A 115343-nucleotide genomic window follows, 5' to 3' on the forward strand; every position below is an offset into this window, starting at 1 on the left:
AAATAAAAGCTATTACTAAATGCGCTTAAGTTTATGATATCTCAATTTGCGGGATCGTACAGAGTATATAAAAAAAAAAAAAAAAGTAATATAGAATTACCGTTATTTGAGAAAATAATAAACCTTAAAAAAAGCTGAACTTAGTTAAAGCTAATTAGCTATTAGCATGGGTTTAGCAATTACTAAATAAGCAAAAAAGAATTAATAAAATAAAGCAAATAAGTCAAAAAAAAGTAAACATTAATTCTTAGATAACGGTAGTTATTAATAACAGATTAAGATTTTGTTATGCTTAAAAGCAACAAAAAAAGGCATTAACTGCCTTTTTTTAATTTCATATTTAAAACTTCATTCTAAAATTAGTAATCAAAAAGAAGATGACAATTTTATCTTTTTGAAATGATAACTTTACTATACTTTTAATTCTTCAAATTAAAAACGTCGCTAATTAGCGACGTTTTTTTACCAAATATGAAGCAACCTATCTGGTTGTAATTTACTTAAATTAAATTGATGTACATGTTGCGCTTGACTTGGAGGAAATGGTTCCACAAAATCAGCCAAATTAACCAATCCTGTAGAATAAGTCCACATACCCTTAACTTTTTTAATCGGATCAAGCATTTCATTTCTAATCGGGTATGCCGAAATTAAAAAGTGTTTATGATGGAACTTAAAAACAAAGTATGGCAACCGAAATTCATTAATAATTTCCTCTTTTGTTTTGCCAATCGTGACAACATTACGATAAGTACCATACTTTGCCGTAAAACGATCATTAAAGGAAAAATAAAAATTAGAAATATGGACATGGGGAAAATCTTCTTCCCTCATTTTATCGGGGACCGCCATTACGTGAGTATAATAATCTAAATTACTTTCCCTTTGTGATAATGCTTTACCCATCTGATTAGGACTAATAACATGAGCCCATTCTGGAAGTTGAGTATTACTCTGATAAGATAAATACATTTCCCTAACCACATTAGGCTTGACCCAGTCATACTGTCGCCGAATTTCATTGCGTTCAAGCAGACTTCGCAAATTCCTATGATACATCAAGTCAACCACAAATAATTCATAACGGTATCTTTCAACCCACGGTTGATAATGCTCGACATTTTCGGCAAGAATATGGGTACTGTCGACAATCACCGTTTCGCCACGTTTCATCTTTTCTTCTACGAGGTAATCCACCACTTTCTCCGTTTGCTCATTTGCATAGCGCGGAATAACTTGATGTAAACAATCGGTATCTTCTTCATAGTAATAGGTTAAATTTGCCAACAATAATCTAATTTGATCACGGCTAATCGCGTACGGTTGTAAGTGATGACGCGAAATGAAAGAAGATTTACCGGAGCCGGGGGCGCCTCGCAACAAAAATATTTTACGCATGCCTTCTACTCCAAACTAAGAATGTAAATATATTTAGTATCGTCTTAAATTTTAACATATATCTGGCCAATTCCACTCTTATAACTAAAAAAGCCAGACAAAAAATCAAGATAATACCTGTTTGTCCCTTATATGTAAGTATTTATCAAAAGTGTATACGATGGGCTCGGCATTATAAACTTCCAGTTTAGTAATAGCGCTATCATCAATTTGTTCAAGTTTCTTGATTAAAGCACGTAAAGTTGAACCATGTGCCACAATTAGTTGATCCTCGCCTTTAAGTAGACGTCGTGCTACTTCGTTATGATAGTAGGGTAATACTCTTTGTTGCGTTTGGTAGAGACTTTCAGCTCGCGGTAATCTTTGGCGATCACAATTAACATAACGCCGATCGGTAATTCGATCACCAGCGGGTGGAACAGAGTAAAAGCCCCTGCGCCATTCTAATATTTGCTTTTGACCAAAAATTTCTCGTGATAAATCTTTATTTAATCCCCGAAGTTTGCCATAGTGACGTTCATTTAGTCGCCAAGTTTTAGTAATTGGCAAATATAAAAAGTTGGCAACTTCTGCAACAATGTTTGCCGTTTCAATCGCTCGCACAAGAATAGAAGTATGCACATGGGTGGGAGCAAAATTAGGGATCTTGCTAATTAATTGACCAGCCAATACAGCTTGTGTCCTGCCACGAGACGTTAATTTAACATCATTCCAACCCGTATAAATATTAGCATAATTAGCGGTACTTTCACCATGCCGCAAGAGCACTAACTTGACCATTTTTAATTCATCCAATGCATAAACAAAAGTGCAACACCTGCAACCGTAAAGATTAAACCAAGAATCATAAAGGCTTTATTACCACGACGGTGATTTTGGCGTCGATTAAAAGCATAGGCTAGATCATATAAGCCAACGATTAATACAATAATTGCCGTATATACATTAACTTTAAAATTCACTTTCTTTACTCCTCATGTTCACGATCTGATACAATCATTTGATAGTTTTTACCACGTTCACATTCTACCTGAAAATTAATGTGATTAATCCCTAAAGTTGCCAATTTTTGACTAATTTCTTGTGTTAACTGTTCGAATTCGCCTGCCGTTAATTTTGCATCAACGTTAACATGAGCATCCAGCATAATATATTGATCACTATAGCGCCAAACATGGACGTGGTGAACATTTTTAATTTCTGTAAAAGATAATACGATCTGGTTTACTTTGTCTAAATCAATATCAGGATTTGACTCCATTAAAATATTAGCTGCTTCATTAGTTAATACAATTGCTTCACGTAAAACGAACAATGATACTAAGATTGTCATTACTGGATCAAGCCAAGCAACATGCCAAAAATAAATACAAATAGCTCCAATGACAACAGCAACACTCGAAAGAGCATCACTTAGCATATGGATAAAAGTAGACCTTACGTTAAGGTTATCTTTATTATTTTGATGCATAACAACCATCGAAACCACATTCGCAACTAGTCCAATAATGGCAACAACCAGCATAATACCACCACTAATTTTGGTCGGTTGCCAAAATCGTTCAATTGCCTCAATAAAAAGCACTATACTGATTAAAATTAAAATGATGCCATTAGTAAAGGCTGCCAAAGTCTCTGCACGTTGGTAACCAAAAGTCTTTTCCTGATTGCTACGTCGATTGCTGATTAAATGGGCAACAAACGAAATAACAATTGCACCAACATCACTTAGATTGTGAACCGCATCAGATAATAATGACAATGAGCCAGAAATAAATCCTCCGACAAATTCACTAATCGTGATTATCACATTCAGCGCTGTAACATAAGCATACCGCTTTGTAGTAGGATCTTTCATTTGCTTTTCTCCTTTGCAGTTAGTGTAACAAAAAGTCCTACTAAAAGTAGGACTTTAAATATTTTCAGCATCAACATTATAATCAACAATTTCAAACTGACCATTATTATGCAAGATACCTCGGCTAACACTACCATTATTAGGAAAAATAATGTCATGTTTACCATCACTTTGATTCCAATACTTAATTGCTAAGGTTTTAATAAAATCACCATGAGAAACAATCAATATTCTCTGTTCTTTTGTAGTTAAATCACGTAAGACAGAAATTGCCCGTACCATTCGCTGGTCAAGTTCCTGTTTATTTTCGGCTAAATGCCTTGGGTCAGCTTTTTTCGTTGCCTGCCGAAATTCATCGATGCCCACTTGATTAATTATATTAGTAATGTTTTTTTCGGGTAACATCCCTGCAGCTAGTGATACTTGCTCCCAAGTGTCAGCAATGTCATCACCTTCAAAGGACCCGAAAAACACTTCGCGAAATTCAGGTAATTTTTTTATCTTTCCTATCTCGGAAACCTGATTAACATCTTTCATTAAATGAACAGTATCAATTGCACGTTTAAGGTCGGAAGAATACATATTATCAAAATGAACCTGTCTTAACGCTTGTGCCGTGCGCTTTAAGTCATTAATCCCATTGATTGTCAAAGGAGAATCGCACCATCCCTGAACCTTGTTCAACTGATTGAACATTGTTTCGCCATGTCGCACTAAATAAACTTCTGTTGCCACCTCTCATTCTCCTTTCCTTACTTTAAATAATGTGGAATAAACTATAACATATATGCTCGATAAAAGAAATACCCAGCTTGGATAAAGGCAAGAATTGCAATAAACAGCCGAACAGCATTAGCTGGAACCTTACGTAATATTCCCATTCCAAGATATCCACCAATAAACATCCCAATTGCTAATGGAATAGCTTGTAGCCAATAAACATGTGTGGTAACCGCAAACACAATTAAGGCTACAAGATTACCTAAACCACAAACAACATTTTTTATTGCATTTATTACGATGAATTTTTCATTAGTAATATATGTCAGTAAAACCAAAATAATGACCCCACCAGCAGCGCCAAAATAGCCAGTATATACTCCCATTACTAAAAGTGCAAAAATATATAGTAGTTCCTGCCATAAAGGACGTTTATGAGGCTCTAAATTATGATGCTTTCCAGAAGCAATCACCATCACCCCAGACCCAGCAATAAAAAATGGAACTAGTTTTTCGAAAATTTTCGCTGGAAACGCCAATAATAAATATGTTCCTAAAAGTGAACCAGAAACAGTGAAAATAGCATAAAAAGCCACCTGACGCCAATGCCCTTTTAGTTCCTTAGTAGAAGAAATTGTTGAACCAATACTAGTCCAAATCAACGCGGCATCATTAGTAATATTAGCATAAACGGGAGGAATCCCAACCGCTAATAAAACTGGGTAAGATGCTAGTGAAGCCATTGAAGCCACTGATGATAAAAGCCCACTTATAATTCCTCCTAGAAGAATAAATATTATTGTCAAAAATGTTGGCATCATTTCCCCCTTTTATCATCATATCGATTATAATGCAGTTAGTAAACCATTTAAGAAGGTAAATTTAAAGTGACAAAATTTGAAACATTAATCTTTATCCCAGAGGGTAGCATACTCAATGAATCTGCCGCTGAAAGAAGCGCACTCAAGTCCACCTTAAATGCCATCGGACAAGAATTTGGTTCAAGCCAACGATTAAAATATAATAATCTGCAAGCTCAAATCAAACTGCTTGGCTTTAACGAACGAATCAAACTGCTATTGCAAACGTTTGGCATCAGCCAAATAGATTTATTTATTCACGAATTACAAAAGCAACAACAGCTTGTAAAGGATGTAACCAACTTTTTAAACGAAGTTAAAAGTCAAGTCAAACTAATTATGCTTGCTAAAGAATCAAGAAAAACTATTATTTCTAGACTTGGCCCAAGTGAATTGTTATCGTTTTTTTCAGCCACTTATTTTATAAATGATTTTTCTCAAAAATTGCCTGACAGAAAAATTTTTGATCAGATTATCCGTGAACAAGCGCTTAACCCAGATTCATGTCTTGTTATTGGGACTGATCTAACTGATGAAATTCAGGGTGCCGAAAATGCTGGATTACAATCATTATGGTTAGCCCCCAAAAAAAGCAAAATTCCAATTAACCCTCGTCCAACCCTGCATTTAAATAAAATTAGTGACTTATTATTTTACCTTAACATGAGCTAGTCTATAATAATCAATAGAAAGAAGAGATGTTTTAACAATGAAAAAAGTTGCAGTAGTATTTGCTAATGGCTGTGAAGAAGTAGAAGGATTAAGTGTAGTTGATGTCTTGCGACGCTTAAGCATTCCAACTGACATGGTTGGTCTAACTAGTCCAAAGATCACTGGCGATCACCAGATTCAACTTATTTGTGATAAAGTGGTGGATGATAGTTTACTAAATTATGATTTAGTTGCTTTCCCAGGCGGAAAAATTGGTGCCGAAAATTTACGCGATAATAAAAAACTTCGCGATTTAATGGTTAAGCGTCACGAAGAAGGCAAATGGAATGCAGCGATGTGTGCTGCTCCAATTGCCTTAGCCCGTTATGGCATATTAGACAACGCTGATTATACTTGTTATCCAGGTTTTGACAAACAGACTAAGCAAGATGCTCCAACTGGTAAATTTAAAGAAACAATTACGGTTACAGACACCAAACATAAGCTTATTACTAGTCGCGGTCCGGCTACTGCGTGGGCATATGCATATGCAATTGCCGAAGCCCTAGGAGTTGAAACTAAAGAATTAAAGCAAGGAATGCTTTACAACTATCTAGCTGATAATATTCAAGCAAGTTTATAACTATTAAAAAATGTCTCATTTTATAAAAACGAGACATTTTTATTTATAAAATTTCTACTAAAGATCTTATCTTATTATGTTTTGCTATGAGCATACTCGACAATAACAGTTAAAGCTAATATAATCACCGTACTACTAAGCAAAACAATGATTCCTGAACTAAAATTCAATTGCGAATTTTGGTATAACATTCCTAATTTCCCCGAAACAGTATCAACCGCATTCAGATACGTCATCGGTAACCAAGCACTAACTTTTCTTAACATTGGGACAGCTATTACCGCCACGTTCACTCCTAATACTAACAATAGTGCAAGCAGCAATGTGGGCAGTTGAGCGCGAAAAATTTTGGCTAAAAATCTTACTAAAACTACTAAGAATAACAGACCCAAAAGTTGCAAAACAATAATTGGTAAAATCAAATTGCCACTAGCCACAAAATTAGTTATCATTCGACCGTTAACAAATTTATAGGTCAAATACGGAAAAGCTAAATTGCCAGAACCAGCAAAAATCGTAGCGGCAATTATCATTAACAAATTTATTACCAAAAAACTTCCCCCTAGTAAAATTAAACCTGCACTAATTTCTGTTAAGGCCTGACGCCATTTACTAATGGGATTGAGCCGAGTTAGATCAAGTTTTTGGTGATAAGGTTCTGTTAATAATAATGTTAAGATAAACAAAGCCACCAAAGTAAATAGATACGGTAGATACTGCTCGTTAAGGTGCAACCAAAATTGGATTCCCGTTACTGGCATATCTTGACTTTCATAAGCAAGTGGTTTGCGTTTAAGATAGGCAAAAAATTTTAGTTTGTTATTAGTCTCTGTCACTTGTGCTGGATCAATCTGATCAGCGATATTTTCTAAATGTTTTTTTTCATGCTGCTTTTTTTGCCACATAAGCGTATAAGCTAACTGCCACTTAGCAGCTTGAGCAGCTTTTTGTATTTGATAATCTTGGTTGGCAATTTTTTGGTTACTGTTAATATCTTGTTCAGTTTCTTGATAAAGGTCACTATTTTTCTTTTGTTGCTTCAGATTTTGTTTTAACTTAGCATTTTCTGTTTGGTAATAAGTGCCTTCTTTTTGGGCTCCTGCCTGCAAGGTAAATTGAGGCGTAGTACGTAGATTCAGGAATAAAACAACGCCCAAAATTAGAATCAGGATAGAAAGACAAATTGGCATCAACTTATTTTTAACTACTTTTTTTAGTTGAAATAAGAGATAAGCCATTATAGTGCCCTCACTTCTTTGAAATGAGGAGTTCTAGTCCGTTCTAATAAGCAAATCAAACTGAACAATACAAGTGAACCAATTAGTAGGGTATCTACTCCACTAGCAAAATTAATTTGGTAATTATCGATGTTATAAGCAGCTACCCCCGAAACCACATTGATTGCATTAAAATAAGTGTTAGGCAGCCATTGGGCCATCTGAGACAGTGGTTCAATTACCGTGGTTGCTAATCCAATGCCTACTACTAAAAGTACCGCTAATAACAGTGTTGGCAACTGATTATGCAATAGTTTTGCCAGTAGCTGGATAAACAGTACTAAAAATATAAATTCCAAAAATTGTAAGATCAAAATTTGCGGGATTAAAGTCGCTAACGGGGCCACAGCAACTGTTTGCCGCCCATTGACCAAGTGATGAATAATAGTTGGGTATTGTAAATTACCTGTACCAAAGATTAAAGACGCTCCTGTAAAGACTAATAAACTAACTAATAAATATAATAAACAACTAATGGCTAACCCCACTAAACTATTAGTTAATAGCTTACTCATTACATTTATTGGTAAAACACTGGTGATATCTAATCCATTTTTATAAGTGTCAGTGTATAAATACGTTAGAATAAAAATTATCACTAAGGTAAATAAAATTGGCCAATAGGTTCCATTTAAATCTGACCAAAACTGAAGACCAGTAACGGCTGCATCACTTTCATAAGGCATCGGATGCTTAACTAAATATTGATAGCGTTTTTTTACGCCACTAACAAAGTCAAGGTTTCGCCCACTTAATCCAGTAGTTTTCATTTTATTACTCTCTTTGATTTTTTCCTTATAAACTGGTCCCCACTGCCTCTTATTGATATGTTCAATCAACGCTTGATTTGCTTGTAATTGCTTTTTTGTTTGCTTCAGTGCAATTTTAGTTTGTCGGTAACCTTCACCAGTCGGTGAATACTTTTTTAGTGCTCGCTTATCTTGGGCAATATTATTTTTTTGGATTACAATATTGCCTTGTATCTGCCCCTTGATTGACTCTCCGCTGTCAATCTGATTGGTATTAAGAAATAACACCCCAAAGGAAATAATTATTAAAATGCATAAGGCAATTATGGTTAAATTATGCTTAGTTATTTTTTTAAATTGAAAACCAAAGTACGACATCATTCTTGCACCTCACGCATCATTTGTTGTTCTAAAACTAAACGATGAGCGTTGACCATCCTTAGTTCACTGCTATAATGTGAAGTCATGATAATACATTTGTTTTTATGCATAACTTCTTGCGCTAAGCGATCATAAAGTTGTCTGCGACTTGCTTCATCCAAACCATTAGTTATTTCATCCATTAGATAATATTCGGCATCACTCACAAAATACATGGCTACCAGCAATTTCTGTTTCATTCCTAGGGAATACTTTTTAATGGGTACTTTTGCGTAATCTTGCACCCCTAAAAAGGCTAACTCGTCTGCTAAATTCACCTGTGAATGCCACATGTTTTTAATAAATTTTAAATAGTCTAAACTATTTAGATTGGGATTGAGCCAGTCATTACTTTCGAAGAAAAAAACTTTGTCCTTATTTTGTGCGTATGGCTTACCTTCTAAGCGAATTTTTCCGGTGGCAATCGGGATTAAATTAGTAATTGCCCGTAAAAAGCTGGTTTTGCCTAAACCATTTTCGGCAGCAATCTGATAAAACTGACCAGGTATAAACTGATAACTAAAATCATGCAAGATTGGTTGACGGGTTTTAATTGTAAGGTGATTGATTTCAAGCATAGCGGTCTCCTTAATAACAATGTGATTAAAAATGCTTTTATTTGATAATAGCATATTTAATTTTGTAAATATATCTATATTTATAAACCAAAATGGTTCCAAATATCACTGCGATATTTGGAACCATTTAAATTACTAAATATTATTCTTTAATATATTTACCAATTAATAAACTAGGAATATTGATATTACTATCATATTCTAACCAGTGCATTAATTCACGTAAGGAAACTTCGCCAATTTGTTTGTTGCGCGGCGACAAATTCTGAATTTCTTTTTGAACCTGGGGCAATTGTTTCAAAGCGATTTGTTTACCCGCATTATCTTTTAGCCGCATCAAATTTAGTTCAACTTCAACTAAAGGCTTTAAGCCCTGCTTTAATGCTTTAATATTATAAAGATCTGAAACTAAGTTAACCCAGCCATGATGTTCACCGCTTTGATCAATAATATGAGCCATGACCGTATTATTGATTGTCTTAATAGCTATTATTTTAAATAGTGTTTTTTGTTCAATTAGCTGTTCAACATCCTTTTTTTCAAAGGTTGATTGTTTTTCAGCTTGTTGATACATTACTGCATGTGGAGAAAGTTTAAAAGTATAACCCGCTCGCGCTAATTGTTTACTAGCATGCTTATCTTGGCTTTGATCTTTTTTGGAAAAAGAATTAATTAATAAAGTAGCAATTGCTCCCGTGGCAACTGAGAACAAAGACACTGCTGCCGAAATGACTGTCATCCTCATACTTTTCTTCATCGTTAAGTCCCTCCAAATCTACACTTTATTTTTAATTTAACTGCGTCAGTAAGCAATGTCAATTATCTTTAACCAATCTTGAATTTTATTAAACAAAAAAGAAGCTCCCCATTGCTATGAGAGCTTCTTTTCTTATTTCAAAATAATTAAATTATCCTCCTTAAAAACTTCTCTTTTTAATATATTGATTATGACCAATTATGTAATACGCTTTACCATGAATTTTGACTGCATTACCATAAGTTCTAATCGTCTTATGCTTCTTTAACTGCTTGCCAGCTAAACGCTTACCATCTTTGTTATAAATATGACTAGCTACTTTTAACTGCCGTTTTGTACCAATAACATTCCCACTTGCCACATACTGGTTAGGAGCAATTTCTAGCAATTCACGACCGTTGACTACTTTTCTTTGTCCAATGGTAAATCTAGAACCTATCTTAAGAATAACTTGATTAATCCGCTTGCCTTCATCATTGTAAACATAAGAATTATGCTTAATCACTGCATTGGCCGTTACACCATCAGCTACTTGTCTATTTGGTCTAGTAATAGATGGGGCAAAGTTAGCGACTTTGACATAGTGATTATTAACTGTCAGGTAATAGGCTTTACCATGAATCTTGACAGGATCACCATAAGTAATAACTGCTGTATTCTTCCTAAGCAATTTAGAACTAATTCGCTTACCGTAGTGGTTATAAACAAAAGCATTATGAACCAAATTCCGCTTTTGTCCAACAACGTTGTAAATATCAACATATAAGCCATTATCAGTCAAGTAGAAATCATGACCATTAATCTTTTCTGTGCCATAAGTGGCAATGATTGACCCCTTCTTAGCAATTAACAGATTAGCTCGTTTGCCTTCTTTACTATAGAAGTAAGCATTGTGTTTTAAAGTCTTTTCGATGGCATTTGGAATAGGTTTAGGACTAGGTTCCGGCACTTTACTGTCACCTGGATTTGAGTTTGAACTTGAGTTGCCATTTCCAGCATTAGGGAGAGGAATATTATTCGAATTTGAATTATTACCATTGCCACCAGGATTAGTGTTGCCACTATTTATCTTAGTGTACTTAAAGGTAATTGTTGTTCCTTTTTCTCCTACAGTAACTGTTTGCGATTCACTACCGTCAATCTCATAACCTGCAATCTGTAGAGCATGAGCCGTATAATCCTTACCAACTTCTGCTTGTACTGTTGTCTCTGGACTAATTTCCTTACCAGTCGCATCGACATACTTAATTGTCACTGGTGCTTGTTTTGCTTCTTCCTTCTTAGCAACATAATTAAAGGTAATTGTTGCTCCTTTTTCTCCTACAGTAACTGTTTGCGATTCACTACCGTCAATCTCATAACCTGCAATCTGTAGAGCATGAGCCGTATAATCCTTACCAACTTCTGCTTGTACTGTTGTCTCTGGACTAATTTCCTTACCAGTCGCATCGACATACTTAATTGTCACTGGTGCTTGTTTTGCTTCCGCCTTCTTAGCAACATAATTAAAGGTAATTGTTATACCAGTTTTTGTGATGTTGACTGTTTTAGAATCATTTCCGTCTATCTCATAGCCATCAATTATAAGTGCGTGAGCCGTATAATCCTTACCAACTTCTGCTTGTACTGTTGTCTCTGGATGAATTTCTTTACCAGCTGCATCAACATACTTAATAGTGACCGCAATATTCTTATTTGGCTGATGATCGCCATCAATCTTCTTGATACCTTGGTCTTTGGCATCCTTTACGCCTTGAGCATTCTCTGCCTGATCAATGGCATCTTTGGCTGCGCTGGCATCGGTGTCAACTTGACCTTGTTGCGCTGTCTTAGCGGCATCATCAAGCGTCGGATCTTTTGCTATCTCGTCCTTGATCTTAGTAGCTTCGTTGTCTATATCTTTTTTAGCTTGGCTCTTTTGATCAGTTAGTGAAGTACTATTTGGCTGATGATCGCCATCAATCTTCTTGATACCTTGGTCTTTGGCATCCTTTACGCCTTGAGCATTCTCTGCCTGATCAATGGCATCTTTGGCTGCGCTGGCATCGGTGTCAACTTGACCTTGTTGCGCTGTCTTAGCGGCATCATCAAGCGTCGGATCTTTTGCTATCTCGTCCTTGATCTTAGTAGCTTCGTTGTCTATATCTTTTTTAGCTTGGCTCTTTTGATCAGTTAGTGAAGTACTATTTGGCTGATGATCGCCATCAATCTTCTTGATACCTTGGTCTTTGGCATCCTTTACGCCTTGAGCATTCTCTGCCTGATCAATGGCATCTTTGGCTGCGCTGGCATCGGTGTCAACTTGACCTTGTTGCGCTGTCTTAGCGGCATCATCAAGCGTCGGATCTTTTGCTATCTCGTCCTTGATCTTAGTAGCTTCGTTGTCTATATCTTTTTTAGCTTGGCTCTTATCTTCACTTAAGGCATGATAAACATATTTAATTTTGGTTGTACTATTAATAGTAATCTCGGTATCGTTAGCTACTTGTTGTCCATCTATTTCCACATGGTCAAAAGTATAATCTTTAATTTGAGGAGCCTTAGGAATAGCTACTTGTTTACCAAAAGCGCCTGTAATCTTTACGGTCTCAGTTGGATTAAGTACCTTACCATTTTTATCCTCATATGTTGGCGTGATTGTTTGTGTATCACCTTCTACATATATGTTAACTACTGGATTATTTTCTCCTACTAGCGTTGTTGTAGCTTGGTTTGGTGCATCTTTTACATCTTTTACATAATGATAATTCTCAGGCACATTATCTTTAGTATAGTAATCACTGGTCCAATCAATTGTATTACCATAGTTGGCTGGGACTTTATTGCCAACTGCTTCATTGCCTTCTTTTCCCGAAAGTTTTGAAGTCAGAATTTTATCTGGATTATTAATATCAATATATTGATAAGTTACTTTTTCCTTTACACCATAAACGTAAACTTTATAAGTATAATCCTGACCTTGCATTGGCACAATTCCAATTTTGGCCTGTCCAAATTCGTCCCCATTATCAGTCGTTGAAGTGCTATCACCACCACTTTGTTTATCAGTTTTTGCTCCAGCATAAACTTGGTTTCCGATTGCCCACATGTAATTTTTAGGCAATTTTGTAACTGCAATTTCTTGATTGTTAAGTGGAATAGACTGGCCAATATAAGCATCTTTGTCAAGCGTAGCTTCTATAGGAGAACCAATATTTTTGCCATTTTGATCAACATACTGAATAAAAATTTTACCAACTGGAAGTGCATTAGTTCTTAATTCCCTTGTTGTTGATGTAACAATATTAGATGAGGCTATTTTCCCGTTTAAATCAGTAAGGGTTGCTCTTCCATTTTGAACAACCATTTTAGTAAATTGAGCGGTGTTATCTCCATTAGGAAACTTTATTGAAGAGGTGACGCCTGACCAAGTCGAAACATTTGAATTATTTAGGGTCACACTACCTGTACCTGCAATTATTCCCGTACTACTTGATGCAGGATTACCTGAATTATCTTGAACAGCCAAATGAAGTTGCTTCGGTGATGTAAAACTTACAGAAGAGCTACCATTTACTTGGATTACTGCGCCATTAGCTCTTTGATTAATATCAAAAACAGTACCTGCACCAAATTCAGCTATTTGATTATCTTCAAGGTTAATTGCACCCGGTTGAGTGGTAAATGGCGCCTTCAAATTAAAGTTTTGCCCAAATTTGAATTTTGCATCTGTGCTACTTCCTTGGGTACCATTAATAAAGTACTGAAAGCCACTTTGTTCCCACTTGACATTATCTCCAGCGGTTATCCCATTAATATTTAAATATACAGCAGGAAAATTAGCAGGACTACCATTATTAGTATAGGCAGTATTGGATGAGTCATCTCCCATCATGATTACATTGCCATAACCTGCAGTTCCTGCAATTGAGGGGACAGTAAAATAGAATTCTGAAAAGTGTATATCATTAGCAGTTCGCTGCATTGTCACATGAGCTTTATTAGAAAACATAATCTTAGTCACTGCACGAGTAACTTCATTTGAAATATTAAAATTATTATCGCCTGAAAAGTTAACTAGTGCATTGGGTGCATAAACCACATGGATCGGATTATTTTTATTTGCAGAACTTGCTGATAAATTAATCTTGTCGACGTTTACGGTAAGACCGTAACCAGAAGTTGCATAAACAAGACCATAAAGACCATCATTAACAGCGTATCCTTGTTGGTACTTTGTATTGGTCAGGGTAATCGTTGTCGGATTAGTACTTGGAATTACACCTAGTCCAAAATCTTGATTGCCCAAATCTACTGTGTGACCATTACCATTAATTACCACACTTGCTCCCGCAGCTCTATTTCTAATAGTGCCTCCAGTATAGCTTATATCTTTTGTAATATTAATATATGTAACAGTCCTATCAGCCCATGCTTTTGCCAAAGCACTAAAGCTATCTACATCTACGCTTTTTTGTTGATATTTATCAGGATTTAATATCTGATCTGGTACAGCAATATCTAAGGAAGTAGGGGATACATTAGTGGACTTACCAATGTTTTCTTCAAAATCTTTACGCCCATTGTCAACATCAGGTGATACAGTTATCTCCTTTGAATCAGTATCATCTGCTGCCAATTCTGGGTTCAATGGAAGTCCATCTTTTAAGACGGCACTCTTCGTACTTCTCTGATCCACCACATGATTATCTGAATCAGGTGTTATACCAGCAGACAAATTAATGGCTTTAGGTACATTACTAGAAGTAACTTCCTTAGGTGTTGTGACGGGTAGCCCAATATTCTTAGTTTGATTATCATTCTGTTGTGAAGCAGTTGAAGATTCATGCTTATCAATTTGTTCTAATTTAGTAGCAGACCTCACGGAACTGCTCTTTAAAAACGAATTCAGCCCAGAATACGATGTTACTTTGGCTTTCTTATTAGTTGTTTTATTAGTAACATTTAATTGGCGTTTCTTGGGTTTGTTAGATACTATTTTCTTATTTTTGACAACAATATTTTTATTGTGTGTAACAGTTGCTTGAGCAGTTGTAATTTTGTAGCAGGAATTTATATTCAAAGTTTCGTTAGCTACTAATACTTTAATGTCTACTAAAGTAGTCGCTTGATCAATTTTATCTTTAGCTTTATTAAAGATAATATCAACTGTCTTAAGCTGCTCCTGCTTTTTGCTATTACTCAAATTATTGTCAGAGCTGATTTCATGTTTTACTTTATCTGCTTCATCTTTTAAACTGAGCTGAGCATCTTCTCTTGCAGCAGAAATATCTTGGGAACTATTTTTAACGGTGATACTCTGTTGTTGGTTATTTTGTGATTCAATTTCCGAGGCTTTTACATTTTGTGTAAAAGAAGTGCTGTCAAAAAATAATCCTCCCAGCATTAAAGTTAGTAAAGAATAACTAACTACCCATCCTTTTTTGCTTTTATGCATTTTATAATTTGTGTTTTTAACGTCTTCGATTAGTTTATGCTTGTTCATAATATAATCTCACTTTCTGCTATAACATGTTTCGTATCTATTCTTGATTTTCTCACAATTTACAGTTAATTTCTATAGATATTTTTAGATTAATTATTAATAAAATACAAATAAAAGTGGTAGCGAATTAATATAAACATATTACGTGTTATTAGTTATTTATTGTACTTGAAGCTTTTTTAAATAACGTATATATTAAAAAAGCCAAAATTCACTTATTCTGCTTTTTATAGATTATTATAGCAATGAATATTTAATAACCTTTATATAAAATTTTGGATTTATTAAATCTGCATTTACTATTAATAATTTGATAATTAATTTATCTGTTGTATTATATTATCAAAATATTGCAATAAAAATTCAAGCTAAAATTGAAAGCGTTATTTTAATTATTTATCATAGAAAATAAAAAAATCTAGAATTTAAATCATTAATTTAGCTAAAATATAAAAAGGGTATGCTGAACGCATACCCTTTCTTCATACTAAAAATCCAATTCTTGTAAAGATTCAATCATATTATTAAAAATGATACATATTTTATGATTTAGCTCTTTAATATAATTAAATGCCAGTTTTTTAATTCAACTCTTTTAATATTCTCTTAGCCAAAGCAAAGTTCCCAACTGTGGCCGAGCCGTTATCAACAATTGCTGGCATGGATATATACTTGCTCAAGTCCGGCACAGCAATATAACCATTAAGCATTTGATTAAAGTCTTTTCGAACTTTTTCTAAAAACTTTTCACTCGTTACACCGCCACCAAAAATAATTTTATCTGGTCTTAAGATCAGTGTAGTTTGTAATGCAGCTTGAGCTGCATAATAACTCATAATGTCCCAAACATGATCGGATAAAGGAACATCTATGCCCTTTTTACCCGTCCGTGCTTCAAAGGTAGGTCCTGAAATTAATCCTTCCAAACAGTCACTATGAAACGGACAGATTCCGTCAAACTCTAAGTCATCAGGATGGCGCTTAACTAAAACATGACCCATTTCAGGATGACCTAAACTACCGATTAGTTTACCGTTAACTATGGCACCCCCACCAACTCCTGTGCCAATCGTGTAATAAACAAGTGAATTAATATCCTCGTTTGATAGAAGCGACATTATGTATTCCCCGTATGCTGAACCATTAACATCAGTAGTAAAAAAGATAGGGACATTGATTTCTTGTTTAAGCATCCCAACTATGTCAGTGTTTTGCCACCCCTTTTTAGGCGTTTTAGTGATATAGCCATAATTTGGTGCTGTTTTCCTGATCTCTATCGGACCAAACGATGCAATACTAATAGCATCAATTTGAAATTGTTTAAAATAAGAAACAACTTGCTTCATAGTTTTAGTTGGTGTAGTTGTTGGTATAGTAGTTTTATCTTGTATTTGATAATTTTCATTGCCAACCGCACAAACAAACTTTGTGCCACCTGCTTCTACTGATCCAAATAACATTTTAATCCTCCTCAATCACTAGTTTTAATCAACATGCTAATTGCATTTTAACTTCTTAAGCAGAAGAACTCTTATTAATTATTTTCCTAAAGGTTACAATAAAATCAAATAATTTTTGAATACTGAGATAATCATTTTTTGAAATAGCTAGCAAGAAATCATATTTCATTTTGTCTATCCCACTTAATAGCCTCAAATGAAACCTTTAAATTCTTTGTAGCATAGCCTCATGAAAGCGTAAGCGCAATTTTGGGAAAAATTTAATAATAAAATCTCACTATACAAAATGTTGGTTTATCGCGTCGGACTAACCCATGTACCTGAACCATGACCCAAAATAGTTTTTATGGCTGGAATAAATGTGGTAATGATTGTTATGGTATTAATTACCCATAAACACAGTAAATAAATGGGAGCAAATAAAATATATCTCAACTTATTTCCTCGCGTATCAATTAATAAAGCTGTTGTTAGTTGTAAAGTACCAGCAATCATTTCAAAGCAAATTAACATTAAAGTTGAGAATAGCAAATAAAACAACTGTGGCCAATTTTGCAATGTAATATAATTAATCACTAAAAAAACAAAAATTATTGATGAAATGGCAAAGAAAAATGACCAAAAAATACTAAATGTTTGATCAAAAAGTAACAGAGACTCACCCAAATTTTTAATCGGATGTTGCAAAACTTTTAATAAGTTAGTAAGCCAAACTTCCGTGCCGCCCTTAGCCCAACGCTTACGTTGATGATATAAATCCTTTAGCGTTTCTGGAACCAAGGTGTAAGAAATAATATCAGGTGCAAACACTGATAACCAATTATTTAATTGATGATCCCATGCAATACTAATATCTTCAGTAGCGCGGTCTTGACGAAATAAGCCCACATCCATTAAGGCGCTTTTACGATACATCGTATTCGCACCACTGTAAGCAAAAATACTACCAAAAACGCCCATCTCAGCTCTCTTTATAATACCAACAATACTAGAAAATTCGACAGTGATTGACTTCGTAATCAGCTTAGTCCGATTACGAACCTCGACATTAGAAGTCACCGCTGCTATATTTTGTCCTTCTGGACTATTGAAATAATTAACATAGCGTTTTAGCGCATCAGGTTCAGGAATTGTATCCGCATCATTACTAAGGACAAATTCTCCTTTAGTAAAAGCCAAGCCAACATTAAAGGCATGCGCTTTACCCTTATTTTTTTCAATATGAATGATCCGTAAGTTTGAATACTGTTTTTGTAAATCTTGCAGGATCTGCAGGGTACGATCTGTTGAACAATCATCAATTACCAAAACCTCATAATTAGTATAATTTAGCTTTGTAAGTAAATAAATGATAGTTTCTTCTAAAGTGGCTTCTTCATTATGTGCAGGAATCATAATCGTAATAAATGGTTCGTCACTTTCAGAAATATCAACAAAGTATTTTTTCTTATTTCTAAATACGAACCTGTAACATAAGCCACCGATGAACCAACCAAGACCACCGAGGATGGGATATGAAATTAAAATCAAAAACAATATATTTAATAAAGGCTTAATAGTTGACCAAGTTAAACTCATTATTAACCTCGCTTCTTAAATAAACGCTGCGCAAAATCTGTTTCAAGATTTTGTTCGGGTTTAACACTATAAAAATTTTGCTGTTGGCGCTTATCTAAGTCACCAAACTTTTGTCTCCAGCCTTCTTCGATTAATTTTTCGTGTTGCTCTCTGCGTTCTTGATTGACTACCCTTTTTTTAGTCCAAACGGAGATAAAATGACGATTATTGCGAAACGTCAAAAACAAATAAATTATTGCAATAAGTATGAATATAACTGCAAAAAATTTAATTAAAAATCCAATTGGTGTCACTATATCCGAATAATATTTAATATGAGCTAGTTTTGCAATTTTAGGTGATTTTAACGTTATATATACACAAACAAATGGTAAACAGACACCTATCCACCCAATTATTGCTATCGTTGTTTGTCTAGCCTTTAAATGCCAATTTTTTGAAGTAAAATAATCGTCATCGGCTAAAGCAGAAAAATGTTTCAAACTCAAATTAATTTTCCCCCTTAACTTATTACATTCATGAATACCTAATACTTTTATATTTACTTTATTATTATCACTATTTTAGGTCAAGAAAACAGAAATTATTAAATTGCTTTTAATTTTTCACATACTTAACCTATGATATACTGATATTTAATCATTTTATAATAAAAGGGAAGGCTAAATTGTGTTAGTAAAACCACATCAATTACAAAAAGGGGATCACGTAGCACTAATTAGTTTGTCTAGTGGTGTCTTAGGCGAAAAGCAGGTTCTTCATGAACGAAAATTAGGGGAAAAGCGCTTAAAGGAACTAGGTCTTAAATTTATTTATATGCCTAATTCCTTAAAAGGAACTACTTATCTAAAAAAACATCCCAATGAAAGGGCTGATGACTTAAAAGAAGCTTTTATGAATCCTGAAATTAAAGCAATTATTGCTGCCATTGGTGGTGATGATACTTATCGCTTGTTACCATATTTAATGGAAGATACAGATTTTATTAAAACAGTACAGACAAGCCCCAAACTATTTACAGGATTTTCGGACACGACAAATAATCACCTAATGTTTTATCGATTAGGGATGCAGAGCTTTTATGGACCTAATTTTTTAAATGATCTCGCAGAATTAGATGTTAATATGCTGGAATACACCCTAAATACTTGGAATCATTTCTTTATTAACCCACCTACAACTAATATTCCTGCAAGTCAAACTTGGTATGAAGAACGAACAGATTTTTCGCCTAAAGCAATCAATCATCCTCGAATTAGCCATCTCGATACTGGTTATCAAGTGCTTCGAGGAAATGGAGTTATCCAAGGTCGACTTTGGGGTGGCTGCTTAGACAGTCTCTATGATGACTTGACCCCAAATCGTTATTCTGATCAAGCCGAAATTATTCGACATTACCGATTAATTTTATCTCCCCAAGAAGCTCAAAACATCATTTTATTCATTGAAACTAGTGAAGAATGTCCCTCTCCTGCTTTATATGCCCAAATGCTTGACCAACTCGATCAAGCAGGTCTTTTAAAATTTGTTCGAGGAATCTTAATGGGAAAGCCACAGAACAATTGCTATGTTAACGAATATCAGACCAGGCTTTTAGCAGCCACTGCAAAGTATCAAACACCCATTTTGGCAAACGTTAACATTGGTCATGCCTACCCACACACCGCGCTTCCTTATGGCGCTCTTGCACAAATTAACTTTGATCAGTTTTCTTTAAAAATTTTAGAACCATATTTTTCTTAACTTAAAAGCGTTATTCAAAACATTGAATAGCGCTTTTTAAAATTACTACCTTTTTAATAATTAACCTTTCTTCTATATACCTGATCTACCTTAGTTTTAAACTCATTCCATTCATCTTTAATAACTTGTAGTTCCACTTTACCTGCCTCTGTTATTTTATAATAACGTCGATTCCGTCCCTGAAATGGTTCATCGTATGTTACCAAGTATTTTTCTTTTTTCAATCGCCGCAAAACAGGATAAATAGTTGATTCAGAAATATTAAATACAGCTTGAACTTGTTGTGTCAATACATAGCCATAAAGATCTTCTTGATTAATAAAAGCTAAAACAGTACCTTCCAGTAACCGAGTTTGAATTTGAATTGCCATTTTCATACCCCTTATATTACATTTCTTATAATATGGTATAGTTAGTCAAATTTCAAGCTAAAAAGCAAAAGTGAATGGTTTGATTTTACCATTAACTTGACAGTTCAATTAATAAAAAGTAGTTAATTAGAATTTTTTCAAACTAGCAAATAACATGGATAAAGTAAAACGTTCTATCATTTGGCATAGATTTTTTATATTTATTTAATAAAAAGCTTGAATTTAACTAATTTTGGTGTATTATGTATATATCACACTAAAGGAGATTAAAAATGAGCTTATTAGAAACTCGTAATGTAATCAGAACTTATGGTAAAGGTACAACCAAGTTTGATGCATTACGCGGAGTTAGTTTACAAATAAATAAAGGTGAATCTGTTGCTATTATTGGTAAAAGTGGATCTGGAAAATCAACTTTAATGCATATTATGGCGCTTCTTGATCAACCAACTTTAGGTAATATTTTATTAGACGGCAAACCAACAAGCAAAATTAAAGGACGTGCACTAAATAAATTGCGCAATCAAACTTTTGGTTTTGTTTTTCAACAATTTTTCTTAAATGCCCAAGATACCGTTCTTGAAAATGTAATGTTACCATTAAAAATTGCCGGTGTAACTGGAAAAAGGCGCCGTGAATTGGCTTTAGCTGCAATCAAAGCAGTTGATCTTGAAAGTAAAGCTCAAAATAAAGCAAATAACCTTTCTGGTGGTCAAAAGCAGCGTGTCTGTATCGCTCGTGCACTAGTTAATGATCCGCAAATTATTTTTGCCGATGAACCAACTGGTAATTTAGATTCAACTACTGGAGAAATGGTAGAAAACATTTTGTTTAAATTACATCGTGAAAAGGGAATTACCTTAATTATTGTTACTCACGACCCTGATCTTGCACAAAAATGTCAAAGACAAATCCAAATTAAAGATGGTTTAGTAGTTGAAGGAGGAGAATAATGAAGTTTCGCGATATTTTAAACTCAGCTGCAAGTAATTTATGGCACAATAAAGGTCGAACGTTTTTAACAATTATAGCCGTGCTAATCGGTTCCTTAACCCTGAGCATTACAATGGGAATTAATTCTGGTGTTAATAATTATTTAACTAAGCAAATCGGAAATGTTGGTAATACCGAGCAAATGATAATTTCTCCCGATTTTTCTAGTGGAAATAGTAACTCCGCACCAGAAAAATACAATGCTAATAAAAGCAGCAATAATGCGGACGGGATGTTAACTAAAAACGACCTCAAAAAAATCAAAACAGTCAAAGGAATAAAAGACATTAAGGCACTAAAGGATAGTAACGTTACGTATGTGCAAGGACTTAATAAAGTCAAATATGTCATCGATGCTCAACCAACCTTGGGAATCGCTTATGATTTAAAAGCAGGTCGCCAAGTTGCAACTTCAGGTAATTCCTCAGAAATTCTTTTAACTAAGCAAATGGTAAAAGCTTTTGGTTATCACAATGCTCATCAAGCCTTAGGGAAATCAATCACACTTGTGACTAACTCCCCTGTTACCAAAAAGAAGCAGAAGATCTCAGCGACAATTGTAGGAGTTCGTAACGATAGTATGGTCAGTAGCGGACAAAACGTCTACAGTCATGGCTTAAATCAAAAAATAATTAAGGCCAATCAAGATGGTATGCCAAAGGCGCTTCAGGATCGTTATGTTGAAATTGTAGCAACACCAACCAGTAAAAATCCTGACAAAATTTTAACGATTGAAAAGAAATTAGCCAAAAAAGGTTATACAGCTCAAACTTTAAAAGATGCGGTTAAACAACTCTTTCAAACTTTCAATATTGCAACTGGTGTATTAATTATTTTTGGAGCAATCGCTCTTGTAGCCGCCAGCTTTGGGGTTGTTAATACTCTTTACATGTCAGTTCGCGACCGAACACGTGAAATTGGTCTAATGAAGGCTTTAGGATTAGGTCAAGGTAAAGTCTTTTCAATTTTTAGTTGTGAAGCGATTCTAATCGGTTTATTCGGTTCACTTCTTGGATTGCTTGGTGCCATAGGACTAGGACAGGTATTAAACTCAGTTGCCAGAAAAACTTTCTTAAAAGGCATTGATGGCTTTATCTTAATTCAATTTAATTGGACTAGCAGTTTGCTAATCATTGGAATTATTTGTTTAATTACATTTTTAGCCGGAACACTGCCAGCTAGACGAGCAGCCAAGCTTGATCCAATTACTGCTTTAAGATACGAATAATTATTAAAAAAGACTCACTTACATGAGTCTTTTTTTGTGCTCATTAACCTTTATTTCTCTTAATAACTTGCTCAATTATAGGCGACAATAAGTTTTGCTCTATTTCTAAATTATCCGGATGATAGTTTCTATCTATACATTCATCCCAGTATTCTAAATGTTTTTTATCAATGTAGTTTTCAGAATCTTCAACAGCTTTACCACCCTCACCTTGAATCGAGTACCAGTAAAAATAAGTATAACCATCTAAACTTTCTTCCTTAAAAACTGTCTCAACATACATCTTTTCATCTGCCATAGTTGCCACCGTTGCTTCATGATGCTGATTAAGAAAATCCATCCAAGCTTGTGCCAATTTTTCTTTTCCTTTTTTGATTCTGAATCGTGTTAATTCCACTTTAACCATTTAAACCCTCCTTTTATACAATTAAACAAAAGATTCCTATTTAATTATAGTTTTATGTTCCACTAATTAGTTCTTTTTCAAATTTATTAAGCTTTTAGTTACTAATAAAATCAGCAGATTATAATTATTTAGTTAATAAGGACTTCTATTTTTTGTGTCCTCAATTAACATACACACTTACAAGTTAAAATTTGCTACAGATCATTTCTATTAGATTAAAAGTAACCCAGTATAATAATTATACAAAAACACTAAGCTCTAGGATAGTTTAGTGCAGTCTAGTTTTTTTATTATCAGTATTTACAAAAGAAGTTAAAAAAGCATCAGCTTTATTACTGATGCTTTTGACGCTACTAGTCGATTTTAAAAACTGACAAATTTAACGCTTACTAAATTGTGAAGCTTTACGAGCCTTCTTCAAGCCTGGCTTCTTTCTTTCAACCATTCTTGGATCACGTGTTAAGAACCCAGCCTTCTTCAGTGGACCACGAAAGTCTGGATCTACTTCTAGTAAAGCACGAGCAATTCCAAGACGAATCGCACCGGCTTGACCTGAAAATCCTCCACCATTAACATTAACATTAACGTCGTATTGACCATCAGTTTCAGTCAAAGTCAGTGGTTGTTTTAAATCCTTAACTAAGTTAGGAAATGGGATATATTGATTAATATCTTTATTATTTGCAGTAATTTTTCCATTGCCTGGTACTAAACGTACACGCGCAACTGAATTCTTACGGCGACCAGTACCTGCATATGCAACTTGTTGTGCCATTTATGTAACCTCCTAGATTAATTTGTTAATATCTAACGTTTCCGGTTTTTGAGCTTCATGCTTGTGATTAGCATCAGCATAAACATGCATCTTCATAAATTCTTGGTGTCCAAGAGTATTCTTCGGAAGCATTCCTTTAACCGACAATTCAACTAATCTAACTGGATTCTTTGCAAGCATTTCTCCAGCAGGAATGGCTTTGATACCACCACGAAAACCAGAGTGATGGTAATAAATCTTGTCAGTAGCTTTCTTCCCTGTCAACTTAACCTTAGATGCGTTAATAATAATAACGTTATCTCCAGTGTCAACATTTGGTGTATATTGAGGCTTGTTTTTACCTCTTAAAATAGTTGCTACTGCAGTAGACAGACGTCCTAAAGACACATCTGTTGCGTCAACAACATACCACTTATGTTCAATTTCATTAGGTTTAGCTAATTGTGTAGTACGCAATTTAAATTCCTCCGTTTATACGTTGTTTGAAAACAATAAGATTCCGGGGCCTATCGTGGACAAACATACTTTAATAGAATACGTCCTTTTGCTTTAATTGTCAATATAAATTCTCATCTTGACGATATTTTAAGGGAATATCCTCATAAAACACATGAAATAAGAAAAGTCCGTTTGCCTGTGCTGTTTCTCTTACCTGTTCGCGATCCTTAGCTAATATTACCCGGGGAATATCATTAATAGGACGTTTGCCGTTTCCAATTTCAAGAAGTGTCGCAACTAATATTCGAACCATATTATATAGAAAACCTGAACAAATAAAATCAAAAATTATTTCATTTTCAATGTCATCTTTTCGTATATTAATATAATACATTGTTCTAACTTTATTTTTGATTTGTCCCCCACTTGCAGCAAAACTTGTAAAATCATGTGTACCAATCAAATCTCTGGCTGCCTGTTGCATTTTTTTAACATTTATTTGATAGGGATAATGTCCAGTATAAAATCTTTTAAAAGGATTAACAAAGCGATCCAAGCTAAGTCTGTATCGATACCATTTTCCTTTAGCACTATATCTGACATGAAAGTCTTCATTAACAATTTCACAATCATTAAAAACTATATCCAAAGGCATCATTGAATTGAGTGCACAAAGCATTCTTTGAGGTGGAATTTTGTTTCCAGGATAATCAAAGTGAATTACTTGACCTAAAGCATGAACACCAGCATCAGTTCTGCCAGAACCTTCAATTCTTACTTGCTGACCTTTTGTCATTTTTTCAAGTGCAGATTCAATTGTCCCCTGTACTGTCCTTTGCTTGGGCTGTGCTTGAAAGCCATGAAATAGATGACCATCATAGGAAAGCGTCATTTTATATCTTGTTTTCATTAATGTGTCCTAAAAATAACTAACAATGCTGTCAATATCAGAAAGTAGCCGAGATTACATAAGTCGAACTTAGACCAATGTAAAACACGAAATCGTGTTCTTCCTTCATCGCCACGATAACCACGAGATTCCATTGCTGTTGAAAGATCAATCGCTGTTGAAAGAGAATTTATAAACAAAGGTATAAGTAATGGAGTAATAGCTTTTGCACGTGCAACCAATCCACCATTATTAAAGTCGGCTCCCCGAGATCTCTGCGCATTCATAATTTTAAAAGTTTCATCAAATAGGGTCGGCACGAAACGTAATGCAATCGACATTACTAAAGCAATTTTATCGACCGGAACCTTTACTAATTTAAGCGGAATTAACAGCCATTCAATTGCATCAGCAATTTCTAATGGTGTCGTCGTTACTGTCATAACCGTCGAAATTAAAACAATGACTGTAAAGCGAATAAAAATAAAAATAGCATTACTAATTCCATAACTGGTCAAAGCAAAAATACCCCAATGCCAGTAAACTGTTCCCCCTACTGTGAAGAAAAGTTGTAACAGAGAAGTAAACAAAATTAACCAAATTACAGGTTTAATGCCCTCCCAAAAGATTTTCCATTTTAGCTTGGTTGCCGCTACTGCCACCAAACTAAAAAAAGTTATAATTACATAAGTAAATGGGTTATTAGCTAGAAAAATTATAAAAATAAAAAGTACAGTGGCTAGTAGCTTTCCACGTGGATCCATCTTATAAATTAGTGAATCGCCCGGAAGATACCGTCCAATCAAAATTTTACTCATGAGTTACCCCTTTAAATTTTGCTTAATTCCTGAGATCAAATCCGGTAACCTTAAAGGCGGAGCAGGAAAATTATAATTTTTCAATTGGGCAGCAAAAACGGAAGACTTTGGCTCATCAAGATGATGCTCTTTCAACCAGGAACGATTTTTAAATACTTCGGTTGGCTGAGAATGTTTAATCAGTTTTCCGTGCTCCATTATTAAAACATCATCAGCATAATTGGCAACGTCATCCATATTATGGGTAACTAAAATAACCGTATGACCAGCGTTACGATAATCTGAAAAAAGCTCCATCATTTGCTTACGAGATCTAGGATCTAGCCCCGCTGCTGGTTCGTCTAAACAAAGAATATCAGGTTCATAAGCCAAAACTCCGGCAATTGCTACTCTTCTCATTTGACCACCAGAAAGTTCAAATGGTGATCTTGAACCAATTTCTACAGGTAAGCCTACTTTCTTCAACCATTTTTGTGCGCTTTGCTTTGCCTTGTCATCGTCATAGCCAAAATTTTTAGGTCCAAACGCAATATCATCTAAAACAGTACTTTCAAACAATTGTGATTCTGGAAACTGAAACACCAAACTTACATGACGACGTAAATTTTTTAAATGCTTATTATTAGTATCAGATTTTATTTTTATACCAGCAATTTCAACTTGCCCACTAGTCGGTTTCAATAGAGCATTAAAATGTTGCATTAAGGTTGATTTACCACTTCCTGTATGCCCAATAATAGCAGTAAATGAACCATCATTTAATTCAAAACTGATATTCTCTAAGCCTTTTTTTTCAAGTGGTGAACCAGGCGAATAAACATAACTTACATTTTCGAATTTAATTGACATAAATATTGGACCAACTCTTTTTCTGAACTAATCTCATCAGGAATATTGATTTTATTATTGCATAATTCATTTTTAATTTGTTGAAAAAATGGAACGTCTAATCCCAGTTTTTTAAGAAGATTAACTTGAGCAAAAACTTCTTTGGGACTGCCTTGCGTTATTAATTTCCCATCATCCATAACTAATACTTGATCCGAACTATTCGCTTCATCGATATCATGTGTAATTGCAATCACGGTGAGATTATATTTTTCTTTAATTTCACGAACTATTTTTAAAATCTGATTTCTACCTTCTGGGTCTAACATTGAGGTTGCTTCATCTAGAATAATGATTTCTGGTTTAATCGCAATAATTCCTGCAATTGCAACTCGCTGTTTTTGGCCGCCGGACAAAGTCGAGGGTTCAGAATTTGCATAATCACTCATGCCTACTGCTTCAATTGCATTAGACACAATTTTAATCATATCTTCACGCGAAACGCCACGATTTTCAAGACCAAATGCAACATCATCAGTTACTGTAGCACCAACAAACTGGTTATCCGGATTTTGAAATACAATCCCCACTTTATCTCTTATTTGCCAAACAGTATCTTCTGTTAAAATTGTATCACCAATCTTAATACGTGAAATATCAGGATCGTCAGGAACTAGCAACCCATTCATTAGTCTGATAATCGTAGATTTACCGCTTCCATTATGACCAATAATAGAAGTCCAAGACCCCTTTTCAATATTCAAACTAATATTGTCAATTGCTGGAGTGCTTGATTCAGGATACGTGAAACTTAAGTTTTTTATATTAACAATGCTTTCTTTTGTCATGTTATCACCATCCTTAAAAGTCTGATTTAATTGTACCAAAAAAAGGCAAAAAAAATCACCCATGAAGAGGGATAAATATGCATTATCTAAGCTAGACTAAACTTTCGTCATCATCTTAACGCTTATTCTCACTTTCATGGATAATTCTTAATAGCTATTAAGTTGTTGGGCTATTCCTAATTAAACTAATTCAAGAATAACCATTGGAGCGCCATCACCCTTACGAGCTGTAGCTAACTTCATAATTCTAGTATAACCACCATTACGGTCTTTGTAACGTGGTGCTATATCACTAAACAATTTTTGTAGTGCTGATTTAACAACAACTGCATCTTTTTCTTCATGGATATCAGCAACTTCATTTCGAACAAAAGCAGCTGCTCTTCTTCTGGCAGCTAAGTCACCACGTTTACCTAAAGTGATCATCTTTTCCGCTGTCTTGCGTACTTCTTTAGCACGAGTTTCAGTTGTAACAATGCGTTCGTTCATGATTAATTGAGTAGTCATTTCTCTTAGCATTGCTTTTCTGTGGGCACTATCCCAGCCTAATTTTCGGTATGCCATTAATTTACCTCCTTTTATTTTTCAGTTAATCCTCTTGACGAAGTGAAAGTCCCAAGTCAGTTAATTTATTTTTGACTTCCTCCAATGATTTACGTCCCAAGTTACGAACACGCATCATATCTGCCTCTGATTTATCAGTCAGTTCTTGCAGTGTATTAATACCAGCTCTTTTAAGGCAGTTATAAGAACGAACAGATAGATCAAGCTCTTCAATCGTCATCTCAAGCTTTTTTTCTGCCGTATCATCCTCTTTTTCAACCATAACATCGTTGAATTTAGTACTTGCATCAGCATTTTCAAACACTTTGAAATGTTCTACCAAAATTTTAGCAGCAAAACTAAGGGCATCATTAGGTTTAATTGAACCATCAGTCCAAATTTCTAAAGTGAGCTTATCAAAATCATCTCTTTTACCAACACGAGTTGACTCAACTTGATAATTAACTTTTTCAATTGGGGAAAAGAGAGAATCAACAGGAATGACCCCAATTGGCATGTCATCACTCTTGTTATCACTTGCTGCAACATAGCCTCGACCATTTTTAACAGCGGCTTGCATATGCAAGTGTCCACCATCAGCAATGGTACAAATATATTGATCAGGATTAAGTATTTGAACATCTGCATCAACTTTAAAGTCATCGGCAGTAACAGTAGCCGGACCTTCAACGTCAATTTCAATTATCTTTTGTTCGTCTGAAAAAGACTTTAATTCTAGCTTTTTCAAATTTAAAATCATTTTTGCAACGTCTTCCTTAACACCTGGAACGGTAGAGAATTCGTGCAAAACATCATCGATTTGAACATACACAAGGCCCGTACCTGGAATAGAAGTGAGTAATACTCTACGTAATGAATTACCTAAAGTAGTACCAAAGCCTCGTTCAAGTGGTTCAATAACAAATTTACCATAAGACTTTTCTTGGTCCACAACGGTAATATTTGGTTTTTCAAATTCAATCATTACTAGACCCCTTTCAAAACGCAACGTCTTTCAATAAGAACAAAATTAAACACGACGACGTTTTGGTGGTCTAGAACCATTGTGAGGAACAGGAGTAACGTCACGAATAGCAGTGATTTCCAAACCAGTAGCTTGTAGTGATCTTATAGCAGATTCACGACCAGCACCAGGTCCCTTAACAGAAACTTCTACATGTTTCATGCCTTGATCCATTGCACTTTTAGCAGCAGCTTCAGCTGCCATTTGTGCTGCAAATGGTGTTGATTTCCGGCTACCTTTAAAGCCCAATGCACCTGCTGATGACCAAGCAATAGCGTTACCTTGAGTGTCAGTAATCATGACTAAAGTATTATTAAACGTAGAATGAATATGAGCAACGCCTCTTTCAACGTGCTTCTTCACACGACGCTTACGTGCTGTTTTAGGCATCAATAAACCTCCTTATAATTTTTATTTATTCTTTTTGCTACCCTTACGTGTACGGGCATTATTTTTGGTATTTTGTCCACGAACTGGAAGTCCACGGCGATGACGCATACCACGGTATGAACCGATATCAATTAACCGCTTGATGTTCATGCTAACTTCTCTTCGTAAGTCACCTTCAACGCGGTATTTATCTACTTCTGCGCGAAGCTTTTCTTGATCATCTGGAGTCAAATCTTTTGAACGTATGTCTTCAGAAACACCAGCATCCGCACAAATTTTCTGAGCAGTTGGTTCACCAATACCATAAATATAAGTTAATGCAACAACTATTCTTTTATCTCTTGGTAAATCAACACCAGCAATACGTGCCATAAATTGCACCTCCTATTTTATTTTAACCTTGACGTTGCTTGTGCTTTGGATTTGCAGGACAAATAACCATTACACGACCATGTCTCTTAATAATCTTACAATGCTCACACATTGGTTTAACAGATGGTCTAACCTTCATGTTTCCCTCCGTTATTACTTTATAAACCGATAAGTAATTCTACCTTTTGTTAAATCGTAAGGAGAAAGTTCAACAGTAACACGGTCCCCAGGTAAAATCCGAATATAATGCATTCTAATTTTACCGGATACATGTGCTAATATTTCAGCTCCATTTTCCAATTCAACTTTAAACATAGCATTAGGCAAGGTATCAACTACTTTACCCTTTACTTCAATGACATCATCTTTTGCCAAAGCTGTTCCTCCGCATTTAAACAGTCATACTTTGAAATTATAACACGGAAATGTAAATATACAAATTATTGTTTATTACCCAAAACCGCATCAACGTTTTCAAAAACTTTTTCTGGAGTTTGCTCACCATTTACACTAGTTAACAAACCATTTGCTTGATAATAGTCCTTCAAAGGAGTATTCATCTTTTCATTTACTTCTAAACGATTCTTTACCACTTCTGGTTTGTCATCTTCACGTTGATAAAAGTCATGACTACCACAACGATCACAGGTATCCTTTAACTTAGGCATTTTTGTAATCTTATTGTAAGTTGCGCCACACTGTTTACACATGAACCGCGCTGATAAACGGTTGATTAAAATTTTTTCATTAACTTCTAAAGAAATTACTTTAGTTAATGGTTTATTCAATCGTTTAGTAATAGTTTCCAAAGCTTCTGCTTGAACAATTGTTCTAGGAAAACCATCTAAGATATATCCTTCTTTAATATCAGATTGGCTTAAACGTTCTTCAACCAATTTTGCAGTAACTTCGTCTGGTACCAAATCACCTTTATCAATATAACTTTTAGCTTCAAGACCAACTTTAGTCTCGTTAGCCATTGCTTCTCTAAACATATCCCCAGTTGAAATATGAGTTAGATGATATTTATCAACAATTTGTTCTGATACTGTACCTTTGCCAGCACCTGGCAGTCCCAAAAGAAATAAGTTAATCATTTATTCGTTCCTATCTGATGAATCCAACATATTCTCGTTTCATTAACAGTCCGTTAATCTGACGAGATAATTCTAAGACAACTCCGATAACAATTAAAAGACTCGTTCCACCAAGCCCAATTGAGCTTGGAAGATTCCAAAAATTAGTAGCAAGTTGTGGTAATAAAGCTACCAGTCCCAAAAATACTGATCCAACAGTTGACAACCTAATTAACAGCTTTGAAACAAAATCTTGGGTATCTTTACCCGGCCACACACTTGGAATATACGCACCCTGCTTTTGTAAATTCTTCGAAAGCTTCTCGGGATTAACCTGAACAAAAGCATAGAAGAAAGTAAACAAAATAATTAAAACAGTGTAAATTATAACTCCAGGCGTTGTTTGCATACTAAATATATTAGTCATTATCTTATACCATTGCTGATCGCCTTGAGATCTTTGAAAAGCCATTAAAATCGTTGCTGGTGTAATAATAAACGAACTCGCAAAAATTACCGGAATAACACCAGAAACATTAACTTTCAACGGTAAAAAGCTTTCAGAGCCACTAATAGTTGCTCGTTTAGTATATTGTATTGGAATCCGGCGATCTGCTTGCTCAACCCAGGTAACAATTTGTGTTATAAGGATTATCGCAATAATAATCGCAATGAAGAACATAATACCCTTCCAACGATCAGTCGCACTGTTATTGATAATTTCTTCTTTATATAGCTCCCATAATCCGCGTGGAAGCCGAGCAATAATTCCTGCAAAAATGATTACTGAAACACCATTACCTAAACCTTTATCAGTGATTTCATCACCTAACCAAGTAAGTAACATTGTTCCTGCTGTCATAATAATTGCAATTTCGATGTAAGTTTGTGGAGTCTGAGTTTTAACCAACCCCATCTGAGTCAAGGCATTAAAACCTAAAGTAATCCCAATACTTTGAACGAATGCAACAAATAATGAAAGCCATCTTGTAGCCTGATTGGTTTTACGCCGTCCGACTTCACCTTGCTTGCCCCATTCAACTAAAAATGGAACTATATCCATTTGAAGTAGTTGAATAACGATTTGAGCAGTAATATATGGAGAAACTCCAAGCGAAAAAATCGAATAATTATCTAATCCACCACCAGAAACGGTGTCTAGCATCGGAACTAAACCAGTTTGTGCAACTTGAGTAATCGCTTTTGCATTAACGCCGGGAACAGTAATATTAGACCCGATGCGATATAGCAAAAGGATAAAGAGTGTAAAATAAATTTTATTTCTGATTTCTTTATCCTTAAAGGCGTTCTTCAAAGTCGAAAACATTAGATCACCTCAACAGATCCGCCAGCTGCTTCAACTGCTTCTTTTGCAGCAGCGGAAACTTTATTAACCTTAACGTTTAGCTTAACTTTTAACTCACCTTTGGCAAGTAATTTTATACCTGATAATTCTTTCTTTACCAAGCCTTTTTCTTTAAGAACAGCAACTGTTACATCACTATTGTTTTCAAACTTGTTTAAGTCGTCTAAATTAATAATTGCATATTCTTTACGGTTAACATTCTTAAAACCGCGCTTAGGCATAGTTCTAAAGAGTGGCATTTGTCCACCTTCAAAACCTAAACGAGTGTGTCCTCCTTGACGAGCCAATTGACCCTTTTGTCCGCGACCAGAAGTTTTTCCGTGACCGCTTGAAGTACCACGTCCAACACGTTTTCTATCAGTACGTGAACCCTCAGCAGCATGTAATTCATGAAGCCTCATTAATTCGGCACCTCCTTAATTAATTATTTATTTGTCTCTTCTACAGAGATTAAGTGGGCAATTTTTAGTAGTGCACCACGAGTAGCAGCGTTGTCTGGTAGAGTAACTGTACTATTAATTCTACCTAAGCCAAGAGCTTTAACAACTTTTCTTTGTTCAGGCAGACGGTGCGCAGCACTTCTAATTAAAGTAACTTTTAATTCAGTCATTTACTCAGTCTCCCTAATCTAATTCTGCGTGACGAAGCTTGTCAACTTCTTCGCTAGTTCTAAGTTTCCTTAATCCATCAATTGTTGCACGTACAACGTTGATTGGAGTATTTGAACCAAGTGATTTTGAAGTAACATCAGCAATACCAGCCATATCCATAACGATACGAACGGCACCACCAGCTGCAACACCTGAACCAGCTGGAGCTGGTTTAATCAAAATGTTACCTGAACCAAAGTGACCATTTACCTCATGAGGAATAGTAGTACCCACTCTTGGAACAGTTATCATGTTCTTCTTACCAGCCTCAACAGCCTTACGGATTGCTTCTGGAACTTCTTGAGCCTTACCAGTACCAAAGCCTACACGACCTTTTTTGTCACCAACGATTACCAGGGCAGCAAATCTCATTCGTTGTCCACCCTTGACAACCTTGGTAACACGATTAATTGCTACTAACTGATCTTCGATGTCGTCTTTATTTCTGCGATTATTACGAGAATCGTTGCGGTTTGCCATGTATTTTTCTCCTTCCCTAGAAATCTAATCCGTTTTCACGAGCGGCATCTGCCAAAGCTGAAATACGGCCGTGGTATAGATAACCACTTCTATCAAACACAACATTTGAAATGTTTTTACTTTTAGCTGCTTCAGCAATTGCCTTACCAACAGCTTGAGCTTGTTCTAACTTAGTTGAATCCTTAGAAACGGAAGCATCTAAAGTTGAGGCACTTGCTAGCGTGACACCCGCTACGTCATCAATTAATTGAGCGTAGATGTTTTTGTTTGAACGAAAAACGCTTAAGCGTGGGCGCTCAGCAGTACCAGAAATCTTGCTACGAATACGTTTATGACGCTTTAAGCGCAATTTATTCTTATCTGGTTTTGAAATCACAATTTCACCTCAAAAATTATCTATTATTTACCTGTTTTACCTTCTTTACGACGTACGTATTCATCAACATAACGAATACCCTTACCTTTATAAGGTTCAGGTGGACGTACATCGCGAATTTCAGCAGCAAATTGACCTACATTTTGCTTTGAAATTCCTTCTACTTCAATTTCAGTAGCCGAAGTTGCTTTTACAGAAACACCTTCCGGAGCTGTCATTTCAACTGGGTGTGAATAGCCAACGTTTAAAGTTAACTTACTACCCTGAGTAGTTGCTCTATAACCAACACCGATCAATTTTAAGGTTTTCTTGTAACCACTAACTACACCTTCTACCATTGATGCCAAGTTAGCTCTTTCTGTTCCATGAAGTGCTTTGTCATTTTCACTTGAGCGTGAGAAATTGATTTTTCCATCTTCTTGTTTAAAAGTAATCTTTGGATCAAAATATCGAGTTAATTCACCCTTGGGGCCCTTAACAGTGATGTTGTCACCATCCTTGGTAACAGTGACGCTATCTGGGACTTCAATTGTTTTTAAACCTATACGGCTCATTGATTGTTCTCCTTTCTGTCAGAATTACCAAATGTAGGCAATAACTTCGCCACCAACATTTTTTTGTCTTGCTTCTTTATCGGTAATCACACCTGCAGAAGTAGAAACGATGGCAATACCTAATCCATTAAGAACTTTAGGTAAATTTTCTGCGCTAACATAATTTCTAAGACCTGGTTTAGAAATTCGCTTTAAGCCTGAAATAACACGTTCCCCATCTGGACCATACTTCAAGAAGATTTTAATAACTCCTTGCTTGTTGTCATCAGTAACTTCGTAATCACGGATAAAGCCTTCGCGTTTTAAGATTTCTGAAATAGATTTTTTTATGTTTGATGCAGGAATTTCAACAGAACTGTGTTTTGCCATGTTGGCATTTCTAATTCTAGTCAAATAATCTGCAATCGGATCTGTCATGACCATTTATGCTATCCTCCTCCGTATTACCAACTAGCCTTTTTAAGGCCAGGTATTTGACCCTTGTGAGCTAAATCTTTCAGACAAATACGGCATAAGCCAAATTTACGATAAACGGAGTGTGGACGACCACATCTCTCGCAACGAGTATATTCACGTGAAGAGAATTTAGCAGGACGATGATTTCTAATTTTTTGTGACGTTTTAGCCATTAGTGTCCTCCATTATTTTGCAAACGGCATGCCAAATTGAGTCAAAAGCTCACGCGCTTCTTCATCAGTATTGGCTGTAGTAACGATAACAACATCTAAGCCTCTTGTCCGATTAACTTTATCAAAGTCAATTTCTGGGAAAATCAATTGTTCTTTAATTCCCAAGGTATAGTTGCCCCGACCGTCAAATGAACGACTTGAAACACCACGGAAGTCACGAACACGAGGAAGTGAAACGCTAATTAATTTGTATAAAAAATCGTACATTCTATCACCTCTAAGAGTTACCTTAGCACCGATAGACATACCTTCACGTAAGCGGAAGTTTGCAATTGATTTCTTGGCCTTAGTAACTAATGGCTTTTGACCAGAAATCAAAGTTAATTCATCAACAGCCTCGTCCAAGTTCTTAGCATTTGATACAGCATCACCAACACCCATGTTTAAAACGATTTTTTCAATCTTGGGTACTTGCATAACCGAGCTATATTCAAATTTGTCTTGCAACGCAGGGATAATTTTTTCCTTATATTCTTGAGCTAAATAATTTGCCATTTGTATCCTCCCTTCTACTTGTTAGTTTCTTCTTTTTTGCTTTCAGACTTAGCAATAACCTTAACATTTGAAGCATGAATTGAACCCTCTGATTCAACCACTCCACCATTTGCGTTGGTTTGTGAAGGTTTTTGGTGTTTTTTAACTGTATTAACGCCTTTAACAACCACACGGTTCTTCTTAACGTTAACAGCCAAAACAGTACCTTCTTTACCTTTGTCTTTTCCGGCAATTACTTTTACTTTATCACCAGTTTTAACAAACATCAGTGCACCTCACTTAATTATAAGACTTCAGGAGCAAGAGAGACGATCTTCATAAAGTCGTGCTCACGCAACTCACGTGCAACAGGCCCAAAGATACGAGTTCCACGTGGGCTTTTATCTGCATTAATAACTACGCCGGCATTTTCATCAAACTTAATGTATGAACCATCTTCGCGACGTGCGCCTGATTTTGTTCTAACAATAACAGCTTTAACAACGTCACCTTTTTTGACAACGCCACCTGGTGTTGCTTGTTTAACAGTTGCTACTACGATGTCACCAATGTTACCAGTCTTACGCTTTGATCCACCTAAGACTCTAATAACTAAAAGTTCTCTGGCACCTGAGTTATCAGCAACCTTCAAACGGGATTCATTTTGAATCACTGTATAATCCTCCCCTCACTAAATCCGCAAGTTAAACAGATTTCTTGACAATTTCTACTAAACGAAAGCGTTTTGTACGAGATAATGGACGAGTTTCCATGATACGAACAGTATCGCCAACTTTAGCTTCATTATTTTCGTCTTGTGCGTAATATTTCTTTGAGTATCTAATACGCTTATTGTAAACAGGGTGATTCTTATAAGTATCAACAACTACTGTAATAGTTTTATCATTCTTATCAGAAATTACTCGACCTTGATATACGTGACGACTATTTCTTTCGATTGATTCGCTCAAGTTAATAACTCCCTTCCACTAATCGTTTTTTAAAGCTTTTTCACTAAGAATTGTTTTAATTCTAGCGATATTTTTGCGGACTTTGTTTAGGCGAGCGGTATTTTCTAATTGACCAGTTGCTTGTTGGAAACGCAAGTTAAAGAGTTCTTCTTTATATTGCTTTTCTTTATCTAACATTTGATCATTGGTTAGTGCTCTGATTTCCTTAGCCTTCATTAGAATTGCCACCTACTTCCGAACTTTTAGTCACAAACTTACATTTAATTGGTAATTTAGTAGATGCAAGTCTTAATGCTTCACGAGCAGTTGCCTCACTAACTCCACCAATTTCAAACATAATTTTTTCTCTCTTAACTACAGCTACCCAGCCGGCTGGTGCACCTTTACCAGATCCCATACGTACACCTACACCCTTAGCAGTGTATGACTTTTGAGGGAAAATTCTAATCCAAACTTTACCACCACGTTTCATATAACGAGTCATAGCAACACGGGCAGCTTCAATTTGTTGATTAGAAATCCAGTGAGATTCAAGAGCTTGCAAACCATATTCACCAAAAGCAATGGTTTTTCCACCCTTTGCAGCGCCACGCATCTTACCACGAAATTCACGACGGTGTTTTACTCGCTTTGGTACTAGAGGCATTATTTGTTTCCTCCCTTCACAGCTTTTTCTGGTTTTTTACCCTTTGAAGGCAAAATTTCACCACGATTAATCCATACTTGAACTCCAATTTCACCATAAGTGGTGAATGCATTTACCCAAGCATAATCAATATCAGCTCTCAAAGTCTGTAATGGAACACGGCCTTCAGTATGCCATTCTCTTCTTGCCATGTCGGCACCATTTAACCGACCAGAAGTTTGTACTCTGATTCCAGTAGCACCAGCACGCATAGTTCTTTGAGTAGCTTGACGAATTGCACGTCTAAAAGCAATACGAGCTTCAAGTTGGCTAGCAATGCTTTCGGCTACCAACTTAGCATCAAGATCTGGCTTTTTAATTTCAATAATATTTACTTGAACTTGTTTTTTAGTCAAAGCGTTTAATTCTTTTCTCAAAGCTTCAACTTCAGAACCACCTTTACCAATAACCATACCTGGTTTAGCGGTATTGATTGAAACGTTAATTCTGTTTGCTGCACGTTCGATTTCAATAGTAGAAACAGAGGCATCTTTTAATTTCTTAGAAATGAATTTTCTGATGCGCAGGTCTTCATTTAAGGTTTCTTTGTATCCTCTGTCAGCATACCATTTTGATTCCCAGTCGCGAATTACGCCGAGACGAAAACCATTTGGGTTAATCTTTTGACCCATTAATATACCTCCCTTAATCGTTCTTTTCTGAAACTACTACAACTACGTGACTTGTTCTCTTGTTAATTGGAGAAGCCATACCTTTTGCACGTGGTCTGAATCTCTTTAGTGTTGCACCTTCATTAACGTAAGCTTCTGATACGTATAGATTGGCACTTTCGAGATCGTAATTATGTTCCGCATTAGCAATTGCTGAGCGTAAAACTTTTTCAACGATTGGGGAAGCAGCTCTAGGCGTAAATTGCAAGATTGCCAATGCTTCGGCAACATCTTTGCCACGAATTAAGTCGACAACTAAACGCGCTTTTCTTGCAGCAATACGAACAGTTCTTGCTTCAGCCCTAGCTGAGCTAATTTGTTCTGCCATTTAAGTGTTTCTCCTCTCTTATCTTGTAGCCTTATCGTCAGATGTTTTATGTCCATGGAAAGTTCTCGTTGGAACAAATTCACCTAATTTATGGCCAACCATGTCCTCAGTAATATATACAGGAACATGCTTTCTGCCATCGTAAACAGCTATAGTCAATCCAACAAAGGAAGGGAAAATAGTTGAACGACGTGACCAAGTCTTAATAACCTGCTTTTTTTCTGTATCTGCTTGTGCATCAACCTTTTTTAGTAATGATACATCAGCAAAAGGCCCTTTTTTAATACTACGGCTCATTAATTAACCCTCCTTCTACTACTTGCTACCCTTACGGTGACGAATAATTAACTTCTCACTAGCTCTCTTACTATTTCTAGTCTTAATGCCGCGAGCTTTCTTACCCCAAGGAGTCATAGGTTGTGGACGACCAACTGGAGCCTTACCTTCACCACCACCATGTGGGTGATCATTAGGGTTCATTACAGATCCACGAGATTGTGGACGTCTGCCTAACCAGCGACTACGACCGGCTTTACCTAATTGAATTAATGAATGTTGTTCATTTCCGACAACTCCAATAGTTGCACGACAAGCTGATAAGATCTTGCGAACTTCCCCACTTTGTAGTTTAACCAAAGTGTATTTTCCATCATTACCCAAAACTTGAGCACTGGTACCTGCACTTCTTACAAGTTGTCCGCCTTTTCCAGGTCTTAATTCAATATTATGAATTGAAGTGCCTGTCGGTATGTCTTTTAATGGTAAGGCGTTGCCTGGCTTGATATCTGCACTAGAACCAGATTCAACAACATCTCCAACTTTTAAACCTTTGGGTGCTAGAATATAAGCTTTAATACCGTCAGTGTAATGAAGAAGAGCAATATTTGCTGTCCGGTTTGGATCATATTCGATTGCCTTAACTACAGCTTTTGCATTATCTTTATTCCGCTTAAAATCAATGATACGATACTTTTGCTTGTGACCACCACCACGGTGTCTACTTGTAATATGACCATATGAATTACGACCTGCAGTATGTGATTGTGATTCAAGCAAAGTACGTTCTGGTTTGCTTTTAGTAATCTCAGCAAAGTCGGAAGAAGTCATATTACGGCGACCATTTGTGGTTGGCTTATAAATCTTAATAGCCAATTGTCTGACCTCCTATTACTTATTCTCTTCTGTATTTTCGTCTTTAAAAATTTTGATGTCGTTTGAATCTTCAGTCAAAGTCACAATTGCTTTACGCGTACGAGCGGTTTTACCAGTATAACGCCCCACTCGCTTGTCTCTTCCACGAACATTCATGATATTAACTTTTTTGACCTTTACATCAAAAATTTCTTCAACAGCATTACGAACTTGAGTTTTGGTTGCGGTTAAAAGCACGTTGAAAGTGTACTTCTTATCATCCATTAAGTTCGTTGACTTTTCAGTAATGACAGGTCTTAAAATGATATCGTGTGAACTCATTTCTTTGCAGCCCCCTCAACATTCTCTTCAATCTTTTCAACAGCATCCTTAGTCAGGATTAATTTGTTGTAGTTAACAACATCCTCAACATTTAATCCGTTGATTGTGATTACCTTAACGTTTGGTAAGTTCTTAGCTGAAAATTGAACATTTCTATCCTCTGATACAACTAATACCTTACCTTCAACATTCAAACTGTCTAGCATTGCTTTGAATTCTTTAGTCTTAGGAGCTGACATTGTCAACTGATCTAAAACAATCAAATCATTGTCAAGTAGCTTTTGGGAAAGAACTGACTTAATAGCCAAACGGCGCTGTTTTCTTGGCATTGAATAAGCATAAGAACGTGGAGTTGGTCCAAAGACAACACCACCACCACGCCATTGCGGTGATCTGATGGAACCTTGACGAGCACGACCTGTTCCCTTTTGCTTCCATGGCTTTTTACCACCACCACGAACAGCGGATCTATTTTTGACTTTTGAAGTACCTTGACGTTTACCAGCTCTTTGTCTAATAATTGCGTCAAAAACTACACTTTCATTTGGGGTAATGCCAAAGATATTATCGTTTAAAGCAACTTCACCAGCATCTTTACCTTTTTGATCGATAACTTTTAAATTAGCCATTCTAGTCCTCCTTCCTAATCGTTATTCTTAACAGCAGATTTAACAGTAATTAATGAGTTTTTAGCACCAGGAATATTACCCTTAATTAGTAAAACATTCTTATCTGCTACAACCTTTTCAATTACTAAGTTTTCAATGGTAACTTTCTTTACACCCATGTGTCCGGGCAACCGTTTGCCTTTAGGCACACGATTTATGATTGAACCCATTGAACCAGGAATTCTATGATATCTTGATCCATGAGTCTCGGGTCCTCGTGATTGACCCCAGCGCTTAATGTTACCTTGGTATCCATGACCTCTTGTAATTCCAGTAACGTCTACTACGTCGCCTTCCTTAAATGTGTCCACAGTAACTTCTGAGCCGACTTCATAGTCCTTAAGCTCAACTCCGCGGATTTCACGAATGAAGCGCTTAGGCGAAGTCTTTGCTTTTGCAGCATGACCTTTTTCTGGTTTGTTGCTCAAAACTTCACGCTTATCTTGGTAGCCCAATTGAACTGCTTCGTAACCGTCTGATTCAACAGTTTTAACTTGCATAACAACATTAGGAGTTGCTTCAACAACAGTTACGGGAACAAGGATACCATCTTTGGTGAAGATTTGAGTCATACCGACTTTTCTTCCTAAGATTCCTTTGGTCATGATTACACCTCTTTCTCTTTAAAATTATAGTTTGATTTCGATGTCAACACCACTTGGTAGATCAAGCTTCATCAAAGAATCAACAGTCTTAGGTGTTGGATTTAAAATATCAATTAACCGCTTGTGCGTACGCATTTCAAATTGTTCACGTGAATCTTTGTTCTTGTGCGGTGAACGAAGAACTGTAAACAAAACCCTTTCTGTTGGCAATGGAACTGGGCCTGAAATTTCAGCACCAGTTCTCTTTGCAGTAGCTACAATCTTAGCAGCTGATTCATCGAGAATACCATGTTCGTATGACTTAAGTCTAATACGAATTGATTGACTTGCCATTAAATTACCTCCTTAACGTCTTCTTTAAAAGATGACTAGCTTCCGCAAAAATTCCCGGCATCATCTCTGTGGCAATGCAGCCTGGTGTGCCGCAACCTTTTGCATCAATGCTTTACAACAAATAAGTGTTTTAGAGCATAATATGCCCCAAATACACAAAGACTATTGTAACTAGTTTCAGCTTCAATATCAAGGGTTTTAGCACATTTTTTGTTTTTTTAAGCTAGACAAATATACTCTTTACTATTTTCAACTATTATTCTCTAAGTAATTAGAATACAAAAAGAGCTATTGGATTTACCAATAGCTCGATTATTTTTACTTTAATTACCAAAAACTATTCTGCGTTACCGCCACGTTTTTTAATAATTTCTTCTTGAATTGACTTAGGAGTAGCTGCATAGTGATCAAATACCATTGTGAAAGTACCACGTCCTTGAGTCGATGAACGTAAAGTTGTTGCATAACCAAACATTTCAGCTAATGGGACCATTGAATTCAATACCTTAGCTCCTGAACGGTCTTGCATATTATCCATCGTACCACGACGAGCAGTAATTGATCCCATTACATCACCCAAATATTCCTCAGGCGTAATTACCTGAACCTTCATAATTGGCTCAAGAATTACAGCACCTGCCTTAGGAGCAGCATTCTTCAATGCGATAGACGCAGCAACCTTGAATGCGGCTTCTGAAGAGTCAACTTCATGATAACTACCATCATAAAGTTTAGCTTTGACGTCGATCAATGGGTACCCTGCTAAAATACCATTCTTCATTGATTCTTGTAATCCAGCATCTACTGATGGGATAAACTCACGAGGAACAACACCCCCGACAATGGCATCTTCAAATTCGTAACCTTTGCCTCTTTCATTTGGAGTAAATTCAATCCAAACGTCACCGTATTGACCCTTACCACCTGATTGACGGACAAATTTACCTTGCGCTTGAGCAGCTTTAGTAAAGGTTTCACGATAAGCAACTTGAGGCTCACCAATCTTTGCCTCAACATGAAACTCACGTTTCATACGCTCAACCATGATTTGCAAGTGCAATTCACCCATTCCTGAAATTAAAGTCTGACCAGTTTCAGCATTAGTTTCAGCTCTGAAAGTTGGGTCTTCTTCAGTTAACTTTTGTAATGCAACATCCAATTTGTCACGATCTGCTTTTGACTCTGGCTCAATAGAAACTTGAATAACAGGGTCTGGCACTTCCAAACTTTCCAAAATTAACGGATGATCAGGATCTGTCAACGAATCACCTGTTGTAGTATTCTTCAAGCCAATAGCACCAGCAATATCACCGGAGAATACTTCAGAAATTTCGTTTCTCGAGTTGGCATGCATTTGTAGCAAACGACCAACACGTTCACGACCATTTTTGGAAGCATTCAAAACATATGAACCCGATTCTAATGAACCAGTATAGACACGGATGTAAGTCAAACGACCAACAAATGGGTCAGTAGCAATCTTAAAAGCAAGAGCTGAAAATGGTTTATCATCACCAGCAATTAATTCAACTTCTTCACCAGTCTTAGGATCATGAGCAACATAAGGCTTAACATCTAATGGTGATGGTAGATAATCCACAACACCATCAAGCATCATTTGAACACCCTTGTTCTTAAAAGCCGAACCAGCAAATACTGGGAATGCTTTCAGATCTAAAGTTGCTTTACGAATAGCTGCTTTCAGTTCATCAATAGAAATTTCTTCACCGTTAAGGTATTTGTCCATAATGTCGTCATCAACATCAGCAACTTGTTCAATCAATTCAGCACGACGTTTTTCTGCTTCTTCTTTGTATTCGTCAGGAACAGGAATAGTATCCCACTTAGAACCCAGTTTATCTTCATCATAAACATCGGCTACCATGTTAATTAAGTCAATAACACCTTCAAACGATTCTGCAGAGCCAATTGGCATCTGAACAGCTAAAGCATTGGCGTTTAAACGTTCATGTAAAGATGTAACAGACTTATCAAAATCTGCGCCTATCTTGTCCATTTTGTTAATGAAAACAATTCGAGGAACACCGTAAGTTTCAGCTTGGCGCCAAACATTTTCAGTTTGAGGCTCTACACCTGCCTGAGCATCAAGAACAGTTACTGCACCATCAAGAACCCTAAGTGAGCGTTCAACTTCAATAGTGAAGTCGACGTGTCCTGGGGTGTCAATAATGTTAATTCTATAATCATTCCATTGTGCAGTGGTAGCGGCTGAAGTAATGGTAATACCACGTTCTTTTTCTTCATCCATCCAGTCCATCTGTGAGTCACCTTCATGAGTCTCACCAATTTTATGAATTTTACCAGTGTAGTAAAGAATACGCTCTGTAGTGGTAGTCTTACCCGCATCAATGTGGGCCATGATACCAATATTACGTGTTTTTTCTAATGGAAATTCACGTTTATTAGCCATAAATTTTCTCTCCTTAAAAAATTAGAAACGATAATGAGCAAATGCACGGTTCGCTTCAGCCATACGATGAACATCTTCACGCTTCTTAACTGCTGAACCAGTATTATTTGAAGCATCAATAATTTCATTGGCTAAACGTTCATCCATAGTATGTTCATTACGTAAACGAGCATATGATACTAACCATCTTAAACCAAGGGTAGTTCTTCTTTCAGGACGAACTTCTACTGGAATCTGATAGTTTGAACCACCAATACGGCGAGCTCTAACTTCCAACACTGGCATAATGTTATTCATTGCTTCTTCAAAAACATCAAGTGGTTCCTTACCTGTCTTATCTTTGACGATATTGAAAGCATCATAAAGGATTGAAGATGCCTTAGCTCTCTTACCATCAATCATTAAATGGTTGATTAATTTAGTAACAAGCTTTGAGTTGTATACTGGATCCGCTAAAATATCTCTTTTAGTTACATGTCCTTTTCTAGGCATTATTTAACTCCTCCTTAATCTTTCTTAGCGCCGTACTTAGAACGACCTTGTTTTCTACCATCAACACCAGCAGTATCAAGGGCGCCACGAATAATATGATAACGCACACCAGGAAGGTCTTTTACACGACCACCACGAATTAAGACAACCGAGTGCTCTTGTAAATTGTGACCTTCACCCGGAATATATGCAGTTACTTCAATCAAGTTAGACAGACGAACACGCGCATATTTACGTAAGGCAGAGTTTGGTTTCTTTGGTGTCATTGTGCCGACACGGGTTGCAACGCCACGCATTTGTGGAGCAGGATTTGCAACTAATTCCTTTTTCATACTGTTATAGCCATAGCTTAAAGCTGGTGACTTTGATTTAGTCGTCTTAGTATGACGACCTTTTCTTACCAATTGATTAATGGTTGGCATTAAAATTTTCCTCCTAATAAATCGTTTATTTTGTTCACATACCCAGGAGTTTCTTTTTTATCCTGAACGATTCTTAAAAAATTTACATAAACTATTCTACTCGTTTTTAATAAAAAATCAAACTCTATTAACAAATAATTCTCTTTTTGGAGTATTTAATACTGAGGTGCTTAATATGGAATGGATTTTTAAATTAACTAATTATTTGATTGGAACTTGTTTAGCATCCCACGCAGCACTAATTTGTGATCGTTGGGATGATGGAAATTTTATTTTCACGCGTTCTCGCTGCTCATTTTGTCATACAGAACTCTGTTTACTAGACGAATTACCAATCTTTTCTTATTTCTGGCTACACGGTAAATGCCGATACTGTCATAACTTTATTCCACCTAAACTTGTGGTAATTGAAATCATTGGAGGATTTGCCTTTATTTCTTTTGATTTTAGTAAATTACTTGATATTTTAACAGCAATTTTTGTTTTTTCTCTTTTACTTGCAGCAATTTGTGATTATGACCAAATGGAATTTTATCTTATAATGATTTTGCCGGCAGTCATTCTTGCATTATGGCAAAGCCCCAAAATTTTTTCATATCAATTATTCGATTTCATTCAATTAATTCCGGTTTTAATTATATTGATATATTATAACTTAACTAAAAAACTAGGTTTTGGTGATTTTCTCATTTATCTCACTTTAGCACTTTATTTCAATCCAGAGTTTGCAAATCATGTTTTTCTTTTTGGAGCATTATTTTCACTTACACATTTTTGGTTAGATGAAACGCTTCGTTCTACAACATCTGCAACTGCTTTTGTACCCGATATTTTTTTAGGGCTAATCGTTCAATTATTACTAAGGTAACAAAAATAGCGTTCCTATTCTTGATAGTAAAACGCTATTAGTTAAACAGTATTAATTTTGAGGTTCCTTGGCTTTGTCAGCTTCCTTCATTCTCTTCTCAATATCTGCAATCGAGTATACTGATTCTGGTTGCTTAACATCCGCTTCTGGTTCCATATTACGATAAATTGGAAGACCTGTACCCGCAGGAATAATCTTACCAATAATGACGTTTTCCTTTAATCCAAGTAGTGGATCATTCTTACCTCTAATTGATGCATCGGTAAGTACTCGTGTTGTTTCCTGGAATGAGGCAGCAGATAAGAAGCTGTTAGTTTCAAGAGCTGCCTTAGTAATACCAAGAATTACACTCTGAGCAGTTGCAGGAATACCACCAGAAATAATAACTGATGTGTTACGCTCCTTAAACTGACCAATATCCATAATTTCACCTGGTAACAAGTTAGTCTCACCAGGATCAAGTACGCGAACTTTCTGTAACATTTGTCTAGTTAATACTTCGACATGCTTATCTGAAATATCAACCCCTTGCATCCGATATGCTTTTTGAACTTCAACTAAAATGTATTCTTCCGTTGTTAAGGTATCTGTAACTTGAATTAATTCTTTTGGATCAATTGATCCCAGTGTTAATTTGTCCCCACGCTTGACTTCATCGCCTTCTGCAATTGCAACTGAAGCAGTGTAAGGCACACTATAACTTCTGGTATCAATTTTACCCTTAACAGTGATTTCTCGTGTATGCTCTGCAGGATTTTCTTGGATAGAATCAATTATACCATCTACTTCCGAGATAACTGCGCGACCTTTCGGATTACGAGCTTCGAATAGTTCTTGAACACGAGGTAAACCTTGAGTAATATCTTCAGCACCAGCAACACCACCATTGTGAAATGTACGTAATGTAAGCTGAGTACCTGGTTCTCCAATTGATTGAGCGGCAACAGTACCTACTGCTTCGCCAACTTCAACTTCTTCACCAGTTGCTAAGTTCATACCATAACATTTACGACAAACACCATGAGGTGTATCACAAGTTAAAATTGATCGTATTTTAACATCTGTTACTCCAGCATCACAAATCTTATGCGATAAGTCTTCATCCATAATGACATTAGGCCCAACAATTACTTCACCGGTCTTAGGATCTTTAACTGTTTCTGCAGTGAACCGGCCAAGCAAACGATCATAAAGTGGCTCAATTAATTCGTCACCTTCCATGATTGCATGTACGTCAATTCCACGATCAGTATTACAATCATCTTCACGAATAATAACATCTTGAGCAACATCAACTAACCGTCGAGTTAAATAACCAGACTGTGCAGTCTTTAAAGCGGTATCCGTCATACCCTTACGAGCTCCATGAGTTGACATGAACAATTCTAGAACTGACAAGCCCTCTTTAAAGTTAGAAGTAACGGGGATTTCAAATAATCCTCCATTTGGTGTGGCCATTAAGCCACGCATTCCAGCTAATTGAGTAAAGTTGGAAATATTACCACGAGCCCCCGAGTCTGCCATGATTGTAATTGGATTGCGTGGATCATAAATCTGGGCAATTTCATCCTGAACCTGATCCTTACATTTGTTCCAAATACTAATTACTCGATCATGACGTTCTTGTTCAGTAATTAATCCTCTTCTAAATTGCTTCGAAACAATATCAACTTGCTTATGAGCAACAGCTACTTTTTCATCTTTATCATCAATTTCAGGAACATCAGTCATACCAATTGTAATTCCTGAAGTAGTTGAACTAGTATATCCTAAAGTTTTTAAATCATCTAAATATTCAGAAGTTCTTTGAACTTTATAATACTTGTAAATGGTCGCAATAGAGTCTGACAAAAATGATTTCTTGAACGGTGTTGAAATCAATTCACCGGCTACATTATCAATTTTTTCATGAATATCTTCCCCTGGTTCCAAAAAGTACTTGTTTGCAAGCGGATGATTTAAATTTTCTTCAGTCGGTTCATTAATATAGAAATAATCTTCTGGAAAAATTTGGTTAAAAATCACACGACCATATGTCGTAATAAAAATACCATGTTCCAACCCCTTAGGCCAAGCTTTTCTTGGCATTGAGTCAGCAGACATCCCAATAATAGTATGATAATGAATGTCGCCATTGTTATATGCAACTGTAGCTTCATCGGGTGAATTGAATATCATTCCCTCACCTTCGCGACCTTTTTCAGCTTGTGTTAACCAGTAATTACCCAAAACAATATCCTGTGATGGAGTAACAATTGGCTTACCATCCTTAGGTGCTAAAATATGGTGCGCAGCTAACATTAAAAGTCTTGACTCTGCAACAGCTTCATCTGATAAAGGCACGTGGATAGCCATCTGGTCACCATCAAAGTCAGCATTGTATGCTTCACATGCCAATGGATGTAATCTGATTGATTTACCAGGAACTAAAACAGGTTCGAATGCTTGAATACTCAAACGGTGTAAAGTAGGAGCACGGTTTAATAAAACTGTTCTTTCTTTAATTACATCTTCAAGTACATCCCAGACTTCATCATCTTCACGATCAATCTTTCGCTTAGCACTCTTTATATTTGAAGCTATTTTGCGATTTACTAATTCATGCATGACAAACGGCTTAAAAAGTTCAAGTGCCATAGGTCGCGGAACACCACATTGATAAAATTTCAATTTTGGTGAAACATCAATAACAGAACGACCAGAATAGTCAACACGCTTACCTAGCAAGTTTTGACGAAAACGTCCCTGTTTACCCTTCAACATATGTGAAAGTGATTTAAGTGGACGATTCCCCGGACCGACAACTGAACGACCACGACGACCATTATCAATTAAAGCATCGACAGCTTCTTGCAACATTCGTTTTTCATTTTGGACAATAATATTCGGGGCATTTAAATCCAATAAGCGTTTCAACCGATTATTTCGATTAATTACTCGCCGATATAGATCATTTAAATCAGATGTAGCAAATCGACCACCTTCAAGTTGAACCATTGGACGTAAATCCGGTGGGATAACTGGAACAGCATCAATTACCATCCATTCGGGTTTGTTTCCTGAATCTTTAAATGCATCTAAAATATCCAGTCTTCGGATTGCACGCGTTCTCTTTTGACCAGTAGCTGTTTCCAACTCTTTCTTTAAATCGGTTACTTCTTTAGTTAAATCAACTTTACGAAGTAAATCGCGAATTGCTTCTGCACCCATCTTTGCTTCAAAACGATTGCCATATTTTGCTTTTTGTTCACGATATTCAACTTCAGTTAGTAGTTCTTTAAACTCAAGATCAGTGTCACCTGGATCAATTACAATATACGCTGCAAAGTAAATTACTTCCTCAAGTAAACGTGGAGACATATCAAGAATCAATCCCATTCTTGACGGAATCCCTTTAAAATACCAAATATGAGTCACTGGTGCAGCTAATTCAATGTGTCCCATGCGCTCTCTTCTAACTTTAGAAGAAGTAACTTCAACACCACAACGATCACAAACGATACCGCGATATCTTACACCCTTATATTTACCACACGCGCAAGACCAATCTTTAGTTGGTCCAAAAATTCTTTCATCAAATAACCCATCTTTTTCCGGCTTTAGAGTACGATAATTAATCGTTTCTGGCTTTTTGACTTCTCCATAAGACCAACTACGGATTTTATTAGGCGATGCTAGTCCAATTTGCATGCTTTCAAATTTATTAACGTCAATCAAAAGTTTAACCCCCTACTTACTTAGAAATCTTATCGTCATTATTGGATTGATCAACTGGAACATCTGTTTCTTGAGGTTCATTAGTTTCTTCATCCTCAGATTTTGCGGTTTCTTCGGCTAACTTCTTCTTCTGCTGCTCTTCTGCCATCTTAGATAAGGTATCAATATTCAAGTGCTCACTTGAGTCATCATCCATGTCACGTAATTCAACTTCGTTATGATCCATATCAAGTACACGAATGTTCAAGCCCAGCGATTGCAGCTCCTTAACAAGAACCCGGAAAGACTCAGGTACACCTGGTTTAGGAATTCTTTCTCCCTTAACAATTGCTTCGTATGCTTTAACACGACCAACAACATCGTCTGATTTATATGTCAAAATTTCTTGGAGAGTATATGCCGCACCATATGCTTCAAGTGCCCAAACTTCCATTTCACCGAAACGCTGACCACCAAACTGTGCCTTACCACCAAGAGGTTGCTGAGTAACTAACGAGTATGGCCCAATTGAACGTGCATGAATTTTATCATCGACCATGTGTGTCAATTTCAAATAGTGCATTATCCCAACAGAAACCCGATTGTGGAACGGCTCACCTGTTCGACCATCATAAAGAACTGTCTTTCCGTCCTTATCAATTCCAGCTTTATGAACTGTATCCCAAACATCATCTTCGCTAGCACCATCAAATACTGGAGTTGCAACATGTATACCCAAACTATTAGCAGCACGACCTAAGTGTAACTCCAATAGCTGACCGATATTCATACGAGAAGGAACACCCATTGGATTCAGACAAATATCTACCGGAGTACCATCTGGCAAGTATGGCATATCCTCTTCAGGAACAACAGCAGCAACGGTACCCTTGTTTCCATGACGTCCAGACATTTTATCTCCAACTTGAATTTTTCTCTTTTGGGCTATATAGACACGAACTAAAGTATTAACACCTGGTGAAAGTTCATCACCATTTTCACGTGTGTACACTTTAACATCACGAACAATACCGCCGCCACCATGGGGAACACGTAAAGAAGTGTCACGAACTTCACGAGCTTTTTCACCAAAAATTGCGTGAAGCAATCTTTCTTCTGCTGAAAGTTCAGTCACACCTTTAGGCGTAACCTTACCGACTAAAATATCACCATCATGTACTTCAGCACCAACGCGAACAATACCATCAGCATCAAGATCTTTAAGAGCATCCTCACCAACATTAGGTAATTCACGTGTAATTTCTTCAGGACCAAGCTTAGTGTCACGAGCTTCTGATTCGTAGTCCTCAATACTGATTGAAGTATAAACATCATCTTTAACTAAACGTTCAGAAAGCATGATGGCATCTTCATAGTTATACATATTCCAAGTCATAAAGGCAATTACCGGATTTTGTCCTAGGGCTAATTCTCCATGATCCATCGTTGGACCATTAACGATAACTTGCCCTTGCTCAACTCTATCGCCTAATTTAACGTTTGGAGTTTGATTATATGATTTAGAATTGTTTGACCGACGATATTTCTCAAGTGTGTATTTATCTAAAGTACTATCATCACGACGAATCCTAATTGTATTTGCATCAACATATTCAACTGTTCCTGGAGCCTTGGCTAACATAGCTGCACCAGAGTCATGAGCAGCACGATATTCCATCCCAGTACCTACAAGCGAACTATGTGGATTAATCAATGGAGCAGCCTGACGTTGCTGATTAGCCCCCATCAAGGCACGATTAGAGTCATCGTTTTCCAAAAATGGAATACATGCTGAAGCAACCGAAACAACTTGCTTGGGAATAACGTCCATATAGTCAATTTTATCAGGACTAACTTCGACATTATCTTCCTTATGACGTGCCAAAATCAAGTCGTCTTTAAATGAACCGTCTGGATTCAGATGGGTGTTAGCACCAGCAATAATATAATCATCTTCAACGTCAGCCGTTAAATAATCAATTTTATCAGTAACTTTATGGGTCTTCCAAGAAACACGCCGATATGGCGTTTCTATAAATCCATATTTATTAATCACTGCATACGTTGCAAGAGAGTTGATTAAACCAATATTAGGACCTTCAGGAGTTTCAATTGGACATAAACGTCCGTATTGAGTGTAGTGTACATCCCGCACTTCATAACCTGCACGGTCACGAGTCAATCCTCCTGGCCCCAATGCAGACATCCGTCGTTTATGTGTCAGTTCTCCCAATGGATTATGTTGATCCATGAACTGTGACAATTGTGATGAGCCGAAAAATTCTTTTAAACTGGCTACAATTGGACGAATATTAATTAATTGTTGTGGAGTAACAGTTGATGGATCTTGAATTGACATTCTTTCACGGACAACACGTTCCATTCTTGCTAAACCAATTCTAAATTGGTTTTGTAATAATTCGCCCACACGACGAATTCGACGGTTTCCCAAATGGTCGATATCGTCAGTATTTCCAATCCCATCTTGTAACAATAAGAAGTAATTAATTGAAGCCAATACATCGGCTGGTGTCAGATATTTAACATCTTTGTCGATATGCCCATTAGAAATAATCTTAACTACACGTTCTGGATTAACTTTTGAATAGACTTTAACTTCTTGAACAACAATCGGATCTGGTAAGACTCCTTCACTTGAAGGTTCATAAGTTACCATCTTAAAATCGTCACGATCAAGGTATTTTTCTAATGTTTCCATTACTTCATGAGTGACAATAGTACCTTTTTTAGCAACAATTTCACCAGTATCTGGATCTGCCAAGGTTTCAGCTAAAGTTTGACCATATAAGCGATTCTTTAAAGATAACTTTTTGTTAACCTTGTAACGACCAACAGTTGCTAAATCATAACGACGAGGGTCAAAAAAGCGTGCATAAAGTAGGGAACGAGACGAATCAGTCGTCTTAGGTTCACCAGGACGCAGACGCTCATATACGTCCTTTAATGCTTCGGCAACACGGGAATCTGCCGGATTCTTATGAACATCCTTGTCTAAAGTAAATTGCAAAGTATCACTTTGACCAAAAATATTTAAAATCTCATCGTCTGAGCCAATTCCCAGTGCACGAATTAAAACAGTCAATGGCAGTTTACGTGTCCGATCTACACGAACATAAGAAACATTTTTCGCATCTGTTTCATATTCTAGCCATGCACCCCGGTTAGGGATTACAGTTGTACCAAAAATTTGCCGACCATTTTTATCATAATCACCTGAATAATAAACACTAGGTGATCTAACAAGTTGCGAAACAATAACTCTTTCAGCACCATTAATGATAAATGAACCTGATTCTGTCATTAATGGTAAGTCACCAAAGAAAACATCTTGGGTTTTTATTTCACCAGTTTTTTGATTAGTTAACTTTAAAGTAACATGCATGGGAGCTGCATAAGTAGCATCATGATCACGCGCTTCATCAACAGTATACTTTGGTTTTTGTAATTTATAACCTAAGTATTCTAAAGAAAGCTTACCTGAAAAGTCACTAATGGGCATAATGTCATCAAAAACTTCTTTAATTCCTTCATCCAAAAACCATTTATATGATTCTGTTTGGACATCAGTCAAGTTAGGCAGTTTCAATACTTCTTTAATGCGTGAAAAACTGCGTCTTGTTCGATGTTTACCAAAATTAACTACGTGTCCATTTAACAAGGAGAAAACATCCTTTCTATCAGAGAAAGCTAGTATTACATTTTAATTACAAATTCAAAAAGCTGGCATTTTAAGCATAAAAAAGACAAAAACAACTGTTGTCATTTTTGTCCTTTATTATTCTACTGGACAATATATCAGTAGAATCCTGAAAATCAGCTATTAAATCAAAATTAATGATATCAATTTTCTTTATTATTGTCAACAAACTAGTTTGATTTAACCATGTGCTTATCAGCAGCCCTATTAATAGTAAATTTTAATTTATTGTAATTACAACCAATTTTTAACACATCGCCAGCTTTAATTTCACCGTTAATTAACATTTCTGCAATTTTATCCTCGATACTACTTTGAATCTCTCTTCTTAGTGGGCGTGCTCCCATTTCAGGGTTATAACCATCCTTAGCAATTTTATCCATTGCTGCAACCGAAATTTTTAATTGAACACCTTGTTTCTTTAATCGAATAATCAGTTTATGCGTAAGTAATGTTACAACTTGGCGTAATTGTTTTTGATTAAGTTCATCAAAAATAATTGTATCATCAATCCGATTTAAAAATTCTGGTCTAAAAAATTGCTTCAGTGCTTGACGAACACGGTCTTGTCTCATTTTGGTTTGACTAGTATTATCCGCATTAAATCCAACAGCCTTTGTCTCAAATAATGACCTTGAACCTAAGTTAGAAGTCATAATAATAATTGTGTTCTTAAAATCAACCTTGCGACCTTTAGCGTCTGTCAAAAAGCCATCATCAAGTACTTGTAACAATAAATTAAAAACATCTGGATGTGCTTTCTCAACTTCATCAAGCAAAATAACTGAGTATGGGTGTCGCCGTACCTTTTCGGATAATTGTCCACCCTCTTCATAGCCAACATATCCAGGAGCAGAACCAATTAGCTTACTGCTAGCAATTTGATCCATGTATTCTGACATATCAATCCGAATCAAGTTACGCTCAGAGCCAAAAATAGCCGCTGCAATTGCTTTAGCAAGTTCTGTTTTCCCGACACCGGTGGGACCTAAGAATAAAAATGAACCAATCGGTCTATTTTCATCTCTAATCCCACTACGACTACGTCGAACTGCTCTACTAATAGCTGAAACAGCTTTTTCTTGTCCAACAATTCGTTGATGTAAGAAATTTTCAAGATTAGCCAAATGTTTAGTTTCATCGCGATTCATTTGTGTTACAGGAACACCGGTCCAATTAGATACCACTTTAGCAATATCTTCTGGTTGAACAACTGCACTTTTTTGCGTAGTTTTATCTAAGGTAGTCAACAACTTAACCTGTTTTGTTTTTAACGCATTTTGCCTTTCTTGAAATTTAGCTGCTTCTACAAAGTTCTGATTAACAGCAGCCTGATTCTTTTGCTCAATCACTTTTTTTATTTGTTCATTAATTTGTAGTAACTGATTATTAGATCCTCTTCCCGATCTAATTTTAACTGCTGCACTAGCTTCATCAATCAAATCAATTGCTTTATCAGGTAAATACCGATTAGTAATATAGCGACTGGACAAGTCGACGGCATTTTTTAATGCTTGATCTTCAATTTTAACATGGTGAAAAGCCTCATATTTTGATTTTAAACCAGTTAAAATTGCATATGATTCTTCCGAAGTAGGTTCATTTAAACGAACAATCTGAAACCGCCGAGCTAATGCTTGATCTTTTTCAATATACTTTTGATATTCATCAAAGGTGGTCGCACCAATCATTTGAATATCACCACGAGCAAGCGAAGGTTTTAAAATATTAGCGGCATCAATTGACCCTTCTGCACCCCCTGCACCAATCAGTGTGTGCATTTCATCAACAAAAAGTATAATATTACCATCATTAGTGATTTCTTTAATGATTTTCTTTAAGCGATCCTCAAACTCACCACGGTATTTAGTTCCAGCGACCAATCCACCTAGATCAAGCGAAATTACTTGCTTAAAAAGTAAGTCATGTGGGACTTTCTTGGCAATAATTGCGCTTGCAATTGCTTCTGCAACCGCAGTCTTGCCAACACCAGGTTCACCAATCAAAACAGGATTATTTTTATTTCTACGTGATAAAATTTCAATTACTCGAGAAACTTCTTGATCACGTCCGATGACCGGATCAATACGACCATTTTCAGCACGCTCATTTAAATTGACAGAAACTTGATCAAGGGTAGGAGTTGTACTAGAATCATTCGCTCCGCTAAAATCAGATTCGTTAATATTAGACCAACCATTATTATCAGCAGAGCTATCTTCAGCATCAGTTTCCTCACCTAGGCTGTGAAAAACATCATCCTTTAAGCCATTTAAATCAATATTTAAATTTTGTAAAATCACTGAGGCTAATACTTGCTTATTTAATATCAATCCCAACAAAATATGACTAGTCGTGATTTGAGATGAATTTTCACGTTCAGCTAACGTACCCGCGTAAGCAAGCACCATACTCAACCTCGGTGACATTTCCATATACGTAGCTTTACCAGCTGAACCATATCCAGTATAACGTTCAATTTCTTCACGAATTGTGGTTGGTGTTGCTCCCCAAGAACGCAAATTTTTACCAGCTTCACCATCTGATTCAATAACCATCGCAAGAAGTACATGCTCAGTACCAATTAATCGATGATGAAAACTTTGAGCTTGTTCACGTGCAATTTCTAAAACTTGATTTGCACTTCTAGTATAAGATTTTTTCATCATAGCACCACCTTTACAAGTAACGTGTATCAACTATAAACTTTTTTGCTGAAATGTAAAATATTCTGTTTCAAGTTAACTTAATTCATGCCAAAAAACATTGCTATTATTATAACAAAGACTCCCTTGAGATGCGAATATCCTACTCAAATCATTTGCTAATTAATACTAATCACTTTGAATATTATTAAGAAATTTACTTACATATTCATTATATGATTTTCACCAACTTTTCTAAAATAACAAAATACCTTTATATCAACATTAATTGTCGATATAAAGGTATTACGTAATCGGGAAAACAGGATTCGAACCTGCGACCTCTACGTCCCGAACGTAGCGCTCTACCAAGCTGAGCTATTTCCCGTTAAATAAAAAATCCCATCATAGTGGACGGGATTTATCTGAAGCGGAAGACGGGATTCGAACCCGCGACCCCCACCATGGCAAGGTGATGTTCTACCACTGAACTACTTCCGCAAGACATTTATTATTATAGCAGACAAATATAGTTTTTCAACCTTTTTTTCAAAAAATCTAAATAGCTAGTTATTTTATAAGACAAAAGATTATTACATTAACAAAAATTCGGTATATTTGTACAAATAATAATAAAAGGAAAAGATCTATGCAAAATGAATCAGAAAATTTATTGCACTTATTCAAAAATCAACTATCCTTTACTGATCAACATGTATGTATACTCTTAAACAATCTTGAAAGTATCGATCCACATTTTTGCGATAAACTTAGTTATAGTCTTTTAGCACGTGGTTTTCAGGAAAATTCTTTTAGTAAAAGCAACTTAGAGTGATTATCAATTTTTTTATTAATAAAAACCCTGTTTTATCAAATTACTAAACCTGAGAATAATGCTGCTTTTTTGCAATTATTTACTGCCCTATTGGGAAAGCACTAATTTTGAAAATGGATAGTGACCAGACTATTTTAACCACCGATTAACGTCAAATAATGTTCAATTGAAGTATTGCCTACTTAGAATTAAAAAGGGATTATCGCAGCTTTGTAAAAAATAAAGGTTGGTCACATAATATCCACATGGTAGTGACTTTTTAGCTGCAATATTGCAACATCCCAAATTTATCATTCAAGACCAAATAGATCTTTTAAATTTAATCCTTACGATTTTTAACAATATGCAAACTTTCTTTGTTGATAAAGAAGAAAAGCGATTGGCTTATGCTTTTTTCAAGGGCTTAAAAGTCAGAAATTTTCTACTTCCACTTTTATTGAATTCATTAATGAGCGCTACCCAAAATTAGCTAATGACAATTTACTCGAGTGACATCAACTGAGTTCCTGGTTAACAATGCTTCAAAGTTGCTATTTTTTCCTAAAAAGGCCTGAGTTACAAGTACCAATTGCTAATTTAATTAAAAAATATTACACAACTATGTTTAATTAATAATAAACGTTGATATATAAAAAACAGGTAGCTGATGATATGAACCCCAAAATTAGGATACTCTATTAGCTGCTAACTGAGGACTAACTGTCGATATTCAATCGGAGTTAGTCCTTTTAGTTTGATATTAATTCTTTTCTGGTTGTAATACTTAATGTAGACCCTGATTGCGTCTTCTAGTTCATTAATATTTTTAAATTGCTTTTCAAACACATAAAACATTTCCCGCTTGAGTATGCCAAAGAAGCCTTCCATTAAGCCATCATCAAGGAAATTGCCTTTGCATGACCTTGATTGGCTAATGCCATGGTTTTTCCAGCCATGCTTAAAACTGAGCATTTTGGTATTGCCAGCCTTGATCGGTGTGGAAGATCAATCCGTTTGCCGGATGCTTGGCCAGCGTTTACTGACCATGCCAAACAGTTTCAATTTGTTCATTAAGCGCTGCACCTCTTTATGATTAACTAATAAACCGCGACATTTTAATTCCCAAGTAATGCGACATAGCCATATCGGTGCTTGTGTTCTTCATAAATAGCTTTGATTTCAGTCATTGTTGCCCCGATCTTTATCCTTCTTCAAAGTGTAGTAATAGTTACTGCCATGACAGATGGAGCAGCTGCGGATTGGCATTGATAGTACCAAGAATGAAAGTTACGCCGACTTTAAGTTCGCGTCTTAGTTGGGTAACTGCATGGGCTATTTCCGTGGCTTGCGGTTCATGGTCTGCTGGTCGACTAAGACGCTTAATTTTTTTACAAATTCGTTCTCGCTTTCCAGCTTTAAGTTCTACTGGCGTAAGTGTTCGTTTTCTTGCTTGAGTCGGTGATTTTCCTGCTTGATCAGCTGTTGACTTTTGGTCATGGTGCGGTCGTCCTCTCCGGTGATTAATGATATTATAACCATTTTTGCGGTATTCGCACAGCCAATGTGTAACGTGCCACAACTTTTCAAACCTAAATCTAGTGCTACTTGATAGCCAGGCTGACGTGCAATTAATGCCAGCAAATAATCAATATTAGACCTTCTAACCTGGTAACACCAACTTAATTCAGTAGAACTAATTTGATAATCATGCCAAAGATGATAGCTTGTAATTTTATCTTGTTTAGATAATTTAGACATAAAAATACGACCTCTGAAATTATCTTAGTTTCGGGGGTCATATCATTCGTTAATTAATGGTGCCTTTTTTTGCTTTGGTATATTAAATAATATTTTTATCTTAATTCGGCGACTAAAGAACCATATGTGTAAGTTGATGAACCATTACCAATAAAAATTCCAACGCCTATTTCAGAATAATCAGAACTTAATAAAATTTCTTTGTGTTCCCAATTTGCACCTGCATCATTTTTCATAAATTGATTGTAAGCAAATGAAGGAATATCATCTTCATTTGAAAGCATTGTACATACTTCTGCGTTTGAATCATCAGGCATAAGATCATTTCCATTTTCATCGACATGATGATCTTCACGTCCTGTTTTAACTAAGCTCATACCATCGTGAATTGATCTTTGATAAGCTTCTTGACTCAATTCTCCATTTAAAGTCAAAGGTTTTCTGCCTAAAGCTTCTCTGTCTCTGTTTACCATTTCTACAAAACGTTCAATATATGTTTGCTTTTGACCTGAAGTTAAACTTGTTGGATTTTTTCCGTTAGTTTTTTTTGTTGATGTAGAGCTTGAATTTCTAATATTATTTTGTGATGAATTAGAAGTACTGTTAGTGCTTTGTACTATTGAATCAGTATCAATTTCATTTACCCATTGATCTTTACCAATTTCGTACATGTCATTTTCTTCTGCATATACATTGTAAGTACCATGTAAAGGAATTGAATTAATCCAACTGCCGTGTGGAATAGCATGAGAAGCACTATAAATATCAATATTATTGTTATCAATTTTTACTTGGAATTTTGGAGTACCCATACCATTAGTATTAATTTTTGTAGTAGAAGATGAATTAGTTAGCGAAGTAGTATTTGAACCTTTTTTTACTTTGTATGAGTGCATTTTGGCAACATTTGAAGCCTTAACGTAACGATTCTTACCTACACGGTAATACTTTTTACCATGAATATATTTTACTGAGTAGTATCTGTAAGAATGATGTCTGTATAACTTTTGTCTGCCAATTCTGTGTCCTATGTAGTTGTAGAGATATGCGTTGTGCTTTAAAGTGATTTTCTTAGCTGCGGCTTCTACAATAGCAGTTTGCCCAAATGGAACAATATTTGTGTTGCTTGCAATTAATGGAGTAGCAAGACCGACAGAAACAACTGTAGTTAAAATAACTTTTTTAAATGTAGTATTTTTCACTTTGTTTTCTCCTTTTCAAATTAGATCTTTTTTAATCATCTAATTAAATGCTACAAAATTTTGAAATCCAAAAACGAAAACTTGATATGACCCCCGAAATTGTCTTAATTTCGGGGGTCATATCGTGTCATACTTGTTTTTTGATAGGTTATTTATTTTTCTTCGCTAAGTCTTCTTCAACTTCACGTTCAATATCTTCAATTTTTTCTGGACGCATTGTTGGGAAGAGTAACACATCCCTAATTGCTGGGGCGTCAGTTAAGAGCATTACCAATCGGTCAATCCCGATTCCCAAACCACCTGTAGGCGGCATACCATATTCCATTGCACGTAAGTAATCTTCATCAATCATGTCGGCTTCATCATTACCTGCTTCACGCTCAGCCATTTGTGCTTCAAAACGTTCTCTTTGATCATCGGGATCATTTAATTCAGAGAAGGCATTACCATACTCTTCGCCCATGATGTAGATTTCAAAACGGTCAGTGAAGCGAGGATTATCAGCATTTTTCTTTGCTAGTGGTGAAATTTCTACCGGATGTCCATAAACAAATGTTGGATCGATGATGGTTTCTTCACAATACTTTTCAAAGAAAGCATTGATGATGTGGCCGACTTTCCAGAAACTTTCAACTTGAATATCATGTTCTTTAGCAATCTTGGTTGCTTCTTCAATGCTCATTTCTTGCCAGAAATTAACACCAGTCTTCTCTTTAATTAAATCAACCATGTGAACACGTCGGAAAGGTTTGCCTAAGTCAATTTCTGTTCCTTGATACGTAACCTTACCGTCATCTGTAACCACATCAGCAGCCGCACGAATAATACCCTCTGCTTCATCCATCACATCATGAAAATCCCAATATGCAGCATACGTTTCTAGTTCGGTAAATTCTGGATTGTGATGGGTATCTAGACCTTCATTTCTGAAAACACGGCCAATCTCGTATACGCGTTCCATATCACCAACAATTAATCGCTTTAAAGGTAATTCAAGCGCAATTCTCATATACAAATCAATGTCTAGTGCATTATGATGAGATATGAATGGACGTGCTTCAGCACCACCTGGAATATTATGCAAAACTGGTGTTTCCACTTCTAAGAAATCTTTTTTGTTTAGAAAATCCCTAATTGCCTGAATAATCTTAGTCCGGTTAACAAATCGCTCATAACTTTGGCGATTTGAAATAAGATCAAGATAACGTTGGCGATAAATCTGCTCTACATCCTTTAATCCATGATACTTATCAGGTAGTGGCCGTAAAGACTTAGACAAAAAAGTCACATGCGTTGCACGAATAGTCAATTCTCCTGTATCAGTTTTCATGACCTCACCATCAATTCCTAAAAAGTCACCAATGTCCGACTTTTTGAAAATTTGATAATTTTCTTCACCAACAATATCTTTTCTTACGTAAATTTGAACTTTACCAGTACGATCATACAAGTCAGCAAAACCAACTTTACCCTTACCTCTTTTTGCCAGCATTCTACCCGCAATTTTCGTCTTAGGCAATTCTTGATTTAATTCATCTTTGTCATCATCTACATACTTTTCATTTAATGTTTGAGCCAAATCTTGACGCTCAAATTTTCTCATGCCAAATGGCTCAATTCCATTCTCTCGCAATTCTTCCATTTTTTGGCGACGAACAATTAATTGGTCGTTCATATCATTTTTTGCCAATTATTTTTCCTCCATAAATTTTTCTTTTCTAGTAGCTTTTTGGGTTTGCCACTTGTTGTAATCTTCAACAAAATTATCTAATAAGTTGTAAACTTCTTGCGCCGTCCAAACTTCATTTATTTTAGCACGAGTTCTTGCCGAACGAGGAATTCCTTTCAAATAATATGCAGCTTGCTGTCGAAATTCTGGTACGGCAATTTTTTCACCTTTTAATTCAACTAACCCAGCTAATTGATGTTTAGCAGTGGCAACTCGTTCAGCAACACTTTGTGGCGGTAATTTTTCCCCTGTTTCTAAATAGTGAACCATATCTTTTAAAATCCAGGGATTACCTAATGCAGCACGACCAACCATGACAGCAGTACAGCCAATTTCATCAAGCGCTTTTTTAGCTAATTCAGGGGTAGCAATGTCACCATTAGCTACAAATGGAATATCCAAAACCTGTGCTACTTCATGAAGAGTTTCCCAATCAGCTTTGCCAGCATACATCTGCTTACGAGTTCTACCGTGCATTGCAATCATACTTGCACCAGCTTCTTGCGCAGCTAATGCATTTTCTAGAGCAAAAATATGCTTACGATCCCATCCAATTCTCATTTTAACAGAAACTGGTTTAGAAACGTTTTGCACAACTTTATGTACCATTTGATAAATCTTATTTGCATCAAGTAACCACTTCGAGCCAGCATCAGTTTTAGTCACTTTGGGTACTGGGCATCCCATATTGATATCGATTATATCCGCATCTGTATGCTGATCGATATATTGGGCTCCTTCAAGAAGTGTGTCTTCTGTACCACCAAAAATTTGGATGCTCATTGGATGCTCTCGCGGATCAACCTGCATCATTGACATTGTTTTCTGATTACGATAAATGATTCCATGATCAGAAATCATTTCACAAACAACCATTCCCGCACCAAATTTTTTACAAGTCATCCTAAAAGCAGAATTTGACACCCCAGCCATCGGTGCTACTACTACTCGATTAGGTATAGTTATATCTCGAATTTTCCAGCTATTATCCACCAAATCATCCTTTCAATACTTTAATATCATAACAAAAAGGATCGTTTAAAGAAAATCCACGATACCAAAACATTAAAAATGTTATGCCTTAGATCTTTTGCTTAATTAACTGTGTCAAAAAAATTACCAGGTGCTACCCGATTGTAATAACGTAAAAACGCTTTTTTACTTTGATCATCAACCGAGACTTTTGAAACGCTTGCATTTTGCGCTTCTCCTATTTTGGTTATGTCTGGGCTCTGCAAAACATTTTGAATCATTGAACGTGACGCTGTACCGTGAAAAACAATTAGAATCGATTTATTCACATATTTATCCACTAAATCATGCCAAAAATTCATCAACCGCGCTGCCAAATGTTCATAACTCTCGCCGTCACAATATTCTGCATATTTTTCATTAAAATAACCCAATTCATCAAACACTTGTGGATAGCGTGATCGAATTTCAGCTGCAGATTGACCATCCCAGTTACCATAATTCATTTCTTTTAGGCGATTATCATAGATAATATCGTGCTGCCCTTGATTCAAAATTTCAGCGGTCTGCTTAGCCCTTCTTAATGGACTAGCATAAACATAGTCAATATTTTTAATATTAAAATTGTCGCGTAAAGTTTCAACCTGCTTAACACCAGTCTCATTTAATGGCAAATTAGTTCCTGATCCGTTAATAGCCAAGGTCTTATTAGTATCTGTTTGACCATGACGCACAATATAAACATTTAGCATTAGCTACACTCCTTTACTTGTTTAATATAACTAACTCATTATAATCAAAATTATAATTCTCCGCATCTTTATTTTTGTAATAGAATTTTTCTAAACACGAGAAGTAGAAATATAAAACTAGGCTATATATTAGCCTTTTATTATTGTTTCTTAACTAAAATTGCCTTCAACTCATTTTCTGTAAACTGATACTTATTACCACAAAAATTACATGTTAATTCAGCCCCATGATCTTCTTTAATCATTTCTTGTAATTGGCTATTTTTTAATGTAGCTAAAATGTTGGTGTACTTTTTCTTTGAACAATCACATTTATAAGCGACATCATCTTTAGATAAAATTTTACAGTCGCTTCCTAAAATTAACTTAGCTAATTCTTCTGGCTTCATACCGTCTAAAAAGGCACTTGAAAGTGCTGGTAAATTATTAATTCTCTCAATTGTTGAACTAACTAGTTTGTCACTTGCTCCTGGCAAGGCTTGTAACATAAAGCCACTTGCTTCACCGATGGAATTATTAGGATTAACAAAAATTGATAAGCCGACTGCAGATGGTATCTGTTCAGATTTGGTCAAATAATATGCAACATCTTCAGCTATTTCACCGGAAACAATTGGAACTTGCCCTGTGTATGGTTTTTTTAATCCCAAATCTTTGGTTACTTCTAGCCACCCTTGTCCAACAGCTGTTTTAACATCAATATGTCCATTTTCCTTTGGCGGAAGTGCAATATGAGAATTTTTGACATACCCTTTAACCGTCAAATCTGACTTTGCAGTTACAACGGTTGGCCCAACAGGCCCATCACCAAGCAAGCGAACGGTTAATTCTTCTTTTTCAGTTAACTCAGCCCCAGCAAGAAGCACACCAGCAATTAACGTCCTTCCTAAAACGGCGGACGAGGCAGACCATGTATCATGCCGCAAGTGGGCTTCTTGAACCAAGTTTTTTGCTGTAATTGTTAATAAACGTAAATTTTTGGTTTTGTCAATTGCTTTAACTAAATAATCGGTCATTATATTCTCCTAAAAAAATAGAGCCTCATTAGGCCCTATTGATTATTTGGCTTGCGGATCATCATCCGAAGCCGATTTGTTTTTATCTGAATCAGTATTAGTAGACTTGGAAACTTGTTGATCATTTTCACTAAATTTAGAAAAATCATTTTTTTCAGGGTTTTCAGGATTCTTCGCTTCAATTTCCTTATTCTTTTCTTCGGGTGACTCAACATGATCATCAGAAGTTAATTTATGATTTTCTTTCTTTTCAGCTGCTGCTTTGGCTTCCTCATAAGTTAGTGCTTGCGACTCACTCGGATATTCTTGTTCACTTTTTTCTGGCATTTTACCTGTCGTATAAAGCGACATTATTTGTTTTTCATCTAGTGTTTCATATTTAAGCAGTGCCTCTGCAATAATGCGGTGCTTTTCGCGGTTGTTCTTCACGATTTCCACCGCTTCTTGATGAGCTTCATCAAGTAATCCTTTAACTGCTTCATCGATCTTAGCGGAAGTTGCTTCACTATATGGCTTCAAACCGTAAGCGTTAGTTTCTCCTTCTTTTTCAAGTTCAACCATTCCTAATGAGTCAGTCATACCATAATTGACAACCATGCTATGGGCTATTTGAGTTGCTTGTTCAAAATCATTGGATGCACCAGTTGATTGATCTCCAACAACAACCTCTTCACCAGCTCGACCACCCATTAAGCCAACAATTTGTTCCATTAACTGTTTCTTAGTTAATAAAAACTGATCATCTTTTGGCATCATTAAATTATAACCACCCGTACGACCATGCGGAACAATGGTAACTTTACGAACTGTTCGCGAATCACTTAAAACTAAACCACAAATTGAGTGACCAGCTTCATGGAAAGCAACTCTTTGTCTTTCCTTTTGTGAAATCATACTATTTCTCTTTGCAGGACCAGCAATAACTCGATCTTCTGCTTCATCTAAATCCAAAGCAGTAATTTCATTACCATTACGTCTTGCAGCCAATAGAGCAGCTTCATTTAATAAGTTAGCCAAATCAGCACCAACAAATCCCGGAGTTTGTCGAGCAATTTCCTTGAGGTCAACATCATCTGCAAGCGGCATGTTCTTAGCATGAACACGCAAAATTGCTTCACGACCACGAACATCTGGAGAGCCGACTAAAATCTTACGATCAAAACGACCTGGCCTCAATAAAGCAGGATCCAGAACATCTGAACGGTTAGTAGCTGCGATTACAATAACTCCTTCGTTGCCTTCAAAGCCATCCATTTCTACTAATAACTGGTTTAATGTTTGCTCACGTTCATCATTTCCGCCACCATTTGCATTTCCACCACGACGTCGACCTATTGCATCGATCTCATCGATGAAAATGATACTTGGTGCATTCTTTTTAGCGTTTGTAAACAAGTCACGTACACGGCTAGCACCGACACCAACAAACATCTCAACAAAATCCGATCCGGAAATTGAAAAGAACGGGACATTAGCCTCACCCGCAACAGCACGTGCTAATAATGTTTTACCAGTTCCTGGAGGACCTTCTAATAAAACACCTGATGGTATTTTGGCACCAAGTTTAGTAAATTTAGCTGGATTTTTCAAAAATTCAACTACTTCAACTAATTCCTGTTTTTCTTCTTCTTCACCAGCAACATCAGAAAATCGAACTTTATTTTTCTTTGGATCTTCAGGCTTAACATGCGAGCGTCCAAAGTTCATTATTCCGCCGTTGCCACCACGACCACCGCCACTTTGACTGATCATCATCCAGAGCATAACAATAAACAAAATTGTCGGAACAAGCATAACAATTGTCGAGATCCAGTTACCAGACTGTGATTCGCCCTGTGTTGTTACTTTGGTGCCATTTCTCTGTGCTAGACTCTGAACATTTTCTACGCTCGAATCATTTTGGAGCATAGTCGTAGAAAAGCGGGTTACATTTGACCCTGAATTTCCATTAAAGAAATCAAAGTTTTTTGACTGTGATTTGCTGCTTTTTGCTGTTTTATAGCTTCCTGAAACGTTATATACACCGTTTGCAGGCTGAACGTTAAAGCTTTTAACTTTGCCTTGACGTAAATCGTTAACAAATTCCGAATAGCTAATGTTCTCACTACTACCAGAATTATCCGATCCGCCAAGCGCCCAGTTGATTCCTCCTAGTAGTAAAAGGAAAACAACAATATAGAACAAGCCGTTTGAAAACAGCCGATTCCGGTTATTCTTCATAAAAAACCTCCGCAAAGTTTCTAGAGATATACGAATAAAAGTTTATCACAAATTTCATTAATGCTCTAATATTTTAAAATTTCTTATCAATTATTGAGATAGACATAATATTTTTGTGAATCTGCTAGAACAAATTGATTAGAATACGTTTGCTCAATAAAAATTGGCCTGCCTTCACCATATACTGTCAAACAGTACTGCCTTAACGCACTTGGAATTCCACTTTGAGCAAACTTTTTCTTACTTTTAACGTGTTGTCCACTTTTTAATAATAATTTTGTTCCATTAGTAAGCGAGCCAGCGCTTAAGACAATATTTTTAGCCGCATAAAATTCTCCTATTAGTGGATTTTTATGCCAACTTGTACTTATGAAAAAACTACGCTTTCCAAAAGAAAAACTCTGATCAAGTTGAATCAGCTTTGCCTTACTAAAAAAAGATACTTCACTTTTGAGTAAGTAAAAATAATCTTGATAGGTTATCAATTCAAAATTGGCCAAATTTTCATTTACACGAATATGCCAATTATGCCAAATAAAGGATTGCCAATAAAAAATTTTCTCTTGAGCAGATAAGCTACATAAAGAATCACGTGTTATCCGATATGCTACACCTAAAAACTTCTCTGGTTTATTTAATTGAGTAAAATGCTTTTCTATCAAGCTTGTCATTAAATTCAGCTGCTGACTAAAACGCAAAGCATTTTTACCAACCGCAGAGTTTTCTCTTTTTAAAAGTGGGACAACATTATGCCTTAACCGATTGCGCAACACATCATCTTGATTATTTGTCTTATCAATAATAAACGCAATGTTTTTTTGATGATCATATTCTAGTAATTCAGTCTTTTCGATAGTCAATAATGGTCTGAGTAATAAGACATCATGAAAACCACTCACGGCTTGTAAACTGTTCATTTCGCGAGGATTACCCGAACGGATCAATTTAAGCAAGATGTTTTCTAATAAATCATCACAATGATGAGCAGTTAAAAGATAATCGCACATATTATCGCGGGCGACTTGCAATAAAAAAGTATAACGGTACTCTCGAGCAGCTTCCTCTATACCAGACTCAGGATGCAACTTTGTAGGCCACTTTTGCTTTACTAATTTAATTTTTTTTTGATGACAATACTTGCTAATTATCTCTGTTTCGTGGAAAGAATCTGAGCGTAGTTGATGGTCTAAATGAGCAGCAACTAATTTGAATTGATATTTTTTTTTGATGTCATTTAACATATCAAGAAGTGCCATCGAATCTGGACCACCACTAACTGCAACTACAAGGGTTTTACCACTCAATGGCAAAGACATTTTTTTAAAAAAAGTATCAATTTGCATAATCAACCAATTCTTGCTGTAATTTTTTGATCTTTTTTTCCCCATTCACCACAGTTTGGTTTAAAACTTGCAAAAAGTCTTCCTCCTTAGTAGTGGAAAATTTATTCGTGCGATCAATTAGATCGGGATCATTGAGCCGCATCTTAGATAAATCAATTTTCCCTTTATAATTGTGTAAAATGACTACCCTAAGCGGTTCTCCAACTTTATATCGGGTCCTTTCACGAAACCAGTTATCACCAAAATCACTATGGTGAACCAGCCCTGAAATATTTGGGGGTAAAGTAACAAAAATACCCAAATCAGTAATTTTATTAATCACACCGGTTACGCGCTGTCCAACTTGATATCTCATTGACCTTGATCTGTTCCTTCTGGTAAATTATAAATTGTTTCATTAGGCTTAGAATATAAAAACTTCGAACGAATAAGTTTAGTTACATATTCTGGATCTTTCAAATCATCCCGCTTAACTGTTAAACTACGTTTTTCTTCATTAATTTGATTAAGGGACTTTTTAGAGGTCTGTACTTGCTGTTTTATTTGCTTGGTTTGAGCACAAGTTTGCACAATCTGAAAGCTTAAAATCGTAAATAAAATTACAAAAACAGCAACGATTCGATTACGCCGAACACGATGTATTTCTTTTTCTCTTTTTATCTGCTTTTGTTTTAAACGTGCCACCTGTTCTTCAGAACTAAGCGAGTTATAAATACGTGGTCCCTTCATGATTTTAATCCTCTATTACTAAAACAATACCTTTTTTATTATAACAATGCTAATAATAAAAGTCATTAAAGAATCCCATTTTTAATCAATTAGTTCGTATAGTTCACTAGCTTCTGCCTTTTTTGTCGTTTCTCTAATATTGCATACCTTTGCCTTAACTTCTCTTGAACCGTACCCAACAATTATTTCATCGCCAATTTTAACGTCATAACTTGACTTAACCACTCGATCATTAACTTTAATTCTGCCCTGATCTGCCATTTCTTTTGCAATTGGGCGTCTTTTAACTAGGCGTGAAATTTTTAAAAATTTATCAATTCTCATTTTTGCTTCTCCTATCTTTGAATAATATCTCTAGCAGCTTTCATAAAAACTGTGAGCTCGTTAACTAATTGCCGCTGATATGTTTTTTCTGATACTGTTAATAAAACAACTAGCCTTTTTTGAGGAGTTAAATTAATCCGTGCTTTTAACGAAACATGCTCGAGTGCTTTAAAAATATTCGGCCCCTCAAGTTCTTTACTTGCGAATTTTTGAAATTCGACTTTTACCTGTTGCCCTTGTTTAATAATCCGTGCAACTTGGGCTAAATCTGCTTCAAGTTTTAAGTTTGAAATTGCTAGCAAATTTTCAACAGGCTGTGGATAATCACCAAAACGGTCAATTAATTCATCTTTAATTTGTTCAATTCGATCTAGATCGGCCTCTTTTATTTTTTTATAAAATTCAATTTTTTCTTCTTGATCACCAATATAATCATTTGGAATATATGCCTCTAAACCCAAATCAATTTCCGCATTACTTTTTTGGATTTTCTTTTTGCCCTTTCGCACCTGAATTGCATCTGCCAACATTTGTGAATAAAGATCGTACCCTACACTATCAATAAAACCGTGTTGCTGGGCTCCTAGCATGTTTCCAGCACCCCGAATTGATAAATCGCGCATCGCAATTTTAAAGCCTGAACCCAGTTCAGTAAAATCACGTATTGCATCTAATCTTTTTTCACCAATTTCTGTTAAAGCTTTATTAGGTTGATACAAAAAGTAGGCATAAGCTAATCTTGCACTTCGTCCAATTCGTCCACGGAGCTGATAAAGTTGACTCAAGCCATAATGGTCCGCATCTTCAATAATCATTGTGTTAACATTAGGCATATCTATTCCAGTTTCAATAATCGTCGTTGTAACAAGTACATCAAATTCTCGGTTTAAAAAACGATAGAGAATATCTTCCATTTGATTTTTACTCATTCGACCATGAACACTCGCAATCTTAGCTTTCGGTAAAAGTTGCTGTAACTTTATAACAACTTCATCAATATCGTTAATTCGATTATGCAAGTAAAAGACTTGTCCATCACGTTGCATTTCACGCAAACAAGCATCCTTAACAACGCTTGGCAATTCTTCCATTACATAAGTTTGAATTGGAAAGCGATTTGATGGTGGCGTTTCCATTACTGACAAATCCCTTACTCCTACCATTGACATGTGCAAAGTTCGCGGAATAGGGGTCGCAGTAAGTGTTAAAACATCAATATTAGCCTTTAATTCTTTTATCCTTTCTTTATGTTTTACCCCAAAACGTTGTTCTTCATCTACTATTAAAAGCCCTAGATCCTTAAAGTGAACATCTTCTGATAATAATCGATGTGTACCAACAACCAAATCTATTTTGCCTTGTTCAAGATCAGATGTGATTTTTTTTGCTTCAGCAAGTGTTTGAAAGCGTGATAAAACTGCATAATTAACCGGAAAATTCTTAAATCGATCTTGAATAGTTTCAAAATGTTGTTCAGCCAAAATTGTAGTCGGCACCAGAAATGCCACTTGCTTATTACTTTCAATTGCCTTAAAGGCTGCTCGCAGTGCAACCTCCGTTTTACCAAATCCAACATCCCCTACAAGAAGGCGGTCCATCGGTTTAGCTTTTTCCATGTCTTGCTTAATTTCTTTAATTGAACGTAATTGATCTGCCGTTTCCACATATGGAAAAGCATCTTCAAATTGACGCTGTAAATCATCATCTTTAGGGTAAGCAAACCCTTTTTCTGATTCTCGTTTAGCGTATAATTCAATTAAATCATCTGCAATATCTTCAACTTTAGATTGTACCTTGCGCTTAGTCTTAGCCCATTCACTACCGCCTAATTTATTAATATGTGGCTTCTTACCCTCAGAAGCCACATATTTTTGCACTAACTTCAATTGATCAGCTGGCACAAAAAGTTGATCGCCATGCTGGTAAGTGATCGTTATGTAATCTCTCTTCGTACCGTTATTTTCAAGAGTCTTAATTCCTTCAAACCGACCAACCCCGTGATTAACGTGGACAACATAGTCACCAGGTTTCAATTCTGTATAGTTACGTAGTCGCTGAGCGTTTTCTAATGTCTTAATTCGCCGCTGTTGATGGATAGGCTTATTAAAAAGCTCGCGTTCAGTTAAATAGACCAAATTATTGTTAGGTAAGCTAAATCCATTAGCAAAATAATTAACTACAATTTGACTTTGGTGCTCAATCAAGTTATTACTGTCAACTACCGGAATATCCATACCAAATTCTGCTAAAGTTTGACTAATTTCACGTGCGCGTTGCGAATTATCAGCTTGTAGAATTACAGTTTGACCTTTCTTTTGATAGGTCTCAATCTCTGATTTAATAAGTGGCATCTGACTAAAAAACTGTTCAGGTTGCCTTGTAGGCCAATCAAAAAGTTGTCCCAGTTGTATATGACCAATACCCCTTTGAAAAAGTGAAAAGTAAAGATGATGATGCTTATCCTTTAACCAATTTTGGTAAAAATCTGTGCGCAACTCCTGTCCTGGCAACATTGCACCTACTTTTAACTCATCATCAATAAAAGCTGCATTTTGCTCGTTCACCGTCTTAAGCGACTGGTCAATTAATGCCCAATCATCAAGAACAATCACACCATCTGAACGTAAATATTCTAGTAAATTGCTTGGATGTTCAATTAAAAAATCCACTAAAAACGAATAATTTTGAGGTAGACTTTGTTTTAACAAATCATCCAATACTGGTTCAAAGTGATTCTTGACAATTTCTTGTGGCGCCGGTGCATCAGACATCGCTAATTCGATTTTACTTGCTGCATTCTCAAGAGCGGCTTGAGTAAAAACTCGATCCTGTGCTGGACTAATAGTTACACGTTCAATAATATCTTGGCTTCGCTGACTAGCCAAATCAAGATTTTTAATTGTATCAATTTCGTCACCAAAAAATTCCATTCGCAAAGGAAGTTCACGATCCAAAGGATAAATATCTAAAATATCGCCACGTAAAGCGAATTCTCCTGGTTTAGCCACTAAATTTTCGCGCTGATAACCAGCATTGCCTAGCCAACTCGTTAACGAAGTTAATTCAAATTCCTTGCCTGCTTGAAATTGACGCTTAGCAGCTGCATAATCGCTAGGATCTGACAACTTATATTGTAATCCTTGCGGTGTAGTAACCACTATTCCTTTTTTACGACTAAGCAAAAAATTTAAAGCCTGAATTCTACTACTTAATTCATCAGGCGAACTAACAGCAGATTGTGTTGCAATTGTAGCATCAAGCGAAAAAATTTGAACACTATTATCTGGCATAATTCTGCTTAATTCATTAAATATTTTTTGGGCTTTGTTTTCATTTTCTTCTATTAAAATTAATGGTTTATCAAGGTATGCTACAATCTGACATAAAAGCAGATTAAAAGCACCGGCATTAGCACCCGTGATTAAAGAGTTTTTTACTTTAAAAATTTTGATAATAAAATCTGTTAGCGATTGATCTTTCTCAATTAAATTGGTTAAATGCATAGTTAATTATATTTATTCATTAAAAACTGGCTGCTTTTTCCCATAATAAAATCTGTAATTACATCACAGCTAGAGGCAAAAGCAATATCCATAATCTTTCTTTGCTCCGCATTAAACGGTGATAATACCCAAGAAATAACACTTGCTTGCGTTGCATTATCGGGATGCTTAATTCCAATTTTTAGACGATTAAAATTAGTCGTCCCTAAATCTTGTATAATGCTCTTAATACCATTATGCCCCCCGGACTTTCCATTTGCACGAATACGGATTTTACCAAGTGGCATATCCATATCATCATGAATAATTAAAATATTTTGCGGCTCAATCTTGAAAAAACGAGCGAATTGTGCAATTGAGCGACCTGAATCATTCATAAAAGTTTGTGGTTCTAGTAAAATTACATCTTCACCATTAATTACCAGTTTGGTATATTTACCTTCAAATTTCTGTCGATCAAGAATCAGAGAATGCTGGCTTAAATAATAATCAATAGCCATAAAACCGGTATTATGTTTGGTACCATCATATTTTCTACCTGGATTGCCCAGACCTGCAATTATTTTCATTAGATATCCCCTTATTTTTAGTCGTAGTTAATAATAGCACATCCTAGTCTATTCAAATTCACTAACTATTTATACTTTAATATTACTAAGTAAAAAATACTTTTTTATTTGACTAGCAAGTGCTAAACTCTATTTATCAACTTTTTAATTTTAATGTTTATTTAATCCTGACTTATTATGATATACTAATTGGGATTATTCAATACTACTATGGAGGCAGTCTAATGCTTATCAAATCTTTAGTTATCAAAAAAGATTATCTGACAACGGTTAATGAACATGCTACGCTAGAAGAGGCACTAAAAATTTTGGAAGATTCTGGCTACCGCTGTGTTCCAATTTTAGATGATACTGGCACTATTTTCCGTGGCAATATTTATAAAATGCATATTTATCGCCACAAGTCACAAGGCAAAGATATGAATTTGCCAGTAACTTATTTACTTAAAAATGCAACTAAGACTATTAAGGTTAACTCACCATTTTTTAAAGTTTTTTTTACAATTAAAGATTTGCCTTATATTTCAGTTTTGGATGAAAGTGATAAATTTTATGGCATTCTAACTCACTCACGTTTACTTGATATGTTATCAGATGCTTGGAATATCAAAACCGGTTCATATGTTTTTACAGTATTAACCGATAATTCCCATGGTAATCTGGTTAAAATAGCAAAAATAATTGGTAAATATTCTAACATTGCTGGGACAATGAGTCTTGATGCTTCAGCTGCAGAAAAAAACAAAAACTTTGTACGTCGAATTTTATTTACTCTACCAGCTGGAATAACAGAGGAAACTATGCGCACAATTGTTAAAAAATTAGAGCATAAAGGGTTTGTTGTAGCAGAAATTGAAGATTTACAAGCTGGCATGACCATTATGAGCGATGAAAATCCAGGAGTTTACATTAATGGGACCGAAAATTAATTGATGTTGGTTATTTTAATAAAATAACCAACATCATAATTGTTTGCTTTACATTTTTTGAATTTTTACAGCTATAAATATAGCTTGTCTAATTTCTTCAAGCAAGCGGGACACAGTAATATACTTAGAAACTATACTAATTAAAACAAGATAAAAAACGTTGAGATATATTTTCTCAACGTTTTTTATTTATATATAATTTTAGCATAAAAACAGTCATAAAAGTTAGCTAACTTTCAGGGTAGACCTTTTATTATCACAATGTTTTAGCCAAAATCATTGGCCATTATAGTATTTACGCGGCAAGCGATCATCTAATAGACAGGCCACTTCATAATGAATCGAGTTAACATAATCGGCTGCTGCCTTAATATTGTTGGGAGCTTTAGGATTATTTGAAATGAGAACCACCTTTGTACCCACTGGCATTTCATGGGGCAAGCGTACCATTAACTGATCCATGCAAACTCGTCCAACGATTGGACAATATTCATCCCCTACTTTAACTTTAAAGCCTTGAAATTTTCGAATAAAACCATCAGCATATCCTACTGGTACCGTACCTATCAATTGGTCACTATCTGCAACATAGGTTGAACCATATCCTACTCCTTGATTTGCATGAATGGTATGTACCTGTACCAATTCACTTTCAAAAGAAAGAGCAGGCTTTAACTTGATTTTTATTGGCAAATCGGGACTGGTAGGATTAGATGAAGGATTCAAGCCGTAAATTCCAATTCCAAAACGAACCAAATCACTATGAATTCCCTTATCAAAGATACTTGCTGCTGTATTGTCAACATGAATCCACTTAGGTTTTAATTTAAGTAATTTTTTCAGATGATTGAACCGTTTGACTTGAGCCAAAAAATAGGTGTCATCACTGCTATCGGCTGAAGCAAAATGAGTAAACATGCCCTCAACAAAGAAATTTGCATTATTTAACAAAAAATCATTAGCCGCAGTGAATTCTTCATCCTCACTAAAACCAATTCGACCCATACCAGAATCAATCGCCAAATGAATTTTAAGAACTAAATCTACCTTCTCTTCTAGTAAAAATTTTTCAGCATCTTTTAACCATGCCAAACTAGGCACTGCAAGCGAGATATTGTTAGCAGACGCAATCGGAGAAAATTGGGCTGGCGTTACCCCTAATACTAAAATTGGCTGCACAATACCCGCTCTGCGAAGCTCTAGTGCTTCATCCAAAAGCGCAACGCAAAAGCCACTTACTCCAACTTTTACTGCTTCTTGAGCAACTCTGACAGCACCATGCCCATATGCATTAGCTTTAACAACTGCGAACAATTTTTGCCCCGGTTCTAAATGTTTTATTTCTTCTTTAATATTTTGCCTTATAGCTGCCAAATCAATACAAACAGCAGCTGGGCGATGTATTCCTGGAATCATGTTTATTTCTCCAATACAACTAATGTGACTATGTCATGATTATTATGTGTAATACTTGGCCATATCTTACCAGTAAATTTAGGTGACGTTGTTACTGGCTGCCCTACTTCATCCCATAAAGTTTCAACATCTTGTAAACCGATTTTCTTTCCTAAACCCGTGCCCATTGCTTTTGAAAAGGACTCTTTGATTGAAAATCGACCACCTAAATATTCAACTTTTCGTTTACCTTTCATTTTTTGATATTGCTCAAATTCTTTTGACGTTAATACCTTTTTAGCAAAATTATCACCCTTAGCAACAATTTTCGCAACGCGATCAACTTCTATGGCATCGATGCCTACCCCAACAATCATTTAGTTACCCCACAATATTTATCTCATATGCTCAACTTATAATAAAAAAATCCGCTTGTCCATTGCTTCAATTCATTTTTAGCAAAAAAGTTAGTTTTTTGTATCGTTTTCTTTATTAATAAAGCACTTTTGTTTGTTAAATACCTCTCATAGAACTATATTTAAGATAATATCAGATTAGAGGTATTAAAATGATAAATTTATTAATTTTAGGAGCAAGTGGGCAAATTGCTCAACTGGCTGAAGAGTTATTGCATAAACATCAAGAAGTGAAAGTAACATACTATTTACGACACATAGACAAATTTCCTTCCGCACGTAAAGACTGGGGTACAATTATTCAAGGCGATGTAATAGACACTACTAAACTAACACAAGCAATGACTGACCAAGATATTATTTATGCCAATTTAGCTGGTAATAACATCGAACAGCAGGCGAAATCCACCGTTAAAGCTATGAAAAAGCAGCATATTAAACGTTTGATTTGGATTTCAACATTAGGTATTTACAACGAAGTGCCTGGAAAGTTCGGTGAATGGAATAATCAAATGCTTGGTGAAAGTTACTTACCCACCTATGCCGCAGCAGCCAAAGTAATTGAGAATAGCGGCCTTAACTATACTATAATCCGACCAGCTTGGCTACAAGACAAGGACGAAATTGATTATGAACTAACACAAAAAAATGAGTCCTTCAAAGGAACCGAAGTGTCCCGCAAGAGTATTGCTAGCTTAATAACTGATCTTGTACTTAATCCATCTAAGCACGTAAATGAATCTTTAGGTGTTAATAAACCCAATACTGATGGTGATAAACCAAGTTGGTATTAATTAATAGTTATACTTAAATTTAAGAAATAATAAAAAGACGAGTCAATGACTCGTCTTTTTCATTCAATATAGCAAAGTTAATTTTTCTTGCTCTTAATTATAAAATTATGTCCACTGCTAGAACGATGTGGGTGATTCCCTCGGGAATGATCCCCACCACGGTAATTGCCGCGTCGATGATTACGATCACCACTATGATAATTGCCACGACCACGGTTTCTATTTCCACCGCGATAGCCTCCATTACCACCCTTATACGGCAAAGGCTTTTCTGAACTAATTTTGACTTCAACGTTAGAAGAATCTTTTGATAAGTTCTTTAAAAACGCTGAAACTAAGTCAATCGCCGAATAATTATCTAATAATTCACTTGCATCCTCAGTATATTTGGTTAGATCTTCTTTCAATAAATCTTCAATTTTAGATTTTGCAATTTTTAATTGACCACGAAGAGCTTGATCATCTGAAGGTGGACGCAATGGCGTCATTTTTTTCTTAGTTAATTGCTCAATTGTCCGCATATAACCAATTTCATTTGGCGTTACAAAAGTAATTGAACTTCCGTTTTGTCCGGCACGACCAGTACGACCAATACGGTGAACATATGAGTCTGGGTCCTGTGGAATATCATAGTTATAAACATGGGTTACTCCTGAAATATCCAAACCACGTGCAGCAACATCAGTTGCAACTAAGATATCCAATTTACCAGCCCGAAATCTTTTTAGAACACTAATTCTGCGCGCCTGAGATAAATCACCATGAATACCGGCGGCATTATACCCACGAGCCTGCAAGCCACGCGTAACTTCATCAACTCTGCGCTTAGTCCTAACAAAAATTACGGCTAAATCCGGACTTTCAACATCAATTAACCGGCACATAATGTCAAACTTTTCTGAATCCTTTGAGCGTACAAAATATTGGTCAATTAAATCAGCAGTTAACTCCTTGGCCTTAACTTGAACAATTTCAGGATTGTTCATAAATTTTTCGCTAATATTCAAAATTGGTTTTGGCATTGTCGCACTGAAAAGTAATGTTTGCTTGCGATTCTTTACATAGCTCAAAATGCTTTCAATATCCTGAATAAAACCCATATCAAGCATTTCGTCAGCTTCATCCAATACGATTGTGTTGACAGTCTCTAAATTAATGGTTTTCCGCTTTAAATGATCAAGTAAACGCCCAGGTGTACCCACTAAAATTGCAGGCACATGATTCTTAAGTGAACGAATTTGGCGACCAATATCCGCTCCACCATATACCACCTGAACACGTGCACGTTCATCTCGACCTAACCGAAACAACTCTTCTTGAGTTTGAATCGCTAATTCACGCGTTGGTTCAATAATTAATGCCTGAATCACTTTATCGTGATTATCTAAATTTTGCAAAATTGGCAAAGAAAAAGCGGCTGTTTTCCCAGTACCTGTCTGCGCCTGACCAATTACGTCCTTACCTGCTAAAGCAAGTGGAATTGTTTGTTCTTGAATGGGGGTTGCTTCCTCAAAGCCCGAACGTTTAATAGCCTTTAAAAGCTCATCATTTAATCCTAATTCCGAAAATTTCACTAAATTCTCCTTATCTAAGCCGCTCCACTACCTTTTCAAGGTGCATACCATGTGATCCTTTAAGAACAACAATGTCATGCGGCTTAATATCATTTTTCAAATCAGCAATCATATGCTGCATTTGATCCTGTGGGTAATAATGTAAATATTCTAACCCATATCTATCTTTTAGTGCATCAGCTAAGTACTTCATTTCTGAGCCAAACAGATACACTTCGTTAATCACATGTGGGTCAAGGCAATCAGCAAGTTGGGCATGTAAATCCGCCGAACGTTCTCCTAATTCAAGCATGTCCCCTAAAACGGCAATTCGACGACTTCCTGGTGTAATTTGAATTTGACCAAAACTAGCTAGTACAGCCCGAACAGCTGTCGGATTTGAGTTATACACATCACTCATGATATCTTCTCCGACATCACCTTTTTCCCACTCCATTCGATTAGCAGTTGGAGTAAAACTGGCTAAAGCTGCTGCAATTTCTTCATCTTTTTCACCAAAATGTTTTCCAACACATAACGCTGATAGTGCATTAGAAACATTATGCTTGCCAATCATTGGGATTGTGAACTTACAGTCAGAATCATTAATCATAAAGCTAGCATGATGTTTATAGCTTCTAAACTCCGTTGCATAAACACTATCAGTTTTGGCAAAACCAAAGGTAACCTTTGATTGATGAATTTTTTGAGCACGATCACATAAAAGAGGTTCATCACCGTTATAAATTAATTCCCCATCTTCACGTAAGAAGTCAGTAATTTCCATTTTTGCATCTGCTATTGCTGCACGTGAACCAAGAAATTCAATATGTGCCTCACCAATCATTGTAATTACAGTTACATCAGGATGAGTTAATTCGCTTAAATGATGCAATTGCCCAGAATGATCCATTCCCATTTCTAATACCAATATTTCTGTATTAGGTTTCATTTCTAAAATAGTCATTGGAACTCCAATTTCGTTATTAAAATTGGCAGCAGTTTTATGAACATTAAATCTTTTAGCCAAAACAGCAGCAGTCATATCCTTTGTCGTTGTCTTACCATTTGATCCGGTAATACCAACAACCGTGGGATTAACTTTATTAAGGTAATATTGTGCCAGTTTTTGCATACTATCCAATGGGTCCTCAACCTCTAGAACTGCGATACTGGTTGGCTTATCAGGATGTCCTTTTTCCCATAGTGTAGCACTTGCACCATTGTTAATCGCACTATTGATAAAATCATGACCATCGCGTTCCCCCTGTAAAGGAACAAATAAACCACCTGGCACGATTTTTCTTGAATCAAAGGCTACGGAAGTAATAATAGTTTGATCGTCGCCCTCACAGGTTGAATTAATTGCCTTGGCAATTTCTGCCAGTTGCATTTTCATCGATTTTTCTCCTAGCTAAAAAGAAATTTGCGTAAAGCAGACGCTGTATATAGTATACCAGCTAATTCAGCTTTACATAAAAAAGCAGCCCCAATGGGACTGCTTCCACCAGATAAAAGATACTACTTTTCGTTCATACCATACTTCTTGTTGAACTTTTCGATTCGACCGTCTGCCTGCGCAAACTTTTGCTTGCCAGTGTAGAAAGGATGCGAATCAGATGTAATTTCAACCCGAATCAATGGGTATGTCTTACCTTCGTAATCTACAGTTTCCTTTGACTTTAATGTTGAACCAGCTACAAACTTAGCTCCTGTAGCTGAATCCATAAAGACAACTTCTTGGTACTCTGGATGAATGCCTTGTTTCATTTTTATTACTCCTTTGCCATGACTTTATTGCAAGTCATAGATTAATCGATTAACGTTTAATACAATACCATTTTCAGCTAATAAATTCAAGTAATAATAATTAAATGCAGTAATTATCCACAAATTACTATTTCGCTTTACTTATTACTCTAAGCTTGAGACTTTTCTTTTATCGTTTTAGCCGATTGCTCAAGTAATTTTTCTTCTTTAGCAGTTAAGCGTAATTCGACTTTTGCCACAACTCCATCCCGACCCACAATTACCGGATAAGACATGTATGTACCATATTTTTCTTGATAGCTGGAAATCGGTAATTCGCTTCGAGAATCAGCTAAAATTGCCCGTACAATTCTGACAGCTGCAGCAGAAACCCCAAAGTTGGTGTAATGCTTGCCATTAAATACGGTAAAACCACCAGATTTAATCTCATCATCTAGATCAGTGGGATTCCATGACTCCGCTTTTGCCAACTCACTGATTGGTTTTTCCAGAACCTTAACCGTTGACCAAGCATTAAATTGTGAATTACCATGTTCACCTAATGTAAAGCCAGAAACTGATCGCGGATCAACGTTAAATTTCTTCGCAACGACTTTCTTCATTCTAGCAGTATCCAATAACGTACCAGTTCCTAAAACGTGCTCTTTGGGTAAGCCAGTTAATTGCTGATAAAGATTTGTAATGGCATCAACAGGATTCGAAATTACTAGCAAAATGCCATTAAATCCACTCTTTTTGATTGATTCAGTAATTGGACGTAACTGCTTCTTATTATATTCCAATTCCTCGAATCGATCGCCTTTAGCTTCAAGAGAAATTTTTCCCAAAGTACTAATCACAATTTGGGCATCTTTTAAAGCGGTATAATCGTTCATAATTAAGTTAATATGGTTAGGTAAATTAGCCATTGCATCTTCAAAGTCCACCACATCTGCTTCAAGTTTTTCCTGATTGACATCTATCATTACCAAGTCATTAACAAGGCCTGAAACAATTAATTCATGTGCAATAGTACAACCAACATGACCATCACCAATAATTCCAATTCTAGTTGTCATAATAATTATCCTTTCTGACTTAAAAAAATACTACTTGACCTGTTCAATTTTCTTACGATAGGGAATAGCTGGTTAAGCAACCTTACCGCCAGAAGCCGAATAATGTTCTTTTGTGTGAATGGTTTCTCCAAGTTGGACCATTCGCTTCACTCTAAGGTTAGTATCAAGGTTAATACTTCCAATTTTTGTTACCTTATTCATTTTGCTCCCTCTAATATCTAAGAAGAAATGTGAATTAATTCTCTATCTAACAAAATGATAGCACAATAACTAATGCTTTCAATATCACTGATAATTGTTTTCAAGAACTTATTAAATTCAATAATATCTCACTATCTTACTTTTTATTTTGTAAGGCTTGGCATATAATTTAAGTTAATCATTTTAATTTAATAAGGTAAAACAATGAAAAGACAACTAAACTTTTTCGCTGCCCTAGCCACTGTCATGGGAACCATGATCGGTGGCGGTGCTTTTTTTAAAATTGCTAACATATCGACACTTACGCACAATGCTTGGCTGAGTATTCTTGTATGGCCACTTGCTGGCTTTATTACATTGATGGCTGGCCTTAGTATTGCTGAACTGGCAGCAATTTTCTCAGAAGACGGCGGGCCAGTTAAGTATCTTGAAAAAATATACGGTCCTCAAATTGGTTTCCTGTTTGGTTGGTCATTAATTATCATTTACTATCCTGCTAATATCGGTGCTCTCTCCATTGTGTTTGCAACACAATTAGAGGAATTTCCAAGTTTTAAAAATTTTCCAATTACAGGCATTGCACTTATTGTCATGCTTATAATTTTACTAATTAACTGGTTAGGATCAAAACTAAGTGGACAAGTACAAAAAATTGCTTTAATAATTAAGTTGATTCCAATTGTTGCAATCATTGTTCTGGCAATCTTTAATAGTCAGAATCAACTAGCTCTAGCTCCTAAACCACAAATCTCATCCGCCAGAGGTGCAGCTGCCTTTGGTCAGGCTTTGCTTGCGGTATTATTTGCTTACGACGGTTGGCTAAGTATTGGCAATCTTGCTAGTGAAATTAAAGATCCAGCGAAAACTCTTGCCAAGGCTATCATTTGGGGATTATTTGGCGTAACTGTTATTTACACTTTACTTAACTGGAGCTTTATTAAAATTGTTCCTTGGAATCAAATTGTTGGTAATCAAGCAACTGCACTTCTGACTTCTCAAAAATTATTTGGAAATTTCGGCAGCATCATTATTAGTGCTGGAATTCTCGTTTCAATCTTCGGAGCAATTAACGGTCATTTGCTGTTAGGTTCAAGATTACCGTACGTTTTAGGTAAGGAAGGCAAATTGCCTAGTTCAAAATTCTTTGGTCAGCTTAACAAACAGACATCGGTTCCGACCAACAGCATGCTTTTTGAATGTGTTATTGCAACCATCATGATTTTTTCGGGAACCTTTGATTCGTTAACGAATATGTTAGTTTATGTTTCATGGATTTTTTCAATCTTATTGTTCATCGGTGTTTTGATTTTAAGACGAAGACAACCAGACTTAAAACGACCTTATAAAACGCCTTGGTATCCATTACCACCAATTCTAGCAACCTGTGGTGCTTTGTTTATTGTTATTAGTACTACGCTCACCCAACCAGTCTTAGCGCTAATCGGAATTTTGTTAACTTTAAGTGGTTTGCCAGTCTATCTTTATGTTCAACATCAAAATAAAAGTTAAATCTCAAGCGATTTATAATAGCAATTTTGATCTGAACCCTAAAATTAGGACAGATTATTAAACTTTAACTTAGGACTAGTTCCCGATATTTTATCGGGGCTAGTCCTTTTAATTTTATTTTTATTCTTTCATTATTGTAATAATCGATATATTCTCTGATCGCCTGTTCTAATTCAGTTAGATTCTTAAAATTTTTTTCAAACCCATAAAACATTTCTCTCTTTAAAATGCCAAAGAAGCCTTCCATTAACCCATCATCTAAGGAATTCCCCTTACGTGACATTGATTGCTCAACACCATGATTCTTAAGCCATGCCTGAAATGATGCGTGCTGATACTGCCAGCCTTGATCGGTATGAAAGACTAAGCCATTTAATGCTGGATGTTTCTGCCAAGCTAACTTTAACATGTCCATTGTTTGCTTTAAATTAGGACTGCGGGAAATCGTGTAAGAAATAATTTCCTGCGTGCAGCCATCAATAATTGGCGACAAGTATGTTTTTTGACCGTTAAGCTTAAATTCAGTCACATCAGAATACCATTTACGATCAGGTAAAATAGAGAAGAAGTTACGTCTAATTAAATCAGGCTTAATTGGACCTTGACTGCCGCGATAGCTGTTATACTTCCGCCAGCCCTTGATTCTAATACCATATAATTTCATTTTAGTCATTAATCTTTGGATCTTTTTATGATTAACTTTAATACCTAAATTTTGAATTGTTTGAGCAACACGGCGATAACCATAATGATGTTTGTTATCTTCATATATTTTGCGTATTAAGGTCATTAACGGTTGATTTTTTGCATCTTTATCTTTTTTATTAATGGTGTAGTAATAATTACTGCGTGATATGTGCGGCAGATCAGGATTGGCGTTAATAGTTTCAAGAATAAAAGTTACACTGACTTTAAGTTCACGTCTTAGCTGGGTAACTGCCGCAGCTATTTCTTCGGCTTTTGGTTCTTGTTCCTTTGGTTGACTAAGACGTGCAATTTTTTTACAAATTCGTTCTCGATAGTAAGTTTTAAGTTCGCTTGGCGTAAGGCTTGGTTTTCTTGCTTTAAGCGGTGATTTTCCTGCTTGATCAGCTTGTTTTTGGCTTTCATGACGAGGGCGTCCTTTCGGTTTAATAATGACATTATACCCGTTTTCTTTGTAAGAGCGCACCCAATTAAACAGTATACCTGGACTCTTAAGTCCTAAGTCCAGCGCAACACTGTACAAAGACTCATGATTAACTATGACACGTCTAATAGCCTGTTCTTTAAATTCTGCAGAATAAGTAATGTAGGATTTATTGAGGATACTAAAACCATGGCGATCGATTAAAGCAACTAAGTAGTTAAGTACACTAATATTTACATCATATCTGCGACTTAATTCTCCAGAACCAACCTGATAGTTTTTCCATAGATTATAGATATCAATTTTGTCTTGCTTAGATAATTTAGACATAATAAAAACCTCGAAATTAATTTGTCTTAATTTCGGGGTTCAGATCATTTTTTTACTTACTTTTACTTTTTTATTTATTAACTGATAACTAATCCAGATTACAAAAAAATCATAAAACTATTTTTAAAATTTAAAAAAGACCTAATTTTCACTTAATTCATGAAAATTAGGTCTTTTTACATATACTTTATCAAAACTACTTAACTACTATATCACCTGCACTAACTTGTGAATCATATTTAACAATAGGATTAACCTGCTTATCATAGCCTTTAGTAAATACAACTATCGTAGTTGGATCGTAACCATTGTCTATAAAAAACAAAAAAAGTAACATAAAATCAAAAAACAAATTTTACAAATAGTTATCCTGACAAAAATCAGGTTTATTTAAATACATTAAAAAAGCGAACCTAATTATTGTAAACACTTTATAAATATCTTTAATACTAAAATAGCATCATTTGCCATACAAAATACTCTATACCAAATAAAACTTAAAAATTATTCAAATATTATTCCGTCAGTTACCTTAAGTGCAATACTGAATGAACATAAATATTAACAATTAATTAATAATATTTTTTCGTTTCAATTCTTCATATATATTGCGACCATCATTAGTTGTATAGAATTTAACACCATACAAGCGTATATCTCGAGTTTCACCTATGATTTCTATATTTTCAGGTTTAATACTTTCAAGAAGGTCTTGCTTCCAGGCATCCTTTTCCAATAGTTGGTCTCCCTTGGGTTCCATATATACTTGATACATTACATCGTCATCATCTAATACAAGAATGAAATCAGGCATATATCCTTCATAATGTTTTACATCGCTATCTTCAAATTCATGTAATGACCACTTAGCAATTGTTTCTTCGTTTCTAATGAAATAAATATTTTTATGCTTTTGCTTTAGTTCATTTATCCAACTTCCAATTCTACTAATAAGCAATGATTCAAGCTTATCGGTAATAGCATAATCATATGGGAACCAATCTTCTTTAAGCATTTTCTTAGGTTCTATGATTTCAGACACTATCTTATTTGATAGTTTAGGAACTGCTTTATTATAATCTTTTACAACATCTTTAACTGCTATTGGAACAAATTTATTAGTCCCACGTTCTTTTTGATAATTTCTAACAACATTTCTTTGAATAATTTGTAAAGCCTTATCAAGAACATGTAATTTATCTATTTGCGTTAAATCTTTATCGTATTCATCTGGCACTTTAGCTTGAACTCTTAAGCTACCTAACCAATTACTTGAAGTCATAAACTCTCTAACTGATTTTATCATTGGTAAATATTTTTTCATTACCGAAAAACGATAAAACTTGTTTCTAGACATTGCTCGTTTTATTAATCTGTAGTCTTTAGCATTAGAAAAATCTGCTACTACATCATATCTAATATTTGACTCATTAATTCCACTATAAAATTTATCATGTAACTTACTTTCCGTTGTTGATAAATTATAGTTTATATCAAGTGTAGATTTCTTAATACCATAATCGCCAATAGTTTTATACTCACTATCTGGTACTTTTTTAACTTGATTGTAGTATAAGTTACCCTGTTGATAAAAATCCGTTCTTACAAATGACTTCTTAACTTTTGCTGAATAAACATTGTAGGGACTATCTTGATTAACAATTAAATCCATCTTGTCAAATGACTTATTTAAGTTATCAATATACTTAGAATTATTAATAGTATGGTAATACAAAGTTTCTAAAAGCTGTCTTTCAAAAGAATCATTATCAAATCTTCTAGTATATGATTTTTTATTCTGATAAATAAATGGATAGTATCTTGCTCCTCGACCTACTAACTGCGCTTCTGCATTAGTGGAATTCAGCGTTAAAGATTCTTTTGTTTCGGACACTCTAACAATATCATATAAATTTAAAACATCCCAACCTTCAGTTAATTTGGCAACTGCGAAAATTATTCTAAATGGATTATCAATATCTTCTAGACTATTAAGATTTTTAAAATCTTGCTCATCTGAAAGAAGGCCTTTTTGCCCACCTTCATTGACATTAATTGTGGTTTGTAAATTAAAATCTTGTTGAAGTTCCGCTACTGCTTCAGTTAAGTCCTGTGTTAACCAATATTCATAAGTATTTCTCAGGGCTACACTACCTGAATTGAACTTTTGGTTTTCATCAATAAAGTTTTTTAAATATTCAGACGATAGCTCTTGCATCATATTTAAAAAATCTTGTTCTACTTGTTTAGAAGTACTTATCCGATTAGATTTTACAAGCATAACTGGTTTAAAATCAGCTATACCTAATTTGATTGCAATTCGTTTACGATATTCATTCAGTAGAACTGCGTTAAGCAATTTTGAATTGTTTTCAGTATTAGCTTGCAATCTGAAAACTTTTTTAGAATATCCTTCTTCCATAAATTGATCTAGGTCATATTTAAAAATGATCTTATTTTTATACTTTTCATAAACTTCTTGTTTATCAATATCAATAGTTGCTGTGAATTCTAACTGTCTGTTAGCTTTATTAGAATCTCTAATTTTATCTAATACTGATTCCCAAGAACGCTCAAATTTTGCTTCTTTGCTGATATTTTTAGTATTCACATTAAAATGATGCGCTTCATCAGCAATAATGGCTATTTTAAAATTAGCTAAATCTTCATAAGTTAAACCATTTTCTTCAGGATCGTTTAATTCGTTTGACAACGTCTGAACAGTAGTAAGCTTTAAATAAATAGTATTGTCTTCTTGTTCTAGAGGGAAAGATTCAACAGCTTTAATATCAACATGTTCGCCATCAATAATTATGGGTGAAGAAAATAAATATTTAGATGATGAAGCATTTAAAAAATTATCTCTAGTTTTATTTACAACTGCAGTAGTATTAGACACAAAAACGAAATTTTGAAAATTATGTTCATGAAATAGATATAAAATAGCTGCTGCCATTACATCTGTTTTCCCAGAACCTGTAGCCATATTAAACATTAACTGATTATAAATATTGTCAGCATTTTCTTGTATCTGTGACCAGTGCAAATGCAGTAATGCATTCTTTTGATAACCGCGTAAATCGTGCTTAAGATTATCTTGCAAATAACCAAAGTCTGGCAAGTCAAACATTAATCCATTAATTGAGTTTTTAGCTTTTTCAAGTAAAGGAAGTGGCTTAACTTCTTTGCTTTTCTTTGAAACCATTATTCTTCACCACTTTCGTTTGAAGAATAAAAACTCTTATTAAATTGATAATCTGAATCACTAATTAAATCACGAACATCGGCATCATCAATATTGGCATAATTATAGTAAAGCTGATTTTTGTCTAAAATATGTAATAATTCTTTTTTTACGTCATCTAAAGAAGTAAAATCATGAATCTCTTGCTCAAATTTATCTAAATCAACACGAAAGTCAAAATCAGTAGTTTCCTTCATTCGCCTAAATACATTTAAAGCTTCTTCAATTGTTTTAGAAGCTTTAATATCTCTAACATAACCGCCATTCTTTTCCATTAATTCAGCATAAACAAATGAGCCTCCACCTTGCCAATTAATATCTTTAGAAATACCATTTTGATCTTTTCCAGATATAACAACACTTAATCTATGTTTTTGAAGTTCAACTTGATGTGTTATTTGTTCTACACTAATCCATCTACGACCGAGTTTATGTGCGGTAGCAGCGGTTGTTCCTGAACCACCAAAAAAATCTAAAACAATATCATTTTTATTTGAAGCAAATCTAATAATTCTTTGGAGTAGTGCCTCTGGTTTTTTACCATTTTTGAAATTAACATTTCCTTCAGATTCTAATCCTGTTGTAGGAATGTCATTCCAAAAGTCTGTTATATATTCTTCTAAGTACTCATCTGCAAATAAGACTTGTACACGAGGACTAGTGCTAGTTGCAGAATAATCAGATTTAACTAAATATAAATTGTGATCTCTTTTAGAAATAACAGTGAAAAAAGGCTGTTCCAGTTTGGATTGTGCTTTTTTTTCATCAGTTAGTTTTTTAATACTAGAAGAAGCAGCAGTCCTAAAAATTCTCCAAGAATTGGCTTTTTTCCAATCATCAAAAGATAGTTTTGAATTATTTTTTTTATATGCATCTGCAACTGAAATTGTATTAACGTTCTTAAAAATAGAATCTAAAGAAAGAATATCGTTCTCGGAATATTCTTCTTGAGAAAGAAGTTTATTCCACTTTTGTTTATCAGAGAATGTCAATCCTTCAAAATATTTATTATATTCGTTATCCCAATTTTCTTTAGCTTTTTTTATTGGGTTAAATGAAGCATTATTTTTAGAGTAAAATAGAATAGATTCTTTTTGTTTTAAAAATCTTTTAGTAACATGTGACATCTTGACTCCAGATGCCTCTGCTGTTTTAACTGAGATCATATTTTTAAAATGTTCACGCCCAAATATATTATCCATTAACACTTTTACATAATGTATTTCGTTATCGTCCACATGTAAAAAAATGGATCCATCTTCAGACAAAAGTTTCCAAGAAATTTCCAACCGGTTTTTCATGAAGGTTAGCCAGGTAGCATGATTAAAAGAATCATTATACGGAAATTTATCAGAATTAGTGTTGAAAGGGACATCTATATAAATAAGTTTTATTTTACCTGCATATTTTTCTTCCAAGCCATATAGAACTATTAAATTATTTCCCTTAATAATAAAATTATCTTGATCACTAAATGAAGAAATTTCATGTTCGCCATTTTCATCATACTTTTTAGCATTAACAAATATTTTAGGCTCTTTAAGTTCATCAATTTCGGATTTAGCTAAAGTCTCATTTAAAAATGGTTCGTCTGCGTCTCCACTATTAACATCTTCTTTAGTCATTCCTGCTTTAAGTACAGTATCCTTATATGGAAAATCCAAAACAACGTCTGAAGAATCTACAATATATCTATCTCCAACAGTCAAGCCAATTTTATTGTTAAACTTAGTAAAACTATCTGACCAGTATTCTTTATACTTCAACATATCTACAAATTTATTAATTTCAAAAATTTCTACACCTGCAATTTTAGAAGTATATGTTTTATGCAATAACTCATCGCTTAGTAAAGCAGTCATTAAATCTTTATCATACTTATCCAGATCTTCAATAACATTAGTCCGTTTTAAAGCACCATCAGCAGTAAAATACTTATTACCAAATTGTTCCAATACTTTTCTGATATGATCCATTGCTTTTGATTCAACAACCATTGCCTTCACCTTTTCTTTTTATCAATATTTTAATTATATCTCAAATACACTACAAAAAACGCCTAATTCTAATAAACTAGACGCTTCTTTTTTGGCATACTTTCATGTCAATTAATGCCTTTTTAAGTAGTTTTCATTCTTGCTAAATGCTGATATATCGTCATTCCAATACTAACTAACATTGTCCCTTTATTCCCATTCAATGGTTGAAGGCGGCTTACTCGTTACATCATAAACGACGCGGTTAACGTTATCAACTTCGTTAATAATTCTCGTTGAAACTTTTTGCAAGACATCCCACGGCAAGCGCGCAAAATCAGCTGTCATCCCATCAATTGAAGTTACTGCCCGAATGCCAATGGTATAGTCATAAGTACGGCCATCCCCCATGACGCCAACTGATTTAATTCCTGGTAAAACCGTGAAGTATTGCCAAACTTCTTCTTCTAGACCTGCCATTTTAATTTCCGCACGTAAAATGGCATCACTTTCACGCACTAATTCCAATTTAGGCGCAGTAACTTCACCTAATACTCGAATACCAAGACCGGGACCAGGAAACGGCTGGCGCCAAACTAAGTCATGCGGAAGCCCTAACTCTTCCCCAAGCTGACGCACTTCATCCTTAAATAATTTTCGTAATGGTTCAATTAGCTTAAAGTGCATATCCTTAGGCAACCCACCCACATTATGGTGGGATTTAATTGTCTGCGCAGTATTAGTGCCGCTTTCAATTACGTCAGTATAGAGCGTTCCCTGCGCCAAAAAGTCAACATCATGCATCTTTTGCGCTTCTTCATTGAAAACTTCAATGAATTCCTTACCAATAATTTTGCGCTTTTGTTCGGGATCAGTTACGCCTTTTAATTTAGTCAAAAAACGCTCTTGGGCATTTACCCGCACGATGTTCACACCTAAACCGCGATTCAAAGTAGCCATCACTTCGTCGCCTTCATTTTTGCGCAACATCCCGTGATCAACAAAAATGGCAGTTAATTGATCACCGATTGCCTTATGTAACAAAGTAGCTGTGACACTAGAGTCCACTCCACCAGATAAGCCTAATATTACCTTTTTATCACCAACTGTTCGCTGAATATTGGCAATTTCCAGCTCAACAAAATCAGCCATTGACCAATTAGCTTGGGCTTTGCAGACCTTAAAAGCAAAATTACGCAAAATATTTAAGCCATATTCGGTATTGCGAACTTCAGCGTGAAATTGAATGCCATAAAACTTGCTTTGTTCATTAGCAATCGCTGCAATCGGACAATTTTTACTTGAAGCAATTGTCCTAAAACCACTTGGAGCCTGCTTAACTAAATCACCATGACTCATCCAAACATATTCTTTTTTGGGTAAACCATTGAACAAAATGGAATTAGTATCTTCAACTTGAATATTAGCCTTACCATATTCAGAACTGGTAGCTTTTTCAACTTTACCATTTAAATAATACGACATTAATTGCATCCCGTAGCAAATCCCCAAAATAGGAATTCCTAATTTGAAAATTTCGGGATCAACTTTAAGAGCATTCTTATCATAAATACTGTTGGGGCCACCTGAAAAGATAATTCCTTTGGGATTAATTTGCTTAATCTTTTCTAAGCTAAGATCATGAGGCAATAGTTCGGAATATATACCAAAATCACGCAAGCGCCGAGTTATTAATTGATTATATTGACTACCAAAATCTAAAACAATAATTTCATCAAAATTATGAAGATCTTTTTCTACTCCCATAATGCTCCTTCTCTAATCACACAACAAATCAAATAAACTTTACTAATAATTGCTATTTTGGTCAACTGTTTTTTATCCAGTAATTAAAATTATACGAATTATATCTTATATATGTATAATATAATTCGCTTTTAAAAAACAAAAAATAAGCTTGCACATCTGTTTTGAGTTTGCTAGAATTCATTACACAAGTAACTATAAATCTATATATTGTCGTAATCAGGTCGGCAGTCTCTACTCAGAACCGTAAATTCTGAACTATGGATCAAGTACAAATAACGCAGTGTCACTGTCTTATTGGTCTTTTTTACCATAGTTTTGGTAGAAAAGACCTTTTTGTTTTAGGAGGAAAAGTATGAAATTGCTGGAAGATCGTATTCGCAACGATAGCGAAGTTTTACCCGGAAATGTCCTAAAGATTAACTCATTTTTAAATCATCAAGTTGATCCTGAATTAATGATGGCCGTTGGAACAGAATTTGCTCATCTTTTCGAAGATGCCGGTATCACCAAAGTCTTAACTTGTGAAGCTTCAGGAATCGCGCCCGGGGTAATGACTGCCTATGAGTTACACGTACCTATGGTCTTTGCCCGTAAAAAAAAGCCCTCGACACTTAACGATGAAGTATATTGGGCGGATGTTTATTCTTACACCAAGAAAACCACTAACCAAATTTGTGTTGAACAAAAATTTCTCAATCCCAACGACCGTTTATTAATTATTGATGATTTTCTAGCTAATGGTGAAGCCGTTAAGGGCATGATTAATATTGCTCATCAAGCCTATGCGGAAATAGCTGGCGTGGGCGTAGTCGTAGCCAAGTCTTTTCAAGGCGGTAGCACTTGGATTAAAAAACATGGCTATAAGCTTGAAGCTTTAGCAAACATTGCTAGTTTAGCTGATAATCAAGTACATTTTGTAGGGGAAAATTAATGCAAAAAGAAGTTAGTCAACAAAAAGCAGCCGTCCTTGGGCTGCAACATCTGTTAGCAATGTATTCTGGTGCAGTTGCAGTACCACTTTTAATTGGGACAGCTCTAAAATTCAACGCTGAACAAATGACCTATTTAGTTTCAATTGATATTTTTATGTGTGGGTTGGCAACTCTTTTACAGTTAATTACTAATCGCTTTTTTGGTATTGGCTTCCCTGTAATTCTTGGCTGCGCTATTCAGGCGGTTGCTCCCTTACAAATGATTGGTCGCAAATTTTCAATTAATGATATGTATGGGGCCATTATTATTGCCGGCATTTTCGTAATTTTAATTGCTAGGGTTTTTGCCAAAATCAAAAAATTCTTTCCCCCTGTTGTCACCGGTACCTTAATTACCACAATTGGTTTAACCTTAATCCCAGTTGCCATTCAAAATATGGGCGGAGGAAATGCTACTGCTAAGGATTTTGGTAGTAGTCAAAATTTATTACTTGCCTTCTGCACTATGTTCATTATTTTAGCTTTAGAAATTTGGACAAAAGGCTTTTTACAATCAATTTCAGTTTTAATAGGATTAATTAGCGGCACACTTATTGCTGCGTGCCTAGGTCTAGTTTCATTTACACCAGTAATTACAGCATCCTGGTTTCATTTACCGCAACTTTTTTACTTTGGAACGCCTCATTTTGAATGGTCTTCAAGTTTAACAATGATCATCATTGCCTTAGTTTCAATGGTTGAATCAACTGGCGTCTTCTTTGCCACGGGTGATTTAATCAAGCATCAAGTTTCAGAAGAAGATCTTAAAAAAGGCTATCGGGCAGAAGGTATCGTCCAAATTTTGGGTGGTTTATTCAACGCTTTTCCTTACACTACCTTTTCCCAAAATGTTGGACTTTTACAGTTGTCAGGCATTAAAACTAAGCGACCAATTTATTGGGCCGCTGGATTGTTGATGACGATGGGGCTACTACCCAAAATTGGCGCTCTCGTCACCATTATTCCAACACCAGTATTAGGCGGTGCCATGCTAGTAATGTTTACCATGATTGCCGTTCAGGGCATTAAAACTTTAGTCCAAGTTGATTTAAGTAATAACCATAATATTTTAATTATTGCTATTTCAATTGGCCTAGGACTAGGTGTTACTATTTATCCACAATTTTTCCACAAATTACCTGCAACAATTCAACTTTTCCTAAATAACGGTATTGTGATTACCAGTTTGTCGGCTACTATTCTGAACTTACTGCTCAATGGTGCTAAGTCCGAAAACAGTTTGACTGCTAACCAAATTTAGTCACATCATAGTAAAGTAAAATAGTACTCTTGTTCTATTATAGGAAGTGAAGTTAACGCCCAGAGTTAGACGCTAACATTATTCATTTTCGTTAAGACCGTATTCCGATATTCAAGCGGGGTGCGGTCTTTTAACGTGTACCTAATTCTAGTTTGATTGTAGTATTTGATCCACTTTTCGATGACCTCCGGCAATGCCTTTTAATTTCCATTACTAGTTACCATAGACAAAAAGAATTATAATTTCTCCTAAAAACCAACCATTTTTTTGCAATTAATGTCTATTTTTTAATACAATATACCTTAAGAACTTTGAAAGGACAATATTTATGAAAAAAGCAGAATGTACAACCATTCTTGTTGGTAAAAATGCCAGTATTGATGGTTCAACCATGATTGCCCGCAGTGAAGATGGTGGTAGAACCATTATTCCAGAAGGGTTTGAAGTTATTACCCCTGAAAAACAACCTAAACACTATGAAAGTATCATCAGCCATCAAAAAATTGATGATGAAGACTTACTAGATAACCCGTTGCGCTATACTAGCGCACCAGATGTTTCAGGCGAAAGTGGTATCTGGGCTGCTGCTGGAATTAATTCAGCTAACGTTGCCATGACCGCCACTGAAACGATTACTAGCAACTCTCGTATCCAAGGAATTGATCCTTTACTACGTAAAGGTGGCTTAGGCGAAGAAGACTTTGTTACTTTGACTTTGCCTTACTTACACAAGGCTGTCGATGGAGTTAAACGAGTTGGTTATTTACTTGAAAAATATGGTACCTATGAAATGAATGGCATGGCTTTTGCTGACCACGATGAAATCTGGTACCTTGAAACAATTGGTGGTCACCACTGGATTGCCCGCCGAATTCCTGACGATGCTTACGTAGTTGCTCCTAACCGCTTAAATATTGATGAATTTCATTTTGGTGAAGAAGGCTTTATGGCCGATGAGCAGTTAGAAGATCTAATTGCCGCCTACCACTTAAATCCTGATCGTGAAGGTTATAACATGCGGCATATCTTTGGCAGCTCGACTATCAAAGATGCTCATTATAACAATCCTCGTGCGTGGTATGTACATAATTATTTTGATCCAGAATTTGGTGGCACACCAAGCGATCAAGATCAACCATTTATTTGCCATGCTAATCGTAAAATTAGTATTGAAGACATTAAGTGGGTTGAAAGCTCACATTACCAAGATACACCATATGATGTGTATGGTGATCAAGGTACACCAGAACAAAAGAAAGCTTTCCGGCCAATTGGTTTGAACCGGAACTTTGAAACTCATATTTTGCAGGTAAGAAATGATGTTTCTGAAGAATTAGCCGGTGTGCAGTGGCTTTGCTTTGGACCAAATACTTTTAACAGTATGGTGCCATTCTATACCAACATTAATGACACACCAGCTTCATTTAAGACCGGACCAAAATTTGATTTGAAGAAAATCTTCTGGCTTAACAAGTTAACTGCTCAACTTGGCGATACTAACTTTAAAGTATACGGCGAACTTGAAACTGATTTTGAACAAAAATCATTAGCTGAATGCCATTTCATTCAACACGAAACGGATGCTAAGGCCAAAAATCTTACAGGCGAGACGGCTACAGAATTATTAACTGCCGCCAACCAAAAGATGGCTGATCAAGTTTACAATAATACCATTGAATTACTTGGCAATATGGTCAATGAAGGTCATTGCTTAATGAACTTGAAGTTCGATTTATTAGATTAAATTTAAAAATAAAAGCGGTAAGTTAAAACAACTTACCGTTTTTTAATGTGGTTTTATTTATAATCCTTTGCATTTACTATAGCCCGTCTTGCTTACATGCAATTTTTACTACTTAAATGCGGTTTTATTAGCCAATTTACTAAGGAATTGCAGGAACATAGTTACTTACCTACTATAACAGTTGTTAGAAATAATTTACTCGTCAATTTTTGTAAATTTAGTTTCTAAATATTTGCTTCTCTTTTTAATTAAAATTCTTCATCTTCAACAAGTGATGAATCTTTACAGTAACGATAAATTCCTGTTTTACCTGCCTCAACTATCATATCGATTAATTTTGAAGAAGATACTTGACTCCGGTTAATGAAAAGTTCTAGTAACATTGGAATATTGACTCCTGTTATAATTTCCATATTAGGATATTTTTCTACTAACTTAATCAGCATGTTAAAGGGGGTTCCCCCTTTTAAATCAGTTAAACAAATAATAGAATTAGAAAGTAAGCCAATTTTTTGATCTAAATCATTTAGCAATTCGTCCAGTTCTTCACCCATTTCAAACTTAACAGTTTGACAATTATCCTGTTTTCCACAAATCATTTCTGCAGACTTGAGTAATTCTGTTGCAGAATTTCCGTGTGTACAAATTAAAACTCCTGTCATTAACTCAAAACCACCTAACATTAATAATCTAAAGCACGATAGTAACGTCGAATGTCCATTGGGTGTCGATTAATGTGTTCAATATGAACATCAATTCGGTTATTAATTGCATGGAAAACAAATGGTGATAAAGCTCCCCGATATTTTTCAGAGAAGCCAAGCAAATCATAATCCTTAGAATCAATGATCGTGTAATTTCCACAAATTTCTGGTAAAAAGTTGGCTACTCGTTCACTAAGTGGACGCTGAGAATCTTCTCCTACATACACAGTAACAGGGGTATCACGATCAACCACTTCAAACATACCATGGAAAAATTCAGCAGCTTCAATAGCACGAGTTCTAATCCAATGTTGTTCTTCCCAGTAGCACATTGCATATGAGTACGTTGCTCCCCATTGGTTTCCTGCACCAACAAAGTAATGAATTTTGTCATCATGGTGCTTTTCAGCGAATTCTTTTGCAAAGTTATCAGCTTTTACACCAATTTCAGCAATATCTTCTGCAAAATGATCATCCATCTCTTGATAAAATTCATTGTAATCAGAAAATTCGCCATTCAAATACATTAAGCGATCTCCTACCATAAAAAATTTTAATTGTTCATTTTCGGGGTAAGAGATACAATATGTCAAATTGGAAGCAAGTTTTGCCTTTGGATCATCCATGAAGCCCAAAATAGTAGCACCAACTTCATTTAACTTCTTAACAGCTTCAACCATTTCTTTCGTATTTCCAGTGACTGATGAAATAATTACTAATGTTTTATCAGTAATACGCTTGTTATCAGTAACCAAATATTCAGCAGCATTTTGGTAAAAAGTTTCTAAAGCACTTTTTTCTTTCATATGAATGTTGGCCTGCATTCCAGATGCATAGGTCCCACCAATTCCCAGCCAGCAAATATTTGAAATACCCTTTTCAAACAATGGATCAACTATTTCGTTAATTTTACTTCTCAAATTAAGAGCACCATTCATACTATCAATTAATTTTTGCTTATTAAATTTACGCATTTTTTCTCTTTCTTTAAACTTTAACTGTTATTAACTAAAACTTATATTTTCGACGCCGTAATTTCATCAAAATCCGAGTAAGCTGAATGTTGTAAATCATTGCCCTTTATTTTTGACAACCGATAGGCCAATAAATGTATTGGAACGGTCATAAATAACGCAACCAATAACTCGTCAGTTTTGACTTTGAGACTTAAATCATGACTTTTTTTATTTTTAGCATCATCTGCATAAATTGAATATACGTGATCAACATGCTTATTTAAAAACTGTTTCAGCAAGTCTGCACGCTTTTGTAATTTTCCGTTAGGCTCTAGGCAAATTATGAAGTCGTCAGACATTAATCCTAAATACGGTCCATGCATATACTCCTCTAATTCTTTTCCCCATGAACTGATTCGCACAGCTTCAGTAATCTTAGTTTCTCCTTCGCGGCTTATACCATAGGCCGAACCATATCCAATGAATATCAATCGCTTAGCAGCAGCAAACTCATTTAAATGCTGATCAACCCATTTACTTGCACATTCAATAACATTAGGCATCTTCTGCACGATTTTCGAAATTTCTTTAAAATATTGTTGATAATCCTCAACCGTAATTTTTCTAGTCGCTTTAGCAATTGTTAGTGCAAACAATAATAGATCCAAAATTTCAACGCTATAACCTGCACTAACATAAGGCATTTCTTCAACTGGCATTCCCATCCTCAGAATGTTTTTACCAACCTTAGCAACTGGGCTATCAAACTCACTTGTTAGTGTAAATACTTTATGCCCTGTGTCTTGCAATCGTTCAACAAGTTTAACCACTGAATAACTATGTCCCCCCTGTGAAATAGCGATACACAGGGTATTTTGCTTAACATTCAACAAATAATTCTCGGAAATAGATGGTTCTTCAATCTGAACAGGCATTTCCAATACTTTACTCATAAAAGGTAAGGCACCATATGCAGCGTTTGAGCTCGATCCCGTTGCGTAGATGACAACATTATCAATATCATCCAACTCGCCTTTAGAAAATTGATTACCAAAGAGGCTTTGATAATTATCTAAAACATTTTGATAATATTCAGGCTCTAAGTTGACATAATCTTCTATATTTTTCACCAATATACTCCTTAAAATATTAGCCTAATAAACCAGACCAAGCACCAAAAATACCGATAGCCGCAATCAATAGTAAAATATATTGCGACTTCCAACCTTTTCGGTCTAGCCAAAAGATAAATAAAGTAAATAACAGCGGCAAAATCCCTGGTACAATACCATCACAAATTTTTTGGACAGTTGTTGCTTCGGCGCCACTACCAATTTTCAACGGCATCTTTAAAGTAACCATTGACGCTACCATTGCACCTACTACAGCTAAGCCTAAAACTGATGCACCGTAGGTTAATTTATCCATTAGACCTGTTTTTTGAATTTTATCGATAAAAGATGAACCAACGTTGTAGCCAATAAATAAGCCGTAATATCGTGTTAAAAGAGCTGGGATATTAAAAATTAGCAAAAATAAAATTGGTCCTAGTATATTTCCTTGCATCGCTAGTGAAGTACCAATACCAGTTGCAATTACACGCAAAGTACCCCAAAAAAATGAATCACCGATACCACTCAAGGGTCCCATTAATGCAACTTTTATGTTATTGATTGATGCATCATCAAATTCAGGATCAAGCTCATTCTGTTCCTCCATTGCAATCGATATTCCTAATGGAAAAGTACTCAGCCAAGGAGTAACATTATAAAACTCGAGATGACGCTGATAAGCAGCCTTAAGCTTTTCTTTATTATTACCATAAATTTTGCGTAGCGCTGGAACCATTGAATAAGCATAGCCTAAATTCATTTGTCTCTCATAGTTCCACGCCCATTCCATCGTAAATGAACGCCAAAAGGTTTTCATTAAGTCCCTTTTCGTGAGTAACTTAGAATTCTTCATCTTCATAGTCAATGCCTCCATCTTCTACATTTGTTTTGTTGCTATTTGTGGTCATGTTTACAATTGGCTTACCATTAAATGCGGAATAACCAGTTAAGATTAGAGCTAAACAAGCACCAAAAATGGCTACTCCTGTAACAGAAATCTTGAGGTAAACTGCTAACGCAAACCCAATAATAAAAAAGGTTGCGTTTTTCTTATTGATCATCATTTTCATCAAAAGAGCAAACCCATAAGCTGGAAGTAATCCCGTCGCTATTCCTAACCCATTAATAATAAACTGGGGAATAGCATTTAGAATTACTTTAATTACAGGACTGCCCAAAATATAAGAAATTCCAACTACAAGACCAATTGGTAAGTTAACTGAGAAAAAGCCTCCAAGTACATTCATTCGACTGACTCCGCTACCATCACCAACTTCTGCATAGTGATCAGCGCGGTGAACAAAATATGGCAAAATAAAGATAAAACACAAGTTTTTAATAACTAAAACTAGTGAGGCAATTGGAATACCAAGTGTTAGGGCAACTGCTGTACTTTTTCCTGCACCAATAGCAAAGGCCGTTCCTAAAACACTACCAGAAATAATTTCGGGAGGAATCGCTGCACCAATTGAAAATGAACCAACAAAAGCAAGTTCCAAAGTTGCTCCCATAATAATTCCTTGTTGCAGGTTTCCAAGCACCAAGCCGGTCAAAGTACAGGTAACAAGCGGTCTTGATAACATCGATGAACCTAGAAAGTACTCACCATTTCCTAACATTGCAATCAAAGCTAAAATAATTGCCGTTAAATAAACATTCATAACTTAGCCCCCAATTTTTACTTATTAAATTTTTGTCTATCGTCACTTGGGACTTGTTGAATCCAAACGTCTACTCCACTATCTTCTAGTTTTGAAAGCTGATCGGCTTCTTCAGAAGTTAAGTTAATAGTTTTGGAATAGTTTTTAGTTCCTGGTCTCGGCTTGGTTCCACCCAAATTTAATGACTTAATCTTACTTTTAGTTCCTTCAATTAACTTAAAAGCATCTGCTACAGATTCAACCACGATAAGAATTTTGTACTTATCAGTTACCCCCGAATTAATTGCTTTGATACTATCATCAACCGACTTCATTACTAACTTTGAATTGTCAGGTTTAGCTAATCGAATAGCAGACTTTCGAAAATCATCTTTAGCAACATCATCATTTACCACAAAAATTGTGTTTACATCTAGACTATTAAACCATGAAACTGCAACTTGACCATGAACTAGTCGGTGGTCGACTCTTACAAGCTTAATCATTATTTATTATTCCTCCACTAATTAAAAATCGATTGAGTACTTTGTAGTTAAAGCATCCTGTAACCTGTACTCAACAGCTACAATTTTGCCACGTTTAGTTGAAAAAAGATTGGTAGTTTTAAAAATAGGACCCTGCTTCTTAATTTTAAGCTGCTTAGCAATCTCATCGGTTGCTTTAATAATCTGTAATTCTTGCAACAAATTTGCTGGTCTCAGTTTTCCTGAACCAACTGCCTCAATAATCGACATTACTTTTAAACAACTTGGATCAAACCCAGGAAATAACACCAAAGGAAGCAATAGTTTTTCCCACGTTAGCTGATCATTTATTACAGTAATAAATGAAATGTAGTATAAAAGTTCATTAGAACTAATATGAAAAATATTTGCGTAATAATAGCCAACTAATCTTAAATAACTATCTTTGAATTTTATCATATCTGAAGAGCCAATATATGATGGTTTAATAACACCGGTCATCTCTAAAATATTTTGCTTAGAAATTACTGGAGCTACAAACAATCCGCTTCCTTTTTTTCTAATCACCTTGTTTTCGGCTACCAGTTGATCAACAGCTTTCCGAACTGTTGTCCTACTAACTTTATAACGATGTTGTAGTTCAGCTTCAGTGGGTAAACTACTTCCTGGTGGATAATCACTTTTACTTATCATTAATTTTAAATCAGTATAAATTTCCTTAAAAAGCAATATTAATCCTCTCGATAATCATAAATATTGTTTGCATTAAAATGATATTTAAAATAACTACCAATCAAATATTGTGTAGTGGTTTCAAGTGGCTCATCATTATCTAAATAATTAAAACTATCAACCTTATAAAGGGGCATATTTTTCTGTATTTTTAGTATTTTACTGATTTTTTTATCAGCTAGGCAACAAGTAATATTTTCTTTACCATAAGTGGGCTTAATTCCGTACTTCTTCTGCAATAATTTATACAAAGATATGTTAGTAAAATCAACTTTGATTAAGTCTGCAAATTTTGCCTGATCAAAATAGACAATCTCGTAAGTAATTGGCTTACTTTTTCTCATGCGCATACGCTCTATTTTGATTAATTTATTAGTCTCTAAACCAAAAAAATTCTGCAAATTAATGGGTAAAGCGATTATTGTAGTTAATAAATGTACTATTGCTACCGAATCATCATTTAATTCACTTGACATTGATTTCATGCCGAGCATATTAATGTCAACTTTGGTATTTTTTACTATTCCCGTCCTTTCTTTAGACGAAATTAAATCTTCACTTTTTAATTTATCTAATGAATGCAAAACCGCATTCCGACTAATTCTTAATTTATCAGCAATCTCTCTTTGAGATGGCAAAACCTTGATATCAGGCTTAAAGCTAATTAAATCTTGAAGATACTCCTGTGCTTGAACGGCAGCACTTCTTTCTTTATATTCCATTTTATTTATTGGTTCTTTTTTTTAACTTGGTGTATTTTTTGCAAATAGAAAATAGCTACACAGACAATAAAATCAACTTTTTTGTCAAATCCAAATGATAGATTATTATTTTTTGGTACCAAAGATATAGTAATCGCTTTCACAAATTGTGTCAATACCTTTTTTATTTTAAAATCAAAAAATTGAAACAACTATTTACTTACAAAAAACAAAAAAGCTATATTTGCTCTTCATTGCAAAATATAGCTCTTTTAAATAAGTGATAAATACTTTAATGTTAATAATTAAGTAATCGACACATTTTCAGTTTTGGATATCGTAAACACTCTCTTACGCAATTGACCAACATTTCTTTTAAAAATCGTGTTATAAAAGCCCGATCTTTCAATTATTTGGTCAGAATATAGGCTAACAGTAATTACATTACTTTGCTTTTCTATTTCATTAGGTGTCAAATACTTCTTCAAATCAATTATTTCCAAGTTTTATACCTCTATCCATTTCTAAATAAAACTATCTAGTAGACATTATGTTGAAGTTTACCACCTTTTCTAATCTGCTCCAATCTAATAAATCTCTTTAAAATAAATCACACTAGAATTGCTTGATATTGTAGACAAGTATAAAAAATATACACAAATAAATACTGGATACAAATATTGATAAATTTCAATTTATGTATAGACATCTTAATGCCAACAATCTAATATTAGGATTAAATTTAAAGAAAAAATGTATACAAAAAACGTTGAGTTTCTTACTCAACGTCTCTTTTATTGGTTAATTTTAGTCTAGAACATCTTGAATAGTGACATCAGCGCCTAATAAACGAAGTTTTTCTTGTACTCTGTCGTAGCCACGCAGTATATTACCCGCATTATTAATCACAGTTTTTCCTTTAGCCATAAGCCCTGCAATCATTAAACAAGCTCCTGCACGAATTTCACCTGCAGAAACAGTTTCCCCATGAAGTTCTGTTGTGGGATGAATTAAGATAACATTGTCTTCAACACTAATGTTTGCGCCCATTTTGCGTAATTGTTCAATATGACCAACACGTTTAGGATAAATTCGATCAATTATTATCCCTTCACCTGTTTTTGCAGTTAACAAAAGTGGCGTTACTGGTTGCTGCAAATCCGTCGCAAATCCTGGGTAAGCATCGGTTTTAATCTGAGCCATTTTCAAATCACCAGCTGGATAAACAAACAGTGAATCCTCATCAGCATCAATAACTACACCCATTTCTTCTACCTTTGCTAGATAAGAATCAAGGTGTTCTTCAATAATATTATGAATGCATACACCATTGCCAATGCAACCAGCAAGTGAAATATACGTGCCAGCTTCAATTCGATCAGGAATAATTGTATGGGGGGTCTTTGCTTCAAGATGTTCGACACCCTCGATCCTAATTGAATCAGTTCCTGCACCTCGAATAATTGCACCCATATTGTTTAAAAAAGTAGCCAAATCAATTATTTCTGGCTCTTTAGCAGCATTATCAATTATTGTTTGACCATGAGCTGTAACCGATGCCATAATAATATTCATTGTTGCACCAACAGATGGCATTTCTAAGTGTATCGTTGCACCTTGAAGACCGCCAGCTGGAGCAGTAATTATTATTTGATCATTTTCATTTTTTACACATGCACCTAGAGCTTCAAACCCCTTAATATGCTGATCGATTGGACGGGGACCTATATCATCCCCGCCTGGAAAGCCCACTACAGCCTTGCCAAAACGCCCAAGAAGTGCACCCATAAAATAATAGGAAGCGCGCAAACTTTTAATCTTACCGCTTGGTAATGGGCTCATCTTAATGTTTTGGGGGTTAATATGTAAGGTTGTTTGGTGAAAATCACTTTCAACATCCATTTCGCTCAACAAATCCATTAAGTTGTCAACATCGGCAATTCTTGGGACACCTTCCAAAGTTACCGGTGTACGCGACAAAATTGATGCTGGAATTAAAGCAACGGTTGAATTTTTAGCACCGCCAATCCAGACATCACCCTGTAGGGGCTTTCCACCATGAATTATCATTTGCTTCATTGGCGAAAAAATCCTTTTCTATTTCGTTTAATCATAATTATGTTAAAGGAATTTGCTAGAAAAAACAAGGGAAGACCTCCGTCATTCCCGTTTAAATATCAGTTTTTTGTATTATTCAAATTCTCATATTAAAGTTCTTCTTCTGGTAAACCACAAGCAGCACCAATGAAGGCTTTGTAAAGACCTTCGGGTCTTTGTGGTCTACTCAAAAATTCGGGATGATATTGAGCCGCAACAAAAAACTTATTCTTTGATAATTCAATTACTTCAACTAAATGATTATCAGGAGACACACCAGCAAAAGTCATACCAGCTTTTTCAAATTCTTCACGATATTGATTATTAAATTCAAACCGGTGACGGTGACGTTCTTGAATTACCTCTTGATCACCATAAGCCGCAGCAGTTTTAGTTCCAGGTTTTAATGCAGTCGGATATAACCCCAATCTTAAAGTACCACCAATATTCTCTTCATCACGTTTATCTGCCATGATATCAATCACATTATGGGTTGTATCTGGATTTGCTTCAGTAGAGTTAGCATCCTGGTATCCTAAAACATTCCGAGCAAATTCGACAGTCGCCATTTGCATTCCCAAACAAACACCAAGAAATGGTATATCATTTTCACGTGCATACTTAATCGCCGTAATCATTCCTTCAAGCCCACGGGTTCCAAATCCTCCAGGAACAATTAAGCCATCAGAATTTTCCATAAAGTTAGCGATATTATCTTCTGTAATATCTTCAGCTTGAACTTTTTGAATTTCAACATTTGTATTAAAAGAATAACCTGCATGCTTTAAGGCATCAGTGACTGAAATATAAGCATCTTCTAGTTCAACATATTTACCAACTAAGGTTATTTTAGTTGAATACTTTAAATTCTTAGCCCGTTCATCCAAACGTTTCCATTCTTCCATATCGGCTTCTTTTTTCGGACTATCAATATGGAGAAAATCGCAGACTTTTTGATCCATTCCCTGCTCTTTAAAAGCGAGTGGCAAATCGAATAAGGAAGGTGCATCAATTGATTCAATAATTCGATCAACAGGTACATCGGTAAAGTTAGAAATCTTGTCTTTATGTTCTTGATCAATCGGCATTTCTGCACGCAGTACTAACATATTAGGTTGAATACCGATACTGCGGAGTTCAGCAACTGAATGCTGTGTTGGTTTAGTTTTCATTTCTTGAGCTGCATGCAAATATGGTACTAAAGTACAATGAATATACATCACATTCTCTTCACCAACTTCGCGTCGCATCTGTCTAATGGCTTCCATAAAAGGGGTCGATTCAATATCCCCAACGGTACCACCAATTTCAGAAATCACAACATCTGAATCAGTAGTCAAGCCAGCACGCATAATTTTTTGTTTGATCATATCAGTAATATGCGGAATTACTTGAACAGTCGCACCGTGATAATCTCCCCGACGCTCTTTTTCTAAAACTTCCTTATAAATTTTACCGGTAGTAACATTAGAATACTTGCTAGTTCGTACGTCAACCATTCGTTCATAGTGGCCTAAATCAAGGTCGGCTTCCGTACCATCATCAGTCACAAAAACTTCACCATGTTGATAAGGATTCATGGTACCAGGATCGATATTAATATATGGATCAAACTTTTGCATTGTTACCTTGAGCCCACGATTTTTTAATAACCATCCTAGACTTGAAGCGGTAATTCCTTTCCCTAGTGAAGAAACAACACCACCAGTAACGAAAATATATTTTGTCATTAGCCAAACTCCTTTTCGTAAAATAAAAATTAACCAAAAATAAAAAAAGCTCCCTTACGGGAGCATAATCGCACACAACGTGCCCAAATAAAATATTATCCATTTTAACTACTTAAGTCAAGAAAATAATTTGTCTTACAGCTAATTCGCTCTTCAACTAACCTAATTTTTACATTTAGCAAAGCCCCAGATTATTCTTAACCATTTTCTGTTAATTTTTACTTGTCTTACTGCTTGTCAAATGCTAAATCTTACTAGTTTTTGTAGTCAGCAATCAATATAAAAATATAAGAGCCACAATATAAATCATCAAAAAAGCGGAAAATAATCCCGCTTTATATAAAGATTGAAAATTTACTTAAATTACAGAAAATTATTCATCCTCTTCATCATCGTCATCATTTAATTCCGATAACTGCCCCTCAATACCATCTGGCAAGTCCTCATCTTCTTCGTCTGGAACAAAGTCTTCTTCATCGTCATCAGAAGCAAAATCATCGTCATCATCTGCTGGTGTTACATCTAAGTCTTCATCCTCAGGATCATCATTATCGTAGTCAATAATATCATCGCTGCCAGTAGCGCTTGCCAAAAAGGCATTGACTTTCTTATGATGAGTACGGGTATCTTCTTCATCCTCATCTTCAGGATGATTAACTTCTTCATCAACTGATTCATAGGGAAACCATGAGCGAAGTGCCCAGACATTTTCACCCATTGAAATAAATTCACCATTGGTGTTCATATCTGTATAAAATTGAGGCAAACGTTCCCTAATTTCTTCATCACTCACACCCAAAAACTTTTGTACAGCATTAACAATATCAGCAAAAGCCATTCTCTTATTGTTATCTTCCAAAATTGCGCGAGCAACTTCAATCATTGATAATTCATTGCGATTTTTGTCTTTAAAGTCGTTTAATCCCACAATTGCATTCCTCTCTCTTAACAATCCTTTTTATTTTACTAGGCGTTTAAGTAAAAATCAACGTGACAGTATAGTTTCCTACTAAGTATAGCCCACTAAAGAGGTCATATTCAATGCGAAGTTCTCGCGAGCCATCTTTTTTTGAAAAAAATTTAAGTAAATTTGTAGTACTTTTTAAATCCATCTGATAACCTTGTGCAACGTAACGACATTCTTTTTCTTTGCCAAGTACAAAATGTAGCTGTGAATAATTATCTCGATCATTACCACGTTTGATAATCACATCGTCCTGCTTAATTAAAATTTTAACTGGGACCACATCATCTTCCAAATAAGAAATTCTAGTAATTTCTCCTTGCTTTTGTATATCTCCAATTCCAGATTTTTTAAAAGTTTCACTTTCCTTTTCTTGAACAATTTTACTAGTGAAGTTAATTTTAACTCTTGTCATTACTGGTCTAATTTCTCCCTCATGAGCTATCATTAGTTATATCACTCATTTTTTACGTGGTTTAACAAGTAAAAAAGCTAACCATGAAGATTAGCTAATCCGGACAGTAGCAACACTTGCTCTATTAATCTTATTATAAAGTAAACTAGGATTTTTAGCCAGATATTTCAACATTTGCTATTTTTGTGTCTCCAACTTCATGAATTAAAACTTGCGAAATCTAGCTTGACGTTGATTTAACAACTCATCAACTGACAAACCATTAAATTCCTTCAATCTCTGAGCAAGCATTGCTTTTAATTGTATTGCTTCGTTAGCTAAAACTTTTTCTGGCAAAATCCGTTCAACGATGCCCTGCTGCTTAAGCCACTCTGGTTCAATATGCATTATTTCAGCTGCATCTTGAGCTCGTTTGGCATCCTTCCACATTATTGAGGCAAACCCTTCAGGTGATAATACAGTATACATGCTGTGCTCTAACATCCATATTTCATCACTACATGCCAATGCTAAAGCACCACCAGATCCTGCTTCTCCAATAATTACAGTAAGGATGGGAACTTTTAATTCGAGCATATTACTTATACTCTGAGCCAAGACTTGCCCCTGACCATTTATTTCTGCATCCGCTCCCGGATATGCTCCTGGGGTATTTATTAAGGTTATAATCGGCAAATTCATACTTTCAGCTGTTTTCATGATTCGCAAGGCTTTTCTATATCCTTGAGGTAATGGACTACCAAAGTTAGTCGCCATTCGTTCTTTTAATTCTTGTCCTTTATTAGTAACAACAACTGCAAGATTACTATCTTTAAGAGATCTTACCGTGATTAGTTAAAATTTATTTTTATAAATTTATAAAATACGAAATTAAAAAAATTATTTAAGACATGCGAAAACATATTTTAAGTTGCTATTTCTATCATTTCAACTTTCTTTCATTAATTTTGTTATAATCTATGTATATACTATAATATTGATTTAAAATACAAAACCTGAGGATGGATATGCCGAATTTTAAAAGTAACAAATTAACGAAGGAAGTTGTTTTACGTGACCCCGTTCACGATTACATTCATATTGAAGATCAAGTGATCCTGGATCTATTGACCACTAAAGAATTCCAACGCATGCGTCGCATTAAGCAACTTGGCCCGATTGCCTATGTTTTTCCAGGAGCAACACATACTAGGTTTGAACACAATGCTGGTGTTTATGAACTAACACGACGAATTTGCAACATTTTCGCCGAAAAATATCCCACTAAAACTCCTAGTGACGGACTTTGGGATGACAATAATCGTTTACTAGTTGAATGTGCCGGATTGCTTCATGACATTGGTCACGGCCCATACTCGCACACTTTTGAACATCTTTTTGGAACAGATCATGAGAAAATTGGTCAAAAAATTATTACTGATCCCCATACCGAAGTTAACCAAGTATTGCGTCAAGTTTCTCCTAACTTTCCTGAACTAGTCGCAAGTGTAATTGCCAAAACCTATCCTAATCCACAAGTTGTAAAATTAATTTCCAGTCAAGCTGATGCCGACCGGATGGATTATTTAAAACGCGATGCCTATTTTACCGGTGTCACTTACGGCGAATTTGATCTATCACGAATTTTGCAGGAAATCCGACCTTATAGTGGTGGAATCTGTTTTACAATGTCAGGAATGCATGCAGCAGAGGATTATATCGTGTCTCGTTATCAGATGTATCAACAAGTTTACTTTCACCGTGTGGGTCGGTCTATGGAAGTTATTTTGCAACATCTACTTGAAAGAGCAAAAATAGTATATCAACAAGGTGTGCTACAAGTAACGCCCGAGTTAGCAAATTTCTTGGCAGATAACTGGTCATTAAATGACTATCTTAAACTTGACGATGGTGTAATGGAAACTAATTTTTCAATGTGGACTGAATCTACTGATCCAATTTTAGCTGATCTTGCGAATCGTTATTTATTCAGAAAGCCATTATCTAGCGTATGTATTGATGCTGAAACCAAAAACCTGCTTCCCAAGCTCAAAGACTTGATTAAACAAGCCGGATTTGATCCCACCTATTACACAGACACTAACTCGGCTTTTGATGAACCATATGACGCCTATAAACCAACTGGTAAAAATGCTAATAGTCAAATTGAAATCATGCAAGATGATGGTCAATTAATTGAACTATCACAACTAAGCCCCCTTGTTCGCGCACTTAATGGAACTTTACAGGGCGATGAGCGTTTTTTCTTTCCTAAAATCATGATGTCAAATAGTGCCGAACCACAAATTTTTGATCCGCTATATCAGCAATTTCAACGCTACATTAAAAATGGTACCTTACGTTATTTAAGAAAACCCAAGAAATAGAGAAAAAAATCCGGAACTTATCTCCCAGATTCTTTTTACTTTACCTAATTAAAAAATATTAATGCTTATTTTCTTGATAACGCGTATTAAACAATGGACTAAGTGGCTCATTCTTCTGAATACACTTAATGGCATCCCCCATCAAGGAACCAACTGATACAAGCAAAGTTTTATCCAATTTCTTTTCTTCTGGTTGGTTGATCGAATCGGTTAATACAAGATTTTTAATTGGTGATGCGTTTAATCTTTCAATTGCCGGTCCTGACAAGACCGCATGAGTAGCACTAGCATAAACTTCTGTTGCACCAGCATCAATTAAAGCTTGTGCCGCCAAGGTGATGGTTCCCGCAGTGTCAATCATATCATCAATAATGATTGCCCGTTTGCCTTTAACATCACCGATAATGTTCATTACCTCAGCAACATTAGCTCGTGGCCTCCGCTTATCTACAATCGCAATTGAAGTACCTAAAAATTCAGCCAATTTTCTAGCACGAGTTACACCACCATGATCTGGTGAAACCACAACAGCATCTTTTTCCAAATGATTACACAAAAAGTAGTCTGCAAGTAAAGGTGCACCCATAAGATTATCTACTGGTATATCAAAAAAGCCTTGAATTTGCGGTGCATGCAAATCGAGTGACAAGACTCTTGTTGCACCAGCTTCTTGAAGCATATCAGCTACTAATTTAGCTGTGATTGGTTCACGTGGTCTAGTTTTACGATCCTGACGGGCATAGCCATAATATGGAATTACAATATTAATTGTCTGAGCACTCGCACGGCGAACTGCATCAATCATGATCAAAAGTTCCATGAGATTATCATTAACAGGAACACTCAATGATTGAATTAAATAAACGTCCTTACCTCGAACCGACTCATCAATATTAATTTGAATTTCACCGTCACTAAAACGTTGAACACTTGACTTACTTAGCGCTACCCCAACGCGTTCAGCTATTTTCTCAGCAAGTGGCAAATTCGAATTAAGGGCAAACAACATCATATTGTCTTTATAAGACATAATTTCCTCCGTATAATATTTGTTAACAACTTATTATTTTAGCAAAAGTTGTTTGAAAAAGTTACTCCTGTATTTATTATTCAACTTTACACTGCTATATTCAAGCCTTTAAAACAAGATAAATTAGCAATTTTATTTTATATGTCTAAAACTTTCTTATATTGAACTAAAATTTATAAGATTACAAATTAAGTTAGTCTTCTCTTAATACTTGACTAATATTACCATGACAAGTATTTAAGAGTTCAGCAGCCGCTTTTTTATCTTTACCCGTCTTAATCATTACAATTGCTAAAGCAACATTATTATCGGCTTGTGCTAGAATTGTTGCTGCATCCTTAGTTGTGCTCCCAGTAACTGCATTAATAATTCGACATGCGCGGTCAAGCAATTTTTGATTAGTTGGTTGCACATTAATCATGACATTTTGATAAACCTTACCTTGCTTAATCATCACTCCAGTTGAGATCATATTCAAAATCATTTTTTGTGCCGTACCAGCTTTCATTCTTGTTGAGCCAGTGATTACTTCAGGACCAACTACTGCTTCAATTCCAATTTCAGCATGCTTACTAATATTAGAATTCGAAACACAAGCAATAGAAACGGTTAATGCACCAACTTGATTGGCATAATCTAGACACCCTATCACATATGGAGTTCTACCACTAGCAGCGAGCCCTAATACAGTGTCACGCTTATTTAAGTTTATTTTGCGTAGATCGGTATATCCCAGTTTCGGAGAATCTTCTGCTCCTTCAACGGCTTGAAACAATGCTTGTTTACCTCCAGCAATTATGCCAACTGCACGTTCAGGATTAATACCATATGTAGGCACTAATTCTGCAGCATCTAGAACTCCCAACCGTCCACTTGTACCTGCACCCACATAGATTAACCTACCACCTTGTGAATAGTGTTTGGTAGCTTCATCGATAGCTTGAGCTATTTTGTGCTCCTGAGTACTGACAGCAAGAGCAACTTTTTGATCTTCTTGGTTAATTATTTTGACCATTTCGATAGTTGACATCGTATCAATATGAGTTGTTGCCTTATTCTGCATTTCGGTTATTAAATTTTTGATTTCCATAACTTCACACTCTTATTTCTTAGTTTGAATTATTACTCTTATTCCGATAAAATTACATAGCAAACCCAAACATAGATTTCCTCTCTCTTTCTAATTTTTATGTAACCACTTAGTTATTTTTTATTGCCAAATCAACGTGAACTTGTAATTACTCAATAATATAAAAACAGACTGTTTTAAAAGACAGAATATTCTTTTAAACAATCTGTTTTGAACGATAACTTACTTTCATTATTCAACTTGTAAAAATTCTTCCGTTGACAAGCGATGGGCACCTAGCTTCGTTAACACTTGATTATAATGATGACGCATCGGTTTAATTAGTGAATCATGAGCATCACCAATTAAAATTACTGAATAATTACGGTCTAATGCATCTTTAACTGTAGCTTGAATACAAGCATGACTCATTAATCCAATTACAACCAAATTTTGCGGATGAAGTTGCTGAACCTTTTCAGCTAAACTATGTTGGGTGAATGCATCCTGATCTTTTTTGGTAAACACTGGTGAAGTCTGTTTAACCTCTAATTGTGAACAAAGAGCGCCACAATTTTCTTGTTTAATATAAAAAACAGGTTCATTTTTTTCTTCAAATAGCTTAATAATTCGATTGATTCGCTTCATAAGTTTGGTCTTACCACTCAAAAATCGCATTGGCTTTTCTTGAACATCCATTACTAACAGTAAATTATCGCCTGACATTGTTTTCCTCTCAATTATTAAAATTATTTATTTAAAAAATTTATCAATTAAAATAACTAGCTTAACACAATAGGTAAATAAGTTGTTATTACATCTCATTTACTCCTTACTGTTATTAAATTCATATATTTGCTTTTATTATAACGCTCTCAAATAAAGTTTCAACATGATTTATAATCATAGTAATAAAAGAGTCGCAAGATCAATCTTGCGACTCTAAATCATTAATTAACATCATGTAAAATAAATGTGCTCCACGGATTAACTTCATCCAATAGATCTAAATCGTCATCTATTATTCGACCAACCAAGTTACGTCGGCCGTCATTTTCAAATGGCTTCAACACAACTTGCATTTCCCCTTTATAACGAGGGTACTTCTCATTAACAACAACAATATCACCATAGTCAAAAGTTGTTTTAACTTCAGTTTGTGCTGCAACCTCTTTATCTGAATAAACAACTCTAGGCTTAGTATCACGCAACAAATATTCTGACGCATCTCCACGATACAAATGGGGCTCTTTCAAACAGATTGTTCTTTCAATTGGCAGAACATCCTGTTCAAATTTAATCCCTAACATCGGAAATGGACTATTAAAAGCTTCTGCTGCATTTGCCAATTCTTCTTCACTGGCAAATGCATTACCAATGATAATATCATCAATCATTTTACTTAAACGCAGATGAGTTACCTGACTGAAAATATTTCTCTTTCGATCACTTTCCATCGTCGGCAAACCTTCATGAACTGGCCAAGGGCCAAATTTTGCTTGCTTTGAAGAAATAAACGCAGCTGTATGCAAGCCATAATCACGATACTTTTGAGAATATTCTATAAAAACAGTTTCACTTAACCCTGTATATTCCTGTGGATAGAAATTGTGACAACCAATTAAATTATCAATTTCAGGATCATATGACATGATACTATCTAAATAATTGGTACCACGACTCATATTCAATTCTATTTTTAATCCATAAGGATTATGAGTCATTGCCGCTTCTTCTGAACCGCTGAAACCTTCATCTAGGCGAAGCCCCCAAACTCCTAGTTCATGAAAAAACTTCAAATCATGATAATCAATCTTTAATTCCTTAAACAAAACTGGGTTGATATCAACAATTGTTTTAAATCCTAGTTGATTAGCATAAGTGACATCTTCTTTAAGACGGGCCAGTAAATCAATACCGCTAGCACTTTTTAATTGTAAAAGTGACGAAAAAATACGTTGGTAACCATATTTTTTAGCTAAATCTATATATGTTTTATCTTGTTCAAAGGTACTCTGCTCAGGATAAAGTGAAATTCCTAATTGTTTCATTGTTATAACTCCCTAATTAAGCTTCTGTTTGAGGCTTGACATTATTAGCAGCCTTAACAAATGGTACATAAATCAAGAAACCAATTACCATGTTGATTAATTGCAAAACAACTGATCGCCAATCCATTGTACCAACAAATGCATTAAGAATAGGCGGCATCGACCAAACAATTTGCGTTCTAACTCGTGAAACTAACCCCAAACGCAATGCCGCATATGATGTTGAAACCATAATTAATGGTGCAATTATAAACGGTATGAAATAGATTGGATCCAAGACGATTGGCATTCCAAACATTATTGGTTCATTAATATTAAAAATTCCTGGTACTAAGGATAATTTAGCCACTGCACGCTGATCTTCACGTGTTGAAAAAGCTAAAATTGCAAGAATTAATAGTAATGTAGAACCAGCACCACCGATCCACACATAAAGATCAAAATCAGATCTCGTCCACAAATATGGTAAAGCTTGTCCCTTATGGGCAGCATTCATGTTAGCGATTAAAGCTGTCGTCCAAATACTTTCAATAACTGGTGCCAACACGTTACTTCCATGAATACCAAAGAACCAGAATAACTGAACCAAGAATGTTATCAGCAAAACAGACCAGTAACCTTGACTAACTTTCATTAACGGATCCTGTATTGTCTTAGAAATAAAGTCAATTACCGTTGTTTGGTTAAGACTAAATAGATAATTAATAATACCAACTACATATAAACCGGCAGTTGCAGGAATAATTCCAGTAAAAGCTTTAGCAACTGCTGGCGGAACTGTATCAGGCATTTTAATTGTGATATTTTTCTTCATCAACCAGATATATATAGTTACCGAAATGGCACCCATAATCATTACTGTAAAGAAACCAGCTGCTCCAAAGTATTTACTAAAGTTAAAATAACCCCATGAAGTTACATTTTTACCTGTAATAACGGCACCCGCATCAGTTAAAGTCTTCGTATCACCTTGAGAAAGTGTATTCTTCAAAACCAAAACAAAGTTTTGGGGTAAGCCCATAATGAAAGTTCCTAAGGTAACTAGTCCACCCGTAATTGGTTCTACTTTATATTGAACACATAACTGGTAACCAAATGTAAATGAAAATAACAACCCCAAAATAGCAGTTGAGCCTGTCCAAACCATTGCATTAATTCCAATTAGCCATTGCATTGAATTAACAAAGCTTGTCCACCCAAACTGATTTGGTAAATCTCTAACCAAAGAATTTATAACATTTGCTACTGAGCCTGCCAGCATCAATGGCATCATCGCAATAAAAGCATCACGTAAAGCAATTAACCAGCGAATCGAACCAATCTTAGCAGCAATTGGAACAACGTGTTTATTTAACCAATTAATTAAAGCATTCATAATTTCCCTCCTACTCTTTACTTTGTTAGTATATCATAATTATGTAAGCGTTAAATGGTATATACAAAAAAGGTAGATAAAATCAATATTTTATCTACCTTTATATATATAATTTTAGTCAGTTATTTATTTGTAGTAGCGTAATCTGCAATATTTAAGGTTTGCTGGAAACCATTACTACCAACAATAGTTAAAACAGTATTATTATTACTAAATTGAACCGTGCTTGCAGCTACACCATTTGCAGTTGCCACCACTTGAACAATCTGGTTGGCTTCATCCATTGTCAAATTCTTTAAATCATTAACTACTATCTTTTTACCGTTTAATGCAGCTTTAGCCTTGGTAATCTTGTTAATTTCATTCTTAACATTTGCAATGGTTGAACTAGCATTATTAACCTGTGTACCAGAAGTTACTGCATTATCATATGCATCACGCAAAGTTTTAGCTGATAATTTATAAGCATCACTGCTTCTAACACTAGCCACTTCAGCTAAAGCATCTTGTAATGGCTTTTTGTCAGTTGCAGTTGCCATCACAGTTTCATCTTTAGCACTTTCTTCTGTATTCACTGGAACTAACTTGTCACCACTTATACTGCTAACATCGCTTGCTTTCAGATAACCATTCTTGTCACTTTGTAACTTGTAGAATAATTCAGCTTTATTTTCACTCTCAACCCAAATGTAACGCAATTCAGTTATACGAGCTGTGTGACCTTTAGCAAATGTTTTGGTTGATTGTAAAATACCCTTATTGTTATAAACATTGGCATCGTTACCCAACGTTGCGATCGTACCAGTTTGATTATCTTCTGGTTTATTCTCATTTGAAGGTGATAATTGCTTACCTGTTATGACGCCAACATTACTTTTCTTAATCCATTGATCGTCACCTGGGTATTTAGCATCACTAATGTGATAGTAAAGCTTACCATCAATATATTGCAACTTATCAACTTGAACCTTTTGACCCTTTTTAATTAGCTGATCACTGGAATTACCTTTACCATCATAAACATAAGCATTCTTACTCAAGGTAATAACAGTTGCATCATTCTGATTATCACTAGGTGTCCGGCCATTATCGTTCTTTGACGTTTTTTTATTGCTTGGCTTTAACTTCGTACCAGTTGTTGAGCCAACATTTGCAGCTTTAATG

Annotated in this window: 116 protein-coding genes, 2 tRNA genes, 2 pseudogenes and 1 riboswitch (1 of these 121 running past the window's edge); of the genes and pseudogenes, 15 read left to right on the forward strand and 105 right to left on the reverse strand. The window is 35.4% G+C overall.

The window, feature by feature from the left end; translation table 11 throughout:
• Positions 1-462: 462 nt before the first annotated feature.
• The 6 genes from F5ESL0228_RS06405 to F5ESL0228_RS06430 all read right to left on the reverse strand — a co-directional run bounded on the left by F5ESL0228_RS06405 (position 463) and on the right by F5ESL0228_RS06430 (position 4794).
• Entirely contained in the window at positions 463-1398 is a 936-nt protein-coding gene (locus tag F5ESL0228_RS06405) for an AAA family ATPase (RefSeq protein ID WP_122018726.1), read from the reverse strand.
• Between the two features lie 105 nt (positions 1399-1503).
• Positions 1504-2178: a 2,3-diphosphoglycerate-dependent phosphoglycerate mutase gene (locus tag F5ESL0228_RS06410; protein WP_122023244.1), complete on the reverse strand. Its 675-nt coding sequence runs from the start codon at positions 2176-2178 to the stop codon at positions 1504-1506.
• A 2-nt stretch (positions 2179-2180) separates the two neighbouring features.
• Positions 2181-2360: a DUF308 domain-containing protein gene (locus F5ESL0228_RS06415; protein ID WP_122023245.1), complete on the reverse strand. Its 180-nt coding sequence runs from the start codon at positions 2358-2360 to the stop codon at positions 2181-2183.
• Positions 2361-2365: 5 nt separating this feature from the next.
• Complete coding sequence (locus F5ESL0228_RS06420; RefSeq protein ID WP_122023246.1) at positions 2366-3256, reverse strand: cation diffusion facilitator family transporter; 891 nt, start codon at positions 3254-3256, stop codon at positions 2366-2368.
• A 54-nt stretch (positions 3257-3310) separates the two neighbouring features.
• Entirely contained in the window at positions 3311-3991 is a 681-nt protein-coding gene (locus tag F5ESL0228_RS06425) for a histidine phosphatase family protein (protein ID WP_122018735.1), read from the reverse strand.
• Between the two features lie 41 nt (positions 3992-4032).
• Positions 4033-4794: a sulfite exporter TauE/SafE family protein gene (locus F5ESL0228_RS06430; protein ID WP_122023247.1), complete on the reverse strand. Its 762-nt coding sequence runs from the start codon at positions 4792-4794 to the stop codon at positions 4033-4035.
• Between the two features lie 69 nt (positions 4795-4863).
• Between F5ESL0228_RS06430 and F5ESL0228_RS06435 the strand changes: the two genes are divergently transcribed.
• Positions 4864-5508, forward strand: a complete 645-nt coding sequence (locus F5ESL0228_RS06435) for an HAD family hydrolase (RefSeq protein WP_122023248.1) — start codon at positions 4864-4866, stop codon at positions 5506-5508.
• Positions 5509-5545: 37 nt separating this feature from the next.
• Entirely contained in the window at positions 5546-6130 is a 585-nt protein-coding gene (locus F5ESL0228_RS06440; RefSeq protein ID WP_122023249.1) for a DJ-1 family glyoxalase III, read from the forward strand.
• Positions 6131-6204: 74 nt separating this feature from the next.
• Here the strand turns inward: F5ESL0228_RS06440 and F5ESL0228_RS06445 are convergent, their stop codons facing one another.
• From F5ESL0228_RS06445 to F5ESL0228_RS06480, 8 genes are all read right to left on the reverse strand, one after another.
• On the reverse strand, positions 6205-7368 hold the full coding sequence (locus tag F5ESL0228_RS06445) for a hypothetical protein (protein WP_122023250.1): 1164 nt from the start codon (positions 7366-7368) through the stop codon (positions 6205-6207).
• On the reverse strand, positions 7368-8537 hold the full coding sequence (locus tag F5ESL0228_RS06450; protein WP_122023251.1) for a hypothetical protein: 1170 nt from the start codon (positions 8535-8537) through the stop codon (positions 7368-7370). The genes F5ESL0228_RS06445 and F5ESL0228_RS06450 overlap by 1 nt, the downstream gene beginning before the upstream one ends.
• Positions 8534-9154: an ABC transporter ATP-binding protein gene (locus tag F5ESL0228_RS06455; RefSeq protein WP_122023252.1), complete on the reverse strand. Its 621-nt coding sequence runs from the start codon at positions 9152-9154 to the stop codon at positions 8534-8536. Before F5ESL0228_RS06455 ends, F5ESL0228_RS06450 begins: the two co-directional genes overlap by 4 nt.
• Positions 9155-9296: 142 nt before the next feature.
• Positions 9297-9911, reverse strand: coding sequence for a hypothetical protein (locus F5ESL0228_RS06460; RefSeq protein ID WP_122023253.1), 615 nt, complete (start codon positions 9909-9911; stop codon positions 9297-9299).
• Between the two features lie 160 nt (positions 9912-10071).
• Positions 10072-15396, reverse strand: coding sequence for a MucBP domain-containing protein (locus tag F5ESL0228_RS06465; protein WP_122023254.1), 5325 nt, complete (start codon positions 15394-15396; stop codon positions 10072-10074).
• Positions 15397-15977: 581 nt separating this feature from the next.
• On the reverse strand, positions 15978-16856 hold the full coding sequence (scrK, locus tag F5ESL0228_RS06470; protein WP_122023255.1) for a fructokinase ScrK: 879 nt from the start codon (positions 16854-16856) through the stop codon (positions 15978-15980).
• Positions 16857-17150: 294 nt separating this feature from the next.
• Positions 17151-18434, reverse strand: coding sequence for a glycosyltransferase family 2 protein (locus F5ESL0228_RS06475; protein WP_122023256.1), 1284 nt, complete (start codon positions 18432-18434; stop codon positions 17151-17153).
• A gap of 2 nt (positions 18435-18436) precedes the next feature.
• A complete protein-coding gene (locus tag F5ESL0228_RS06480) occupies positions 18437-18922 on the reverse strand; it encodes a cell division protein (protein ID WP_122018771.1) in 486 nt (161 codons plus the stop codon).
• Positions 18923-19103: 181 nt separating this feature from the next.
• Here F5ESL0228_RS06480 and F5ESL0228_RS06485 point away from each other — a divergent pair, with 181 nt between their 5' ends.
• Positions 19104-20177 (forward strand): S66 peptidase family protein, encoded by a 1074-nt coding sequence (locus tag F5ESL0228_RS06485; RefSeq protein ID WP_122023257.1) that lies wholly within the window; start codon positions 19104-19106, stop codon positions 20175-20177.
• Between the two features lie 53 nt (positions 20178-20230).
• Here the strand turns inward: F5ESL0228_RS06485 and F5ESL0228_RS06490 are convergent, their stop codons facing one another.
• Positions 20231-20548, reverse strand: a complete 318-nt coding sequence (locus F5ESL0228_RS06490; RefSeq protein WP_122023258.1) for a PadR family transcriptional regulator — start codon at positions 20546-20548, stop codon at positions 20231-20233.
• Positions 20549-20820: 272 nt separating this feature from the next.
• Between F5ESL0228_RS06490 and F5ESL0228_RS06495 the strand changes: the two genes are divergently transcribed.
• Together F5ESL0228_RS06495 and F5ESL0228_RS06500 are read left to right on the forward strand one after the other, a co-directional pair.
• Complete coding sequence (locus tag F5ESL0228_RS06495) at positions 20821-21501, forward strand: ABC transporter ATP-binding protein (RefSeq protein ID WP_122023259.1); 681 nt, start codon at positions 20821-20823, stop codon at positions 21499-21501.
• On the forward strand, positions 21501-22769 hold the full coding sequence (locus tag F5ESL0228_RS06500; RefSeq protein ID WP_122023260.1) for an ABC transporter permease: 1269 nt from the start codon (positions 21501-21503) through the stop codon (positions 22767-22769). Before F5ESL0228_RS06495 ends, F5ESL0228_RS06500 begins: the two co-directional genes overlap by 1 nt.
• A gap of 43 nt (positions 22770-22812) precedes the next feature.
• Here the strand turns inward: F5ESL0228_RS06500 and F5ESL0228_RS06505 are convergent, their stop codons facing one another.
• The 39 genes from F5ESL0228_RS06505 to rpsL form a co-directional block, all read right to left on the reverse strand.
• Positions 22813-23175 carry a DUF6176 family protein gene (locus F5ESL0228_RS06505; protein ID WP_122023261.1) on the reverse strand — a complete coding sequence of 121 codons (363 nt, stop codon included), beginning with the start codon at positions 23173-23175 and terminating at the stop codon, positions 22813-22815.
• Positions 23176-23554: 379 nt separating this feature from the next.
• Positions 23555-23950, reverse strand: a complete 396-nt coding sequence (rpsI, locus tag F5ESL0228_RS06510) for a 30S ribosomal protein S9 (protein ID WP_122018782.1) — start codon at positions 23948-23950, stop codon at positions 23555-23557.
• Positions 23951-23962: 12 nt separating this feature from the next.
• Complete coding sequence (gene rplM / locus F5ESL0228_RS06515; RefSeq protein ID WP_122018784.1) at positions 23963-24406, reverse strand: 50S ribosomal protein L13; 444 nt, start codon at positions 24404-24406, stop codon at positions 23963-23965.
• Positions 24407-24506: 100 nt separating this feature from the next.
• Positions 24507-25298, reverse strand: a complete 792-nt coding sequence (gene truA / locus F5ESL0228_RS06520; RefSeq protein ID WP_122018786.1) for a tRNA pseudouridine(38-40) synthase TruA — start codon at positions 25296-25298, stop codon at positions 24507-24509.
• Positions 25298-26095, reverse strand: coding sequence for an energy-coupling factor transporter transmembrane protein EcfT (locus F5ESL0228_RS08375; protein ID WP_199713339.1), 798 nt, complete (start codon positions 26093-26095; stop codon positions 25298-25300). The genes truA and F5ESL0228_RS08375 overlap by 1 nt, the downstream gene beginning before the upstream one ends.
• Before the next feature lie 3 nt (positions 26096-26098).
• A complete protein-coding gene (locus tag F5ESL0228_RS08380) occupies positions 26099-26944 on the reverse strand; it encodes an energy-coupling factor transporter ATPase (RefSeq protein WP_199713342.1) in 846 nt (281 codons plus the stop codon).
• Positions 26920-27771, reverse strand: a complete 852-nt coding sequence (locus tag F5ESL0228_RS06530) for an energy-coupling factor ABC transporter ATP-binding protein (RefSeq protein ID WP_233553561.1) — start codon at positions 27769-27771, stop codon at positions 26920-26922. Before F5ESL0228_RS06530 ends, F5ESL0228_RS08380 begins: the two co-directional genes overlap by 25 nt.
• 180 nt (positions 27772-27951) lie before the next feature.
• Positions 27952-28335 (reverse strand): 50S ribosomal protein L17, encoded by a 384-nt coding sequence (rplQ, locus tag F5ESL0228_RS06535; protein ID WP_122023263.1) that lies wholly within the window; start codon positions 28333-28335, stop codon positions 27952-27954.
• A gap of 25 nt (positions 28336-28360) precedes the next feature.
• Entirely contained in the window at positions 28361-29299 is a 939-nt protein-coding gene (locus F5ESL0228_RS06540; protein ID WP_122018793.1) for a DNA-directed RNA polymerase subunit alpha, read from the reverse strand.
• Positions 29300-29344: 45 nt separating this feature from the next.
• The gene (gene rpsK, locus F5ESL0228_RS06545) at positions 29345-29728 is read right to left on the reverse strand and encodes a 30S ribosomal protein S11 (protein ID WP_122018796.1); all 384 of its coding nucleotides are present in this window, start codon (positions 29726-29728) and stop codon (positions 29345-29347) included.
• 21 nt (positions 29729-29749) lie between these two features.
• Positions 29750-30100 carry a 30S ribosomal protein S13 gene (gene rpsM, locus F5ESL0228_RS06550; protein WP_090092288.1) on the reverse strand — a complete coding sequence of 117 codons (351 nt, stop codon included), beginning with the start codon at positions 30098-30100 and terminating at the stop codon, positions 29750-29752.
• Positions 30101-30122: 22 nt separating this feature from the next.
• On the reverse strand, positions 30123-30239 hold the full coding sequence (gene rpmJ, locus F5ESL0228_RS06555) for a 50S ribosomal protein L36 (RefSeq protein WP_046307548.1): 117 nt from the start codon (positions 30237-30239) through the stop codon (positions 30123-30125).
• A 14-nt stretch (positions 30240-30253) separates the two neighbouring features.
• The gene (infA, locus tag F5ESL0228_RS06560) at positions 30254-30475 is read right to left on the reverse strand and encodes a translation initiation factor IF-1 (protein ID WP_090092290.1); all 222 of its coding nucleotides are present in this window, start codon (positions 30473-30475) and stop codon (positions 30254-30256) included.
• A gap of 65 nt (positions 30476-30540) precedes the next feature.
• Entirely contained in the window at positions 30541-31197 is a 657-nt protein-coding gene (locus F5ESL0228_RS06565; protein ID WP_122023264.1) for an adenylate kinase, read from the reverse strand.
• Positions 31198-31207: 10 nt separating this feature from the next.
• Positions 31208-32503: a preprotein translocase subunit SecY gene (gene secY, locus F5ESL0228_RS06570; protein ID WP_122023265.1), complete on the reverse strand. Its 1296-nt coding sequence runs from the start codon at positions 32501-32503 to the stop codon at positions 31208-31210.
• Positions 32503-32943 carry a 50S ribosomal protein L15 gene (rplO, locus tag F5ESL0228_RS06575; protein ID WP_122023266.1) on the reverse strand — a complete coding sequence of 147 codons (441 nt, stop codon included), beginning with the start codon at positions 32941-32943 and terminating at the stop codon, positions 32503-32505. Before rplO ends, secY begins: the two co-directional genes overlap by 1 nt.
• 23 nt (positions 32944-32966) lie before the next feature.
• Positions 32967-33152, reverse strand: a complete 186-nt coding sequence (gene rpmD / locus F5ESL0228_RS06580) for a 50S ribosomal protein L30 (protein WP_122023267.1) — start codon at positions 33150-33152, stop codon at positions 32967-32969.
• Positions 33153-33165: 13 nt separating this feature from the next.
• Positions 33166-33672 (reverse strand): 30S ribosomal protein S5, encoded by a 507-nt coding sequence (rpsE, locus tag F5ESL0228_RS06585; RefSeq protein ID WP_122018809.1) that lies wholly within the window; start codon positions 33670-33672, stop codon positions 33166-33168.
• A 16-nt stretch (positions 33673-33688) separates the two neighbouring features.
• The gene (gene rplR / locus F5ESL0228_RS06590; RefSeq protein WP_122018811.1) at positions 33689-34048 is read right to left on the reverse strand and encodes a 50S ribosomal protein L18; all 360 of its coding nucleotides are present in this window, start codon (positions 34046-34048) and stop codon (positions 33689-33691) included.
• Positions 34049-34071: 23 nt separating this feature from the next.
• A complete protein-coding gene (rplF, locus tag F5ESL0228_RS06595; RefSeq protein ID WP_122018813.1) occupies positions 34072-34602 on the reverse strand; it encodes a 50S ribosomal protein L6 in 531 nt (176 codons plus the stop codon).
• Positions 34603-34626: 24 nt separating this feature from the next.
• A complete protein-coding gene (gene rpsH / locus F5ESL0228_RS06600) occupies positions 34627-35025 on the reverse strand; it encodes a 30S ribosomal protein S8 (RefSeq protein ID WP_122018815.1) in 399 nt (132 codons plus the stop codon).
• Positions 35026-35045: 20 nt separating this feature from the next.
• Positions 35046-35231, reverse strand: coding sequence for a type Z 30S ribosomal protein S14 (locus tag F5ESL0228_RS06605; protein WP_046307561.1), 186 nt, complete (start codon positions 35229-35231; stop codon positions 35046-35048).
• A 12-nt stretch (positions 35232-35243) separates the two neighbouring features.
• On the reverse strand, positions 35244-35786 hold the full coding sequence (gene rplE / locus F5ESL0228_RS06610; RefSeq protein ID WP_122018817.1) for a 50S ribosomal protein L5: 543 nt from the start codon (positions 35784-35786) through the stop codon (positions 35244-35246).
• Positions 35787-35800: 14 nt separating this feature from the next.
• Entirely contained in the window at positions 35801-36052 is a 252-nt protein-coding gene (gene rplX / locus F5ESL0228_RS06615) for a 50S ribosomal protein L24 (RefSeq protein ID WP_122018819.1), read from the reverse strand.
• Positions 36053-36069: 17 nt separating this feature from the next.
• Positions 36070-36438 carry a 50S ribosomal protein L14 gene (gene rplN, locus F5ESL0228_RS06620; protein WP_090092306.1) on the reverse strand — a complete coding sequence of 123 codons (369 nt, stop codon included), beginning with the start codon at positions 36436-36438 and terminating at the stop codon, positions 36070-36072.
• A gap of 31 nt (positions 36439-36469) precedes the next feature.
• Entirely contained in the window at positions 36470-36736 is a 267-nt protein-coding gene (gene rpsQ, locus F5ESL0228_RS06625) for a 30S ribosomal protein S17 (RefSeq protein WP_122018822.1), read from the reverse strand.
• An 18-nt stretch (positions 36737-36754) separates the two neighbouring features.
• On the reverse strand, positions 36755-36952 hold the full coding sequence (gene rpmC, locus F5ESL0228_RS06630; RefSeq protein WP_122018825.1) for a 50S ribosomal protein L29: 198 nt from the start codon (positions 36950-36952) through the stop codon (positions 36755-36757).
• Entirely contained in the window at positions 36942-37382 is a 441-nt protein-coding gene (rplP, locus tag F5ESL0228_RS06635) for a 50S ribosomal protein L16 (protein WP_122018827.1), read from the reverse strand. The genes rpmC and rplP overlap by 11 nt, the downstream gene beginning before the upstream one ends.
• Positions 37382-38053 (reverse strand): 30S ribosomal protein S3, encoded by a 672-nt coding sequence (rpsC, locus tag F5ESL0228_RS06640; protein ID WP_122018829.1) that lies wholly within the window; start codon positions 38051-38053, stop codon positions 37382-37384. The genes rplP and rpsC overlap by 1 nt, the downstream gene beginning before the upstream one ends.
• A gap of 13 nt (positions 38054-38066) precedes the next feature.
• The gene (gene rplV / locus F5ESL0228_RS06645; protein ID WP_122018831.1) at positions 38067-38420 is read right to left on the reverse strand and encodes a 50S ribosomal protein L22; all 354 of its coding nucleotides are present in this window, start codon (positions 38418-38420) and stop codon (positions 38067-38069) included.
• An 18-nt stretch (positions 38421-38438) separates the two neighbouring features.
• The gene (gene rpsS, locus F5ESL0228_RS06650; protein ID WP_122023268.1) at positions 38439-38717 is read right to left on the reverse strand and encodes a 30S ribosomal protein S19; all 279 of its coding nucleotides are present in this window, start codon (positions 38715-38717) and stop codon (positions 38439-38441) included.
• An 18-nt stretch (positions 38718-38735) separates the two neighbouring features.
• A complete protein-coding gene (rplB, locus tag F5ESL0228_RS06655) occupies positions 38736-39572 on the reverse strand; it encodes a 50S ribosomal protein L2 (RefSeq protein ID WP_122023269.1) in 837 nt (278 codons plus the stop codon).
• Positions 39573-39587: 15 nt separating this feature from the next.
• The gene (rplW, locus tag F5ESL0228_RS06660; RefSeq protein WP_122018838.1) at positions 39588-39893 is read right to left on the reverse strand and encodes a 50S ribosomal protein L23; all 306 of its coding nucleotides are present in this window, start codon (positions 39891-39893) and stop codon (positions 39588-39590) included.
• Entirely contained in the window at positions 39890-40522 is a 633-nt protein-coding gene (gene rplD, locus F5ESL0228_RS06665; RefSeq protein ID WP_122023270.1) for a 50S ribosomal protein L4, read from the reverse strand. Before rplD ends, rplW begins: the two co-directional genes overlap by 4 nt.
• A 14-nt stretch (positions 40523-40536) precedes the next feature.
• Positions 40537-41166: a 50S ribosomal protein L3 gene (rplC, locus tag F5ESL0228_RS06670; RefSeq protein ID WP_122018842.1), complete on the reverse strand. Its 630-nt coding sequence runs from the start codon at positions 41164-41166 to the stop codon at positions 40537-40539.
• 24 nt (positions 41167-41190) lie between these two features.
• Positions 41191-41499 carry a 30S ribosomal protein S10 gene (gene rpsJ / locus F5ESL0228_RS06675; protein WP_046327486.1) on the reverse strand — a complete coding sequence of 103 codons (309 nt, stop codon included), beginning with the start codon at positions 41497-41499 and terminating at the stop codon, positions 41191-41193.
• A 337-nt stretch (positions 41500-41836) separates the two neighbouring features.
• The gene (gene fusA / locus F5ESL0228_RS06680) at positions 41837-43930 is read right to left on the reverse strand and encodes an elongation factor G (protein WP_122023271.1); all 2094 of its coding nucleotides are present in this window, start codon (positions 43928-43930) and stop codon (positions 41837-41839) included.
• A gap of 21 nt (positions 43931-43951) precedes the next feature.
• Positions 43952-44422, reverse strand: coding sequence for a 30S ribosomal protein S7 (gene rpsG, locus F5ESL0228_RS06685; protein ID WP_122018846.1), 471 nt, complete (start codon positions 44420-44422; stop codon positions 43952-43954).
• Between the two features lie 14 nt (positions 44423-44436).
• A complete protein-coding gene (rpsL, locus tag F5ESL0228_RS06690) occupies positions 44437-44844 on the reverse strand; it encodes a 30S ribosomal protein S12 (protein ID WP_046325359.1) in 408 nt (135 codons plus the stop codon).
• 175 nt (positions 44845-45019) lie between these two features.
• Between rpsL and F5ESL0228_RS06695 the strand changes: the two genes are divergently transcribed.
• On the forward strand, positions 45020-45712 hold the full coding sequence (locus F5ESL0228_RS06695) for a prepilin peptidase (RefSeq protein ID WP_158592501.1): 693 nt from the start codon (positions 45020-45022) through the stop codon (positions 45710-45712).
• Between the two features lie 51 nt (positions 45713-45763).
• On the opposite strand, the gene rpoC is transcribed toward F5ESL0228_RS06695, so the two are convergent.
• From rpoC to F5ESL0228_RS06720, 5 genes are all read right to left on the reverse strand, one after another.
• A complete protein-coding gene (rpoC, locus tag F5ESL0228_RS06700; protein WP_122018850.1) occupies positions 45764-49429 on the reverse strand; it encodes a DNA-directed RNA polymerase subunit beta' in 3666 nt (1221 codons plus the stop codon).
• Between the two features lie 16 nt (positions 49430-49445).
• Positions 49446-53087, reverse strand: coding sequence for a DNA-directed RNA polymerase subunit beta (locus F5ESL0228_RS06705; RefSeq protein ID WP_122023273.1), 3642 nt, complete (start codon positions 53085-53087; stop codon positions 49446-49448).
• Between the two features lie 209 nt (positions 53088-53296).
• Complete coding sequence (locus tag F5ESL0228_RS06710; protein WP_122023274.1) at positions 53297-55792, reverse strand: ATP-dependent Clp protease ATP-binding subunit; 2496 nt, start codon at positions 55790-55792, stop codon at positions 53297-53299.
• A 293-nt stretch (positions 55793-56085) separates the two neighbouring features.
• Positions 56086-56159: transfer RNA gene (locus tag F5ESL0228_RS06715), tRNA-Pro, on the reverse strand.
• A gap of 41 nt (positions 56160-56200) precedes the next feature.
• Positions 56201-56272 (reverse strand) — tRNA-Gly (locus F5ESL0228_RS06720).
• A gap of 590 nt (positions 56273-56862) precedes the next feature.
• On the opposite strand from F5ESL0228_RS06720, the pseudogene F5ESL0228_RS08625 reads away from it, so the two are divergent.
• Positions 56863-57075, forward strand: a pseudogene (locus F5ESL0228_RS08625) (DUF2785 domain-containing protein); the annotation flags it as partial.
• 215 nt (positions 57076-57290) lie between these two features.
• On the opposite strand, the gene F5ESL0228_RS08500 reads toward F5ESL0228_RS08625, so the two are convergent.
• Positions 57291-57557, reverse strand: coding sequence for an IS3 family transposase (locus F5ESL0228_RS08500; RefSeq protein ID WP_369916865.1), 267 nt, complete (start codon positions 57555-57557; stop codon positions 57291-57293).
• 287 nt (positions 57558-57844) lie between these two features.
• Here F5ESL0228_RS08500 and F5ESL0228_RS08505 point away from each other — a divergent pair, with 287 nt between their 5' ends.
• On the forward strand, positions 57845-58039 hold the full coding sequence (locus F5ESL0228_RS08505; protein WP_233553563.1) for a hypothetical protein: 195 nt from the start codon (positions 57845-57847) through the stop codon (positions 58037-58039).
• Here the strand turns inward: F5ESL0228_RS08505 and F5ESL0228_RS08510 are convergent.
• The 13 genes from F5ESL0228_RS08510 to pth form a co-directional block, all read right to left on the reverse strand.
• On the reverse strand, positions 58008-58343 hold the full coding sequence (locus F5ESL0228_RS08510) for a hypothetical protein (RefSeq protein ID WP_233553564.1): 336 nt from the start codon (positions 58341-58343) through the stop codon (positions 58008-58010). The genes F5ESL0228_RS08505 and F5ESL0228_RS08510 overlap by 32 nt on opposite strands.
• Before the next feature lie 95 nt (positions 58344-58438).
• Positions 58439-59545 carry an SLAP domain-containing protein gene (locus F5ESL0228_RS06740; RefSeq protein ID WP_122023277.1) on the reverse strand — a complete coding sequence of 369 codons (1107 nt, stop codon included), beginning with the start codon at positions 59543-59545 and terminating at the stop codon, positions 58439-58441.
• Positions 59546-59693: 148 nt separating this feature from the next.
• On the reverse strand, positions 59694-61235 hold the full coding sequence (gene lysS / locus F5ESL0228_RS06745; protein WP_122018860.1) for a lysine--tRNA ligase: 1542 nt from the start codon (positions 61233-61235) through the stop codon (positions 59694-59696).
• Complete coding sequence (gene dusB, locus F5ESL0228_RS06750) at positions 61236-62267, reverse strand: tRNA dihydrouridine synthase DusB (RefSeq protein ID WP_199713345.1); 1032 nt, start codon at positions 62265-62267, stop codon at positions 61236-61238.
• A 101-nt stretch (positions 62268-62368) separates the two neighbouring features.
• Positions 62369-62998 (reverse strand): histidine phosphatase family protein, encoded by a 630-nt coding sequence (locus tag F5ESL0228_RS06755; protein ID WP_122018864.1) that lies wholly within the window; start codon positions 62996-62998, stop codon positions 62369-62371.
• A gap of 140 nt (positions 62999-63138) precedes the next feature.
• Positions 63139-64014, reverse strand: a complete 876-nt coding sequence (hslO, locus tag F5ESL0228_RS06760) for an Hsp33 family molecular chaperone HslO (protein WP_122023279.1) — start codon at positions 64012-64014, stop codon at positions 63139-63141.
• A 42-nt stretch (positions 64015-64056) separates the two neighbouring features.
• Positions 64057-66234 carry an ATP-dependent zinc metalloprotease FtsH gene (gene ftsH / locus F5ESL0228_RS06765; RefSeq protein WP_122023280.1) on the reverse strand — a complete coding sequence of 726 codons (2178 nt, stop codon included), beginning with the start codon at positions 66232-66234 and terminating at the stop codon, positions 64057-64059.
• Positions 66235-66320: 86 nt separating this feature from the next.
• Positions 66321-67577 (reverse strand): tRNA lysidine(34) synthetase TilS, encoded by a 1257-nt coding sequence (tilS, locus tag F5ESL0228_RS06770; protein WP_122018870.1) that lies wholly within the window; start codon positions 67575-67577, stop codon positions 66321-66323.
• Complete coding sequence (locus tag F5ESL0228_RS06775) at positions 67567-67932, reverse strand: S1 RNA-binding domain-containing protein (RefSeq protein WP_122018872.1); 366 nt, start codon at positions 67930-67932, stop codon at positions 67567-67569. The genes tilS and F5ESL0228_RS06775 overlap by 11 nt, the downstream gene beginning before the upstream one ends.
• Positions 67929-68309: a septum formation initiator family protein gene (locus F5ESL0228_RS06780; protein WP_122023281.1), complete on the reverse strand. Its 381-nt coding sequence runs from the start codon at positions 68307-68309 to the stop codon at positions 67929-67931. Before F5ESL0228_RS06780 ends, F5ESL0228_RS06775 begins: the two co-directional genes overlap by 4 nt.
• 78 nt (positions 68310-68387) lie before the next feature.
• Positions 68388-68630: an RNA-binding S4 domain-containing protein gene (locus tag F5ESL0228_RS06785; RefSeq protein WP_122018876.1), complete on the reverse strand. Its 243-nt coding sequence runs from the start codon at positions 68628-68630 to the stop codon at positions 68388-68390.
• A gap of 11 nt (positions 68631-68641) precedes the next feature.
• Positions 68642-72133, reverse strand: coding sequence for a transcription-repair coupling factor (gene mfd / locus F5ESL0228_RS06790; protein ID WP_122023282.1), 3492 nt, complete (start codon positions 72131-72133; stop codon positions 68642-68644).
• Positions 72134-72135: 2 nt separating this feature from the next.
• Positions 72136-72702 carry an aminoacyl-tRNA hydrolase gene (gene pth / locus F5ESL0228_RS06795; protein ID WP_122018879.1) on the reverse strand — a complete coding sequence of 189 codons (567 nt, stop codon included), beginning with the start codon at positions 72700-72702 and terminating at the stop codon, positions 72136-72138.
• A gap of 224 nt (positions 72703-72926) precedes the next feature.
• Between pth and cbpA the strand changes: the two genes are divergently transcribed.
• The gene (gene cbpA / locus F5ESL0228_RS06800; protein ID WP_122023283.1) at positions 72927-73631 is read left to right on the forward strand and encodes a cyclic di-AMP binding protein CbpA; all 705 of its coding nucleotides are present in this window, start codon (positions 72927-72929) and stop codon (positions 73629-73631) included.
• Positions 73632-73907: 276 nt separating this feature from the next.
• Here cbpA and alr read toward each other — a convergent pair whose 3' ends face one another.
• Positions 73908-75047 (reverse strand): alanine racemase, encoded by a 1140-nt coding sequence (alr, locus tag F5ESL0228_RS06805; protein ID WP_122023284.1) that lies wholly within the window; start codon positions 75045-75047, stop codon positions 73908-73910.
• Between the two features lie 2 nt (positions 75048-75049).
• Positions 75050-75403, reverse strand: a complete 354-nt coding sequence (acpS, locus tag F5ESL0228_RS06810) for a holo-ACP synthase (RefSeq protein WP_122023285.1) — start codon at positions 75401-75403, stop codon at positions 75050-75052.
• Between the two features lie 191 nt (positions 75404-75594).
• Between acpS and F5ESL0228_RS06815 the strand changes: the two genes are divergently transcribed.
• On the forward strand, positions 75595-76236 hold the full coding sequence (locus F5ESL0228_RS06815) for an SDR family oxidoreductase (RefSeq protein WP_122023286.1): 642 nt from the start codon (positions 75595-75597) through the stop codon (positions 76234-76236).
• A gap of 77 nt (positions 76237-76313) precedes the next feature.
• Here F5ESL0228_RS06815 and F5ESL0228_RS06820 read toward each other — a convergent pair whose 3' ends face one another.
• From F5ESL0228_RS06820 to F5ESL0228_RS06840, 5 genes and pseudogenes are all read right to left on the reverse strand, one after another.
• A complete protein-coding gene (locus F5ESL0228_RS06820; RefSeq protein WP_122023287.1) occupies positions 76314-77810 on the reverse strand; it encodes a DEAD/DEAH box helicase in 1497 nt (498 codons plus the stop codon).
• 10 nt (positions 77811-77820) lie between these two features.
• Complete coding sequence (murF, locus tag F5ESL0228_RS06825; protein WP_122023288.1) at positions 77821-79188, reverse strand: UDP-N-acetylmuramoyl-tripeptide--D-alanyl-D-alanine ligase; 1368 nt, start codon at positions 79186-79188, stop codon at positions 77821-77823.
• Between the two features lie 122 nt (positions 79189-79310).
• Positions 79311-79559 carry a type B 50S ribosomal protein L31 gene (locus tag F5ESL0228_RS06830; RefSeq protein WP_122018891.1) on the reverse strand — a complete coding sequence of 83 codons (249 nt, stop codon included), beginning with the start codon at positions 79557-79559 and terminating at the stop codon, positions 79311-79313.
• A gap of 149 nt (positions 79560-79708) precedes the next feature.
• Positions 79709-80617 (reverse strand): L-lactate dehydrogenase, encoded by a 909-nt coding sequence (locus F5ESL0228_RS06835; RefSeq protein ID WP_122023289.1) that lies wholly within the window; start codon positions 80615-80617, stop codon positions 79709-79711.
• Positions 80618-80692: 75 nt separating this feature from the next.
• A pseudogene (locus tag F5ESL0228_RS06840) lies at positions 80693-80818 on the reverse strand (ribokinase); the annotation flags it as partial.
• 204 nt (positions 80819-81022) lie between these two features.
• Between F5ESL0228_RS06840 and F5ESL0228_RS06845 the strand changes: the two are divergent.
• Positions 81023-82327, forward strand: a complete 1305-nt coding sequence (locus F5ESL0228_RS06845) for an APC family permease (RefSeq protein ID WP_122023290.1) — start codon at positions 81023-81025, stop codon at positions 82325-82327.
• 64 nt (positions 82328-82391) lie between these two features.
• On the opposite strand, the gene F5ESL0228_RS06850 is transcribed toward F5ESL0228_RS06845, so the two are convergent.
• The 4 genes from F5ESL0228_RS06850 to guaA all read right to left on the reverse strand — a co-directional run bounded on the left by F5ESL0228_RS06850 (position 82392) and on the right by guaA (position 90773).
• Positions 82392-83786, reverse strand: coding sequence for an IS3 family transposase (locus F5ESL0228_RS06850; RefSeq protein WP_233553567.1), 1395 nt, complete (start codon positions 83784-83786; stop codon positions 82392-82394).
• Between the two features lie 568 nt (positions 83787-84354).
• The gene (locus F5ESL0228_RS06855) at positions 84355-86991 is read right to left on the reverse strand and encodes a DEAD/DEAH box helicase family protein (protein ID WP_122023291.1); all 2637 of its coding nucleotides are present in this window, start codon (positions 86989-86991) and stop codon (positions 84355-84357) included.
• Positions 86991-89027: a site-specific DNA-methyltransferase gene (locus F5ESL0228_RS06860; RefSeq protein ID WP_122023292.1), complete on the reverse strand. Its 2037-nt coding sequence runs from the start codon at positions 89025-89027 to the stop codon at positions 86991-86993. Before F5ESL0228_RS06860 ends, F5ESL0228_RS06855 begins: the two co-directional genes overlap by 1 nt.
• A 189-nt stretch (positions 89028-89216) precedes the next feature.
• The gene (gene guaA, locus F5ESL0228_RS06865; RefSeq protein ID WP_122023293.1) at positions 89217-90773 is read right to left on the reverse strand and encodes a glutamine-hydrolyzing GMP synthase; all 1557 of its coding nucleotides are present in this window, start codon (positions 90771-90773) and stop codon (positions 89217-89219) included.
• Positions 90774-90956: 183 nt separating this feature from the next.
• Positions 90957-91054, forward strand: a riboswitch (purine riboswitch).
• Between the two features lie 74 nt (positions 91055-91128).
• Between guaA and F5ESL0228_RS06870 the strand changes: the two genes are divergently transcribed.
• Positions 91129-91707, forward strand: a complete 579-nt coding sequence (locus tag F5ESL0228_RS06870) for a xanthine phosphoribosyltransferase (RefSeq protein WP_122023294.1) — start codon at positions 91129-91131, stop codon at positions 91705-91707.
• Complete coding sequence (locus F5ESL0228_RS06875) at positions 91707-93008, forward strand: nucleobase:cation symporter-2 family protein (RefSeq protein WP_122023295.1); 1302 nt, start codon at positions 91707-91709, stop codon at positions 93006-93008. The genes F5ESL0228_RS06870 and F5ESL0228_RS06875 overlap by 1 nt, the downstream gene beginning before the upstream one ends.
• A gap of 65 nt (positions 93009-93073) precedes the next feature.
• Here the strand turns inward: F5ESL0228_RS06875 and F5ESL0228_RS08630 are convergent, their stop codons facing one another.
• Entirely contained in the window at positions 93074-93202 is a 129-nt protein-coding gene (locus F5ESL0228_RS08630; protein ID WP_122023296.1) for an IS3 family transposase, read from the reverse strand.
• A 134-nt stretch (positions 93203-93336) separates the two neighbouring features.
• On the opposite strand from F5ESL0228_RS08630, the gene F5ESL0228_RS06885 reads away from it, so the two are divergent.
• On the forward strand, positions 93337-94752 hold the full coding sequence (locus tag F5ESL0228_RS06885) for a C69 family dipeptidase (RefSeq protein WP_122023297.1): 1416 nt from the start codon (positions 93337-93339) through the stop codon (positions 94750-94752).
• 248 nt (positions 94753-95000) lie between these two features.
• Here F5ESL0228_RS06885 and F5ESL0228_RS06890 read toward each other — a convergent pair whose 3' ends face one another.
• The 14 genes from F5ESL0228_RS06890 to F5ESL0228_RS06960 all read right to left on the reverse strand — a co-directional run bounded on the left by F5ESL0228_RS06890 (position 95001) and on the right by F5ESL0228_RS06960 (position 107119).
• On the reverse strand, positions 95001-95414 hold the full coding sequence (locus tag F5ESL0228_RS06890; protein ID WP_122018918.1) for a PTS sugar transporter subunit IIA: 414 nt from the start codon (positions 95412-95414) through the stop codon (positions 95001-95003).
• Positions 95415-95434: 20 nt separating this feature from the next.
• Positions 95435-96430, reverse strand: a complete 996-nt coding sequence (locus F5ESL0228_RS06895) for an SIS domain-containing protein (RefSeq protein WP_122023298.1) — start codon at positions 96428-96430, stop codon at positions 95435-95437.
• A 41-nt stretch (positions 96431-96471) separates the two neighbouring features.
• The gene (locus F5ESL0228_RS06900; RefSeq protein WP_122018922.1) at positions 96472-97542 is read right to left on the reverse strand and encodes an SIS domain-containing protein; all 1071 of its coding nucleotides are present in this window, start codon (positions 97540-97542) and stop codon (positions 96472-96474) included.
• A gap of 19 nt (positions 97543-97561) precedes the next feature.
• A complete protein-coding gene (locus F5ESL0228_RS06905; RefSeq protein WP_122018924.1) occupies positions 97562-98383 on the reverse strand; it encodes a PTS system mannose/fructose/sorbose family transporter subunit IID in 822 nt (273 codons plus the stop codon).
• The gene (locus F5ESL0228_RS06910) at positions 98364-99185 is read right to left on the reverse strand and encodes a PTS sugar transporter subunit IIC (RefSeq protein ID WP_122018926.1); all 822 of its coding nucleotides are present in this window, start codon (positions 99183-99185) and stop codon (positions 98364-98366) included. The genes F5ESL0228_RS06905 and F5ESL0228_RS06910 overlap by 20 nt, the downstream gene beginning before the upstream one ends.
• Positions 99186-99202: 17 nt before the next feature.
• Complete coding sequence (locus tag F5ESL0228_RS06915) at positions 99203-99670, reverse strand: PTS sugar transporter subunit IIB (RefSeq protein ID WP_122023299.1); 468 nt, start codon at positions 99668-99670, stop codon at positions 99203-99205.
• A gap of 21 nt (positions 99671-99691) precedes the next feature.
• Positions 99692-100378: a GntR family transcriptional regulator gene (locus F5ESL0228_RS06920; RefSeq protein WP_233553569.1), complete on the reverse strand. Its 687-nt coding sequence runs from the start codon at positions 100376-100378 to the stop codon at positions 99692-99694.
• Positions 100379-100380: 2 nt separating this feature from the next.
• The gene (locus F5ESL0228_RS06925) at positions 100381-101103 is read right to left on the reverse strand and encodes a GntR family transcriptional regulator (protein WP_122018932.1); all 723 of its coding nucleotides are present in this window, start codon (positions 101101-101103) and stop codon (positions 100381-100383) included.
• A gap of 284 nt (positions 101104-101387) precedes the next feature.
• Complete coding sequence (locus F5ESL0228_RS06935; protein ID WP_122018936.1) at positions 101388-101585, reverse strand: hypothetical protein; 198 nt, start codon at positions 101583-101585, stop codon at positions 101388-101390.
• Between the two features lie 304 nt (positions 101586-101889).
• A complete protein-coding gene (locus F5ESL0228_RS06940; RefSeq protein WP_122018938.1) occupies positions 101890-103161 on the reverse strand; it encodes a UDP-N-acetylglucosamine 1-carboxyvinyltransferase in 1272 nt (423 codons plus the stop codon).
• 128 nt (positions 103162-103289) lie between these two features.
• Positions 103290-104909, reverse strand: a complete 1620-nt coding sequence (locus F5ESL0228_RS06945) for a CTP synthase (protein WP_122023301.1) — start codon at positions 104907-104909, stop codon at positions 103290-103292.
• Positions 104910-105282: 373 nt separating this feature from the next.
• Positions 105283-105837 (reverse strand): DNA-directed RNA polymerase subunit delta, encoded by a 555-nt coding sequence (gene rpoE / locus F5ESL0228_RS06950; RefSeq protein WP_122023302.1) that lies wholly within the window; start codon positions 105835-105837, stop codon positions 105283-105285.
• 46 nt (positions 105838-105883) lie between these two features.
• Positions 105884-106288: a DUF1934 domain-containing protein gene (locus tag F5ESL0228_RS06955; protein WP_122018944.1), complete on the reverse strand. Its 405-nt coding sequence runs from the start codon at positions 106286-106288 to the stop codon at positions 105884-105886.
• A 204-nt stretch (positions 106289-106492) separates the two neighbouring features.
• Positions 106493-107119, reverse strand: coding sequence for a carboxyl transferase domain-containing protein (locus F5ESL0228_RS06960; RefSeq protein ID WP_122023303.1), 627 nt, complete (start codon positions 107117-107119; stop codon positions 106493-106495).
• A gap of 176 nt (positions 107120-107295) precedes the next feature.
• On the opposite strand from F5ESL0228_RS06960, the gene F5ESL0228_RS06965 reads away from it, so the two are divergent.
• Positions 107296-108654 carry an HD domain-containing protein gene (locus tag F5ESL0228_RS06965; RefSeq protein WP_122023304.1) on the forward strand — a complete coding sequence of 453 codons (1359 nt, stop codon included), beginning with the start codon at positions 107296-107298 and terminating at the stop codon, positions 108652-108654.
• A 58-nt stretch (positions 108655-108712) separates the two neighbouring features.
• Here F5ESL0228_RS06965 and F5ESL0228_RS06970 read toward each other — a convergent pair whose 3' ends face one another.
• The 6 genes from F5ESL0228_RS06970 to F5ESL0228_RS06995 form a co-directional block, all read right to left on the reverse strand.
• Positions 108713-109684, reverse strand: coding sequence for a ribose-phosphate diphosphokinase (locus tag F5ESL0228_RS06970; protein ID WP_122018948.1), 972 nt, complete (start codon positions 109682-109684; stop codon positions 108713-108715).
• A 193-nt stretch (positions 109685-109877) separates the two neighbouring features.
• Entirely contained in the window at positions 109878-110774 is an 897-nt protein-coding gene (gene murQ, locus F5ESL0228_RS06975) for an N-acetylmuramic acid 6-phosphate etherase (protein ID WP_122023305.1), read from the reverse strand.
• Positions 110775-111005: 231 nt separating this feature from the next.
• On the reverse strand, positions 111006-111479 hold the full coding sequence (locus tag F5ESL0228_RS06980; RefSeq protein WP_122023306.1) for a cysteine hydrolase family protein: 474 nt from the start codon (positions 111477-111479) through the stop codon (positions 111006-111008).
• A gap of 224 nt (positions 111480-111703) precedes the next feature.
• A complete protein-coding gene (locus F5ESL0228_RS06985) occupies positions 111704-112804 on the reverse strand; it encodes a DUF871 domain-containing protein (RefSeq protein WP_122023307.1) in 1101 nt (366 codons plus the stop codon).
• 16 nt (positions 112805-112820) lie between these two features.
• The gene (locus F5ESL0228_RS06990) at positions 112821-114179 is read right to left on the reverse strand and encodes a PTS sugar transporter subunit IIC (protein WP_122023308.1); all 1359 of its coding nucleotides are present in this window, start codon (positions 114177-114179) and stop codon (positions 112821-112823) included.
• 122 nt (positions 114180-114301) lie between these two features.
• Positions 114302-115343, reverse strand: the 3' portion of a protein-coding gene (locus F5ESL0228_RS06995) for an SLAP domain-containing protein (protein WP_122023309.1). It continues 563 nt past the right edge of the window; the window shows 1042 of its 1605 coding nt (coding positions 564-1605); its start codon lies off the right edge, out of view; the stop codon is at positions 114302-114304.

Origin of the sequence: Lactobacillus sp. ESL0228, from assembly GCF_003692825.1 — a bacterium.
Classification (GTDB): domain Bacteria; phylum Bacillota; class Bacilli; order Lactobacillales; family Lactobacillaceae; genus Lactobacillus.

Excerpts from the sequence above, each read along its gene's own strand:
- F5ESL0228_RS06405 (WP_122018726.1), bottom strand. The coding sequence starts at position 1,398 with ATGCGTAAAATATTTTTGTTGCGAGGCGCCCCCGGCTCCGGTAAATCT.
- F5ESL0228_RS06410 (WP_122023244.1), bottom strand. The coding sequence starts at position 2,178 with ATGGTCAAGTTAGTGCTCTTGCGGCATGGTGAAAGTACCGCTAATTAT.
- F5ESL0228_RS06420 (WP_122023246.1), bottom strand. The coding sequence starts at position 3,256 with ATGAAAGATCCTACTACAAAGCGGTATGCTTATGTTACAGCGCTGAAT.
- F5ESL0228_RS06430 (WP_122023247.1), bottom strand. The coding sequence starts at position 4,794 with ATGCCAACATTTTTGACAATAATATTTATTCTTCTAGGAGGAATTATA.
- F5ESL0228_RS06440 (WP_122023249.1), top strand. The coding sequence starts at position 5,546 with ATGAAAAAAGTTGCAGTAGTATTTGCTAATGGCTGTGAAGAAGTAGAA.
- F5ESL0228_RS06445 (WP_122023250.1), bottom strand. The coding sequence starts at position 7,368 with ATGGCTTATCTCTTATTTCAACTAAAAAAAGTAGTTAAAAATAAGTTG.
- F5ESL0228_RS06450 (WP_122023251.1), bottom strand. The coding sequence starts at position 8,537 with ATGATGTCGTACTTTGGTTTTCAATTTAAAAAAATAACTAAGCATAAT.
- F5ESL0228_RS06455 (WP_122023252.1), bottom strand. The coding sequence starts at position 9,154 with ATGCTTGAAATCAATCACCTTACAATTAAAACCCGTCAACCAATCTTG.
- F5ESL0228_RS06460 (WP_122023253.1), bottom strand. The coding sequence starts at position 9,911 with ATGAAGAAAAGTATGAGGATGACAGTCATTTCGGCAGCAGTGTCTTTG.
- F5ESL0228_RS06465 (WP_122023254.1), bottom strand. The coding sequence starts at position 15,396 with ATGAACAAGCATAAACTAATCGAAGACGTTAAAAACACAAATTATAAA.
- scrK (WP_122023255.1), bottom strand. The coding sequence starts at position 16,856 with ATGTTATTTGGATCAGTAGAAGCAGGTGGCACAAAGTTTGTTTGTGCG.
- F5ESL0228_RS06475 (WP_122023256.1), bottom strand. The coding sequence starts at position 18,434 with ATGAGTTTAACTTGGTCAACTATTAAGCCTTTATTAAATATATTGTTT.
- F5ESL0228_RS06490 (WP_122023258.1), bottom strand. The coding sequence starts at position 20,548 with ATGGCAATTCAAATTCAAACTCGGTTACTGGAAGGTACTGTTTTAGCT.
- F5ESL0228_RS06495 (WP_122023259.1), top strand. The coding sequence starts at position 20,821 with ATGAGCTTATTAGAAACTCGTAATGTAATCAGAACTTATGGTAAAGGT.
- F5ESL0228_RS06500 (WP_122023260.1), top strand. The coding sequence starts at position 21,501 with ATGAAGTTTCGCGATATTTTAAACTCAGCTGCAAGTAATTTATGGCAC.
- F5ESL0228_RS06505 (WP_122023261.1), bottom strand. The coding sequence starts at position 23,175 with ATGGTTAAAGTGGAATTAACACGATTCAGAATCAAAAAAGGAAAAGAA.
- rpsI (WP_122018782.1), bottom strand. The coding sequence starts at position 23,950 with ATGGCACAACAAGTTGCATATGCAGGTACTGGTCGCCGTAAGAATTCA.
- truA (WP_122018786.1), bottom strand. The coding sequence starts at position 25,298 with ATGAAAACAAGATATAAAATGACGCTTTCCTATGATGGTCATCTATTT.
- F5ESL0228_RS08375 (WP_199713339.1), bottom strand. The coding sequence starts at position 26,095 with ATGAGTAAAATTTTGATTGGACGGTATCTTCCGGGCGATTCACTAATT.
- F5ESL0228_RS08380 (WP_199713342.1), bottom strand. The coding sequence starts at position 26,944 with ATGTCAATTAAATTCGAAAATGTAAGTTATGTTTATTCGCCTGGTTCA.
- F5ESL0228_RS06530 (WP_233553561.1), bottom strand. The coding sequence starts at position 27,771 with ATGACAAAAGAAAGCATTGTTAATATAAAAAACTTAAGTTTCACGTAT.
- rplQ (WP_122023263.1), bottom strand. The coding sequence starts at position 28,335 with ATGGCATACCGAAAATTAGGCTGGGATAGTGCCCACAGAAAAGCAATG.
- F5ESL0228_RS06540 (WP_122018793.1), bottom strand. The coding sequence starts at position 29,299 with ATGATTGAATTTGAAAAACCAAATATTACCGTTGTGGACCAAGAAAAG.
- rpsK (WP_122018796.1), bottom strand. The coding sequence starts at position 29,728 with ATGCCTAAAACAGCACGTAAGCGTCGTGTGAAGAAGCACGTTGAAAGA.
- rpsM (WP_090092288.1), bottom strand. The coding sequence starts at position 30,100 with ATGGCACGTATTGCTGGTGTTGATTTACCAAGAGATAAAAGAATAGTT.
- rpmJ (WP_046307548.1), bottom strand. The coding sequence starts at position 30,239 with ATGAAGGTTAGACCATCTGTTAAACCAATGTGTGAGCATTGTAAGATT.
- F5ESL0228_RS06565 (WP_122023264.1), bottom strand. The coding sequence starts at position 31,197 with ATGATTAACTTATTTCTTTTGGGACTGCCAGGTGCTGGCAAAGGTACA.
- secY (WP_122023265.1), bottom strand. The coding sequence starts at position 32,503 with ATGTTTTCGACTTTGAAGAACGCCTTTAAGGATAAAGAAATCAGAAAT.
- rplO (WP_122023266.1), bottom strand. The coding sequence starts at position 32,943 with ATGAGGCTTCATGAATTACATGCTGCTGAGGGTTCACGTACTGATAGA.
- rpmD (WP_122023267.1), bottom strand. The coding sequence starts at position 33,152 with ATGACTGAATTAAAAGTTACTTTAATTAGAAGTGCTGCGCACCGTCTG.
- rpsE (WP_122018809.1), bottom strand. The coding sequence starts at position 33,672 with ATGGCAAACCGCAACGATTCTCGTAATAATCGCAGAAATAAAGACGAC.
- rplF (WP_122018813.1), bottom strand. The coding sequence starts at position 34,602 with ATGAGCCGTATAGGTTTAAAAACAATTGAAGTCCCAGATAGCGTCACT.
- rpsH (WP_122018815.1), bottom strand. The coding sequence starts at position 35,025 with ATGGTCATGACAGATCCGATTGCAGATTATTTGACTAGAATTAGAAAT.
- F5ESL0228_RS06605 (WP_046307561.1), bottom strand. The coding sequence starts at position 35,231 with ATGGCTAAAACGTCACAAAAAATTAGAAATCATCGTCCTGCTAAATTC.
- rplE (WP_122018817.1), bottom strand. The coding sequence starts at position 35,786 with ATGGCAAATTATTTAGCTCAAGAATATAAGGAAAAAATTATCCCTGCG.
- rplX (WP_122018819.1), bottom strand. The coding sequence starts at position 36,052 with ATGTTTGTTAAAACTGGTGATAAAGTAAAAGTAATTGCCGGAAAAGAC.
- rpmC (WP_122018825.1), bottom strand. The coding sequence starts at position 36,952 with ATGAAGGCTAAGGAAATCAGAGCACTAACCAATGATCAAATGTTAGAT.
- rplP (WP_122018827.1), bottom strand. The coding sequence starts at position 37,382 with ATGCCTCTAGTACCAAAGCGAGTAAAACACCGTCGTGAATTTCGTGGT.
- rpsC (WP_122018829.1), bottom strand. The coding sequence starts at position 38,053 with ATGGGTCAAAAGATTAACCCAAATGGTTTTCGTCTCGGCGTAATTCGC.
- rplV (WP_122018831.1), bottom strand. The coding sequence starts at position 38,420 with ATGGCAGAACAAATTAGCTCAGCTAGGGCTGAAGCAAGAACTGTTCGT.
- rpsS (WP_122023268.1), bottom strand. The coding sequence starts at position 38,717 with ATGAGCCGTAGTATTAAAAAAGGGCCTTTTGCTGATGTATCATTACTA.
- rplW (WP_122018838.1), bottom strand. The coding sequence starts at position 39,893 with ATGAGTTCACACGATATCATTTTAAGACCTGTCATTACTGAAAAGTCA.
- rplD (WP_122023270.1), bottom strand. The coding sequence starts at position 40,522 with ATGGCTAATTTAAAAGTTATCGATCAAAAAGGTAAAGATGCTGGTGAA.
- rplC (WP_122018842.1), bottom strand. The coding sequence starts at position 41,166 with ATGACCAAAGGAATCTTAGGAAGAAAAGTCGGTATGACTCAAATCTTC.
- rpsJ (WP_046327486.1), bottom strand. The coding sequence starts at position 41,499 with ATGGCAAGTCAATCAATTCGTATTAGACTTAAGTCATACGAACATGGT.
- fusA (WP_122023271.1), bottom strand. The coding sequence starts at position 43,930 with ATGGCTAATAAACGTGAATTTCCATTAGAAAAAACACGTAATATTGGT.
- rpsG (WP_122018846.1), bottom strand. The coding sequence starts at position 44,422 with ATGCCTAGAAAAGGACATGTAACTAAAAGAGATATTTTAGCGGATCCA.
- rpsL (WP_046325359.1), bottom strand. The coding sequence starts at position 44,844 with ATGCCAACCATTAATCAATTGGTAAGAAAAGGTCGTCATACTAAGACG.
- F5ESL0228_RS06695 (WP_158592501.1), top strand. The coding sequence starts at position 45,020 with ATGGAATGGATTTTTAAATTAACTAATTATTTGATTGGAACTTGTTTA.
- F5ESL0228_RS06710 (WP_122023274.1), bottom strand. The coding sequence starts at position 55,792 with ATGAAAAAATCTTATACTAGAAGTGCAAATCAAGTTTTAGAAATTGCA.
- F5ESL0228_RS08500 (WP_369916865.1), bottom strand. The coding sequence starts at position 57,557 with ATGCTCAGTTTTAAGCATGGCTGGAAAAACCATGGCATTAGCCAATCA.
- F5ESL0228_RS08510 (WP_233553564.1), bottom strand. The coding sequence starts at position 58,343 with ATGTCTAAATTATCTAAACAAGATAAAATTACAAGCTATCATCTTTGG.
- F5ESL0228_RS06755 (WP_122018864.1), bottom strand. The coding sequence starts at position 62,998 with ATGCTAAATGTTTATATTGTGCGTCATGGTCAAACAGATACTAATAAG.
- hslO (WP_122023279.1), bottom strand. The coding sequence starts at position 64,014 with ATGACCGATTATTTAGTTAAAGCAATTGACAAAACCAAAAATTTACGT.
- ftsH (WP_122023280.1), bottom strand. The coding sequence starts at position 66,234 with ATGAAGAATAACCGGAATCGGCTGTTTTCAAACGGCTTGTTCTATATT.
- tilS (WP_122018870.1), bottom strand. The coding sequence starts at position 67,577 with ATGCAAATTGATACTTTTTTTAAAAAAATGTCTTTGCCATTGAGTGGT.
- F5ESL0228_RS06775 (WP_122018872.1), bottom strand. The coding sequence starts at position 67,932 with ATGAGATATCAAGTTGGACAGCGCGTAACCGGTGTGATTAATAAAATT.
- F5ESL0228_RS06785 (WP_122018876.1), bottom strand. The coding sequence starts at position 68,630 with ATGAGAATTGATAAATTTTTAAAAATTTCACGCCTAGTTAAAAGACGC.
- mfd (WP_122023282.1), bottom strand. The coding sequence starts at position 72,133 with ATGCATTTAACCAATTTAATTGAGAAAGATCAATCGCTAACAGATTTT.
- pth (WP_122018879.1), bottom strand. The coding sequence starts at position 72,702 with ATGAAAATAATTGCAGGTCTGGGCAATCCAGGTAGAAAATATGATGGT.
- cbpA (WP_122023283.1), top strand. The coding sequence starts at position 72,927 with ATGCTTATCAAATCTTTAGTTATCAAAAAAGATTATCTGACAACGGTT.
- alr (WP_122023284.1), bottom strand. The coding sequence starts at position 75,047 with ATGATTCCAGGAATACATCGCCCAGCTGCTGTTTGTATTGATTTGGCA.
- acpS (WP_122023285.1), bottom strand. The coding sequence starts at position 75,403 with ATGATTGTTGGGGTAGGCATCGATGCCATAGAAGTTGATCGCGTTGCG.
- F5ESL0228_RS06815 (WP_122023286.1), top strand. The coding sequence starts at position 75,595 with ATGATAAATTTATTAATTTTAGGAGCAAGTGGGCAAATTGCTCAACTG.
- murF (WP_122023288.1), bottom strand. The coding sequence starts at position 79,188 with ATGAAAATGCAACTGGCAGAAATTGCCAAGGCAATTAATTCAACCTGT.
- F5ESL0228_RS06830 (WP_122018891.1), bottom strand. The coding sequence starts at position 79,559 with ATGAAACAAGGCATTCATCCAGAGTACCAAGAAGTTGTCTTTATGGAT.
- F5ESL0228_RS06835 (WP_122023289.1), bottom strand. The coding sequence starts at position 80,617 with ATGACAACTAGAATTGGAATTATTGGTGATGGTCATGTTGGTTGTACT.
- F5ESL0228_RS06845 (WP_122023290.1), top strand. The coding sequence starts at position 81,023 with ATGAAAAGACAACTAAACTTTTTCGCTGCCCTAGCCACTGTCATGGGA.
- F5ESL0228_RS06850 (WP_233553567.1), bottom strand. The coding sequence starts at position 83,786 with ATGTCTAAATTATCTAAGCAAGACAAAATTGATATCTATAATCTATGG.
- F5ESL0228_RS06855 (WP_122023291.1), bottom strand. The coding sequence starts at position 86,991 with ATGGTTTCAAAGAAAAGCAAAGAAGTTAAGCCACTTCCTTTACTTGAA.
- F5ESL0228_RS06860 (WP_122023292.1), bottom strand. The coding sequence starts at position 89,027 with ATGGTTGTTGAATCAAAAGCAATGGATCATATCAGAAAAGTATTGGAA.
- guaA (WP_122023293.1), bottom strand. The coding sequence starts at position 90,773 with ATGGGAGTAGAAAAAGATCTTCATAATTTTGATGAAATTATTGTTTTA.
- F5ESL0228_RS06870 (WP_122023294.1), top strand. The coding sequence starts at position 91,129 with ATGAAATTGCTGGAAGATCGTATTCGCAACGATAGCGAAGTTTTACCC.
- F5ESL0228_RS06875 (WP_122023295.1), top strand. The coding sequence starts at position 91,707 with ATGCAAAAAGAAGTTAGTCAACAAAAAGCAGCCGTCCTTGGGCTGCAA.
- F5ESL0228_RS06885 (WP_122023297.1), top strand. The coding sequence starts at position 93,337 with ATGAAAAAAGCAGAATGTACAACCATTCTTGTTGGTAAAAATGCCAGT.
- F5ESL0228_RS06890 (WP_122018918.1), bottom strand. The coding sequence starts at position 95,414 with ATGACAGGAGTTTTAATTTGTACACACGGAAATTCTGCAACAGAATTA.
- F5ESL0228_RS06895 (WP_122023298.1), bottom strand. The coding sequence starts at position 96,430 with ATGCGTAAATTTAATAAGCAAAAATTAATTGATAGTATGAATGGTGCT.
- F5ESL0228_RS06905 (WP_122018924.1), bottom strand. The coding sequence starts at position 98,383 with ATGAAGATGAAGAATTCTAAGTTACTCACGAAAAGGGACTTAATGAAA.
- F5ESL0228_RS06910 (WP_122018926.1), bottom strand. The coding sequence starts at position 99,185 with ATGAATGTTTATTTAACGGCAATTATTTTAGCTTTGATTGCAATGTTA.
- F5ESL0228_RS06915 (WP_122023299.1), bottom strand. The coding sequence starts at position 99,670 with ATGATTAAGCTTGTAAGAGTCGACCACCGACTAGTTCATGGTCAAGTT.
- F5ESL0228_RS06925 (WP_122018932.1), bottom strand. The coding sequence starts at position 101,103 with ATGGAATATAAAGAAAGAAGTGCTGCCGTTCAAGCACAGGAGTATCTT.
- F5ESL0228_RS06940 (WP_122018938.1), bottom strand. The coding sequence starts at position 103,161 with ATGAAGCAAATGATAATTCATGGTGGAAAGCCCCTACAGGGTGATGTC.
- F5ESL0228_RS06945 (WP_122023301.1), bottom strand. The coding sequence starts at position 104,909 with ATGACAAAATATATTTTCGTTACTGGTGGTGTTGTTTCTTCACTAGGG.
- F5ESL0228_RS06955 (WP_122018944.1), bottom strand. The coding sequence starts at position 106,288 with ATGACAAGAGTTAAAATTAACTTCACTAGTAAAATTGTTCAAGAAAAG.
- F5ESL0228_RS06965 (WP_122023304.1), top strand. The coding sequence starts at position 107,296 with ATGCCGAATTTTAAAAGTAACAAATTAACGAAGGAAGTTGTTTTACGT.
- F5ESL0228_RS06970 (WP_122018948.1), bottom strand. The coding sequence starts at position 109,684 with ATGTCTTATAAAGACAATATGATGTTGTTTGCCCTTAATTCGAATTTG.
- murQ (WP_122023305.1), bottom strand. The coding sequence starts at position 110,774 with ATGGAAATCAAAAATTTAATAACCGAAATGCAGAATAAGGCAACAACT.
- F5ESL0228_RS06980 (WP_122023306.1), bottom strand. The coding sequence starts at position 111,479 with ATGTCAGGCGATAATTTACTGTTAGTAATGGATGTTCAAGAAAAGCCA.
- F5ESL0228_RS06985 (WP_122023307.1), bottom strand. The coding sequence starts at position 112,804 with ATGAAACAATTAGGAATTTCACTTTATCCTGAGCAGAGTACCTTTGAA.
- F5ESL0228_RS06990 (WP_122023308.1), bottom strand. The coding sequence starts at position 114,179 with ATGAATGCTTTAATTAATTGGTTAAATAAACACGTTGTTCCAATTGCT.